The organism is Thiomicrorhabdus sp. zzn3 (genome assembly GCF_029767755.1).
GTDB lineage: Bacteria > Pseudomonadota > Gammaproteobacteria > Thiomicrospirales > Thiomicrospiraceae > Thiomicrorhabdus.
In genome coordinates this window covers 345,293-460,635 of sequence record NZ_JARUQS010000002.1, presented here as the reverse complement: position 1 = coordinate 460,635, position 115,343 = coordinate 345,293, and the positions used below count along the sequence as shown (strand labels likewise).

The 115,343-nt window shown below is 49.6% G+C and carries 100 protein-coding genes (1 of these 100 cut by a window edge); 61 read left to right on the top strand and 39 right to left on the bottom strand.

All coding sequences use genetic code 11. The features are described 5' to 3' along the window. Positions 1-568: the 5' portion of an NAD(P)H-binding protein gene (locus QCB44_RS09705; RefSeq protein ID WP_279409754.1), read on the bottom strand. 404 nt of this gene lie to the left of the window's left edge; only the first 568 of its 972 coding nucleotides appear in the window; the start codon lies at positions 566-568; its stop codon lies off the left edge, out of view. Positions 569-706: 138 nt separating this feature from the next. Between QCB44_RS09705 and QCB44_RS09700 the strand changes: the two genes are divergently transcribed. Both QCB44_RS09700 and QCB44_RS09695 read left to right on the top strand, forming a co-directional pair. Continuing rightward, on the top strand, positions 707-1,003 hold the full coding sequence (locus QCB44_RS09700) for a YcgL domain-containing protein (RefSeq protein WP_279409753.1): 297 nt from the start codon (positions 707-709) through the stop codon (positions 1,001-1,003). 258 nt (positions 1,004-1,261) lie between these two features. Next, positions 1,262-1,873: a superoxide dismutase gene (locus tag QCB44_RS09695; protein ID WP_279409752.1), complete on the top strand. Its 612-nt coding sequence runs from the start codon at positions 1,262-1,264 to the stop codon at positions 1,871-1,873. 127 nt (positions 1,874-2,000) lie between these two features. On the opposite strand, the gene QCB44_RS09690 is transcribed toward QCB44_RS09695, so the two are convergent. Beyond that, the gene (locus QCB44_RS09690) at positions 2,001-3,131 is read right to left on the bottom strand and encodes an MBL fold metallo-hydrolase (protein WP_279409751.1); all 1,131 of its coding nucleotides are present in this window, start codon (positions 3,129-3,131) and stop codon (positions 2,001-2,003) included. A 195-nt stretch (positions 3,132-3,326) separates the two neighbouring features. On the opposite strand from QCB44_RS09690, the gene QCB44_RS09685 reads away from it, so the two are divergent. Further along, a complete protein-coding gene (locus QCB44_RS09685; RefSeq protein ID WP_279409750.1) occupies positions 3,327-3,887 on the top strand; it encodes a thioredoxin family protein in 561 nt (186 codons plus the stop codon). Between the two features lie 200 nt (positions 3,888-4,087). On the opposite strand, the gene QCB44_RS09680 is transcribed toward QCB44_RS09685, so the two are convergent. The 3 genes from QCB44_RS09680 to QCB44_RS09670 all read right to left on the bottom strand — a co-directional run bounded on the left by QCB44_RS09680 (position 4,088) and on the right by QCB44_RS09670 (position 7,703). Next, positions 4,088-4,957 carry a universal stress protein gene (locus QCB44_RS09680; RefSeq protein WP_279409749.1) on the bottom strand — a complete coding sequence of 290 codons (870 nt, stop codon included), beginning with the start codon at positions 4,955-4,957 and terminating at the stop codon, positions 4,088-4,090. After that, positions 4,957-6,447: a SulP family inorganic anion transporter gene (locus tag QCB44_RS09675; RefSeq protein ID WP_279409792.1), complete on the bottom strand. Its 1,491-nt coding sequence runs from the start codon at positions 6,445-6,447 to the stop codon at positions 4,957-4,959. The genes QCB44_RS09680 and QCB44_RS09675 overlap by 1 nt, the downstream gene beginning before the upstream one ends. A 164-nt stretch (positions 6,448-6,611) precedes the next feature. Further along, entirely contained in the window at positions 6,612-7,703 is a 1,092-nt protein-coding gene (locus QCB44_RS09670) for a GGDEF domain-containing protein (RefSeq protein WP_279409748.1), read from the bottom strand. Positions 7,704-8,015: 312 nt separating this feature from the next. On the opposite strand from QCB44_RS09670, the gene QCB44_RS09665 reads away from it, so the two are divergent. From QCB44_RS09665 to hisI, 6 genes are all read left to right on the top strand, one after another. Further along, positions 8,016-9,161: a glycerate kinase gene (locus tag QCB44_RS09665; protein WP_279409747.1), complete on the top strand. Its 1,146-nt coding sequence runs from the start codon at positions 8,016-8,018 to the stop codon at positions 9,159-9,161. A 209-nt stretch (positions 9,162-9,370) separates the two neighbouring features. After that, positions 9,371-10,663 carry a BtaA family protein gene (locus QCB44_RS09660; RefSeq protein ID WP_279409746.1) on the top strand — a complete coding sequence of 431 codons (1,293 nt, stop codon included), beginning with the start codon at positions 9,371-9,373 and terminating at the stop codon, positions 10,661-10,663. Next, entirely contained in the window at positions 10,660-11,781 is a 1,122-nt protein-coding gene (locus QCB44_RS09655) for a GNAT family N-acetyltransferase (RefSeq protein ID WP_279409745.1), read from the top strand. Before QCB44_RS09660 ends, QCB44_RS09655 begins: the two co-directional genes overlap by 4 nt. Positions 11,782-11,827: 46 nt before the next feature. After that, entirely contained in the window at positions 11,828-12,679 is an 852-nt protein-coding gene (locus QCB44_RS09650; RefSeq protein WP_279409744.1) for a UDP-2,3-diacylglucosamine diphosphatase, read from the top strand. 95 nt (positions 12,680-12,774) lie between these two features. Beyond that, positions 12,775-13,857 carry a 3'-5' exonuclease gene (locus QCB44_RS09645; RefSeq protein ID WP_279409743.1) on the top strand — a complete coding sequence of 361 codons (1,083 nt, stop codon included), beginning with the start codon at positions 12,775-12,777 and terminating at the stop codon, positions 13,855-13,857. 4 nt (positions 13,858-13,861) lie between these two features. Continuing rightward, positions 13,862-14,308, top strand: coding sequence for a phosphoribosyl-AMP cyclohydrolase (gene hisI, locus QCB44_RS09640; RefSeq protein ID WP_279409742.1), 447 nt, complete (start codon positions 13,862-13,864; stop codon positions 14,306-14,308). Between the two features lie 85 nt (positions 14,309-14,393). Here the strand turns inward: hisI and QCB44_RS09635 are convergent, their stop codons facing one another. The 5 genes from QCB44_RS09635 to QCB44_RS09615 form a co-directional block, all read right to left on the bottom strand. After that, positions 14,394-17,288, bottom strand: coding sequence for an ATP-binding protein (locus QCB44_RS09635; RefSeq protein ID WP_279409741.1), 2,895 nt, complete (start codon positions 17,286-17,288; stop codon positions 14,394-14,396). A gap of 193 nt (positions 17,289-17,481) precedes the next feature. After that, positions 17,482-18,540 carry a tRNA pseudouridine(13) synthase TruD gene (truD, locus tag QCB44_RS09630; protein WP_279409740.1) on the bottom strand — a complete coding sequence of 353 codons (1,059 nt, stop codon included), beginning with the start codon at positions 18,538-18,540 and terminating at the stop codon, positions 17,482-17,484. Positions 18,541-18,695: 155 nt separating this feature from the next. Further along, entirely contained in the window at positions 18,696-19,154 is a 459-nt protein-coding gene (locus QCB44_RS09625; RefSeq protein ID WP_279409739.1) for a hypothetical protein, read from the bottom strand. 50 nt (positions 19,155-19,204) lie between these two features. Then, complete coding sequence (locus QCB44_RS09620; RefSeq protein WP_279409738.1) at positions 19,205-20,137, bottom strand: TIM44-like domain-containing protein; 933 nt, start codon at positions 20,135-20,137, stop codon at positions 19,205-19,207. Between the two features lie 140 nt (positions 20,138-20,277). Next, complete coding sequence (locus QCB44_RS09615) at positions 20,278-20,862, bottom strand: methyltransferase (protein ID WP_279409737.1); 585 nt, start codon at positions 20,860-20,862, stop codon at positions 20,278-20,280. 97 nt (positions 20,863-20,959) lie between these two features. Between QCB44_RS09615 and rep the strand changes: the two genes are divergently transcribed. From rep to QCB44_RS09565, 10 genes are all read left to right on the top strand, one after another. After that, on the top strand, positions 20,960-22,993 hold the full coding sequence (rep, locus tag QCB44_RS09610; protein WP_279409736.1) for a DNA helicase Rep: 2,034 nt from the start codon (positions 20,960-20,962) through the stop codon (positions 22,991-22,993). Between the two features lie 107 nt (positions 22,994-23,100). After that, positions 23,101-24,288, top strand: a complete 1,188-nt coding sequence (locus QCB44_RS09605; protein ID WP_279409735.1) for an iron-containing alcohol dehydrogenase — start codon at positions 23,101-23,103, stop codon at positions 24,286-24,288. A gap of 714 nt (positions 24,289-25,002) precedes the next feature. Next, a complete protein-coding gene (locus tag QCB44_RS09600) occupies positions 25,003-25,827 on the top strand; it encodes an OmpA family protein (RefSeq protein ID WP_279409734.1) in 825 nt (274 codons plus the stop codon). A gap of 19 nt (positions 25,828-25,846) precedes the next feature. Continuing rightward, positions 25,847-26,548 carry a transglutaminase-like cysteine peptidase gene (locus tag QCB44_RS09595; protein WP_279409733.1) on the top strand — a complete coding sequence of 234 codons (702 nt, stop codon included), beginning with the start codon at positions 25,847-25,849 and terminating at the stop codon, positions 26,546-26,548. Positions 26,549-26,603: 55 nt separating this feature from the next. Continuing rightward, a complete protein-coding gene (locus QCB44_RS09590) occupies positions 26,604-28,544 on the top strand; it encodes an EAL domain-containing protein (RefSeq protein ID WP_279409732.1) in 1,941 nt (646 codons plus the stop codon). A 119-nt stretch (positions 28,545-28,663) separates the two neighbouring features. Beyond that, positions 28,664-30,853, top strand: a complete 2,190-nt coding sequence (locus tag QCB44_RS09585) for a type I secretion system permease/ATPase (protein WP_279409731.1) — start codon at positions 28,664-28,666, stop codon at positions 30,851-30,853. A 74-nt stretch (positions 30,854-30,927) separates the two neighbouring features. Further along, a complete protein-coding gene (locus tag QCB44_RS09580; protein ID WP_279409730.1) occupies positions 30,928-32,220 on the top strand; it encodes an HlyD family type I secretion periplasmic adaptor subunit in 1,293 nt (430 codons plus the stop codon). A 58-nt stretch (positions 32,221-32,278) separates the two neighbouring features. Then, the gene (locus QCB44_RS09575; RefSeq protein ID WP_279409729.1) at positions 32,279-34,066 is read left to right on the top strand and encodes an ABC transporter substrate-binding protein; all 1,788 of its coding nucleotides are present in this window, start codon (positions 32,279-32,281) and stop codon (positions 34,064-34,066) included. A gap of 292 nt (positions 34,067-34,358) precedes the next feature. Further along, positions 34,359-34,994 (top strand): response regulator transcription factor, encoded by a 636-nt coding sequence (locus QCB44_RS09570; RefSeq protein ID WP_279409728.1) that lies wholly within the window; start codon positions 34,359-34,361, stop codon positions 34,992-34,994. Positions 34,995-35,054: 60 nt separating this feature from the next. Continuing rightward, positions 35,055-36,413, top strand: coding sequence for a TolC family outer membrane protein (locus QCB44_RS09565; RefSeq protein WP_279409727.1), 1,359 nt, complete (start codon positions 35,055-35,057; stop codon positions 36,411-36,413). A 37-nt stretch (positions 36,414-36,450) separates the two neighbouring features. Here QCB44_RS09565 and QCB44_RS09560 read toward each other — a convergent pair whose 3' ends face one another. The 3 genes from QCB44_RS09560 to QCB44_RS09550 are packed head-to-tail and all read right to left on the bottom strand — an operon-like array spanning position 36,451 to position 38,972. After that, positions 36,451-37,143, bottom strand: a complete 693-nt coding sequence (locus tag QCB44_RS09560; RefSeq protein WP_279409726.1) for a sulfite exporter TauE/SafE family protein — start codon at positions 37,141-37,143, stop codon at positions 36,451-36,453. Further along, positions 37,143-38,690, bottom strand: a complete 1,548-nt coding sequence (locus tag QCB44_RS09555; RefSeq protein WP_279409725.1) for a YifB family Mg chelatase-like AAA ATPase — start codon at positions 38,688-38,690, stop codon at positions 37,143-37,145. Before QCB44_RS09555 ends, QCB44_RS09560 begins: the two co-directional genes overlap by 1 nt. Before the next feature lie 33 nt (positions 38,691-38,723). After that, positions 38,724-38,972, bottom strand: a complete 249-nt coding sequence (locus QCB44_RS09550) for an accessory factor UbiK family protein (RefSeq protein WP_279409724.1) — start codon at positions 38,970-38,972, stop codon at positions 38,724-38,726. Positions 38,973-39,200: 228 nt separating this feature from the next. Here QCB44_RS09550 and QCB44_RS09545 point away from each other — a divergent pair, with 228 nt between their 5' ends. Further along, positions 39,201-40,277, top strand: coding sequence for a GGDEF domain-containing protein (locus tag QCB44_RS09545; RefSeq protein WP_279409723.1), 1,077 nt, complete (start codon positions 39,201-39,203; stop codon positions 40,275-40,277). 33 nt (positions 40,278-40,310) lie between these two features. On the opposite strand, the gene QCB44_RS09540 is transcribed toward QCB44_RS09545, so the two are convergent. Both QCB44_RS09540 and argS read right to left on the bottom strand, forming a co-directional pair. After that, positions 40,311-40,958, bottom strand: coding sequence for an SPOR domain-containing protein (locus tag QCB44_RS09540; RefSeq protein ID WP_279409722.1), 648 nt, complete (start codon positions 40,956-40,958; stop codon positions 40,311-40,313). Then, positions 40,958-42,730: an arginine--tRNA ligase gene (gene argS / locus QCB44_RS09535; RefSeq protein WP_279409721.1), complete on the bottom strand. Its 1,773-nt coding sequence runs from the start codon at positions 42,728-42,730 to the stop codon at positions 40,958-40,960. The genes QCB44_RS09540 and argS overlap by 1 nt, the downstream gene beginning before the upstream one ends. Positions 42,731-43,022: 292 nt before the next feature. Here argS and QCB44_RS09530 point away from each other — a divergent pair, with 292 nt between their 5' ends. Further along, positions 43,023-44,600 (top strand): sensor domain-containing diguanylate cyclase, encoded by a 1,578-nt coding sequence (locus tag QCB44_RS09530; RefSeq protein ID WP_279409720.1) that lies wholly within the window; start codon positions 43,023-43,025, stop codon positions 44,598-44,600. Positions 44,601-44,660: 60 nt separating this feature from the next. Here the strand turns inward: QCB44_RS09530 and topA are convergent, their stop codons facing one another. After that, the gene (gene topA / locus QCB44_RS09525) at positions 44,661-47,114 is read right to left on the bottom strand and encodes a type I DNA topoisomerase (protein WP_279409719.1); all 2,454 of its coding nucleotides are present in this window, start codon (positions 47,112-47,114) and stop codon (positions 44,661-44,663) included. A gap of 172 nt (positions 47,115-47,286) precedes the next feature. On the opposite strand from topA, the gene QCB44_RS09520 reads away from it, so the two are divergent. Continuing rightward, positions 47,287-48,285: a response regulator gene (locus tag QCB44_RS09520; RefSeq protein ID WP_279409718.1), complete on the top strand. Its 999-nt coding sequence runs from the start codon at positions 47,287-47,289 to the stop codon at positions 48,283-48,285. A gap of 34 nt (positions 48,286-48,319) precedes the next feature. Here the strand turns inward: QCB44_RS09520 and dprA are convergent, their stop codons facing one another. Continuing rightward, entirely contained in the window at positions 48,320-49,429 is a 1,110-nt protein-coding gene (gene dprA / locus QCB44_RS09515; RefSeq protein ID WP_279409717.1) for a DNA-processing protein DprA, read from the bottom strand. A 48-nt stretch (positions 49,430-49,477) separates the two neighbouring features. Here dprA and def point away from each other — a divergent pair, with 48 nt between their 5' ends. From def to QCB44_RS09465, 10 genes are all read left to right on the top strand, one after another. Beyond that, positions 49,478-49,993, top strand: coding sequence for a peptide deformylase (def, locus tag QCB44_RS09510; protein ID WP_279409716.1), 516 nt, complete (start codon positions 49,478-49,480; stop codon positions 49,991-49,993). A gap of 6 nt (positions 49,994-49,999) precedes the next feature. Then, positions 50,000-50,938, top strand: a complete 939-nt coding sequence (gene fmt, locus QCB44_RS09505) for a methionyl-tRNA formyltransferase (protein ID WP_279409715.1) — start codon at positions 50,000-50,002, stop codon at positions 50,936-50,938. Continuing rightward, positions 50,935-52,299 (top strand): 16S rRNA (cytosine(967)-C(5))-methyltransferase RsmB, encoded by a 1,365-nt coding sequence (rsmB, locus tag QCB44_RS09500; RefSeq protein WP_279409714.1) that lies wholly within the window; start codon positions 50,935-50,937, stop codon positions 52,297-52,299. Before fmt ends, rsmB begins: the two co-directional genes overlap by 4 nt. 1 nt (position 52,300) lies before the next feature. Then, complete coding sequence (locus QCB44_RS09495; RefSeq protein WP_279409713.1) at positions 52,301-52,951, top strand: DUF4390 domain-containing protein; 651 nt, start codon at positions 52,301-52,303, stop codon at positions 52,949-52,951. Continuing rightward, on the top strand, positions 52,948-55,137 hold the full coding sequence (locus QCB44_RS09490; protein ID WP_279409712.1) for an ATP-binding protein: 2,190 nt from the start codon (positions 52,948-52,950) through the stop codon (positions 55,135-55,137). Before QCB44_RS09495 ends, QCB44_RS09490 begins: the two co-directional genes overlap by 4 nt. Continuing rightward, positions 55,134-56,480: a sigma-54 dependent transcriptional regulator gene (locus QCB44_RS09485; RefSeq protein ID WP_279409711.1), complete on the top strand. Its 1,347-nt coding sequence runs from the start codon at positions 55,134-55,136 to the stop codon at positions 56,478-56,480. The genes QCB44_RS09490 and QCB44_RS09485 overlap by 4 nt, the downstream gene beginning before the upstream one ends. 121 nt (positions 56,481-56,601) lie before the next feature. After that, positions 56,602-58,023, top strand: coding sequence for a Trk system potassium transporter TrkA (gene trkA, locus QCB44_RS09480; protein ID WP_279409710.1), 1,422 nt, complete (start codon positions 56,602-56,604; stop codon positions 58,021-58,023). A gap of 15 nt (positions 58,024-58,038) precedes the next feature. Beyond that, the gene (locus QCB44_RS09475; RefSeq protein ID WP_279409709.1) at positions 58,039-59,490 is read left to right on the top strand and encodes a TrkH family potassium uptake protein; all 1,452 of its coding nucleotides are present in this window, start codon (positions 58,039-58,041) and stop codon (positions 59,488-59,490) included. 33 nt (positions 59,491-59,523) lie between these two features. After that, positions 59,524-60,129, top strand: coding sequence for a class I SAM-dependent methyltransferase (locus QCB44_RS09470; protein ID WP_279409708.1), 606 nt, complete (start codon positions 59,524-59,526; stop codon positions 60,127-60,129). 8 nt (positions 60,130-60,137) lie between these two features. Continuing rightward, positions 60,138-61,061 (top strand): DMT family transporter, encoded by a 924-nt coding sequence (locus QCB44_RS09465; protein WP_279409707.1) that lies wholly within the window; start codon positions 60,138-60,140, stop codon positions 61,059-61,061. Positions 61,062-61,071: 10 nt separating this feature from the next. On the opposite strand, the gene QCB44_RS09460 is transcribed toward QCB44_RS09465, so the two are convergent. The 5 genes from QCB44_RS09460 to trmA form a co-directional block, all read right to left on the bottom strand. Further along, positions 61,072-62,001 (bottom strand): lysophospholipid acyltransferase family protein, encoded by a 930-nt coding sequence (locus tag QCB44_RS09460; protein WP_279409706.1) that lies wholly within the window; start codon positions 61,999-62,001, stop codon positions 61,072-61,074. A 2-nt stretch (positions 62,002-62,003) separates the two neighbouring features. Next, complete coding sequence (locus QCB44_RS09455) at positions 62,004-62,762, bottom strand: tRNA 2-thiocytidine biosynthesis TtcA family protein (protein ID WP_279409791.1); 759 nt, start codon at positions 62,760-62,762, stop codon at positions 62,004-62,006. Positions 62,763-62,984: 222 nt separating this feature from the next. Next, entirely contained in the window at positions 62,985-63,656 is a 672-nt protein-coding gene (locus QCB44_RS09450; RefSeq protein ID WP_279409705.1) for an MOSC domain-containing protein, read from the bottom strand. Positions 63,657-63,733: 77 nt separating this feature from the next. Next, entirely contained in the window at positions 63,734-64,501 is a 768-nt protein-coding gene (locus QCB44_RS09445; RefSeq protein WP_279409704.1) for a sulfite exporter TauE/SafE family protein, read from the bottom strand. A gap of 70 nt (positions 64,502-64,571) precedes the next feature. Further along, positions 64,572-65,666 carry a tRNA (uridine(54)-C5)-methyltransferase TrmA gene (trmA, locus tag QCB44_RS09440; RefSeq protein WP_279409703.1) on the bottom strand — a complete coding sequence of 365 codons (1,095 nt, stop codon included), beginning with the start codon at positions 65,664-65,666 and terminating at the stop codon, positions 64,572-64,574. Positions 65,667-65,997: 331 nt separating this feature from the next. On the opposite strand from trmA, the gene QCB44_RS09435 reads away from it, so the two are divergent. The 12 genes from QCB44_RS09435 to QCB44_RS09380 all read left to right on the top strand — a co-directional run bounded on the left by QCB44_RS09435 (position 65,998) and on the right by QCB44_RS09380 (position 79,104). Continuing rightward, positions 65,998-67,251 carry a diguanylate cyclase gene (locus tag QCB44_RS09435; RefSeq protein WP_279409702.1) on the top strand — a complete coding sequence of 418 codons (1,254 nt, stop codon included), beginning with the start codon at positions 65,998-66,000 and terminating at the stop codon, positions 67,249-67,251. 149 nt (positions 67,252-67,400) lie between these two features. Continuing rightward, a complete protein-coding gene (gene metH, locus QCB44_RS09430) occupies positions 67,401-71,111 on the top strand; it encodes a methionine synthase (RefSeq protein WP_279409701.1) in 3,711 nt (1,236 codons plus the stop codon). A 95-nt stretch (positions 71,112-71,206) separates the two neighbouring features. Then, entirely contained in the window at positions 71,207-71,503 is a 297-nt protein-coding gene (locus QCB44_RS09425; RefSeq protein ID WP_279409700.1) for a hypothetical protein, read from the top strand. Between the two features lie 67 nt (positions 71,504-71,570). Beyond that, positions 71,571-72,653 carry a hypothetical protein gene (locus tag QCB44_RS09420; protein ID WP_279409699.1) on the top strand — a complete coding sequence of 361 codons (1,083 nt, stop codon included), beginning with the start codon at positions 71,571-71,573 and terminating at the stop codon, positions 72,651-72,653. Positions 72,654-72,807: 154 nt separating this feature from the next. After that, entirely contained in the window at positions 72,808-73,299 is a 492-nt protein-coding gene (locus tag QCB44_RS09415) for a YeeE/YedE thiosulfate transporter family protein (RefSeq protein WP_279409698.1), read from the top strand. 36 nt (positions 73,300-73,335) lie between these two features. Next, complete coding sequence (locus QCB44_RS09410) at positions 73,336-73,860, top strand: YeeE/YedE thiosulfate transporter family protein (RefSeq protein ID WP_279409697.1); 525 nt, start codon at positions 73,336-73,338, stop codon at positions 73,858-73,860. Between the two features lie 234 nt (positions 73,861-74,094). Next, positions 74,095-75,915 carry a translational GTPase TypA gene (typA, locus tag QCB44_RS09405; RefSeq protein WP_279409696.1) on the top strand — a complete coding sequence of 607 codons (1,821 nt, stop codon included), beginning with the start codon at positions 74,095-74,097 and terminating at the stop codon, positions 75,913-75,915. A gap of 141 nt (positions 75,916-76,056) precedes the next feature. After that, positions 76,057-77,019, top strand: coding sequence for a prolyl aminopeptidase (gene pip, locus QCB44_RS09400; RefSeq protein WP_279409695.1), 963 nt, complete (start codon positions 76,057-76,059; stop codon positions 77,017-77,019). Then, entirely contained in the window at positions 77,016-77,453 is a 438-nt protein-coding gene (dtd, locus tag QCB44_RS09395) for a D-aminoacyl-tRNA deacylase (protein ID WP_279409694.1), read from the top strand. The genes pip and dtd overlap by 4 nt, the downstream gene beginning before the upstream one ends. Before the next feature lie 11 nt (positions 77,454-77,464). Next, positions 77,465-77,833 (top strand): Hpt domain-containing protein, encoded by a 369-nt coding sequence (locus QCB44_RS09390; RefSeq protein WP_279409693.1) that lies wholly within the window; start codon positions 77,465-77,467, stop codon positions 77,831-77,833. A gap of 21 nt (positions 77,834-77,854) precedes the next feature. Continuing rightward, positions 77,855-78,457 (top strand): hypothetical protein, encoded by a 603-nt coding sequence (locus QCB44_RS09385; RefSeq protein ID WP_279409692.1) that lies wholly within the window; start codon positions 77,855-77,857, stop codon positions 78,455-78,457. Positions 78,458-78,459: 2 nt separating this feature from the next. Continuing rightward, positions 78,460-79,104, top strand: coding sequence for a hypothetical protein (locus QCB44_RS09380; RefSeq protein WP_279409691.1), 645 nt, complete (start codon positions 78,460-78,462; stop codon positions 79,102-79,104). Positions 79,105-79,248: 144 nt separating this feature from the next. On the opposite strand, the gene ccoS is transcribed toward QCB44_RS09380, so the two are convergent. From ccoS to ccoN, 9 genes are all read right to left on the bottom strand, one after another. Then, positions 79,249-79,494 carry a cbb3-type cytochrome oxidase assembly protein CcoS gene (ccoS, locus tag QCB44_RS09375; RefSeq protein WP_279409690.1) on the bottom strand — a complete coding sequence of 82 codons (246 nt, stop codon included), beginning with the start codon at positions 79,492-79,494 and terminating at the stop codon, positions 79,249-79,251. Further along, positions 79,494-81,977, bottom strand: coding sequence for a heavy metal translocating P-type ATPase (locus QCB44_RS09370; RefSeq protein WP_279409689.1), 2,484 nt, complete (start codon positions 81,975-81,977; stop codon positions 79,494-79,496). Before QCB44_RS09370 ends, ccoS begins: the two co-directional genes overlap by 1 nt. Positions 81,978-81,982: 5 nt before the next feature. Continuing rightward, positions 81,983-82,504, bottom strand: a complete 522-nt coding sequence (locus QCB44_RS09365) for a FixH family protein (RefSeq protein ID WP_279409688.1) — start codon at positions 82,502-82,504, stop codon at positions 81,983-81,985. A gap of 107 nt (positions 82,505-82,611) precedes the next feature. Then, positions 82,612-84,081 carry a cytochrome c oxidase accessory protein CcoG gene (gene ccoG, locus QCB44_RS09360; RefSeq protein WP_279409687.1) on the bottom strand — a complete coding sequence of 490 codons (1,470 nt, stop codon included), beginning with the start codon at positions 84,079-84,081 and terminating at the stop codon, positions 82,612-82,614. Between the two features lie 149 nt (positions 84,082-84,230). Continuing rightward, positions 84,231-84,371, bottom strand: a complete 141-nt coding sequence (locus tag QCB44_RS09355; RefSeq protein ID WP_279409679.1) for a hypothetical protein — start codon at positions 84,369-84,371, stop codon at positions 84,231-84,233. A gap of 110 nt (positions 84,372-84,481) precedes the next feature. Further along, positions 84,482-85,390, bottom strand: a complete 909-nt coding sequence (gene ccoP, locus QCB44_RS09350) for a cytochrome-c oxidase, cbb3-type subunit III (protein WP_279409672.1) — start codon at positions 85,388-85,390, stop codon at positions 84,482-84,484. 21 nt (positions 85,391-85,411) lie between these two features. After that, entirely contained in the window at positions 85,412-85,594 is a 183-nt protein-coding gene (locus QCB44_RS09345) for a cbb3-type cytochrome c oxidase subunit 3 (protein WP_279409670.1), read from the bottom strand. 18 nt (positions 85,595-85,612) lie between these two features. Next, complete coding sequence (ccoO, locus tag QCB44_RS09340; protein WP_279409669.1) at positions 85,613-86,443, bottom strand: cytochrome-c oxidase, cbb3-type subunit II; 831 nt, start codon at positions 86,441-86,443, stop codon at positions 85,613-85,615. A gap of 78 nt (positions 86,444-86,521) precedes the next feature. Continuing rightward, positions 86,522-87,952 (bottom strand): cytochrome-c oxidase, cbb3-type subunit I, encoded by a 1,431-nt coding sequence (gene ccoN, locus QCB44_RS09335; RefSeq protein ID WP_279409667.1) that lies wholly within the window; start codon positions 87,950-87,952, stop codon positions 86,522-86,524. Between the two features lie 477 nt (positions 87,953-88,429). On the opposite strand from ccoN, the gene hisB reads away from it, so the two are divergent. From hisB to QCB44_RS09280, 11 genes are all read left to right on the top strand, one after another. Then, positions 88,430-89,017: an imidazoleglycerol-phosphate dehydratase HisB gene (gene hisB / locus QCB44_RS09330; protein ID WP_279409666.1), complete on the top strand. Its 588-nt coding sequence runs from the start codon at positions 88,430-88,432 to the stop codon at positions 89,015-89,017. Continuing rightward, positions 89,017-89,655 (top strand): imidazole glycerol phosphate synthase subunit HisH, encoded by a 639-nt coding sequence (gene hisH / locus QCB44_RS09325; RefSeq protein WP_279409663.1) that lies wholly within the window; start codon positions 89,017-89,019, stop codon positions 89,653-89,655. Before hisB ends, hisH begins: the two co-directional genes overlap by 1 nt. Before the next feature lie 16 nt (positions 89,656-89,671). After that, complete coding sequence (hisA, locus tag QCB44_RS09320; protein ID WP_279409657.1) at positions 89,672-90,415, top strand: 1-(5-phosphoribosyl)-5-[(5-phosphoribosylamino)methylideneamino]imidazole-4-carboxamide isomerase; 744 nt, start codon at positions 89,672-89,674, stop codon at positions 90,413-90,415. Positions 90,416-90,421: 6 nt separating this feature from the next. Beyond that, a complete protein-coding gene (gene hisF, locus QCB44_RS09315; RefSeq protein ID WP_279409652.1) occupies positions 90,422-91,195 on the top strand; it encodes an imidazole glycerol phosphate synthase subunit HisF in 774 nt (257 codons plus the stop codon). A 3-nt stretch (positions 91,196-91,198) separates the two neighbouring features. Then, the gene (locus QCB44_RS09310) at positions 91,199-91,537 is read left to right on the top strand and encodes a phosphoribosyl-ATP diphosphatase (protein WP_279409649.1); all 339 of its coding nucleotides are present in this window, start codon (positions 91,199-91,201) and stop codon (positions 91,535-91,537) included. Positions 91,538-91,556: 19 nt separating this feature from the next. Beyond that, positions 91,557-91,877, top strand: a complete 321-nt coding sequence (locus QCB44_RS09305) for a histidine triad nucleotide-binding protein (RefSeq protein WP_279409647.1) — start codon at positions 91,557-91,559, stop codon at positions 91,875-91,877. A gap of 272 nt (positions 91,878-92,149) precedes the next feature. Beyond that, entirely contained in the window at positions 92,150-92,401 is a 252-nt protein-coding gene (tatA, locus tag QCB44_RS09300; protein WP_279409645.1) for a Sec-independent protein translocase subunit TatA, read from the top strand. A 47-nt stretch (positions 92,402-92,448) separates the two neighbouring features. Continuing rightward, positions 92,449-92,964, top strand: coding sequence for a Sec-independent protein translocase protein TatB (gene tatB / locus QCB44_RS09295; protein ID WP_279409644.1), 516 nt, complete (start codon positions 92,449-92,451; stop codon positions 92,962-92,964). Further along, positions 92,961-94,082, top strand: a complete 1,122-nt coding sequence (tatC, locus tag QCB44_RS09290; RefSeq protein ID WP_279409643.1) for a twin-arginine translocase subunit TatC — start codon at positions 92,961-92,963, stop codon at positions 94,080-94,082. The genes tatB and tatC overlap by 4 nt, the downstream gene beginning before the upstream one ends. Next, positions 94,012-95,916: a DUF255 domain-containing protein gene (locus QCB44_RS09285; protein ID WP_279409641.1), complete on the top strand. Its 1,905-nt coding sequence runs from the start codon at positions 94,012-94,014 to the stop codon at positions 95,914-95,916. The genes tatC and QCB44_RS09285 overlap by 71 nt, the downstream gene beginning before the upstream one ends. A 54-nt stretch (positions 95,917-95,970) precedes the next feature. Beyond that, positions 95,971-96,657, top strand: coding sequence for a zinc metallopeptidase (locus tag QCB44_RS09280; RefSeq protein ID WP_279409639.1), 687 nt, complete (start codon positions 95,971-95,973; stop codon positions 96,655-96,657). A gap of 73 nt (positions 96,658-96,730) precedes the next feature. Here QCB44_RS09280 and QCB44_RS09275 read toward each other — a convergent pair whose 3' ends face one another. Beyond that, the gene (locus QCB44_RS09275) at positions 96,731-97,651 is read right to left on the bottom strand and encodes a LysR family transcriptional regulator (protein ID WP_279409638.1); all 921 of its coding nucleotides are present in this window, start codon (positions 97,649-97,651) and stop codon (positions 96,731-96,733) included. A 182-nt stretch (positions 97,652-97,833) separates the two neighbouring features. Here QCB44_RS09275 and metE point away from each other — a divergent pair, with 182 nt between their 5' ends. Further along, a complete protein-coding gene (gene metE / locus QCB44_RS09270; RefSeq protein ID WP_279409637.1) occupies positions 97,834-100,173 on the top strand; it encodes a 5-methyltetrahydropteroyltriglutamate--homocysteine S-methyltransferase in 2,340 nt (779 codons plus the stop codon). 68 nt (positions 100,174-100,241) lie between these two features. On the opposite strand, the gene arfB is transcribed toward metE, so the two are convergent. The 3 genes from arfB to QCB44_RS09255 form a co-directional block, all read right to left on the bottom strand. Beyond that, entirely contained in the window at positions 100,242-100,661 is a 420-nt protein-coding gene (gene arfB / locus QCB44_RS09265; RefSeq protein ID WP_279409635.1) for an alternative ribosome rescue aminoacyl-tRNA hydrolase ArfB, read from the bottom strand. Positions 100,662-100,725: 64 nt separating this feature from the next. Next, positions 100,726-101,643, bottom strand: a complete 918-nt coding sequence (locus QCB44_RS09260; RefSeq protein ID WP_279409633.1) for a cation diffusion facilitator family transporter — start codon at positions 101,641-101,643, stop codon at positions 100,726-100,728. A gap of 109 nt (positions 101,644-101,752) precedes the next feature. Continuing rightward, the gene (locus QCB44_RS09255) at positions 101,753-102,439 is read right to left on the bottom strand and encodes a ComF family protein (protein ID WP_279409632.1); all 687 of its coding nucleotides are present in this window, start codon (positions 102,437-102,439) and stop codon (positions 101,753-101,755) included. Positions 102,440-102,619: 180 nt separating this feature from the next. Here QCB44_RS09255 and bioB point away from each other — a divergent pair, with 180 nt between their 5' ends. From bioB to QCB44_RS09240, 3 genes are all read left to right on the top strand, one after another. Then, positions 102,620-103,651 carry a biotin synthase BioB gene (bioB, locus tag QCB44_RS09250; protein ID WP_279409631.1) on the top strand — a complete coding sequence of 344 codons (1,032 nt, stop codon included), beginning with the start codon at positions 102,620-102,622 and terminating at the stop codon, positions 103,649-103,651. Between the two features lie 114 nt (positions 103,652-103,765). Then, complete coding sequence (gene bioF, locus QCB44_RS09245) at positions 103,766-104,968, top strand: 8-amino-7-oxononanoate synthase (RefSeq protein ID WP_279409630.1); 1,203 nt, start codon at positions 103,766-103,768, stop codon at positions 104,966-104,968. 38 nt (positions 104,969-105,006) lie between these two features. Further along, positions 105,007-108,006, top strand: coding sequence for a DUF748 domain-containing protein (locus tag QCB44_RS09240; protein WP_279409628.1), 3,000 nt, complete (start codon positions 105,007-105,009; stop codon positions 108,004-108,006). A 148-nt stretch (positions 108,007-108,154) separates the two neighbouring features. Here the strand turns inward: QCB44_RS09240 and QCB44_RS09235 are convergent, their stop codons facing one another. Continuing rightward, positions 108,155-108,364, bottom strand: coding sequence for a cold-shock protein (locus QCB44_RS09235; protein ID WP_279409626.1), 210 nt, complete (start codon positions 108,362-108,364; stop codon positions 108,155-108,157). A gap of 260 nt (positions 108,365-108,624) precedes the next feature. Between QCB44_RS09235 and QCB44_RS09230 the strand changes: the two genes are divergently transcribed. Both QCB44_RS09230 and bioC read left to right on the top strand, forming a co-directional pair. Further along, positions 108,625-109,422 (top strand): alpha/beta fold hydrolase, encoded by a 798-nt coding sequence (locus QCB44_RS09230; protein ID WP_279409625.1) that lies wholly within the window; start codon positions 108,625-108,627, stop codon positions 109,420-109,422. A gap of 9 nt (positions 109,423-109,431) precedes the next feature. Then, positions 109,432-110,361: a malonyl-ACP O-methyltransferase BioC gene (gene bioC / locus QCB44_RS09225; protein WP_279409623.1), complete on the top strand. Its 930-nt coding sequence runs from the start codon at positions 109,432-109,434 to the stop codon at positions 110,359-110,361. A gap of 31 nt (positions 110,362-110,392) precedes the next feature. Here bioC and QCB44_RS09220 read toward each other — a convergent pair whose 3' ends face one another. The 3 genes from QCB44_RS09220 to soxC form a co-directional block, all read right to left on the bottom strand. After that, positions 110,393-112,633: a primosomal protein N' gene (locus QCB44_RS09220; RefSeq protein ID WP_279409622.1), complete on the bottom strand. Its 2,241-nt coding sequence runs from the start codon at positions 112,631-112,633 to the stop codon at positions 110,393-110,395. Between the two features lie 188 nt (positions 112,634-112,821). After that, positions 112,822-113,883, bottom strand: coding sequence for a hypothetical protein (locus tag QCB44_RS09215; RefSeq protein ID WP_279409790.1), 1,062 nt, complete (start codon positions 113,881-113,883; stop codon positions 112,822-112,824). Next, positions 113,870-115,231 carry a sulfite dehydrogenase gene (gene soxC, locus QCB44_RS09210; protein WP_279409621.1) on the bottom strand — a complete coding sequence of 454 codons (1,362 nt, stop codon included), beginning with the start codon at positions 115,229-115,231 and terminating at the stop codon, positions 113,870-113,872. The genes QCB44_RS09215 and soxC overlap by 14 nt, the downstream gene beginning before the upstream one ends. Between the last annotated feature and the right edge of the window lie 112 nt (positions 115,232-115,343).

The following is a 115,343-nucleotide window of genomic DNA, read 5'->3' as shown; positions in this document are numbered from 1 at the left end:
AAATCGGTTGCACCACGGTATCGGCATTGGCGACCATCAGCAGGTCCATACGCTGTAACTGGTTGACAAAACGCTGCGTGGTATCGTCCTTTTCACCAATCAGCAGACTGGTTCTCAAAATCGTTACCTGCGCACTGGCGGTACCGTGCATCAATGCATCCACCTCACCCAACTGACGCAAGTAATCATTCGATTCCTGATTCAAAGATGCGCCAATTTGCGACAGGCTGATGACACGCTTGACGCCGGCATGCTCCATCGCCGCCTTGATTTTCTGGTTAACATGCACCAAATCATTCAGCGCAACCATCTCGGTTCCATTGAGACGGTCTGCAGTTAAATTGACTACAATGTCGGCACCTTGCAACACACGATTGAGCGCTTCAGCGTCATCATAAGAGGCCAGCTCAACCACCTTGGTCTTTGCGTAAAGTGCAAAATCACGGTAACGCTGAGGACGACGGGCGCAAACGGTAATCTCATAGCCGGCTTTTGATAATGCATTGACCACTTCACGGCCAATGAACCCCGTCCCGCTAAAGACTGTGACTCTGTTTCCTAACATCATGTCAAATCCAATTACTCTAAAAATCCTAAACAAAACCCGAAAAGGATAAGGAATCACTCTGTTAAGGTCAAGCTTTTCAAGTTGGCTTTTTGATACAATAGGCGGATTGCTAAAATGGATTTGAATGAGAGTAACCCTATGACTGTTCTACAAGTATCGGCTTACAAAAGCCCTAAAAAAGACGAACTCTACCTTTACGTACCCCAGGAAGATGGACTGGAAAAATTGCCCAAAGAACTGCTGGTCATGTTTGGCGAGCCGCAGCATGTCATTGATTTTGAACTGACACCAGAACGCAAACTGGCGCGCGAAGACAGCATCAAAGTCATCGAAGCACTGCAAAGCAAAGGCTTTTTTATGCAGATGCCGCCGGAACAAGTGGAAAAATTCAGTGACATCGCCCCGCCACCGGAACGCTTGGACAACATCTGCTAATCACGCATATCAAACCGGGCAGGCCTGGTTAAAAACGCCGGCCTGCCAATACCTGATAAAAGCACTCAACTATTTACAATCCCGATTGCTTGGCTACAATATTAGCCTGAAGATTCAACCAGAGCCAAACCGCTGCAACGAAGCAGTCACAAGCATCGCGTAACAACGGATGATAAGCACTGTTAGGCGAATAGACTTGTTAAAATGGTTTGAGCTTTCCAAAATTTGTGACCTATAATTCAAACAAAGGAATCCATCATGGCTTTTACACTTCCTGATCTACCTTATGCTTACGATGCGTTGGAAGTTTCCATTGACGCACGCACCATGGAAATTCACCACACCAAGCACCACCAAACGTACATCACTAACTTGAATAACGCGATTGCCGATACCGAGCACGCGGACAAATCTCTTGACGAGTTGATTGCAAATGCCGGTTCCATCTCTCCAGCCGTACGTAACAACGGTGGCGGCCACTGGAACCACAGCTTCTTCTGGGAAGTGATGACCGGTGACAGCATGGGGGGCCCAAGCGGTGCTTTGGCTGATGACATCAACGCGACTTTCGGTAGCCTGGATGCGATGAAAGAGCAGTTCAACACGGCGGGAGCGACTCGTTTCGGTTCTGGCTGGGCATGGTTGAGTGTTTCTGCAGACGGCAAACTGCAAATTTCTTCTACACCAAACCAAGACAACCCTTTGATGGATGTCGCAGAGGTGAAAGGAACGCCAATTCTAGGTTTGGATGTTTGGGAACACGCCTACTACCTGCGTTACCAGAACCTGCGCCCAGCCTACATGCAAGCTTGGTGGGACGTGGTTAACTGGAACAAGGTGGCTGAGCTGTATAACGCGGCCAAAGCGTAAACCGTGCCTACACGTGCCCACCAAGGTGGGCGCGTTGACACAAAAAAACCGCAGTTTCTCACATGAGTTCCTGCGGTTTTTTATTTTACAGCCTTTTGCGATATGGCAAATTCAACAGACCTGCTTTTTACTTTTTAACGTCATCCGCTTTCGGCAAATGTTTTAATACGTCATTAAAAATCTTGCGCGCATTGCCTTCATGGGTCTGCGCATACACTGGACGCCATGCAAACTGACTCTGGTCAATTTCAACGGCCGACTCGACCCCTTTGCCGGCACGGATCAGCTTCAGCGACTCGTCACGCATATACTTCAGATAGTCATAGGTATCCTCGGCCACTTTCTGCATACTTGAAGGCCCTCCATGCCCCGGAATCACCAACGCATCCTCTCCGGCATAAGCACGCATGCGTTCAAACGCCCCCATCCAGTCATGGGTATTGGTGTAAGGAAACACGGCAATCATCCGGTCAGCATAGCCCAAGTCGCCGGTAAACAGCAGTTTTCTTGAAGGCACATAGGCCACCGTAGAACCGCGCGTGTGCGCCTCGCCAAAATAACGCAGTTCTACCGTTTCTCCGCCACCCACATCAATCGTCGCTTTGTCCTTAAAAGTCGTGTACTTTGCGGTCATATTGCGTGCCGGAGCATAGAGCGCCACATCCCCTCTCAGGACACCGCGCTCAACCCCTCTATCAAACGCTTTGTTAAAGTCCTCGGTCGCAAACTGTTGCGAATAAATCTGGCGTACCCCCACATCCCACCAATAACTTGCCCCCAAGTTGGCGTGTCCCTGATTATTCTCGATCACCACCCACTTGACCGGCTTATTCGTCACACGCTTGATCTGTTTATGGGCGCTGTACGCCACCACGGGATTAGGGCCGGCGTTATACACCATCACCCCGTCTTTAAACACCACAAAACTGATGTTATTGTTGAGACCAAAATTCTCTTTGGTGGCCCACATCAAGGCACCGGTAATGGTATAAACTCCGTCAGTCACCTCTTTCAAAGCCGGAATCGGCAGTTCCGGACCGATATAACCTTCGGCTCGCACCCGCTGAGTCACCTCATCGGCATAGGTCGCCACCGACTTCATCCCGCTCTCTTTAGCGTAATTCTGCATACCCGCCACAAACGGATCCTGATAGCCCTCGGCCTTGGAAGCGATAGCGGGCTGCATCCCCACCAACAACAAGGCGCACAGGCCGCCCACTCCTCTGATGAAAACGCTTCCTAAGGTTTTTAATCGCATACTTGACGCATTCCCCATACCCCTTTCTCCCGCTTATGATTATGACGGCAAACATTAAAAACAGTAGCGAACGCTACAATTAGAATGAAAATTCTAGACCTTCACTGAACCATTTGCAACCGCCTTGCATCCTGCCAAGGCTTGACGCATACTGACCGGCCAACAAATTAACCATCTAATAACAAGGAGCGAATCATGGTCAGTTTAACCACGCCGGTTTGCGAATTTGACAAGCCTGCCATCGATTTTAACTTACCTGGGATTGACGGCCAGCACTGGACACTGGACAAAGCCAAAGGGCCCAATGGTCTGCTGGTGATGTTTATCTGCAACCACTGCCCTTACGTTAAGGCCATCCACAAACGCCTAGTCGAAGACACCCTTACTTTGCGTGATGAATTCGGCATTAACAGCATTGCCATCATGTCCAACGACCCGAACGAATATGAAGAAGACTCGTTTGAAAATATGAAAAAAATCGCCGAACTGTGGGATTTTCCCTTCCCGTATGTCATGGATGAAACCCAAGAAGTGGCCAAAGCCTATGGCGCGGTATGTACACCGGATTTTTTCGGTTACAACGCCGAATTGAAATTGCAATATCGCGGCCGTCTGGACGAATCGCGCAAAGAAACCGCCCCGGATGGCGTTCGCCGAGATCTACTGGAAGCGATGAAACAGGTTTCACAGACCGGGCAAGGCCCACTGGAACAAATCCCAAGCATGGGCTGTTCGATAAAATGGAAGAATGACTGACCGAAAAACGGAACAGGCCTGTTCCGTTTCAAATAATGGAAATCAAAAACGCCCGGACTGAATCCTCAGTCCGGGCGTTTTTGATTTCCATTATTTGACACGGAACAGGCCTGTTCCGTTTCAAATAATGGAAATCAAAAACGCCCGGACTGAGGTTTCAGTCCGGGCGTTTTTGATGTTTGGTTACGATTACATCTCGTCTAACGCAAGAGTAAAATCGGCTTAATCGCACTTTTGAACATCTTTAAAGTAAAGCTTCCAAAAAACAGATTACGCAGCTTACCGTGACTGAAGGCTCCCATCGCAATCAGATCGATATTATGATCCGCCTGATACGCCATCAACCCTGCCTGAGCATCTCCCATTAGAACTTGGCGTTTCGGTTCAAAGCCCGCTTGTTCCAGCACTACGGCTGCCGTGGCAAGTATGCTTTCGCCTTTGGCGACATCATCATTCACCGTCACCAAATGCACGTCCATTTCACGACACAAGGGGCTTTGTGCCACCATTTGCAGCGCTTTCTGTGCACCGTCGGTATCATTGATCGCCAACATCATCGACTTCGGTTCAGCAAACGGGCCATTAACAATCAGCGTCGGCCGATGCAGCGCACGCACCGTCTCTTCCAACTGTCCACCAATCGCACTCACATCATCGTCATGCGCCTCACCACGTACGCCTAAAACCAGGATGCGAATCTCGTCTTCCAAGTCTTTTAACGCCACCGACAAGGCACCATGGCGCTGTTTGGTTGCGATTTCACTGATCGCCGACGGCTCACTAATTTGCGCTTTTGCGACAGCCAACATCGCCTTACCCTCTTCGATCAGACGCTTGCTTTCGCTGGCTTCATCTTCACTAAGCGTATCCATCAGGGTTTCCTGCATGTTCGGTGTCAGGTTACCTGAACGGCTGGTATGCTCCAGCAACTGGCTGTGCTCAATGGCATGCACCAACTCCAGCGGCGAGCCGACCTTTTTTGCCGCCCAAGCCGCATAATCGACCACGGCTTCACTGATTTTGGAGCCATCCACACAGGCTACAATCCATTTTTTCTGTAAGGCTTCCATCAGTGTCCCCCCATGACTTTTTCGATTTTTTGCGGATCGTTATGCACCGCATATTTATCCACCAGAGTCTCACTGGCTTCGTTCAGGCCAACAATTTCCACTTCAGCCCCTTCGCGGCGCAGTTTCATGACCACCTTGTCCAGCGCGTAAATCGCACTGATGTCCCAGAAGTGAGCACGATGCACATCGATCACAACCTTATCGACCGCTTCGCGGAAATCGAAGTAGCCCATGAACTTATCTGAGGAGTTGAAGAAGACTTGGCCCACCACCGTATAGGTGCGCGTATTGGTCGCTTCGTCCAGAGACGACTCCACATACATAAACTGACTGAGGCGTGCCGCCATAAACAACGCCGCCAACACCACACCGGTCAATACGCCAAACGCCAGATTATGTGTCCACAGGGTGATGATCACCGTGCTTAACATCACCACCGTCGCCGATTTTGGATTGGTGCGCATCTCCGGAATCGACTTCCAGTTAAAGGTTCCGATGGAGACCATGATCATAATCGCGACCAGTGCAGCCATCGGCACCACCGAGAGGTAATCGGCCACAAACACCACCATAATCAATAGCAAAGCACCCGCAACAAAAGTGGATAGACGCCCGCGTCCGCCGGATTTGACGTTAATGATCGACTGACCGATCATCGCACAGCCGGCCATTCCGCCCATCAGACCGGAACCGATATTAGCAATCCCCTGCCCTTTACATTCGCGCTGTTTGTCGCTGTCGGTATCGGTCATCTCATCCAAAACCTGCGCCGTCATCATCGACTCCAATAATCCGACAATGGCAATCGCCGCCGAGTAAGGCAGAATAATCAGCAACGTTTCCAGAGTCATCGGCACATCCGGCCACAGGAAAACCGGCAACGTATCCGGCAATTCGCCCATATCGCCGATGGTACGCACATCAATTCCCATCGCCACCACAATAATGGTCAGAACAATAATCGTTACCAGCGGCGAGGGCAGCATCTGACCAATCTTAGGCACATAAGGGAACAGATAAATGATCGCCAAACCGAGTGCCGTCAGCGCATAGACATGCCAAGTGACGTTAGTCAATTCAGGCAACTGCGCCATAAAGATCAGAATCGCCAGGGCATTCAGAAAGCCCACCATCACCGAACGGGAAATAAAGCTGATGAGCTTGTTCAATTGCAAGTAGCCCGCCAGAATTTGCAACAGGCCTGCCAAGATGGACGCCGCCAGAAGATACTGCAGTCCGTGCTCTTTGACCAGCGTTACCATTAAGACCGCAGTCGCGGCGGTGGCAGCGGAGATCATTCCCGGACGACCGCCAACAATGGCAATAATGACCGCAATTGCAAACGAGGCATACAGCCCGACTTTTGGATCAACTCCAGCGATAATCGAGAAGGCAATCGCCTCTGGAATCAAGGCTAAAGCCACTACGATACCCGCGAGAATATCGCCGCGTACATTCCCTAACCAATCTTGTTTGGGAGAAAATAACAGCATAAGGTTCCTTTATTTCATTGCTCTGATCGCTTTTGGAAGACATAAAATCGCGAAAATGGCCGACAACTCTTCCGAAATCAAACAGTTAAAATCGTCTCTTCGCGGCGCATTGTAAAGAACATCGGGAGTTGAGTAAAGGCAGACAGGCCTGCTGAAAAGGTTTAACGATTGTATTCGCCTGAGCAGATTACACAGTTACGTCCACTGCTTTTAGCCTGATAAAGTAGATCATCGGCTGCTACCAACATGGCTTCGAAAGAGGGAAATGACGCGCGATAAGAAATCACGCCAAAGCTGGCCGTCACCGGCTTGCCCACACCAAAGTCATGCTCGGCAATCTGTTGACACAGAGTTTGCGCACGCTCCATGGCTTTTTGCTGCGTGCTTTCGGGACAAACAATCACAAACTCTTCTCCCCCCCAACGTCCCACACTGGTGTGATCATCGGTACTTTTTTCAAACAGATCGCTGACCAACTTCAACACTTGGTCGCCAATATGATGACCGTGATTATCATTAATCTGTTTAAAGTGATCAATGTCCACCATAATAATGGAAAACACCTGCCCTTCGCGTTTGGCTTTTTCAAAAGCGGCTTTTAATACTTCATTAATATGGCCACGATTGTGCAAACCGGTTAAAGGATCCTTACGCGTTAATTCATGTAACAGACGATTTTTGTGTTGCAACATCTCATTCGAAATCGATCTGAGCTTTTCATTATGATAGGTCAGATAAATAATCAACCCGTAAACAATCAGACTCTGGCGCAGCTCCGCCAGCGTATAGGGAAGTTCAAGACGGTTAAAGAGAAATAAGCTGACCACCATGCCGACGATCACCGTATAGGCGGCTAGCCAGCCAATCGCCTCACTGCGTTCCAACAGCAACATGGTGAACAGCGGAATAAACAACAGCCACAAATATCCTGTATTACCCAAGCCTCCGGTCAGAAAGATCAGCAGACTCATAAAATAGACCGAAGCCACCAAAAAACGGCTGGAAAAGAGAATATTGGCACTTCGACGCAGGTAGAGAAGATTTAAGAGCTGGGCGATCCCCAAAAGGACTTCAAACACACCCAGTGACGTTTTGATGCCTAAAATCAGATAAATAGAACCAAATGTCAAAAAGACTAAGGCTGTCGCAACTGAAAAGTGATGGAGCAATGACGTTTTCACCCGGTTCTGCAATGCCTGACTTCCGGTTAATTGACGATCGCAAACCAGTTTCGAGGGCTCCCAAAATGTCATACATTGTCTCCAGTCGCGCTAACTACTTCATTTAACATACAAAACTCAAAACATTCAAGCATTATTAGCCCTCGATAATACGCTCAAAACAGTAAAACAGCGCAACGCCTATTCTGTTTTTTTAGCGCGGCTTCTGCTAAGGTAATCATTAAGTTACTCGCACCATGCGATACCGCCAAAACTTAATTCCATGCAGCGCCGCATCTTAAATACTTACCCACTAGGTTAAGAATGCCTGAGCCCGCTTCCAATTCTCAGTCATACATTGAATCCGATCTTCGTGATCAACAATTTGCTTCAAGGAACCGTTTAATGAATCAGCCACTTCGTTTTCTGCTTGCCCCGGACAGTTTTAAAGGCTCATTGAGCGCAATTGATTTTTGCAACATTGCTTCTGAAGCCATTCAAAAGCGTCATCCAGGCGCCGAGGTATTCAGCCGGCCGATGTCTGATGGTGGCGAAGGGTTTGTAGACAGCTTTATTGCCGCAGGCCTTGCCGAACGCCACAGTGTTTGGGTTTCTAACCCGCTGGGGCGTAAAACCAAAGCGCAATTTGCCTGGCAACCGCAAAGCCGTACGGCGATTATTGAAATGGCGCAGGCCTCCGGTTTGCCGAAACTTCGGCCCGAAGAACGCAATCCATTGCAAACCCACACCTATGGCACCGGTCAAATCATCGCCGCGGCGCTGGAACGGCAACCGCAAAGAGTGATCTTGGGGCTTGGCGGCTCAGCCACCAACGACGGCGGAGCCGGCGCATTGCAAGCCTTGGGCATTCCTCTGCTGGACAAGCAACACAATGAATTGGGTCTGGGCGGACAGGCTCTGCCCAATTTAGGCTCAATAGGCGATATCCCGCCTGCCTTATTGGAAATTGAGTGGGAACTGGCCTGCGACGTCACCAACCCATTGCTCGGGCCGCAAGGCGCCACCGCTGTCTTCGGGCCGCAAAAAGGCGTCAATGAACATAATTTCGACAAACTGGAAGCGGGACTGAAACACTGGGCGCAGTGCATCTCCGACAAAACCGGCAAAGACGTCACCGAGATTCCCGGGGCCGGTGCCGCCGGTGGCATGGCGGCCGGCTTCATCGGTTTACTCAATGCCCGGGTCACCCCTGGTTTTGAGATTCTGAACCAACACCTTGGGCTGGAAGCGTTGATTCAAGAGGAATCCATTGACTGGATTTTCACCGGAGAAGGCCGTATCGACGATCAAACCCGCTTTGGCAAGTTACCCATGCGCATTGCCGAACTGGGACTGAAGCATCAAGTGCCGACCATCGGTCTGTGCGGTTCTTTGGGCTGTTCGCCGGAAACCTTGCCGGAGTTTCGCGCCCTGTTCAGCATCGTCAATACGCCGATGCATGAAATCGAAGCCATGCAAAATGCCGCACCGCTCCTGTATCAAACGCTGTTGTCGGTACTCTCTCTGCTGCCGCCGTCCAGCAACGGCTAATGCTGCGCGACGGTTATCGTTCAAAATACCACTCAACATTCCAAGCAGGCCTGGTCAAATCGAAAACTGGGCTGCTTTCATAAAAGTGTTACATAACAACGCGCATTTTCGCTGACCTTCACACAGCTGTTACACAAGCTTCATAAAGCAGTAAAGCGAGCCTTTTAATATCAACGGCATCACTCCAATAGAAAGAAAGGTCGTTGAGCATGAGTCTCTCCCCAGCACCCGCTTCGCTTGAAGCCTCAAAGGACAAGTTGTTAACCAAAGACCTCCTCAACCAGGCCGTCAACAACGCCTCCATTTTCAGCCGTAAAGGCCTGCTGGATCGTCTGTTTACCGCTTGGTTTAACCGTTTGGTCTATCCGCAAATCTGGGAAGACCCTGAAGTGGATATCGCCGCCTTACAGTTGAACAGCGACTCACATATTTTCACCCTCTCCTCCGGCGGCTGCAATGTCCTCAACTACCTGACCGAAACCCCGGCCTCCATCACCGTAGTCGATCTCAACGAAGCGCACATTGCGCTGTTGAAGTTAAAGCTCGCCGCAATCGAACACCTGCCGGATGACGCCGCATTCTTCGATTTTTTCGGTAAAGCGAATCTGACCAAAAACCTGGACCGCTACGAGGGCTATATCAAACCGCATCTGGATGCCCGAACCCTGGCTTACTGGGAAGGGCGCGAAGGACTGAAACGCCAAAAACGCATTGAAATGTTCGCCAACGGATTCTACCGATACGGTCTGCTTGGACGGTTTATCGGCCTGATTCACTGGGTCAGCAAACGCCTTGGATACGACATCTCCAAGGTGATGCAGGCACGTACTTTGGAAGAACAGCAAAAACTATTCGATCAACATGTCGCTCCTGTATTCGACACCCGCCTCATGCGCTTTTTATGCAACCGCTCGATGGTGATGTACAGCTTGGGCATTCCGCCCGCACAGTTTGAAGAAATGCATCGCGAATCGAAGCAAGAACGCATCGGCATGCACCACCTACTGAAGGAACGTGCCCGCAAACTGGCCTGTGACTTTCCACTCAATCAGAATTATTTTGCCTGGCAGGCCTTCCAACGCGAATACGATGTCGAAAAGAGACAGGCTCTGCCTCGCTATTTGCAATCCTCTGCTTTTGAAGCCCTGAAAGCACAATTTGACAAGGTGACTGTACATCATCAGTCGATGACCGAACGTCTGAGCCAAATGCCGGCACAAAGCCTCAATACCTACCTTTTTTTGGATGCACAAGACTGGATGGATCAAGCGCAATTAAATGCATTGTGGGAACAGGTTAACCGTACCGCCATGCCGGGAGCCCGGGTAGTCTTCCGCACCGCAGGCACTGTTTCCCCTTTGGAAGCCAAACTGCAACCGCAGCGCCTGCGTGCGTGGCACACGGATCAAGCCGCCAATCATGCTTGGAGCGAACAGGATCGCTCGGCCATTTACGGCGCTGTCTTCGTCTACCACTATCAGCCGGATTCCGCTTCAGCATGACGACGCAGCCGCCGCAACTCGCCTGGTCAAGCGCCTACCAGTTCATTTCTCAACTGGAAGCAATGCAGCGCCAATCGCCGAAAGCGATTGACAACATCGTCACCGAACTGGAACCGATCTTTATTGACGGCCACGCCTATCCGTTGACGCGCAATGAAAAAGAGTACCGTAACAGCTACGTCTGCTCGCCTTATACCGCCTATGTACATTACGCCAAAGATGAACTCGGCCTGCTCAACAGCAAAGCGTTGCAATGGTCACTCAAAGGCGTGATTGCCATTCTGTCAGGCCTGCTCAAACTGGGACGCATCAACCAAACGGTTTCCGTCAACAACTGGCTGTTTTCCACCAACATCATGCCGGACTGGGATGCAAAAACCATCAAGCACCTTACTGACAAGCTGATTAACGCCAACCCTCTTTACAGTTTGAGCATTCGTTCTCTAAACCACGAAACCGACGGCGAACTGATCCAACGCCTCAAAAAAACAGGCTGGCTCATGCTTCCCGCACGGCAAGTGTATCTGTTCATGCCCGAAGGGCATCCGGACGGCCACTGGTGGAAGCGCAACAATGTCAAAAACGATCAACGCTTGCTGCGCAATACATCACTAACATTGGTAACGCCCCAGCAGCATCAGGCGCAGGATTTTGTGGAAATCGAACGCATCTTTAAACAGCTGTTTATCGATAAGCACTCGATCTACAACCCGCAAATGAGCGCCGAATATTTTGAAATGCTGCACCGTTTGAAACTGGTGGAATTCTTCAGCTTCCGCGATGACGAAGAACGCATTGTCGCCAGTATCGGCCTGTTCACCCAACACGGCGTTATCACCGCGCCGATTGTAGGCTATGACACCGAGCTGCCGAAATCGCTCGGGCTTTACCGGTTGCTGATGGCGCAACTTCTGAAAATCACCAAAGAACGTAACTTGCCTCTGAATCTGAGTTCCGGAGCCGGACACTTCAAACGTCAGCGCGGCGGCACTCCGGTGATTGAATACACCGCGCTGTATATTCGGCATCTGCCGATTTTGCAACGCAGTATACAGTGGGGGTTTACCGCCCTGTTAAACCGCTTTGCGGCCGGTTTTCTGCAAAAGCACCAGCTTTAAAAATTTGTACCGACTTTTATTTGTGACTTAACCACAGGCTTTCACCATGCAAGAATCCACCGGATCCAATCAAGCCCAAAACGCGCTACAGCCTAAACGCTACCGAACCATCTGGATTTCGGATACGCACCTGGGATCTCGAGGCTGCAAGGCCGACTATCTGAGCGAGTTTTTAAAACATCACGATTGCGAAACCCTGATTATGGTCGGGGACATCATCGACGGCTGGCGCATGCGCAAAAAAGTGTTCTGGCCACAAGCCCACACCAATGTGATTCGCCGCATTCTCACCCGAGCCAAACGTGGTACTAAAGTGATTTACATCACCGGCAACCATGACGATATGCTGCGCCGCTATTCGGGTATCCAATTCGGCAATATCGACCTGGTTGACGAGTACATTCATATCACCGCCAATGGCCGCAAGCTGTGGTGCATACACGGCGACCAGTTTGACGGCGTCATTCAATGCCACCGCTGGATCGCCTTTTTTGGCGACTTCCTCTACGAAACCATGCTCCATGTTAACCGCTGGTTCAACCAGCTGCGTCACCGCTTGGGTTTTGGCTACTGGTCGCTCTCCGCGTACCTCAAAGGCAGAGTAAAACGGGCGGTTAACTTTATCTCCCAATTTGAAGAAGCGGTGGCTAAAGAAGCCGAACACAAGCAGATGGATGGGGTCATCTGCGGCCATATCCACCACGCGGAAATCCGCCGGATCAGTGAACAAGTCACTTATTACAACTGCGGCGACTGGGTAGAATCGTGCACGGCCCTGGTTGAAGATTTTAACGGCAACATCGAGCAAATCTGCTGGGTTAAATTAGGCCATGAAACGGCTCAAGCCCCGGTAGAAAAAAAGAACCCCAGCTTGGTTACCATCGAAAATAGACGTTAAACTCAAGCAATCTGTTTGCAGGCTGCGACTCTAACCTGATTCGCACCGAACTCTCTGTTAAAATACGCTTTTTGATTTTTACAAAGCGGGAAGCCATGAACCAGAATAACGCCCAACTGATTCTGATCGACAAACGAAACCAACCTCTAAAAGAGTATCTGGTCGCGGTGGCCGCCTCCGATGGCTTGAACATCAAAGGCGTACAGGTCATTGCCTCTCCCGCTAAGGGCGAAACTGCGCTGTTAAGCGCCAATCTGATTATTCCACCTTTGGAAGACCATGACTTCAACGCCAAAAAAATCACTGCCGCTACCCTGAAGAACCTGCAGGTCGGCGAAGATGTGATTGACGTTGAGACCTTTATTGAACGCTGTTCTGAAGATGAAGCCATTCGCAAGTCTTTGCATAAATCGGTCAACCGTTTGAAGAATAAGCTCGAAGCGCTGATTAAAGAATTCACCTCCTCGGAGGTCATCTCTTTGATTCAGGAGCGCCGCAATGACGCGCTGTTCAAGCTTAAAGAGCTGGATAACGAGCTGAAAGGCAAAAATATCGTCTGCCTGGATATTGAAGCGACCGATATCTCCACCAATCCGGAAGCGGACATCATCCAGTTTTCGGCGTGTGACATCAACGGCAAGGAACTGTTTAACCAACTTATCAATCCGGGTTACGACATCCCGGAGAATGAAAAACACAATATCACCACCGAGATGGTGCAGGATCAGCCGAGACTGGTGGATGTGTGGGATGAAATTCACACCCTGCTCAAAGAAGCCGATGTCGTCCTGGCTTACAGTACAGAAAGTGACTTTGCCTATTTGGAAAAGAGCGCTGCTAAAAAGCTGCTGCCGTTTGAACTCGACTACAACGATTGGCTGGATGCCGCCGAGCTGAGCAAGGATCTGATCGGTGCATTGCGCTGGCAGAGTGAAAAAATGTACTGGTTCTACAAAACTCCAAAATTGACCGATGCCTATGAGCGCATTCTCGACAAGCCTTTTCCCGGCGACGCTCACGATGCCTTGGCGGATGCTCAAGCAACCGTAGAACTGTTTCAAGCGATGCTGCGCAGAGGGCGTAAATCTCAAGTGGCCATGAAAAAACCGCAAGCGGTCAAGGATGAAATCACCAACAACCCTTTTGCGGCTGCATTTGCAAAGGCAAAACGAGGGTAAGCGGATGAGTGAAACCCCCTTAACGTTTAAAACGCTGGAAAGCGCACATCAAGGTGACACCTTTGACTGGGAAGTGCTGAAACAGCAGGTCAAATTTGATGACAACGGTCTGATTCCAGCCATTGCGCAGCAGTACGACAGCAAAGAAGTGTTGATGATGGCGTGGATGAATGAAAAAGCGCTGGAAGAAACCTTACGCACCGGGCGTGTCTGCTACTGGTCACGCTCGCGGCAGAATTACTGGCGCAAAGGCGAGGAATCCGGGCAAGTGCAAATCCTCAAAGGACTGGCTCTGGATTGCGATGGCGACGCCATCTTGCTCAGTGTCGACCAAACCGGGCCGGCCTGTCATACCGGGCGCCGCAGCTGCTTCTATACCGCCGTTCACGATAACCTGGCCGAAATCACCAGCGACCCGCTGATTGACCCGAAAACGCTCTACCAAAAATAGTCGACCGCCTAAAATGGAAATGACAGGCCCGTCAAACACTTCACTGACCAGGCCTGTTGTGTTTGTGTGGCGTTTACGAACATCATTAATCGATGGTGGTCAAATCGGTTTGCAGTTCCGGCAACCATTTATAAATCGTGGCTTCAAATTGATCCGCATAGAGCGGTTTAATCAAAAAGTCGTTCATCCCCGCTTGTAAGCAGCGCGCCTCATCCTCTTCAAACGCATTGGCGGTAAACGCAATAATAATGGAGGGAACATGACCATCCATTTGCGCTTCCTCTTCACGAATAATTCGGCTGGTTTCAAACCCGTCCATTTTGGGCATCTGGCAATCCATCAAAATCAGAGCGTACTGATGGCGATGCAGGCGCCAAAATTCCAGAGCCTCCACGCCGTTATGCGCAATATCGACCGCTAATCCCATCTTTTCTATAAACGCCTCGGCGATTTGCTGGTTCACTCGGTCATCTTCAACCAAAAGCACACGCGGTTGCTGGTTATCGACTGCAACTTCGGAGAACTCTTTTTCGGTGCTCAACGTTTCCAGTTTTTGCGGTACAGCCATCTCGGGCGCTGTCTTGACGACACGAGTCTCAGCACTCGCTTTCTGAATGTCTTTTGTATCCTCTTCTGCTTTCGGAAGCGTCAGAATGACCTTAAACAGGCTGCCTTTGCCAACTTCGGAAGTCACTTCGATTTGACCGTTCATCAGATCAACCAGCTGTTTACTGATGGCCAAGCCCAGACCGGTACCGCCAAAATGGCGAGAAGTTGAACTGTCCACTTGGGTAAAAGGCTCAAATAGGCGATCCACATGCATAGGGTCAATACCAATTCCGGTATCGGCTACACTCAAACATACCACCAAACCGCGATCATTTTCCTCAAGCACTCTAAGCGCCAAGTTAACTTCTCCCTGCGGACTGAATTTAATCGCGTTGCCCAAGAGGTTTAACACCACCTGACGGATACGCAAGGCATCGCCTTTGAAGCGGTGCGGGCAGGCTGCATCATAATCCAGAGACAAACTGACACCGTTAATCTTGGCTTCAGGCTGAAGCAGTTGAATACTGCCGTACAACAAGTCATAAAGATCAAACGCTTCAATACGCAGACGAATGCCGCCTTTATCCAGTTTCGAGAAGTCAAGCACGTCGTTTAGAATTGAAATCAACGAACGGCCACTGTCGCGTATGGCTTGCAAATAACTCTGCTGCTGAGTATCTAACGGCGTTTCCGACAGCAGTTCGGCCATTCCCAGCACGCCATTCATCGGGGTCCGAATCTCATGACTGACCATGGCCATAAAATGGCTTCGTGCCTGGGCCAAAGCCTCTGCTTTTTCTTTCGCAACGCGCATCTGCGCTTCCGCGGCTTTTTGCAGCGAAACATCACGGATCACACTGGCAATCATCATCCCTTCAGAAGTTTGCAACCGGCTCAGACTGATTCCCAGCATTAAGGTTTTTTGCAAGCGTGACACTCCCTGACACTCGCGATGCGTAGCGGTTTCTTCTCGCTGAATCAGTTTAAGCGCCTCATCGTAAGAAGGAATCAAACGCCCCATCGGCTGCTGCAATAAGGCCTCTTTCGAGTAATCAAACAGCTGTTCCGCCATTTTATTCACGCGCAAAATATGGCCATTGAGGTCGGTCACAATCATCGCATCGGGTGCGTTTTCTATCAGCGTTGTCGCCTGCTGTTCAGCCAGTTTTTGCGCATTAATCGAGGTGATATAACCTTGCACCTTATGCAAACGCCCCAAAGGATCACGCGACAAGTGCACCAGACTGTATACCCAAATGTAATTCCAATCCGAACGCATTAGCCGATACTCCATTTCAAATGAAGTTTGCCGGCGTTCATTCGCTTCCTGCAAGGCCCGTTTAAATTCCGGTAAATCCTGGGGGTGAATCAGGTCGTAAAAACTGCGTTCATCCGCCAATTCCGCATCGGTAAAGCCTAAAAGCTGAAGGACGTTGGGAGAAACGTAATCGATGGCCATGCCGCTTTGCACATTTTTTTCTAACAAAACGGTAGGACCGGCGTTGAACAGCGCACTGTAGGAGGCTTTTTGCTCGGCCTGAAAACGGGCTTCATTCGCCACTCGCAAAAAGTGTAAAAAGATCATCAGAACCACGGTGGTCGCGGCAAATAATAGCCAGGAAAAGAAACTGACTTTGTGAGCATAACGGGTAAATAACGCATTGGCCGGCAACGCAATCAGTTGCCAGCGCGTTCCTTCTACTGGAGCAATGGACAGAGTTTCCTGCAACAAGGCTTGCGGAATCGTTTCCCGCTCTTTCTCCAGTGAATTGGACGTTAATAACACCTGATTCACTTGGCTGGCATTCACAATCAAAAGATTGAGTTCAGGCGTTTCAAAACGTTTTAAAAGTTTCTGTAACGGCTCTAAAGAAAAGCTGGCGAATAAACCGGCCACCTCACGTCCCCGGCTGATCTTGATGACGACGTCCAGATGCTTGCCATTCGGCCCACTATGCAGTTGCGTTTCAACCGGCTCAAAAGTGGATTGCATCACCCGTTCAATCTGCTGTTGACACTGATTTGGCAAGGCATCTCCTTGCACTCCCGTCATACTGCCGACCACCACCTTGCCAACTTCATCGACTACGGCAAATTGGCGAACCTCATCAAACAATGTGTAAATTTCCGAAGAGATTTGAGAAAGATCGTAAGGATAACCTCCACCGGAGGAGAGCTCATAAATCCGGTCTTCATGATGGTTGGCCACAGATCGCATGACCGTTTGATAATTTTGCAGACGCTCAACAATCAGACTGCTGACGCCGCGTGCCGTGACCTCAGCGGTCTCGGCCACTCTGGATTGGAAGCTGGCTTGCAGGTATTGACCACCGAGATAGATCATCAGGGCGATCAACAGTAATCCAAAAGCGAAACCGGGCGTGAATACGCGCAGCCACTTTTTAATTCGCTTACTTAACGTTAATTCCATTTAAGCTCCAAAGCCCCCGAACACCTCTTATCGGGCCAGTCCCTGGTTTAATCTGATGACAAGGAGTCCCGTCTGCAAAACCGCCACGACCGCACGATTTATAAGCATAGCATTACCCAACGATCCTTGCCTATCAACGCCACACGCATAACCCCTTCACGCCGAACACCTGAGTTGACCATTTTCCAGCAAGTTACTGCGTCTGAATCAGCTCCCGAATCACCGCCGTGGCAAAGCTTCCGGAAGGCAGAGAAAAACACAGTTTCAAATCGGGATGGCATTCATTGAATTCATCGCTCTTTAGCCACTCCCAGTTAAAATCGCCGGGACGCAACACCAGCGCGCGCCGATCTTGCTTTAAGCCCAATTTTTCCAACCCTGTCAACCATTCGGGGCGTTCCTGCAAGACCGAGGCCTCGAGCGCGCCAGCCCGGTTTTTTGATGGCGAATCACCCTGCCCCGGCAGCGGACCGGTTGGAGAAAGGTCGCCGCTTGCGACTCTCTCCGCCAAATCGTCACTGCCATCATCGGCAAACCAGCGGGTGGATCCGGTTAATTGCAGAACATCCCCCGGTAAAAACTGATTCCAACAGGCCTGCTCGATGCGCTGACTGAGGACACGATTAAAAAACCAGGAACGCACAGCAGAGATGATCAAACTTCGCTGAGTACGTTTGACACGCTTTAATTCGCCACTAAACAAGGCACCGGCCTGACGTAAGTTATTTTCATTGCGGCCAAAGCGTTGTTCTCCAAAATAATTCGGCACCCCGCCCTGCTGAATTGCAAACAACCTTTGCTCTAAATCCGCACAATCGCCGCTCAATTGACGAAGCGTAATTTCAAACCGGTTACCGCTAAGCCCGCCTCGTTGCAACTTACGCTGATGACGCACACACTTAAGAATACAAGCATTTTCATGATCGAAGGCCGCGATTTCCGGATCCTGCTTTCCAGGCAGCTGAATACTGAACCACTGGCGCGTCACCGCATGTCGGTCTTTTTGCCCGGCCACCCCCACTCTCGATACCGGCACCCCGGCCCATTGCGCCAACTGGCGAGCAACCCAATCGGTATTTTCTCCCCGTTTTTCAACCCAGCACCAGAGATGCTCTCCCTCTCCACTGAGTTCAAAAGCGATCCGCTCTTCAACCACAAAATCTTCAGGCGTCACTTTATAAGCTCCGTGGCATTGAGGTTGACCGTAAGCATACGCCAAACCGGCCATATGGCTTGCAACTGATGAATTCATAAATATTGCTCTTAGAAATCAGGATAGCATTACAGCGACATGAAACGGAGAAAGATTCACCACTGTAGTACAAACCGCAAAAGGTTAAAACTCAGCAGGCCCGCTGAGTTTTAAATGATCAAGATTCAACTAAAGAAAATCACAGAACGAGATGATTAGAGGTTTTCAAACACACGCTCACTGATCGGGCGAACTTTGCCCTCCGGTTTTGAATCATAAACCTGGATGAGCACTTGCCGGACATTGCCCCGTACCACGTAGTCCTTAATCATTTCCCGAGCGCCCGGCGGGGAGTTCTTGTTGATATAAAGGTAAACGTTTTTCAGTTGACACTTACTGTCTGGGTCGGAAGCCAGTGGCCGTAACATGCCTTCACCCTCAACCTTAAAGGACTCGTTGGTGAGAATGACAACCTTATGGTAATACTCATCATGCAATGGGTGGTTAAAACAGATCTTCAATACCCGGTCAAAATTCCCGGAGCCTTTATCGAGATTCTCGACCATCTCCGCAGACTCCAATTCAATAGGCTCTTTTGAACACCCGGTTAACAGGCCTGATAAAAAGCCAGCCAACAGAACCCAAGCCACCCTGTTTAACTGAATCAACCGCATCTTTCCCCCTCAAGCATGCTGGCGTCAATCGCCAATTGATTAACAACCGTTTAGGATTCCTGCTGAATGCCCGCGACCAACCAGGTTCCTTCGCCAACAGCGGCGCGTCGAATATGCCAAATTTCACGAAAGGCATGAGCCGACTCGTCAGCCGCTTCCTGAATAAAGCCGCTGAATCGTAGGCTGACGATAAAGTCTTCTCCATCCACGACCATATCTGCTATCTCAGTATAAAGCGTATCCACCACGGTAACACTATCGCCCGCAGACCGGCCAATCATCTGTTTCTCAATTTCAGCAAACAGCTCCGGAGTACAGTAGTCACGAATTTCGCTGACATCCAAGCTGTCCCACGCTTTTTGTAAAGATTTAAAATGCTCTTTGGCCCCTTCCACAAACTGTTCGGCATCAAACCAATCTGGGGCTTCATTGAGTTTAACGGCATGCTGCGTTGGGGCATCCCCTAATGCCGAGCCGATAATGGAACCTTCAACCTGTGAAGGATTAGCCGGCTGCACCGGCTGAACGGATGCCGGCTCGCGATATTGGGCCACTGGCTTTTTCGGGTTCGGTTCAACGTAACCATAATCTGAGCGCATCTCTGCTTGTGAGGTTTGCATCGATTGACGCCGAGCCGCAAACAGCTTAAACAACATAAAGGCAATAAGCGCAAAGATCAACAGATCCATAATTTGCAGCCCTTCAAAGCCATCACCAAACAGCATCGCCGCCAACAATCCGCCGGCAGCCAATCCTGCCAAAGGGCCTAACCATTTTGAGGCTCCGCTGGCCGACTTGGTTGTGGCAGCGGCGGTAGAAGTAGATTTAGACGGCGCGGTCGGCGCAGTGTTATAGGACTTAGCCGGCACCTTTTTTGAATAACCGATGCTGCTTCCGCTACCAAACCGTTTGGCTTCCGCAACCTGTGCAAACGACAACATTGCAATCAATACGGTAAACCATGCAACCCAAATTTTTTTCACTCTCTACTCCCTTGTAACAGATGAAACAACCTCACTATTGGCACAACCGCCACTTAGTGCAAATCAGTATTGATTCTGCATTTTAGACAAGGCCATAAATAATCACAACTTTTTGCCAAACTCAGGCCAACAAACAATCATCAGTCCTGCTTAATACACCGAGAAATGGTGTAATCTTTGCCCTGCTTGACCTTTTCGTAATTGCCAAACACTTCCATAAAGTTACGCTTCATATACTGGCGCAAGCCATTGATCGTTACCACGACCAACTGCCCGCCTGGAGCAAGCTGAGCATGAATGTCATGCAACATAATGCTTAACATCTCCTTACCTACTTTGGCGGGAATATTGGAAACCACCGTCGTAAACTGCAGCTCTTTGGGAACCGCACTTAACCCGTTGGAGAGATAGGCCTGTGCATTCTGCAAACCATTCAGGTGGGCATTTTTATTCGCGTACTCCACAGCTACAAAGTCTTTATCGACCATATGAACCTGCCCCTTGGGCGCATTGGCGGCAATCGCCAGACCGATTGGCCCATAGCCGCAACCGATGTCCAACGCCACCTCATCCTCTTTAATTTCAAGGTGTTTCAGAAACAAGTCGGTACCGGAATCGATCTCGCGTGGACTGAAAACGCCCCATGTGGTGGCAAACTTAAGCGGTTTGCCCATCAACTCGGCCTCAATATGCAGATCTTGTTTGAGTTCTTCAATGCTCGCCATAGTGGTTTTTCCTAGAGTAATTCGTCGCGTTTTGAATTATTATATTGTACCTTTTCTGCTACTTAATCTTTGAAAAAAGCCTGCTTGTAAAACCATCATGCATAGTCTGAACGAACGTCAATACCAAGCCGTAAAACATATCGAAACCCCTGCTTTGGTGTTGGCCGGAGCCGGCTCTGGCAAAACCCGCGTGATCACGGAAAAGATCGCCTACCTGATTCGCCAGCATGACTACCGACCACACAACATCTATGCCGTAACCTTTACCAACAAGGCGGCCAAAGAGATGAAAGAGCGCGTCAGCAAACTGCTGAAAGATGAAAACACCAAAGGCCTGAATGTTTCCACCTTTCACAACCTGGGCCTCAATATCATTCGCCAAGAATATAAAGCGCTGGGTTATAAAGCTAACTTTTCGATTATGGACGCGACCGATAGCGGTCAGATTCTAAAAGAGCTGATGCACAAACAGACGCTGGATCCGGAGCTCCTCGACGGCGTGCAATGGGATATCTCTAACTGGAAAAACGCCCACATCAGCCCGGAACGCGCGCTGGAGATGGCGGAAGATGCTCAACAACAGGCACGTGCGATTCTCTACCAGGCCTACCAGAAACAGATCAAAGCCTACAATGCCGTGGATTTTGACGATTTGATCGGTTTGCCGGTTAAGCTGTTTAACGACCATCCGGACATCCTGGATAAATGGCAGAACCGTGTGCGTTACCTACTGGTGGACGAATACCAGGACACCAATGCCGCACAATATGCGCTAGTGAAACAGTTGGTCGGGATTCAGGCACGCTTTACCGTGGTAGGCGACGATGATCAATCGATTTACGCTTGGCGCGGCGCGCAGCCGGAAAATTTGGTGCTCCTTAAAGAGGATTTTCCGGCCCTGGAAGTCATCAAGCTGGAACAGAACTACCGTTCCAGTAACCGCATTCTGCAATCGGCCAACACGCTCATCGCCAATAATCCCCACGTGTTTGAAAAAACCCTATGGAGTGAAATGGGGTTAGGCGATCCCATTCGCGTCATCGCCTGCGCCAATGAGAACCAGGAAGCGGAACGTGTCGTCTCCGAAATCATCGTCCATAAATTTAAGCACCGCACCAAAAACCGTGATTATGCGATTCTCTACCGAGGCAATCACCAAGCTCGTTTGATGGAGCGCGCGCTGCGCGAACAGAATATTCCTTATGTGATCTCCGGCGGTAAGTCGTTTTTTGATCACGCCGAAATCAAAGACGTGATGAGTTACCTCAAACTCATCGTCAACCCGGATGATGATGCCGCTTTTTTGCGCATTATCAATACACCGCGCCGCGAGATTGGGGCCTCCACACTGGAAAAACTCGCCACCTATGCGACCAGGCGAGGCATCAGCCTGTTTGACGCCACTCAAGAGTTCGGATTGACCACCGTGCTGTCAGAAAAAGCGTTGAAACGCGTGCAGTTTTTTGGTCAACAGCTACTCGGCTGGATCCAGGAAGCGGACCATGCCGAAGGTGAAGCGGTGATCTCTTTCGTACGCCAGTTGATCGAAACGCTGGAATACGACAACTGGCTGCATGAAACCGCAAGCAATCCTAAAACCGCCGAACGCCGCATTAATAATGTTCGCGAACTGGTGCTGTGGATCGAACGCATCATCAACAAAGCGCTTGAAGAAGATGGCGAAGAGAAAAAACTGGCCAGCATTGTCGCCCACATGACCCTGATGGATATGATGGAACGTAACGAGTCGGACAAAGAGCATGACATGGTCAGCCTGATGACTTTGCATGCCTCTAAGGGACTCGAGTTTCCGCATGTCTTCCTCATCGGCATGGAAGAAGAATTGCTACCACATAAACAGAATTTGGAATCGCCCGGCCTGGAAGAAGAACGCCGCCTCGCCTATGTCGGCATTACCCGCGCCCAACAAACCCTCACCATGACCTATGCGACCAAACGCCGCAAATACGGTGAAGACATGGCCTGTGAACCAAGCCGTTTTCTGGAGGAACTGCCACAGGACATTCTCAAATGGGAAGGCAAACCCGGAGTGGAGCTAAGTCAACAGGAAAAAATGGAACACGGCAACGCGCAGATTGCGAATCTTAAGTCTTTTTTAAAGCGCGATTAAATACCCCGGCCATTTTGACCAGGCCTGTTCGGCTTTGGCGGTTTATGCACTTTGCGATGCGTGCGCGGTTACTTTTACAATAAAACCTTTACTATTGGAGAGTTCACATGCCTATTGCCCCGTTTCAGTTCGCCCCGATGCCTCACCTGAATTTCGGCTGGGGAATTCGCCACCAACTGATTGACTCCCTCCAGCAACGCTATTCCGGAAAACTGGTATTGATCACCGGACGCACTTTGAGCCAACCCGGCCAGTTCGGGCAACAACTGCGCGATGCACTGCTGGAAACCAATCGCCATGTGCTGCACTTTACCGTATCCGGTGAACCGTCCCCGGACCTGGTCGACGAAATCGTTCGCCAATGCCCTGCTGACACCCAGGCGGTCATCGGAGTTGGCGGCGGCAGTGTGCTTGATGCGGCCAAAGCGATTGCCGGTTTGATTCCTTCACAAACATCGGTGATGGACTATCTGGAAGGCGTCGGAGCCGGCAAACCATTTAACGTTGAAACCTGTCCGTTCGTGGCGGTTCCGACCACCGCAGGCACCGGCTCCGAAACCACCAAAAATTCGGTGCTTTCACGACTCGGCGAATTTAAGAAATCGTTCCGGGACAATAAACTTCTCGCCCAGGAGGCCTGGCTAGATCCCGAGCTGTTAAAAAGCTGTCCCAAAGACGTGCTGTACGCCACCGGGATGGATGCGTTCACCCAGCTGCTTGAATCCTACGTCACCTTGAAACCGAATCCGATCACGGATGCCCTGGCCCTCCAAGGCATGACGCTATTCAAAGGTGCCTTTGACGCCATTAACAGTCCGGATGAACAAGCTCAACAAGATGGCTACGGCCGCCTAATGCTCGCCGCCACCCTTTCCGGTACCACTCTGGCCAACGCGGGCTTGGGTGCCGTGCATGGTCTGGCAGGGCCTATCGGGGCCTTTTTTGAGGCACCTCACGGATTGGTGTGTGCCAAATTGCTAGCACCGATTACCCGCCGGAATATTGAAACACTGAAAACAGCCGCTACCGAGGAGGCCAATCAAACCCTGGGCAAATATGAAAAGATCGCCAGATTGCTTCTCACGGACACTGCACAAGACCAGCCATTGGAGCGCTTAATCGAACGATTGGCTGATTACGCACAGCGTTACACACCTCAAGGCCTGACTGAATTCGGCTTGCGAAGTGACAATCTGCAACCGGTGCTGAATAGTTGCCGCAGTGGCAGCATGCTTGGCAACCCCGTTACCTTGACGGATGATCAGCTACTGCAAGCCATCTTGGAAGCACTTTAATCTCCCGGCCTGGATTTTATTGCTTAAACAAGCTACAAGCCCTCCTTTACAGGTAAAAATCAGAGCATTTTTACCTTTTTTTCCCCTTTTTTTAATTGTGAAAAAAGGGATAGCCATAGAGAATTCACAAGAACTGAATACCAGAACGACTCATACCGAGTTTGGCCAGAACACCCATTTAAGAAAAATTTAACTGACCAGAAAACAAACGATGGCGCCGTAAAGCGCGTAGCTAATCCCTCAACTTATGTTCTTAAATGGGTTCCCTGTCAGAATCAGGGCAAATTACGCTGGCCAATGACAGTGAGTTTATGGTTGAATATTGAAAAGGTAAGCAATTATTGCAACTACAACGGTACGACTTACCTATAAGCGCATGATAAAACACACAATCTGTTTTGTATTTTTGCAATAAAAGCTTCCATAATTGGACTTAATCAACCATGGTACCTTACTGTCGAACTCTTAGCGGTCTGACACCACAAATGAGCATTTAGTCGTGGTCAAGGTTTAAAAATAACGTGCGATTGTAGCCATATCCAAGACTGCATCGCCATGCATTAGATATTAGAAAATATCATCAGGAGGGTCCAAATGTACCGCAATGAACCTCAATTACCTAAATTCTGGCTGTCACTGATCGCTTTGGCTATAGCAGGAACGTCAGGTTGTTCCAGCCAGGAAGCAAAACCTCAAGAAGAAACACCTTATGCGATGCAAGTTCTGCATAAAGATGACCCGGACGCCTACACTCAAATGTACCCAGACCTAGATCAGGATGGTGTTCCTGATCGCCTTGATCATTGCCAGAATAGCCGCATGGGAAGTAAAGTAAACCGTCTAGGCTGTGAACAAGACAGTGATGCGGATGGCGTTTTAGATAGAAACGATCAATGCCCAAACACTCCTCCTGGCGTTAAAGTCAACTTCTTAGGTTGTGAACCAGACAGTGACCGAGATGGCGTCCCTGACAGTAAAGACCTATGCCCAAATACCCCTTTGGGTGTAGCTGTCGATGAAAATGGCTGCCCATTCGATCTGGATACCGATAGAGATGGCGTTCTGAACGACAAAGATAAATGTCCGGACACCCCTCTAGGGACCAAGGTCAATGAATTTGGCTGCAAGCCAGAAGTCATCGTTCTTAGCAATATTGTTTATGACATCGACTCTTCAGTCATTCGCGACGATCAGGCGTCAATCCTGGATCAAAACGCAAGTCGATTGAAAAAACTGACAAGCAAAGAGGTGGTGCTTATTACCGGTCATACCGATAGCACCGGAAGTAATGAACATAACCTGGGGCTTTCATGGCGTCGTGCGGACAGTGCGAAGGAGTTCTTAATTCGTAATCTAGGATTTAAAGACGATCAGATCCTCATCATGGGTAAAGGTGAAACATCTCCGATTTCGGATAACAGCACGGCAGAAGGACGACATGAAAACCGTCGCATTGAAATGAAGGTTATCAAACGTGATGACCTTCCTGAAGAAGCGGCTTCAAGACTTCCGGAGCAGTTCCAGAAACTTCCGGAATAGAAGTCTGTAATCACACTTCATGCCTGCCAATGGTCTACCCTTTCGCTCCCAACTTTCAACCTACCTAAAGGGAGCGAAATTCGCTCTCGTTTTGCTGACAGGCTTATCGGCAGGCCTACTTAGTGCCAGTGTAGACTCGCCAACGCGAGTCATCACAGGTGAACAACTGATCAAAGCCAAGGCAAAGTATGGACCTTTAGCTGAAAAAAGGATGCGTGCTTGGCAACAAATGGTTGATGAAAATCAAGGGCGCCCTGAAAAGGAGCTACTACGAGTGGTCAACAACTTCTTCAACCAAGTTCGTTTTACCTCTGATATACAGCATTGGGGAAAAAAAGACTATTGGGCTACGCCTATCGAATTTCTTGGAACGGATGCCGGTGATTGCGAAGATTTTGTCATAGCCAAATATTTCACCCTAAAAGCGCTTGGAGTGCCGGAAGAAAAGCTTTACCTGACTTACGTTAAAGCCGTGCGATTAAAACAGGCACATATGGTACTTACCTATTTTGAAACTCCCAGATCCATTCCCCTTGTACTCGATAATATTAATCCTAGAATCCTTCAAGCCACCAAACGAAAAGACTTGGTCCCTATTTACAGTTTTAACGGTGACGGTCTCTGGCTTTCTAGACAACGAGGCAAAGGGAAAGAGGTAAAAGGTGGCACGAATAAACTCAAACAATGGAATTCGTTGTTGAAAAAACTGCAAAATGATTAAAAACCCATAGTTAGCAACAATTAATGTGGTTTTTTGGCACTACAAGGAAAGGTTTATGAGCTTAAACAAACAGATGATGATTTTTATCGCATCCTTGCTACTGGTATTGTTATTAGGCACTTTTGTGCTTAATCTTAACAATACCCGCCATTTTTTGCAGGACCAGTTAAGTTCGCATGCTCAGGATACCGCCACCTCACTTGGGCTTTCTCTCAGCACCAATGCAGACCCGAACGATCTTTCCACGATGGAAACAATGATTAATGCGGTATTTGACCGCGGCTATTATTCTGACATTACTCTGACCGATCTCGACAACAACATCCTTTACCAGCGTACCAACCCAAAAGAGATGGAAGCCGTTCCCTCCTGGTTTATCCATGCTATTGACCTGCAAACGCCTACCGCTGAAGCCGTCGTACAATCCGGCTGGATGCCGACCGGCACCCTTTCCGTCACCAGTCATGCTGGTTATGCCTATATTGAGCTATGGAAGGCCGTACTCAATCTCTCAATGTGGTTTGGATTGGCCGCCTTCATAGCCATCACTATTATCATCGCCACATTACGCTGGATGCTTAAACCGCTTAAAGCCATGGAAAAGCAGGCTGAGGCCATCGTTCGAAAAGAGTATCTACTCCAAGAAAGCTTGCCCACCACGACCGAATTCAAACAAGTGGTCAGTGCGATGAACGCCATGGTCAAGAAAATGAAAACCGTATTTGAACGCGATGCAAAAACGGCCGAAAAATTACAAAAAATGGCGTATCAAGACAGCGTGACGGGATTAAGCAACCGTCGCCATTTTGAAATGCTGGTCGACACCTTACTTGACCCAGAAGAAGCCTCTCCCGGGATGATCAGCCTGATTCGCATTCATGATCTCAAGGCGCTCAATGACCGTTATGGCTACCTGATCGGGGATCAACTTATGAAATCGTTAGCCTCCAAGATGCTTAAACACTTGCCGACACAATCCGCGCTTTTTGCTCGTCTCAACGGAACCGAGCTGGTTGCCTTAACACCTGGCGCAGAGGCCGCAGCAGTTCAAAACGGACTGCAAGAAATTGCAAATAGCCTTCCTGACTTACTTTCAAAGCTAAATGCCCCTGAGACAACCACTTCGGTGTCAATTGCTTTTAAAAACTATCTTCCCGGTGATCGACGCGCTAGCCTGCTGGCCGCTCTGGACTACGCCATTCAACAAGCGGATGATCAGGGCCAGAACCATGTTTTCTATGCTTCTAATGAGAGTAATCAAGAACAGCAGCTGGCTACCTGGAAACAACGCATTGAGGCTGCTCTGCAAGAACAGCGTTTCACGCTTTTTCAGCAGAGCACTCACTCTTTAGATGGCAAAATCCACGACAAAGAAGTTTTTATCCGCCTACGAGATGAAGAAGGTAATGTCCACTCTGCTGGTTACTTTATGCCTGCCGTGGATCAGACCGGCTTCATGCCTAAAATAGAAAAACATGTGGTTCAATTAGTCTTTGACCATCTGAAGCGACATACAGAAAAACACCGATTGGCAATCAATTTAACGCGCTCATTCGTACTTCACGATACGCTTCCTAACTGGCTTGAGCAAATCTTGAAACCCTCTTATGACTATCGCAGCAAACTGGCTTTTGAGCTCAATGAACAGCTCATTTTGGAGCAAGAAACACAGGTACATGAATTCATTCAGTCACTCCAATCACTGGGCATCACCATTGGTATCGATCATTTTGGAAGTCGCTTTACCAATATGCGCTACCTCCAATCGCTAAAACCTGATTACGTCAAGCTGGATGCCGCTTTTACCAAGGCGATTGAAAGTGATGAACAAACACAGTCTTATGTTTCCAGTTTATGTGAAATGGCAGAAAGCTTGGACATTAAAGTCATCGCTATGGCAATAGAAAATGAGACGCAACGAGATGCGTTTATAGAATTGGGAGTCAATTTATTTCAAGGCTACTATTTTGGCGCCCCTAAACCACTCGATGACTAAGGAAATAGCTAAAAAACAGTTTTACATCAACAACCTTAGTCATCAAACCTTAAGATTGAAATTTATTTAATAGCCCTATAAACTAGCAGCCTTAACCGACAGACTACGCAGGACACCTTATGGATCAACCTTCAACAGAGACCGTTATTGCCAACGATGTGATCGAGAATGAAAAAAAATCGGCATACCAAGGCATTCACAGTCCCCTGCTTGACTGTTTGGTGTTGTACAGCAAGCTCAATCGAAACCCCGTTTCGAAAGATTCTTTGATTGCTGGCCTTCCTATTGAGTCCGAAGCCATTACACCAGATATCTTTAAACGTGCTGCGAGCCGTGCTGGTTTAGCCGCGAGCTTCAAACAAAAACGGCTCGATGAGTTGTCAAACCTGGTGCTTCCATGCATTCTTATTCTTAAAAATCAGCAGGCCTGCCTACTTGAGCACTTAGATTTTGATAACCAGCAAGCCACGTTGCTTTTTCCCGAAAATGAAGAGGGAAAGAAGGTCGTTGATTTTGCCTCTCTTGAAGACGACTACACTGGCTATGCGGTCTACTTGACCCAGAAAAGCTTCTATGAAAATAAACAAGAGAGCTTAATCGGCATTGAAAAAGGCCATTGGTTCTGGAGTACGCTCTGGTCTTCTCGTTCAGTGTATCGTGATGTTTTGATCGCCTCGATCGTCATCAACCTATTTATCCTGGCCAACCCACTGTTTGTAATGAATGTCTATGACCGCGTCGTTCCCAACAACGCGATTGAATCTCTATGGGTCCTGGCTATAGGGGTCAGCGTAGTGTATATGTTCGACATTATTCTTAAATTTCTTCGCTCTTATTTTCTGGAGGTGGCCGGTAAAAAAAGCGATGTGCTAATGTCAGCCAAACTTTTTGAACAAACACTCGGGTTAACCATGGCAAATCGCGAAGGAAGCATTGGAGCCTTTGCCAATAACCTTCGTGAGTTCGACAGTATTCGAAACTTCTTTACCTCAGGAACCATTGCCTCTTTGGTTGACCTTCCCTTTGTCATCATTTTCCTTCTGGTGATCTTTTACATTGCGGGTAGCATTGTTTTGGTTCCCATTGGCATCATCCTTCTGATTATGCTCTACAGCCTCCTTCTCAAACGCCCGATTCAACACAGCATCGAAGCCACTTACGAAGCAAACAGCCAAAAAAATGCGGTTCTGATCGAAACCCTGACCGCCATCGACACCATTAAATCCTTGGGCGTGGAAGCTCACTCTCAATGGAAATGGGAACAAGCGGTTGGAGAAATCGCCCGTGCCAGCATCCGTTCTAAAATGCTGCAAAGCTCTATTGGGCGGGCAACAGGCTTTATGCAACAAATGAGTACTGTACTGATTGTGCTATCCGGTGTTTATCTGATTCAAGAAGGTGACCTTACCATGGGTGGGCTTATCGCTACGGTCATGCTCAGTCAACGTGCAATCGGGCCAATGGGACAATTTGCCAACTTGACATCTAGTTATCATCAAACCCGTACCGCCCTGAACAGTCTGAATGAGTTAATGAAAAAAGAGATTGAGCGTCCATCATCAAAACGTTTCATCCAACACCCGCACTTTGAGGGCTCGATTGAATTCGTTGATGTCAGCTTCACCTACCCTGGTGAAACCAAACCGGCTCTGAGCCATGTGAGCTTTAAAATCAAGCCGGGCGAAAAAGTGGGCATCATCGGTCGTATCGGTTCAGGAAAAACCACGATCGAAAAACTGATCCTCGGCTTCTACCCCCCAACAGAGGGAACGATCTTGATAGATGGAATCGATATTACCCAACTTGATCCTGCTGAATTGAGACGTAACATCAACTATGTCCCCCAAGAAGTGACCCTCTTCAGCGGTGATGTCCGAGAAAATATCGCCTATCGAGCACCCTATATTGAGGATGATCGCATTATTAAAGCGGCCCGTCTGGCCGGAGTCGATGACTTTGTTAAGCAGCACCCATCAGGATATAGCCTGAAAATCAATGAAGGGGGTAAATCACTGTCTGGCGGACAGCGTCAAAGCATCGGTGTCGCCCGCGCGCTATTGATAGATGCGCCTATTTACCTGTTCGATGAGCCCACGAATTCATTAGATGCCAAGTCCGAACAGATGATGATTGACCGTTTGAAAGAAGGCACCATAAAAAATACTTCTATCGTAGTGACTCACAAAATGAGTCTGCTGCAACTGACCGAACGCCTCATGGTTATGGATAACGGAAAACTCATTGCGGACGGTGAAAAACAGTCTGTTCTGGAAGCTTTAAAAACAGGACGCATTAACAAAAGCCATTAAATATGACGGACAAGAACCAATCTACAAACCCAATGCATCCCAAACAAAGGGTAAGCAATGACGACCTCGAGTTTATGGACAGTCTAAGTCAGGCTGCTCTCGAAAAACCGACACGCAAGTCACAAATTCTTGTCTGGGTGATGCTTTTGGTGATTATTTGGCTAATCACATGGGCAAACTATGCCGAACTCGACAAAATTGTACGTGGTGAAGGCAAGGTTGTGCCTTCTTCAAAAATACAAATCGTCCAAAACCTTGAAGGCGGGATTGTCGAAAATATCTTTTTTCAAGCGGGCGACAAAGTCAAAAAAGGCGATGTTATCCTAAAGTTGGACAATACCCAATTCGCCAGTTCATTCGGAGAAAGTCAAGTACGTTCCATGCAATTACAAGCTCGGGCTGAGCGCTTGCGTGCCGAAGCTTTTGGCAATAAATTCGAACCACCGAAGGCCTTTGACAACCCAGTTGAACAAGCTTTATATGATCGCGAATACGATCTTTATCAATCGCGTCAAAAGCAACTGCTAACTCAAGATTCTATTCTAGCTTCGCAAATCGAACAGCATAAGCTGGAACTGAAAGAGGCCTATAGCCAGGAAGTGCAATTGACTCGTTCATACAAACTCCTCTCGCGCGAAATCAGCATGATGAAACCCCTTGTGAAACAGGGAATTGCCTCCGAAGTCGACCTGCTTAAAACCCAGCGTGAAGAAAACGATGCGCTCAGCAAACTCAAGACCACGCGCAACAGCATTCCAAAACTCAAATCCATTATTCAGGAAGCTGAAAACAAGCGTATCCAGGCCAAAGAAGAGTTCATGAATGATGCGCATCAAGAACTGAATGATGTGTTGGCCGAAATCAGCCAGATTGAACAGTCGAGTACAGCGCTGGCCGACCGCGTTCGACGCACCTCTGTCACCTCACCGGTCAACGGAACCATTAAACAGTTTTTGGTCAATACCATCGGCGGCGTCGTCCAACCAGGAAGCGACATCGTTGAAATCGTTCCAAATGACGATCGACTGATTCTCGAAACCAAGATTTTGCCATCGGATATTGGCTTCATTCACCCTGGCCTTAAAGCAAAAGTAAAATTTACCGCCTATGATTTTGCGATTTACGGCGGTTTAGAAGGCACCGTGACAAGAATTTCAGCTGACACCATTACTGATGAGGAAGGCAATAGCTTTTACATTGCTCGCATCCAAACTGTTAAAAATCACCTTGGCACTGAGGAGATGCCTCTTTACCTACTACCGGGGATGACGGCGAGTGTTGATATCATTGTTGGTAAGCACACAATATTAGATTACTTGTTAAAACCCATTATCAAAGCCAGGGAACTGGCATTACGCGAATCATAGCCAGTATTGGAAATAAAGTGTGCTTCACCAACCTACCTACACGAGACTGCAAACGCATATGACGATTCGCAGTGCTTTCATCCTGTTCTTTGTACACTTAATTCCCTTATGGCTGTTAAGCGGACAAACAGTCGCCCAAACCAGTCCTCTAACCCAAGTACGGCTCCAGATGAAATGGGATCACCAATTTCAATTTGCTGGCTATTACATGGCTCAAGCCAAGGGGTTTTACCAGCAACAAGGAATTGCAACCCAGTTTATTTCCGCCAAACCCAATCAGGATCCTGTTACCAACGTACTTAACGGGAACGCTGAATTCGGTATTGGCAATAGTGAACTGATGATCCGTTACCATCAAGGAGATCCCGTTAAAGTATTGGGGGTAATCTTACAGCACTCTCCCTTGGCTTTAGTTTCTCTGAAGGATAGCGGCATTGATCAAGTCGAAAAACTAACCAATCGCACAGTAATGATGGAACAGGGAGCTTCCGAACTCCTTGCTTATCTAATGAGAAAAGGGGTTAAGAGCGAACGGATTCACACCGTTCCCCACTCTTTTCATACAACTGAGCTGACCAATAAAACGGTGGATGCGATGAGTATTTACACCACTACAGAACTTTACGAGCTCGAACAAAAAAAACTGAATTACTACATTTTCTCTCCGCGCAACGCTGGCATTGATTTCTATGGAGACAACCTTTTTACAACAGAAAGAATCATCCAAAATCATCCTGACCTAGCCACTCGCTTTGCTCAAGCCAGTTTCGAAGGATGGCAATACGCCATGAATCACATAGAAGAAACCGTAGATCATATATTGAAAAACTATCCGACTTCACGAGATAGGCAGGCTCTTTTGTACGAAGCATCTTCTATGCGTGATTTAATGCGATCGAACTTAATCAAACCCGGTTACATGACTTTTGAACGCTGGCAGCACATTCAAGCCGCCTATCAAGAACAAGGCCTTATCCCTGAGGATTTGAATCGCTCTTTAAACGATTTTTTATACCAACCCAATCCCGAAGAGCCAGAGTCTTCATCCTATTTGACCATCATCATTCTTGGATTAATTACCGTCATCGCAGTATTAGTGGCCATTCGGGGCTATATTTTTCTACAACGCGCCAGCCGGGCACGCAAGCAGCTCTACGCGATGCTCGACCATTCCCCTATTCCAGTGATGTTGATCGATGAACAATACCGTCTTATGCAATGGAACCATAAAGCGGAAAAAACATTTGGTTGGCATTACAGCGAAGTAAAATTTCAGAATGCCCTTGAATTATTGATCATTCCAACTCATCGTATACATTTCAGAAAAGCGCTAGAAAACGCATTAAAGACCCAAACTGGTTTTGACCTCATTAATAAAGTTCAAACACGCAAAGGAGACACTCTCAGCTGTAGCTGGTCCATTGCCCCCTTTCAAGTTCAATCCCATCGATATCTTTTATGCATGGCCATCGACACCTCAGAAATTCGTCAACTGAAAGCCCTGGCGTTAGCGCCTAAAAAAGTAGGAAACTGCAAAAAAGACGACAAGCAACAATTCTTAGCAGGCCTAGTTGAAATCATGCAACTGTCACTCTTGATCTGGGAAGAAGAAATGGAGCTATCCAAAATCCAACTTGCCGATCAAAGCAGGCTTTGGAGAGTCAGTTTAGACAATGGTACGGCCAAAACAAGAACTCTGGACAAGTATCTCTCTTTAGAGACCATCCCAAAGAATCCACGTTGGAAAAACGTCATTCAGACAGCTAATTTTGTAATCCGCCAATGCCCATCTCACCCTATGACAAACGAACTAAAAACACTTAAACAAAAATATCAAAACCTATAATCCGCTACTTGCTGAGTCACGACGTCAAGAATATGTTACTCAAACCAACTACTTACATTATTTTTACCCATTTTGTCCGCATTATTTGCTTTTAAACATTGCCAAAACTACCGACTAACAGGAAAATTCTATGACACACAACAAAATAACAATTTTATACAAACACTCACCCCCTTCTTTCAATCTTGACGATAATGAAGTTCATGGGTAATAAAAATTACCTATGAGAAGCAGGCAAGCTTAATTGCATTATTCAATTTTGCGAGTAGAATCAAAGATAAAGAAAAAATATATGCTGATTGAGGATACGATTTTGACAACGGGGCCTACTTATATTTACGCTCGAGAACCGGACGCGTTAAAAAACTGGCTAATAAGTTGCAAAGGAGAAGCAGAAATCATCCACAACCTGGAAGTGCTCAATGAGGTACCCCAGCTTGAAGACAGCATAATATTTCTACATAAATCGGATGAAGTTAATGACTCCTTAATAAAAGGACTTAGCCAACAAGGTGCAAAAATTTTGCTGTTTAGCAATAAGCCCGAAACGCAAGAAGGCCTGCATTATTTTAGCTTGGGAATTCGTGGCTATCTAAATACCTTTGCTAATCAAGAACGTATCCACCAAGCCATGGAAACAATTAATCAGGGACATATTTGGCTTGGTCAAAACATTATGCAAGCCATGATTCAGGGGTTAACTACTCCGTCTACTTTGGTGAATGAATCCTGGCGAGACATACTGACTGAACGGGAGATTGAGGTAGTTGAGCAGGTCATCGACGGCCACTCTAACAAAGAAATAGCACGAATATTGGACATTACTGAACGCACCGTAAAGGCGCATTTACAACATATTTTTCAAAAATTTGAAACCAAAGATCGACTAAGCTTAGCAATGAAAATAAAAAACTGGGGCAATGACTAAAAAAAATAACGCAAAGCCGTTGTTGCCAACTAATAACTTCTTTTCAGAGAGGTACTCAACATGAACACCAAACGCTTATCCTCACTATCTTCAAGACGCAACTGTCTTACCCAAACAATTGCTCTGTTACTCCCGTTAATGGCGTTGAGCTTACCGACACAAGCTATTGAACTTAACCAGACCGTGGAAGACGCGATTCTTCATAACCCGGAATTACGTGAACAAGTTAAAGCTTATCGTGCTATTGAAGCAGACCTTCGCGGTGCAAAAGGCAGCTGGTATCCAACCATTGATGTCTCGGCCGGTATCGGATACGAAGAAGTAGATAACCAAACAGTAGATAATATTGGCGATGGCCTAACCCGACGCGAAACGGCGGTTAGACTAACCCAAAACCTGTTTGAAGGCTTTGCGACTGAAAATGAAATTAAACGTCAGCAACATCGCCTTGGTGCTGCGGCGTATCAAGTCTATGCGACCGCCAATCAAATTGCATTGGATATGACAGAAGCGTATCTGAACCTTTTGAAACAAAAAGAACTGCTTAAACTAGCGGAAGATAATGTTTCGACTCATCAAAAAATTCTCGATCAAATCATTCAACGTTTTGAAGCAGGAATCGGGAACCAGGTTGAAGTAGATCAGGCCAAGGCTCGACTGGCGCTCGCTCAGTCAAATCTAATGGCGGAAAAAAACAACTATACGGATACTATGTCACGTTTTCAAAGAGTCTTAGGCCGCTTTCCAGACAGTGAACTAATCCCGCCCTCATCTGACCTAATCTTGCCTAAAACCGTTGATGAAGCGGTTAATACCGCATTAATCAGCCACCCGACAATCTTATCCGCTAATGCGGACATCTCCGAAGCCCAAGCACAATATGATCTTTCCGAAAGAAACTACTATCCACGTGTTGATCTCGAAGTTGAAAGAACGTGGGATCATAACTTGGCTGGCATCGAAGGTCGCAACGAAGATTTTCAGGCAATGGTTCGACTCCGCTACAATCTCTATAATGGCGGCAAAGACAAAGCGGAAAGAGATCGCACGGCCAGCGCTATGCAACAAGCGGTTGAAATCCGTAACAACAGTCGTCGACAGGCTATTGAAAACATCAATTATGCATGGAACGCATATCAATACGTAGGATCTCAGCTTGACTATGTGCAATCACATATTAAGCTAACCTATGAAACTTTAGAAGGTTATCGCAAACAGTTCAGTCTGGGGCGCCGCTCGTTGCTCGATCTGCTCAATACTGAAGATGAATACATCAGTGCGTTGAGAACGCTGGTAAACAGTGAAACAGAATATAAAATCGCCAAGTACCGAATCCTAAATGGCATGGGGACTCTATTGGACAACATGGACATTCAGCTTGATATGGTGAATGTCGATGCTCAATATGCCGAAAACTAAGCACATCATCCCGGAGAAGCCATTCTCCGGGATTTCATTAATGCCCAACCTGCAATGTTAGCGCCAAATAAAATTGCCAAAAACCAAGCGCCATCACCCCTAACCCAGCCATTATTCTGAGCCATTTCTGCCTTGCCAGACGGGTGAAATAAAAAGCAAACACTCCCATTAACATTAAATTAGGCAGCGTTCCCAACCCAAAAGCCAGCATCACCAAAGCCCCTTCTACAGCGCCTCCGGCACTCAATGCCATAATCAACATGCTGTAAACCAAACCACATGGCAACCACCCCCAGACCATTCCATACCACCAGGCCTGAGGCAGTGAGCGAACCGGCGTCAATCTTTGTGCATAAGGTTGCATCTTTGCCCAAAGCCTTTTCCCAAGTTTTTCAACCACCACAACGCCATTCCACCAGCCCGCCAAATAGAGGCCCAGTGCGAGCATAAAAAAGCCAGCAAGTATCTGCAATAACTGCTGAGCGGGTAACAGAGCCGCTAAAGAACCCAATGCCATTCCCAAGAAACCAAACAAGGAACCGATTAACATATAACTAAAAATTCGCCCGCCGTTATAAGCCAACTGATATAACAACATGTTTGGCCAGCTTCGCTGTACACGGGGATCTAAACTAAACGTTAATGCTCCGACGACTCCCCCGCACATTCCTAAACAATGCACGCCGCCCAGTAGACCGACAATGACAGCAGTAATCCAAATCGACTCCATTAATTGATCCCGTTTCGGTCAAAGCTTCGATAACCGATCGCCTCTGCCAGGTGTGGCACCTTAACATCATCGTTACCTTCCATATCAGCCAACGTTCGGGCTATTCGTAAAATCCGATGGTAGCTACGCGCAGAAATTCCCATTTTTTCAATCGCATTTTTCAAAAGTTGGCTGCCCTGTTGATCGATTTCTATGTGTTCTTTAATTTGCACGGAAGTTAATTCGCTATTAAGGCAACCTTGCCGCCTACGCTGCATATCATGCAAACGGGTAACCCGTTCCCTAATCTGCTCGCTGGTCTCTTCATGAGTCGACGATACATTGGTCTGTAATGAATCAAAATCAACCGGCGGAATTTCAAGATGCAGATCAATCCGATCCAACAGTGGACCCGACACTTTCCGCTGGTAACGAGCGATTTGATCCGGAGAATCTTTACAGCGGCCATGAGGGTCGTCTGGAAAATAACCGCTTGGAGTGGGATTCATCGCGGCTACCAGTAAAAAGTTGGCAGGATAGGAGGCCTGCTGACTAACTCTGGAAATTTCAACGCGGCGGGTCTCCAGCGGCTCCCTTAAAGCCTCAAGCACATTTCGTGAAAACTCAGGCAGTTCGTCCAAAAATAAAACCCCATGATGCGCCAAACTGATTGCACCTGGTTTTGGAACGCTCCCACCGCCTACCAATGCCGCTGAGGAAGCCGTATGGTGAGGACTGACTATTTGCCGCCTGATGCCATTTTCTAAATCAATTCTTTTCCCGGCTACCGAATGAATAGTGGCCAACTCCATGGCTTGCTCCCGGTTAAGCTCGGGCAAAAGTGTGACCAACCTCTGCGCTAACATACTCTTGCCCGAACCGGGAGGGCCGACCATCAACAGTGAATGTCCGCCACTGGCACTCAATTCAAGAACGCGTTTTGCTTGGGCCTGCCCCCTTACATCAGACAAATCCACATCGTAAAATGGCTGATCAAACAGTTGCGTCTTGGCTTCAATCAGTGTGTCTTGATCCATTAAAAAACGGCACAATTGTAACAAATGATTCGCAACCAGTACCTTGCCAGCCTCCGCTGCGGGCTCATCAAACACCTCCGCTGGTTTGATCGCCAGACTTGCCTCTTTAAGATTGCCTGCGGGGATAACCAAACAGCTTGCGGCCTCTTGCGCACGGATAACCGATGGTAACACGCCCGGGACCTCACGAATTTCACCATTCAAGCTTAACTCGCCTAAAAATTCATAGTCGTCAAGACTGACGCGCAGCTGCTCTGTAGCGACGAGAATACCTAATGCAATAGCCAAGTCATAACGCCCGCCAGATTTAGGCAAATCGGCAGGGGCAAGATTAACCGTAATTCGTTTGGGAGGAAGTTGAAACCCACAACTCAATAACGCACTACGAACTCGGTCTTTACTCTCTCGAACCGATGCCTCAGGAAGCCCGACGACAGAAAAGCCAGGCAAACCATTACTGGCATGCACCTCCACTACAACCTTAGGGGCATCAATTCCGACTGATGCACGAGTGACTACCGAAGCTAACACTTTTAAACCTCAATTTGTCTGGATCAAAACTTTCTATAAAGGCTTGCTGTTTTCCAACTGGTTTAGCTTTTTCTCAAGCTTTTCCAGTTTTTCACGTGTTTTTTCTAAAACTCCACGCTGAATGTCAAACTCCTCACGAGTCACTAAATCCATTTTATGTAAGCCGGAATTTAAGGTGGCTCTGATTTGCGCATGAATATTTTCTGGAATCTGTCCTGCTCCCTGAGGAATCAATTGAGATAAGTTCTGAACGATCTCTTCCAGCTGCTTTGGTGAAAACATCTATACCCCCTTAAAGACTTTCAGGAACTCTAACAAGCATTACGAGCTAATCTGTTGGACTATACTATCTTTATCCTGGAGAAACCAGTTTACCTCCTATAAAAGAGCTCTTTTTGGCCTCCATATCTCCCTAAAAATTATCCCTGTTTCAGCCGGAACAATTGCGTTTCATGATAAAATTTAACCAATTACTTTTGCTCCCAAAAAATAGGAACGAGAGAATAGATAATGGGAATACAAGGCATGCTAAACATCAATGATGCACCAGAAAAAGCTAAACGGATTTTTGCACGTTTAGTGAATGACTTTGAAGAGCAGGAGATTAATCCAACCCCTTTGAATTACTATGTCTGGTATGAGTTCTTAAAAGGAGACAACCCTCAATTCCGTTCCGAGATGGAGTCTATTCTGCAGGATCCTTTTGGCTATAACGACCGTGCAGGGAAACGCCTCTATCAGGAATACCTTCAAGAAGAAATGGAAGCTACAGGCGAGTTCGATCGCGCCTTTCGCCGACTGCTGAATCTCATGATTCAAAAAATGAATCTGTGGAGCGACAAACTCGAAGAGCACACCCAACAGTTAGACGATTGCGCACATTCGCTTGCCAATCCTGACATTGATGCCAATGAACTGAAGAAAATCACTCATACGGTTATCTCAACTGCACAATCAATGAATGAAAGCAACCGACTCTTTCAGCAAGAGATGATGCTAAGTTCTGATGAAATCAAGCATTTGCGCCAAGAACTTCTAGAAGCGCAAACTGCGGCACTGACGGATGAATTGACCGAAATCGGCAACCGTAAAGCCTTTAACAATGCCTTACAAGAAACCATTATCAATTTTAACGAAGGCAGCGATCTCCACGGCTTCTGCCTAATCTTTACAGACATCGATCACTTTAAACGCTTCAATGATTCGTACGGCCACTTAGTGGGTGATAGCGTATTACGCTATTTTGCGAACATAATGAAGAAAAATCAAAAGCGCCATGAGACGATCTGTCGCTATGGCGGGGAAGAATTTGCGATCATCATGCCAAATGCGTCCCTAGAAGAGGCGAGAGAACGCGCTGAGCAAATCAGATCTGGCATTGAATCAGCCGTGCTTAAACGAAAAGACTCAAGCGAACCGCTTCGCACCATCACAGCTTCTTTTGGAATTTCCTGCTTCCATAATGAAAATGACAGTGCGGAAGAGCTGATAACACGCGCTGACAAGGCTCTCTATGAAGCAAAAAGGCAAGGGCGAAACTGCATTGTTGACGAAAATGAAATGGGTCGTCCGTCAATCGCACCTTAACAGACAAACTGAAAAAAGGCTCTCGCTTTATTATCAATTCTTGGGCGCCCTGACCAGCAAAGTATCCACACCAAGCTGCCTCAGTTCATTACGTTTTCGGTTCATCTCTAAACGGTCATGGAAAGGGCCGACACGTAAACGATAGTAGGTTTTTCCCTTGCTGTGCAATGGCGACAAATCAACAGCCTGTCCTAATCTCGCTAACCGCCGTTGTTCTTTCAGCGCCACCGCCTCAGACCCAAAACTTCCGGCATGAATATAATAAGCATGCTCGAGTTCAACCGAAATGGGAACGGCATCAACCACCACTTCGGTTTCTTTCAACCCCTGATAAAAGCTGTAGGTTGGATTCTCTAATTTTTCGGGCCGATCGCGCCCTTCATCATCATGATTTCTAGGAACAGGTTGCAGCGCCTCTACCGTAATTGCCGAGCTTTTAGGTGGCTCAATCACCTCTGCGTTTACTTCGCCATAGATTTCAGACAGGCCTGGGGCAACACTCTTCGGCTGACCGTCCATAAAGTGGTCAACCACCCAAAAACCACCTACAAACAACAATGAAAGCAACACCCCAACTAACCAGACTCGGCTGCCTGCCTTACCATCGCTAGCCTCAACTTGCTGAGACTTGCGCTGAAACCCCTTATGACCTCGGTGTCCGTAGCGATAATCTCGTGACATCACATCTTCTCGGGAGCACTCACTCCAAGAATCGCCAAACCGTTTTTCAGCACCTGTTGTACCGCCGATATCAGGGTTAAGCGCGCATTGCGAACCTCTGACTCATCGACGATAAATTGGCAAGCATTGTAATAGCTGTGCAGACCGTGCGCCAAATCCTTCAAATAATACGCAATCTGATGGGGTTCATAGGCAACCGCTGCTCGCGCAATCGTCTCAGGATACTTTGCCAATTGCACGGCCAAACCGGTTTCAGCTTCCAGCTCTAACTTCTCCAAAGAGGCCATGCCTTTTTCCAAATCCAACGCCAATCCTTTTTCGGCGGCCTGTTCCAACACACGAGAAATGCGGGCATGCGCATACTGGATGTAGTAAACCGGATTCTCGTTCGACTGCGACTTTGCCAGATCCAAGTCAAAATCCATATGCTGTTCAGATTTACGCTGTACATAAAAGAAGCGCGCCGCATCCGATCCCACTTCTTCGCGCAACTCTCGCAAGGTGACAAATTGACCGCTGCGTGTCGACATAGCCAATTTCTCACCTCCGCGGTAAAGTACAGCGAACTGCACCAACAGCACCTGCAAAGCCTCCGGGTTGGTATCCATGGCTTGCATCGCTGCCTTAACCCGTGGAATATAACCGTGGTGATCTGACCCCCACACATCAATCAAAATGTCAAAACCGCGTTCAAGCTTGTTGAAATGGTAGGCAATATCAGAAGCAAAATAGGTTTTAAGGCCATTGTCGCGCACCACTACCCGGTCTTTCTCATCACCGTATTCAGTCGATCTGAACCATAAGGCACCGCCTTTCTCATAAATCTTGCCTGCTTGCTGCAGTTTTTCCAAAGCGGCATCCACCACACCGCTTTCCATCAAAGAACGCTCCGAGAACCAGTTTTCAAAAGTGACATTAAAACCTTCCAAATCTTCTTTAATGTCACCCAGAATGGTGTTGAGCGCCAGACTAAAGACGGTTTCATAATGATGCGCGCCCAACAAATTCTTAGCTTTGGCGATCAAATCGTCAATGTGCTTTTCTTTATCACCATCGGTTTGCCCTTCATCGGCACACACACCGGTGAACACTTCAAATGCCGGTTTTCTTAGGGTTTCACCATGTTCGCGTCGCAGTTCTTCACTGATCTCAAAAATGTAGTCGCCTTTATAGCCATTGCTTGGAAAGGTCAGCTCTTCGCCGCATAGTTGCAAATAACGCAACCACACCGACGTCGCCAAAATATCCATCTGACGGCCGGCATCATTCACGTAATACTCACGACTGACGTCAAATCCGGCCACCTCGAGAAGGTTAGCGACACTCGCTCCGTAGGCCGCACCACGCCCATGCCCCACATGCAAAGGTCCTGTGGGATTCGCGGAAACAAACTCCACCAGAACTGAACGACCTTGCCCTGCATTGCAGCGTCCAAAGTCAGCCTGCTGCGTCAGCACCTGCTCAACGACGGCAAACTTGGCGTCATCTTTCATGAAAAAGTTGATAAAGCCCGGGCCGGCAATCTCTACTTTTTCAATCGCTCCACGATCCGCTAGCGATTCGATCACACTGACAATTTTCTCCGCCAGAGTCCGAGGTGGTTGGCCCGCTAACTTGGTTAACATCATTGCCAGATTAGTGGCTAGATCTCCATGCGCTTTATCACGGGTGTTTTCAACATTGATGCGCACCGAGGCCTCTTCTGGCAACACGCCTTCATTTTTCAATTGCTGAACAACCTGGGTTAAAATCTGCACTATCTGCTGCTTCATGGAGCTCTCTCTACTTTCTGGAATGGCAAAATGGAAAACGACAAGAATGTTTGCTCGAGCTGCCTTTTTCCGGCACCTGGCAATAAAACGAGTATTTTACTAAATTACACCTGCAAATGTGAGAAGGATTCTCTTGCCGATCTCAGCGAAGGCAATGACTTCCTTGAGATTTTGCAGCACCTTTTTATTTTCAAAATTTTGCTTATACCCCTCTAGTCAAAATCAATCACTTAGCGGTGATCTTATCGTTATAATCGCGACTCAGATCAAACCATAAGTTTCAGTATCCTGCATGCAAACCCTTCTTAGAGCTCTACCTGATCGCACCTTGATCCTCTCCATTTGGGGAGTATTGCTGATACTATCACTTGCACCAACCATGCCTGCCTTACAACCACTGATACACTGGCTTCCGCTCACCCTCTCCCAAGCCATCTGGGTTTTGCTGGCACTGCTGCTGCTAATGATGTTTAAACAAACCCGCCAAAACAAGCTTTTACAGACACAACTCATTGAGCAGCAAGCAAACCATCAATCCCAGATCAAACAACTTAAAAGACAGCACGATTGCGAAGACAACACGTTCAAAACGCTGATGCAAAGTGACCAGATCGCCTATTGGGAATGGGATGTTAAACACAATAAAGCGCGCTTTTCTCCCCAATGGAAAAACCTCCTGGGATTACCTTCCGATACCAATCTCAACAATCTTCACGATTTGCAAAACCGCATCCACCCTAAAGACCAGCAAGCGGTTCAGCAGCGGCTACTGAAAATGCTCAGTGGAGAACAGCGCCACTTTGAATGTACCCACCGGGTACGCCACGAAGACGGCCACTATCTTTGGGTGCACGACAAAGGGCAAATTTTTTATAACGCAAGTGGTGAAATTGAAAAGCTGTCATCCATCCGTCTGGATGTCAGTGAACAGAAATGGATTGAAGCGGAATTGGAGTTGGATGCCACCATCATTGAGCACTCTTCGGAGGGCATCGCAATTGCAGACGAGCAATTCAAGATTATTCGTTGCAACCTGGCACTAAGCCGTGTTCTAGGCATTGAACGGGAACACATTCATCAAGAAACACTGCCCGGCCTGCTACGCAAATTGCAGCCGGAAGCGGCTGAACGTTTGATCAAGGATCTGAAACAACACGGCAGCTGGCGAGGCGAACTGAGTCTGCTGGATGAGGCGGGCAACTTAAAGCTTGCCAGCATGGTCACCGTCAGCAAACTGTTTCATGAGACAACGCAGCAAACCCATTACAGTCTGGTGCAAAGTGATATTACCGACCTTAAACGCACGCAAAAAGCGCTCGACGACTTGGCAAATATCGACAGTGTGACCGGCTTAGCGAATCGCAATAAACTCTACCAGTCCCTGGAAAACGTCATCCAAGAACGCCACCCAATCACTTTGCTGTTTCTCGACTTGGACAACTTCAAGCCGGTAAACGATACACTTGGACACGATATCGGAGATCAGCTTTTAAACGCGATTGGAAAAGTCATTCAACAAGAACTGCCTGAAAATGCACTGGCAGCACGAGTCGGAGGAGATGAGTTCGTCGCCTTTTATCCAACTCCATACCTTCCCACCAATGAAGACGCTTCAACACAAAATCTTGAGCTGATCGCCCAAAACATCACTCAAAAACTAAGCGAACCATTTAAGATCCAAAATCATACGATTCAGGTTGGATCCAGTATTGGCATTGCCCGCTTCCCCGAAGATGCAGATAATCGAAAAACGCTGCTTAAGGCCGCAGATACGGCCATGTATGAAGCCAAACGCAATGGCAAGGGACACTATCGAGAGTTTTGCCAGCTCTCACAAGCTGAGCTCAAACTCGAAACACCGCACCGCTAAATACGCAGCCAACACGACAGATAAAGCCGACAGGCCCGCTAACTTTATCAAAAACCGTTTCTACTTGGAGGCTTTGCGCTTAGTGGTCGTTTTTTTAGCAGCCGTTTTAGCGGTTTTCTTTGCCGCCGTCTTTTTAGCAGGGGCTTTCTTGGCTGCGGCACGCCCGCGTTTTTTCGGCTCCGGCGCCTCGTCCAATCGTTTCTGACACTCTTCCAGCGTTAAGGCTAACGGATCTTCATCTTTGGCAATCTTGGCGTTCTTTTTGGTTACCAAATCCGTGATATACGGCCCCCAGCGACCCTTCAAAATTTTCACATCCGTACCAGGAAAAGTTTTCACGATCTTATCCGCATCCGCCTGAATTTTGGCCTCAATCAACGCAACCGCATCTTCCAGCTCAATACTCAACGGATCGAACCCTTTGATTGGCGCATATTGTTTGGGGCCGTATTCGAGATAGGGACCGAACGGCCCCTGCTTGGCAACAATCTTCTGCCCCTTTTGCACTTCAAACACACTGCCATCTACGGCTTCAGCGCGGAAACTTTCAGGCATTTCCCCGACCTCACGCGGCAGTTTGAACAGCTCAAGCGCTTGATCAAGGGTGATCACATCCATTTTCTGCCCCGGCATCAGACTGGCAAAGCTTGGCTTCTCATCACCTTCGCCATCCCCCAACTGGACATAAGGCCCAAAGCGACCGATCTTGACGTACACCGGCTTGCCACTTTTAGGGTGTTCGCCCAGGAAGCGTGCCTGACCGGCTTCTTCACGGGAAACATCTTCCGCCGAAACCACTTTCGGATGAAACTGATGGTAAAACTCATCCAACATCGCTTGCCATTGCACTTTACCTTGGGCGATGTTATCAAATTTATCCTCAACCTTCGCAGTAAATTGATAATCGAGAATCTCTCCAAAATGCTTCACCAGAAAGTTGGTCACAATCCCGGCGATATCCGTCGGGAAAAGCTTATTCTTCTCACTCCCTGCCATTTCGGTCAACGTTTCAGCACTGACTTGACCTGACTTGAGCACAATCTGACGATACTCCCGCTCTTGGCCTTCACGATCCTCTTTGACCACATAACCGCGCTGTTGAATCGTATCAATGGTCGGCGCATAGGTCGAAGGACGTCCAATCCCCATCTCTTCGAGCGTTCGTACCAGACTGGCTTCGTTATAACGTGCCGGCGGGCGCGAAAAACTCTGGCGCGCCGAGAGTTCGGCCACACGCAACGCCTGCCCCACATGCATAGGCGGCAGCAAACCACTGTCGTCCGACGGATCCAGGTCATACACTTTCAAAAAACCGTCGAAGGTCACCACTTCCCCCCTGGCTGAAAGCTTATCACCCGGTAGACTGTCAATGCCGATTTCGACTGTCGTGCGTTTCAACTTGGCTTCCGCCATTTGCGATGCAATCGCACGACGCCAAATCAACTGGTATAGACGTTGTTCATTGCGCTCACCTTCGACCATTTTCATACTAAAATCGGTGGGACGAATGGCTTCGTGCGCCTCTTGCGCATCGGCATTTTTGGTTTGATAGCGACGAGGCTCGCTATATTCACTGCCATAATCGGCACAAATGACATTTTTGGCCTGCTCGATCGCCAACTCGGAAAGATTCACCGAGTCGGTACGCATATAGGTGATTTTTCCGGATTCATACAAACGTTGCGCAATCATCATTGTTTGCTTCACCGAAAAACCAAGCTTAGAAGCCGCCTCCTGCTGTAATGTCGAAGTGGTAAACGGCGCTTTTGGGCTGCGTTTGGCCGGCTTTTCCTCAAGAGAAAGAACGCTTAAATTCGCCTGAGCCACAGCTTGTAAAAACTCGGTTGCTTCCGCTTCGGTGTCAAACGTTGCGGTGCGTTTCACGTCCAGATTTCCACAGGCCTGCCCCTGCTCATCCAGCAGCTCCAGCCCCCCCTGTACACGGAAGACAAAGTTGGATTCAAAGGCTTCAATTTCACGTTCACGTTCCACAATCAAGCGTACCGCTACCGATTGCACTCGCCCGGCGGACAGGCCTGTGCGAATTTTTTTCCACAGAATCGGTGACAGCTCAAAGCCCACTATGCGATCAAGAATACGTCGCGCCTGTTGCGCATTCACCAAATCCATATCCACGGTACGCGGCTCGGCAATGGCTTGCTGAATCGCCGGCTTGGTAATCTCATGGAAGACGATACGCTTGGTGGTGTTCACATCCAAATTTAGGGCTTCCGCAAGGTGCCAGGCAATCGCCTCCCCCTCGCGGTCCTCATCCGTTGCCAGCCAAACCGCATCTGCTGTTTTGGTCAGTTTTTTGAGCTCACTTACGGTCTTCTTTTTATCCGCAGATATCTCATAATTCGGTACAAACCCGTTTTCCAGGTCAATCCCCATACCTTTTTTCTGAATGTCGCGAATGTGGCCATAGCTGGAGCGCACGGTAAAATCTTTACCCAGATATTTTTCAATGGTCTTGGCTTTTGCCGGGGACTCCACGATCACCAAATTTGTCATTTCGTTGTCGATCTCTGATTTAGTTTAAAGCACAAAATTTTTATCGGTGCATTATAGATGTTTTTAACAGGGTGCATAAAAAGTCTGTGTTTTGCAAACGAAAAATATCAGAATTACCCGTACAGTCTCCGGGAACCATTATTTCTGGTAGACGATTTTACTTAGACATATAATGAAAATGATCGTCGATTCTTTTCCTGTTCACCTTTACTTTAAACAAGCGGAGCCGTTACAAATCATGCCCCCCTCTTTCCCTTCCAAACGCCGCTTGTTATTGGTAGACGATGATCCGACCAACCTGGCATTGATGAACGCTTTCTTTGATCCCGAGCGCTATGAGACCCAAACAGCACAAGACGGACAGGAGGCCCTAGAACAGATCCTCGAACACAGCCCAGACTATTTCAGTGCGGTGATTCTCGACTACCACATGCCTCGTAAAGATGGCATCACACTGCTGAAAGAACTCAAATCCAGCGACCAATACCACACCATACCGGTGGTGCTACAAACCTCGGCCAACCGCACCGAAGACATTCAGCGCGGTTTGGAAGCAGGCGCATTTTACTATCTGCTGAAGCCCTTTAAAAAGGGCCAACTGACCTCCATTGTCGACGCGGCCATTCAGAGTCATCACCATCTAAGCATTAATGCACAAGCTCCATTGGTGACTCACACCTGCGAACTCATGGAACAGGCGCGCTTTCGTTTTCAAACCCTCGAGCAGGCACGCTACCTGTCCAGCATGATCGCACTGCAAACGCCTGAACCGCAAAAGATCAGCCTGGGACTGTTTGAATTAATGCTAAATGCCATTGAACACGGTAATCTTGGAATCGGTTATGAAGAAAAAAGCCGTTTAATTTCGCAAGAGCGGCTACAGTCAGAAATTGGTCGTCGCCTGTCTCTACCGGAAAATCGACACAAAAGTGTACAGCTCGAATGGCAACGAAAAAACCAGCAACTGGAAGTCAGTATCACCGACATGGGCAAAGGATTTGATTACACGCCTTATCTGGACTTCTCCATCACGCGGATGACGGATGCTCACGGACGCGGGATTATGCTCGCAAATCAACTCTGTTTCGACCGTCTTTCGTTTTCAGAAAATGGCCGTAAAGTCACCTGTGTCATCAATCTGAATTCGAAAGCGTCCACTCAAGTGCATTAACCCCCGCCACTGAAAAAACAGGGGGACGGTTACCTTACTTTAAACGACGCCAGCGCGCACCCGACAAGGCTTCAACCTCACCGGACAACTCCAGCATTAACATCTGACTTTGTATCTCTGAAACCGGCATTTTGCTGATCACGACCAGCTCATCCAAACTGATTGGATCGTATTCCACAAAACGTAAAATGCCACTTTCCACTCTGTTTTGACTACCACTCTCTTCACGCTCTGTAATCGCGCCCGAAGGCATTGATGAAAATTGGATTTTCGGAGCCAGCTCTTCCAAAACATCCTGACCGCACTCAACCAGTTTCGCCCCTTGGCGGATCAGCTGATGACACCCCTTGGCCTGTGGATTATGAATGGAACCTGGCACCGCAAACACTTCACGCCCTTGCTCCAGCGCGGTTCTGGCGGTAATTAAAGAACCGCTCTGTAAGGCCGCCTCCACCACCAAGGTCCCCAAACTCAAACCACTGATAATGCGATTACGTTTCGGAAAATGATACGCCATCGGCTTGGTTCCTAAAGGAAACTCCGATACCAGAGCACCCTCTTCGGCAATTTGGTGAGCCAGCGCTTTATTCGCGGCCGGATAGACGCGATCCAGTCCGGTCGCGACCACCGCAACCGTTTTGCCGATTCCCAGCAGACCTCCTTCATGGGCGGCGGTATCAATCCCCAACGCCAAGCCACTGGTGATGGTCAGACCTTGCTCAGAGAGATGCCGGGCAAAGTCTTTGGCGGTATTGACGCCTTGCCGTGAGGCGTGCCGGCTACCGACAATCGCCAACTGAGGGTCTTGCAACAATTCATACCGGCCGCGCACCCACAGCAGAGGCGGCGCATCCTCAATCTCGGCAAGACTCGGCGGATATTCTTCATCCCCCATGACGAGCAAGGCATGAGCGTCATTTTGCGCCCAGCTTAACGCCTCGTCGACCCAACGCTCCATCTCATGATTCAGGAGTTGATCCAGCTGTTTTTCACGCGCCAAACCGGTAGCCAGCCATTCGGATCGCCCTGCATGACGTGCAGCCTGCAAAGAACCAAAATGCGTTTGAACCGATTGCAGCTGTTTAACCGAGAAGTGGCTGAAATGAAACGGCAGCAGCGTGGGCAGATCAGCAAAACTTGACATAGTCAGATATAATAGAAGTAATAAGAGTAATTAAGTATATACGACGCTATGGAAAAACTCGATATTGTTCTCTATCCCGAAGAGGGGCTTAGAGAAGTCTGCGCTCCGGTTCCAGAAATGACCGACGAGCTTGATAAGTTAATCGACGACATGTTTTATACCATGTACGACGCGCCGGGTATCGGCCTGGCCGCTCCGCAAGTGGCGGTGCAAGAACGAGTGATTGTGGTTGACGTATCGGAAAGCAAAGACCAACCGATCGCGCTGATCAATCCGGAAATTATTAAGAGCGCCGGCCACATTACCTGGGAAGAGGGCTGCCTCTCTCTGCCCGGCGTCTATGCAAAAGTCGAGCGCCCAAGCGACATTCTGGTCCGCGGCATGGACCGTGACGGCAACATCGTCGAACTGGAAGCCAACGATCTGCTCGCCGTCTGCATTCAACACGAAATCGACCACCTGAACGGCAAACTGTTTATTGACCATCTTTCCGGTCTGAAGCGGACGCGAGCCCTGCAAAAGTTCCGCAAGTTACAGCAAGAACAAGCGCAAGAGGAGCACTGATCGAGCATGAGCGCACCTTTAAGAGTGATTTTTGCCGGTACGCCGGAGTTTTCTGTCGCCCCTCTGCAGGCGCTGATTGACTCCGGGCACGACGTCATTGCCGTTTATACCCAACCGGATCGCCCTGCCGGACGAGGGCGCAAACTCACCGCCAGTCCTGTGAAACAGCTGGCGTTACAACATGAGATTCCGGTATTCCAACCGGAATCGTTGCGCGATACCGAAGCACAGCAGCAGCTTGCCGATTTGAACGCTGACATTATGATCGTCGTCGCTTACGGCCTAATCTTGCCCGAAACGGTGCTTAACACCCCGAAATACGGCTGCCTCAACATTCACGCCTCTTTGTTACCGCGCTGGCGCGGCGCGGCGCCGATTCAGCGCGCCATAGAAGCTGGCGATGCTGAAACCGGCGTCACCATTATGCAGATGGACGTTGGACTGGATACCGGCGACATGCTCTACAAGGTCACCACAGCGATTACCGAAGACGACAGCGCGCAGACCCTGCATGACCGTTTGAGCACACTCGGTTCTGAAGCCTTAATGGCCACCCTGAATCAGCTTCAAGCAGGCCTGCTCAAACCGCAACAGCAGGATGAATCGCAAGTCACCTACGCGCATAAATTAAGCAAAGCCGAGGCTGAAATTGATTGGAACCAGCCCGCTGAACAGTTGGTGCGTCGCATCCAGGCATTCAATCCGTGGCCGGTTGCCTTTACCCAGCTTGAAGGCAAACCATTGCGCATCCTGCAGGCCCGTGTTTCCGATCGCACCGACAGTGATGCTGCCGGCACGGTTCTTAAGGTTGAAAAGCAAGGCATTCTGGTTGCTACGAGCACGATACCGATCTGGCTAACGGAAGTACAGCCAGCCGGTAAAAAGACGATGCATGCCTACGATTTCGGCCAATCACGTGCTCTCACAGGACGTCATTTCGGATGAGTTCAGTCCCAATCAAAACGGCCAATCAGGGACGCGCTACACTCAGTCGACTGATTGCCCTGCGTGTGTGTTTAGCGGTCATGGAAGAGGGACGTTCGCTGAGCCACGCGCTCCCTCCAGCTCTGGCGCAATTGGAAGACCGCCGCGAACGCAGCTTTGCCCAGAACCTGATTATGGGAACATTACGCTGGCAAGCCCGCTTGGCGGCGATTCGCGATCAGCTTCTCAACAAGCCTCTCAAAGCCAAAGACGAAGACATCAACCAACTGATTCTCCTTGGACTCTATCAGCTGCTCTATATGGAGACCGCCGAACATGCGGCAGTTTCGGAAACCGTCAGCCTGACCCAATCGCTCAAAAAACCCTGGGCCAAAGGACTGGTCAACGGCGTGCTGCGTCGCTTCATCCGTGAACAGCAGGCGATATGCGATGCCGTGGATGTCAAGCCGGCTCACCGCACATCGCATCCGCAATGGTTGGTGCGCACCCTGCGCAAGGCCTACCCGCAGCAATGGGAAGCGATCCTTGAAGCCAATAATCAGCCCGCCCCTTTGACCCTTCGCATCAACCCTCTGCAAACCAGCTTGAAAACACTACAACAAGCGTTTGCCGAACAGGAGATAGAAAGCACCCCGCATCCGCATGCATCCCAAGCACTGGTATTAGAGAAAAGCGGCGACGTCACCCAGTTTCCCGGTTATGACGAAGGTGCCTTCAGCGTTCAAGATCCGGCGGCACAGCAGGCCGCTTACCTGTTACAGCCAAAGGCCAATGAACACATTCTGGACGCCTGCGCCGCACCCGGAGGAAAAACCACCCACCTTTTGGAACTCTCCAATAACCAAGCCCGCGTCTTTGCATTGGAAAAAGAGGTGGAACGCATTGAGCGTTTGGCTGAAAACTTGCACCGTTTGGAGCTGCAGGCTGACTATCAGGTCGGCGATGCTTCGCAACCGGATGACTGGTGGAACGGCGAACTGTTTGACAAAATCCTGCTCGACGCCCCCTGCTCGGCGACCGGGATTATTCGCCGCCATCCGGACATCAAATGGCATCGTACCGAAGAGGACATTGAGCAACTGGTTATGACGCAAGCCGCGATTCTCAAAGCTCTGTGGCCGCTGTTAAAACCCGGTGGACAACTGCTTTATGCGACCTGTTCGGTCTTGCCGCAGGAAAATACCCTGCAGATGCAGCAATTTCTGCAACAGGAAAAGAGTGCTCGTGTGATTCCTATCGATGCGACCTGGGGACTGACCTTTGACACCTCACCGGGACGCCAAATTCTCCCCGGAGAAAACGGTATGGACGGTTTCTTCTACTGTCTGCTCGGCAAAACCGACCCAGCAGAGGCCCACTAAAATGGCATTGGCGTTGCAGGCGAACCCCTCCATGCCGCTTTGCCGCCAAACCGATAAGCAGCGGCTAAAACCGGCTCTGAACTGGACAGGCCTGTTCACTTTTCTGATCTTGCTCATCTGGCAGCCTGCCATGGCTTCTGATGAGATTCGCATTATGCAAGTCACCGATTACCAGGAAAACGAACAGCTGCTGTTTGACTCGCAAACCCAGTTTCACCTTCCCCAAGCCTTGATTGACGCCATTTACAATGAAATCCCCTTGACCTTCGAAACTGAAATCATTTTTACTGAACATCAACGCCTGATCGGCATTAAATACGACCGGGAGCGCGTCAACATTCGCTATCAAACCCAGTTGAGCTACTCTTCGTTCCATAATCGCTATACACTGGAAAACCAGCGCAACCAGAACCGCCAGCACTTTTCCAGTTTAAACAAAGCGTTAGCCACACTCGGCACACTGGCTGCGTTCCCGGTCCTCTCCCTGTCTGAACTGCACCCGGGACAGAAATACACGCTCAAACTGAGAATTCGTCTGAATTATTGGCGTTTGCCGGCACCGATGATTTTAAATGCGCTGTTCAACCCGGAGTGGCAACTCGACAGTGACTGGTTTGAAACCACCTTATACACCCCAAAGAGTTGGTTATGAAAGGAAGCAAGTGGCGACTGATTAAACAATATGGCTGGCTGGTACTGCTCTCCAGCGCCCTACTGATTGCGCTGATTATGATGAGTCAGATCTTGCAGAACGCCTCGGAATTTGCCGAAGCCTATTCGAGCCTGCTCTTCTTTACTTTTGCCGGTATCAGTGTACTCCTGTTCATGCTTGGGCGCACTCTATGGACGTTGCGCAAACGCTATCTACATCGCAGTTCCGGCATCAAATTAACGCTGAGGATTACCGCCATTTTCACCCTCTTGCTAGGCATCCCGGCAGCCATCATTTTCTACTTTGCGCTAAATTTCATTCATCAGGGACTCAATCAGTGGTTTGACGTCAAAACCGAAACGGCACTGGAAAATGCCGCTACTTTGGTGCGTACCATTCTCGACAACAAGACCATCGACAGCCTTAACCTTACCTTAAGCGTGGCTAAAGAAAACCGCTCTCTGCTCGCCTCATCACCTTTTATTGGAGTCAGTACCCTGCGAACCCGGCTCAATGCTCAAGAGGTGGCGCTCTACCACTCCAACCAGCAACTGATTGCCTTCAGCAGTCTGGACGAGACCGATATTTTACCGGTACCACCTGGCGACAACCTTTTCCAGCAGATTCGTCAGAAAAAAACCTATGCCGCGATCGAAAGCGTTCCCGGCGCAACCCACAATCAAGAAATTATTCGTGTCATCGTGCCGTTCTCGGATCTGCAACTCAACGGTAACTATGCGCTACAGGTTATCTTCAACATCCCGGTCGGCATCAGTGAACTGGCTGAGTCGGTCAAGGTCGCTTCCGGACAGTACAAAGAACTCTCTTACCTGAAAGGGCCATTAACCACCAGTTTTACCCTGGTGCTCTCCATGGTCCTGTTACTGACAATCGTCACCGCCTTGCTGTTTACGATTCAGGCGGTACACAATCTCACCCGCCCCCTGCGCACCTTGTCGCGGGGAACCGCAGCCGTCGCGCGAGGCGATTACAGCATCAAAATGCCGGTGGAACGAGATGACGAATTCGGCACACTGATTCAATCCTTCAACGACATGATCCAACGTATCGCCCAGGCACGTAACGACATCAAAATCGGTCACCAGCAGACCGAAGTACAAAAACTCTACCTGCAAGCGATCATTCAGAATCTAACCAGCGGTGTACTCACTTTCGATATGAACAAACGTTTGCGAACCTGCAATGACGCCGCAGCAATGATTCTCAACACCGACCTCAATCGCCACCTCGGCAAACGCCTAAACGAGCTGTACGAATATGAAGACAGCAGTCATTTGAAAGAGCTCATCGATCACGTGGCACCGATGTTCGACAAAAGCGTCAAACCCTGGAATATGCAACACAAGTTCTCCTGCAAACAGGGACAGAAAATCCTGCTTTTCCACGGTTCAACCCTGCCAAGCATTGATCAAAAGGTGGGCGGATTTGTTATCGTCATCGACGACATTACCGAACTGGTCCAGGCCCAGTTAAATGCGGCGTGGAGTGATGTTGCGCGTCGCCTGGCGCACGAGATCAAAAACCCCTTGACCCCGATTCAGCTTTCAGCCGAACGTCTTAATTACAAATTGCATCGCAAACTGCAAACCGAAGACCAGGCGCTACTGGAACGCATGACCCATACCATTATCGAGCAGGTCAACACCATGCAAACTCTGGTACAGGCCTTCTCGGATTATGCCAACACACCGGAATTGCAGTTAAGGCAAACTAACGTCAATCAGCTGATTGAGGATATTAGCTTGATGTACCGAGGGCCTGAAGCGGCGTGGCGCATCACCCAGCAACTGGATGAACGCTGCCCAATGATGATGGTCGACCCTTCGCGACTGCGCCAGCTGTTCCACAATCTGATCAAAAATGCCATTGAAGCGACCGAGCAATGCGACGCTCCCCAAATTACCTTAACCACCGACTGCGAAGCGGAAGCGAATGAACTTAAGATCGTAGTCTGCGACAATGGCCCGGGGATTGATGAAGAAGCGCGCAACTGGATTTTTGAACCCTATGCCACCGACAAACCCAAAGGCACTGGCCTGGGTCTGGCCATTGTGCGTAAAATCGTCGAAGAACATAACGGCCAAATTGCGGTGGAAACCGCGCCTGGCAACGGAACATGCTTTATAATTTATTTACCGATTCTATTAGGTGACACAACGGAATGAAAGCGGGAAAAATTCTGATCGTGGATGACGAAAAAGACATCCGCAGCCTGATGCAGGAAATATTTGAAGAAGAAGGTTACCAGATTGAAACCGCCGCCAACGGCGTTCAGGCGAAAAAAGCCTGGAAAAGCAATGTGCCTGATGTCATCTTCCTTGACGTCTGGATGCCGGATATTGACGGGATCACACTGCTTAAAGAGATGCAAAGCGACCCGCTGCTGGAACAGACCAGCATTGTGATGATGTCCGGCCACGGCACCATCGAAACCGCCATTGAAGCGACCAAACTCGGCGCCTATGATTTCCTTGAAAAGCCGCTTTCACTTGCCAAGCTGATCGTGATTGCCGAACGTGCTCTGCAACACACTCGACTGCACCAGGAAAACCGTCAGCTTAAACAGACCCTGCCGGAACAGATCTTACCCATCGGCAAAAGCAAACTCATGAGCTCTCTAAGAGAGTCGGTTGAACGCTTGGCTAAATACAGCATGCCGATTTTAATCACCGGCGAAGCCGGCAGCGGGAAAAAGCACTTTGCCAAGGCGGTGCATAAGACCTCCGATCGCAAAGAAGCAGGCCTGCTCACTTTTTACGCTAACGATTTCAATGCCCTGGTTGAAAATGCGCTGCATGCAGATACCACCTTGCTCAACCAGTTACGCCAGATTGACGGCGGTACCTTAGTCATCAGTGATGCAGATCAACTCAATGAAGCCAGTCAGTCTTTGCTCTCCAACCTGATTCTCAACCACTGTTTTCAGATTGCAACCCAGCCCGAATGCATTCAGCTGGATCTACGCGTCATCGCTTTGAGCAAGATCGGTTTGGAAACCGTGCATCTGCAAGGACAGTTTCGGGATGATCTCTATCAGCGCCTTCAGGTGATGTCCATTCAAGTTCCGGCCCTGCGTCAACACACCGAAGACATTCCCGACCTGATCGAACATTTTATTAATCAATTCGTGACTCACGAAGGCCTTGGCTACCGCCATTTCAGCGTCTCAGCACAAAACATCATGCGCCAGTACAGTTGGCCGGGAAACTTACGCGAACTGCAAAACCTGATCCAGAAACTGTTGATTCTCGGCAACGGTGATGTCACCGATGAAGAGATTCGTTCCGCCCTGACCCAATCGGAACAGAATGAAACCGCTGGACTTGGCGTCGATACCAGTGTGAATCTCAAACAGGCGAAAGACCAGTTTGAAAAGGCCTATCTGAGCCAGTTATTGCGGGAGACGGGAGGCAATGTTTCTGAAACCGCCAAACGCTCCGGTGTCGATCGAACCAATCTGTACCGAAAACTTAAAGCACTCGGAATCGACCCCAAAAACCCACTTTAGCCCGATTGGCGATAAAACAGACAGATTTTTATCCGTCAACCGGCACAAAAAGCCTAAAATAGAGTCGAAAGCAGATAAAATTTACATCGGCATTTAATCAACCAATCAAATCGATAAGCCTATGAATATTGTCATCTTGGGGGCTGGACAGGTCGGCTCCTCATTGGCCGAACTGCTGGCTAACGAAAATAACGACGTCACCGTCGTCGATCTGGATCGCGCCCACTTACAAAGATTGCAGGACCGCCTGGATATTCGTACCGTCAGCGGCCATGCCTCTCATCCGGACATTTTGGAACAAGCGGGGCTTGAAGAAGCGGACATGCTCATCGCTGCAACTCAAAACGACGAAACCAATATTCTGGCTTGCCAAATTGCCCATATCCTGCATAAAACCCCAACCAAAATTGCGCGAGTCCGCAGCCGATCCTACCTCGATCATCCCGAGCTGTTTAGCCGCGGTTACAGTACCGATACCCTGCCGATTGATGTCTTAATCAGCCCGGAAACCTTGGTGACCAATTACATCCTGCAGCTCATCGAATACCCTGGCTCTTTGCAGGTTATCGACTTTGCAGAGGGCAAAGTTCGTTTGATTGCAGTGCGCGCCTACAAAGGCAGCTTGCTGGTCGATAAAAAGATCAAGGAACTCAAGAACTACCTGCCAAAAGAGGTCAAAACGCGGATTGTCGCTATCTATCGTAAAGACGAAGTGGTGATGCCAACCGGCGACGCCATGATCAAGCCGGATGACGAGGTCTTTTTCCTGGCTGAACCCAAGCACATCCCGGCAATTGTGGAGGAGTTGCGCCGCCATAAAGAGCGCCCATCGCGCAATATCATGATTGCCGGCGGTGGAAATATCGGTTTCAGTCTCGCTCAGGAATTGGAGAAGAAGCATCAGGTCAAACTGATTGACCATAATATCCAACAGGCTCGAACCGTCGCCGAAACACTGGAAAAAACCATCATTATTCATGGTGATGTTGCCGATAAGGACCTGTTGCTTGAAGAGAACATCGACGAAATCGATCTGTTTGTGGCGGTCACCAATTCCGATGAAGCCAATATCATCTCGGGCATGCTGGCAAAAAAACTCGGCGTACGCCGCGTCATCGCACTGGTGAACAACCAGTCTTACATCGAATTGATTCAGCTCAACAGCATTGATGTCGCTATCTCAGCCGACCAGATCACCACCAGTAAACTACTGCACTACATGCGTCAGGGCGACACCGTTCAGGCCGCCACCTTACGCCGCGGTGCGGCCGAAACCATGGAGGTCATCGCCCATGGCAGTGAAAACAGCTCTAAGGTAATCGGCCAACGCATCGGTGATATCGACTGGCCAAAAGACATTACTGTCGGCTGCATTATTCGCGAAGACCAAGTCCTCATCTCCCATCGTGATGTAGAGATCGAGGCCGAAGACCATGTCATTCTGTTTTTGACCGACCCGCAAAGTGCGCCGGCCATTGCAGAGCTGTTTACCCCTAAAGATTCAAAAAGCTGGCTCAACCCAACCGTCAGCAGTTCTTTTTAAGGTCATTTACCCCTCATGCATTCCAAGATCATCACCAAAGTATTCGGACTGCTGCTGATGGTATACAGTATCAGCCTGGTACCCCCGGTCATCATCTCGATTATCTACCGTGACGGCGCCTTTCTGGCCTTTTCCAGCGTCATGATGGGCGTATTTCTGCTTGGACTGTTTTTATGGTATCCGATTCGCAACCATAAACAGGACCTCAAAATCCGCGATGGTTTTTTAGTCGTGGTGATGTTCTGGACGGTACTGGGATTGGTCGGGGCCCTGCCGTTCTATATTGAAAAGGAAGTGCCGCTGACTCTGACCGATGCCATTTTTGAGTCCTTTTCCGGGCTGACCACCACTGGGGCGACCGTGTTAATGGGGTTAGACGAACTGCCTCACGCCATTCTCTGGTATCGTCAGCAGCTGCAATGGATGGGCGGCATGGGGATCATCGTTTTGGCCGTCGCCATCCTCCCCATGCTCGGCATCGGGGGCATGCAGCTATACCGTGCTGAGACCCCGGGTCCGATGAAAGACACCAAAATCGCCCCGCGCATTTCCGAAACGGCCAAATCCCTCTGGTATCTCTACCTTGGATTAACCCTGGCATGCGCCATCGGCTACTGGATGGCCGGCATGAGTTGGTTTGACGCCTTTGCCCACAGCTTTTCCACCGTTGCCATCGGCGGCTTTTCCACCCACGATGCCAGCATCGGCTATTTCAACAGCACCTCGGTGGAAATGGTCGCTATTCTCTTCATGTTTCTCTCCGGGATTAACTTTGCGCTGCACTTCAGCGCCTTCCGCCACCTGAGCGTATCGCCATACCGCTGGGACCCGGAATTCCGCGCCTATACAGGCCTGCTCGTTTTGGCCACGCTGGTGGTGACACTGTATCTCTATGTGCACGATGTTTACCCGACCCTGGAAGAATCCTTCCGTTATGGCGCCTTCCAGACGGTCTCACTGGCCACGACCACCGGCTTTGCCAATGCCGACTTTTCGGTATGGCCGGTATTCATCCCCGTGCTGTTGATTATGCTCAGCTTCATTGGCGGCAGCGCCGGTTCCACGGCAGGGGGGATGAAAATGATCCGGTTTGTCTTGCTGTTTAAACAGGGAACACGTGAAATCAAAGGCCTGCTTCACCCCAATGCGATTATGCCGGTCAAACTTCATGGCAAGCCGATTCCGGAAAAAGTCATGACTGCGGTCTGGGGCTTCTTCTCGGTCTACGCCTTCACCTTCGCCATTCTGATGCTCACCATCATGGCGCTTGGTGTCGACCAGGTCACCGCCTTCTCAGCCATTGCCGCGATGATGAATAATCTGGGGCCGGGATTGGGCGAAGTTGCCGCCAACTATCAGAGCATGAGCGATCCGGTAAAATGGGTGCTAACCTTTGCCATGCTGCTGGGACGTCTCGAAATTTTCACCTTACTGGTGCTGTTCACCGCGGCCTTCTGGCGCAAATAACCCCGTTAAGAAAAAATCCGAGAAAATCGCACTATGTCTGAACTGCCCGCTGTTTCCGCTACCGCTCAAAAATGGGATCAAAAATACGCTGACGCGACCGTACAGACACCGGCCAAGCCCTGCTTTGTGCTTAAACAGCATAGCGGTCTGCTGCCGTTTAAGGGCCGGGCTTTGGAGCTGGCATGTGGCTTGGGCGGGAATGCGCGTTTTCTGGCACAGTGCGGCCTGAAAACTCAAGCATGGGATATCTCCGACAGTGCCCTGACGGTATTGAATAACTGGGCCAGTCTAAACCAACTGCCGATTGAGCCCCTTATCACCGATCTGGAACAGATGCTTCTGCCCTATCAGCAATTTGATGTCATCGTGATCAGTCGCTACCTGGATCGCAAACTTTTTCCGCAAATCCGTGATGCCCTCAAGCCCGGCGGTTTGCTCTATTACCAGACCTTTCTGTCACCGGTTCAAGAGAATGCGCCAACTAATCCCGATTTCTACATTCACAGCGGCGAATTCAATCAGGCCTGGCCAGAACTGCACACTCGGGTTTATGGTGAAGGCTGGCTGCCAAATGAGAACGACGCTTCCGAACAACCGCTACGCCACCGATACGCTTGGTATGTGGGACAAAAAGCGTAAACTCGCTCATGTCTGACCGGCTTTCCGCTTCCGCAATCGGTTTTCTGCTGGCTATTGTCGGCACCGCCCTGTTTTCTCTAAAATCGATTTTTATCAAACTCGCTTATGCGCAAGGCCTGAATACCGACGATGTATTGATGCTGCGTATGGCCATCGCGCTTCCGGTCTATGTTGCGATCATGCTCTGGCTGCGGCGACAGCAAGAGGCTCCCATCGTGCAAGGGAAATGGCTGCAAATCGCTTTTTTGGGCTTTATCGGCTACTACCTCTCTTCGTGGCTCGATCTTAAAGGGCTGGAAATGATCTCGGCGCAGCTCGAAAGGTTAACCCTGTTTACCTACCCGATTTGGGTCGCTCTGCTGGGCGCCCTGTTTTTCAAAACTCCGCTGACCCGCAAGATCTTGCTCTCTCTCGTCATTACTTACTCAGGGTTATGGGTCGCCTTTTACCAGGAGTTGAGTTTTAGTGGAGAACAAACCCTGCTGGGTACACTGCTGGTGTTTCTGGCCGCACTGAGCTTTTCGTTTTATGTGCTGTTCGGCAAGAAGCTGATTCATCGGGTCGGCAGCCTCTGGTTTACCAGTTTGGCCATGACCATTTCCAGCCTTTTTGTGCTCACCCACTATGCTTTGCTGGCTGATTTCAGCGCACTTCAGGTTTCTCAACAGGCCTGGTTGTGGTTGGCGTTATTGGCGGTGTTCAGTACCGTCATTCCCAGCTTTATGATCAGTGAGGCCATCGCCCGCATCGGTCCGGCACAAACGGGTATCATCGGTTCGCTGGGGCCAATGGTGACCATCGTCCTAGCCGTGTGGATTTTACAAGAACCGTTTGGCATCTGGCATGCCATCGGATTGGGATTGGTGATTGGCGGTGTCACCTTTTTAACCTATTCCCCATCAAAGCCGTCGACACGCACTCCCCAAAACTGAACAGGCCTGTTCAGTTTTTTGAGCTTTTATAAATATCCTCAACGCCCGGCGGCGGCTTACGATAGCGTTTGTAAGACCATAGATATTGTTCCGGTGCCACGGCAATACAGGCCTCCACTCCGCGGTTAAGGGCGGCAGCGGCGACATTTTCATCGTCACTGGCGACTTCCGCTTCCGCCGGCAGATAGTGCAATCGAAACCCCTGCCCCTTGGGCAGACGCTCCATCACCACGAACAGAAACACGCAGTCCGACTTCTGAATCAGTTTGGAGACCAGCGTCATGGTGCGTGCCGGACGCCCGAAAAAAGCCGCGTAGACCCCGCCACGCTCTCCCGGATCTTGATCGGGCAGAATCGCCGAAAGGTGGCTCGCCTTGAGTGACTTGATCAGGTCACGCACGCCGCGAACATCCGTCGGTGCCAGCTTGGCACCATAACGGCTGCGCGCCTTGACCATAAAGGACTCTACTGACGCAATATTCGGCGGGCGATAGAGAAAAGTTGAAGGGTGCAGAGCGGACATATACATGCCATTGACTTCCCAAGCACCGATATGCGGGGCGAGCAGCAACACGCCACGGCCTTGTGCGACGGCCGCATCCATCAGCTCCTGGCCTCGCACCTCCTTGACCAAAGGCAAGAGTTTTGACTGCGGCCAGCGCCAAGCCGGCCCTAATTCGGTCGTCACTTGGCCCAGATGCAGCAAACTCCGTTTCAGGAGTTGCTTGCGCTGTGCGTCACTGAGGTTTGGAAAGGCGACTTGGAGATTTTTTTCACTGACTCGGCGATTGCTGTTAGGAATCCACCACAATAGATAACCGATAGCGATCCCGATCCCCTGATTCAAACGCAACGGCAACCAGCTGAAAAGAACAATCAACCCTTTTAGAGTCGCGCCCAACCAGGCCTGTTCATTTTGGATCGGCTGCTTTTTGGCCATGATCAGTTCTCTGCTTCCGCGGATTCCGCTTCAGTTGCCTGCAACAAGGCCGCTTGGCCGTCGTGATTGTCATCGGCAATCAGCGGCTGCATTGCAGTCCACAAATTGGCATACAAGTGTTTGTTTTTCTTTTCCTGCCCCAACAGCAGTGCCTTGGTGTCGGCACGCGCTTGCGGCTTGGCATAACAAGCGGGACAGTTATCGGGAATCACCGGAAGTCCGGCCGATTCAGCAAAATCGCGCGTCTGGTTTTCACGCACACGCACCAGCGGGCGAATAATGCGAATGTCACCGTCGTCATTCAGATAGTGCGCTTTCATCGTGCGCAACTGCCCGGCATTGAAGGCGGACATAATGAAACTCTCCGCCAGGTCGTCCAAATGCTGTGCCAGGGCCAAAACGTTATAGCCTTCTCGACGGCATACCGTATACAAAATACCGCGCTTCTGGCGAGCACAGAAACTGCAGAACGAGTCGCCTTTCATGCGCTCTTCCGCCAGGCCGACCATATCTTCGGTTTCGTAAAAATAGGGCACCTCCATTTTGGCACACCACTCTTTTAACGGTGAGGGATCAAACCCTGGAATTTCGGGATCAATGGTACACGCGGCCAACTCAAACTTGATCGGCGCATGGCGTTGCAAATGCTTAAGCACCACCAGCAGGGTTAAGGAGTCTTTACCCCCGGACAGGCCGAGCAACACCCGGTCGCCGTCGCGCAACATTTTAAATTGTGCCATCGCTCGTCCGACCGGTTTCATAATCGCCTTAGGCGGTTTAATCCAGTCTTTGGTGCGTTCTTTTTTGGTGAGCTTTGTCGCCTGCTCGGGCTGTTGGTTTTCTTTCATTACTTGGTTTAGCAACTGAAATCTGAATGGAAATGACGGTATTTTACACCGCTTAACAAGACAATCCTAACCGGCTTACAGAAAGCCCCGTTATGGCGAGGAGTGACCTGGAAAAAATTACCTGGGAAAACGCGATTATTGATTAAGCGCCAACTGCTCGGCAATCTCTTCTTTCCAGCTTTGTGATAACGCTTCGGTCTGAACCGCAGCTTGCAATAGAGGACGGCTTTTGGGGTGCTGTGGATGCACACGGGCTAGGCAAAGATTGCGAACCGTCACCGTTTCAAAGGTCGGTCTCTGATCTTGGGGGGCTGCAAAAAGCGACACCCCATCCCCTTTCTTAACCAGGCCTTCTTTCAACACGCGACAATAAAAGCCGACATGGCCGCTCTCACAGTAACTTTTGACAAACTCTCCCGCCGTTTTCCAATGCGGCAACGCTGCGACCTGTTCCGCCAGCCGCCAACACGGCATATGCGGCTGACTCACTTCCAACAGAGCGCTGCCCACCCGCAACCGGCTTCCTATGGTAACCTGCTCGGCATCAATCCCCGAAATCGTCAGGTTTTCTCCCAAAAAACCATAAGGGGCATCAATGTGGAAACGGCGGTAGTTTTCTACCGGCATAATAAACACCGCGCGATCCGCACCGCCATGCTCGGCATCGGCCTGCTCATCGCCCTCGAATCCCAAAAGGCCAAGTTGCACCCAGCCATGAACCGGCGCCTTATCGATTGCGGAAAACACCTCCTGGCCTTGCCAGACTTTGCGGGCTCTTTGCCCTATATTCACCGATTCGACTCGCATTGCCCCTCTCCTTTAATGCGTGATTCGCAACGGCAGCCTGCTCTCTTATCGCCTACAAAACAGCACGAAAAGGCACCTTACAACAACCCCGGAACGTTTTTATACAGAATAAACGCCCCCATCAGTACCAGGAAAACAGCAAAGCCTTTTTTAAGTTGTTCTTGATTTACTTTACTACTGATCTGGTGCCCCAGCCAGCCGCCAACCACACCAATCGCGGAAAAAATCCAGATCACCGTCCAATCGATGTTCAAGTTTAACGCATGCAATACCGGCAGGTAGCTGACAAAACCGGCAAACGATTTCACCGCAATAATGACCAAGCTGGTGCCGACTGCAAGGCGCATTGACAAGCCTCCCAAGAGCACCAACGCCGGAATAATCAGAAAGCCGCCGCCGACACCGACCAACCCGGTAACCGCGCCCACAATGAAACCGTCTAAGGCAATTTTGTACATGGCGCGTTCGGCGTGCTCCTGATTTGCGTCGTCCAGTTTAACCGGGCGAAACATCAGAAAAGCCGCAATCAGCATCAAGGCGGCAAAAATCAGCATCTGAATAGCGTCGCTGACAAAATGAGCCGCCCACGCCCCAGCCGAAGCCCCGATCATTCCCGGCACCCCAAACAGTACCACCGTGCGCCATTTCACCAACTTTTGACGCGCATACGGAATGGCAGAAAAAACGCTGATGATACCGACAATCATCAAAGACCCGGCAATCGCCACCTTGGTTTCCTGACCAACCAAATACGTCAGAACCGGCACCGTTAAAATCGATCCGCCAGACCCTAGCAATCCCAGCGTAATTCCAATAACCAGTGCCCCAATCCAAGCTAACAACATCCGTTTTTCCTTTTTATTTCGTAACGATTCAAACGAACACCCCCCATATCAAGATATTTTTAACACAGTTTTAAGCGCGACGTTTCAACAATACACCACTTTCGATGTGGTGGGTGTACGGAAACTGATCAAACAGAGCGGTTTCCACCACATCATGGGTTTGGGCAATGTGCTGCAAATCACGCGCCAACGTCTCCGGGTTGCAGGAGATATATAAAATCCAATCGTATTCACACACCATTTGGCGGGTCAGATCATCCAAACCGGCTCGCGGCGGATCGACAAATATGGTTTGAAAATCATAAGAGGCCAAATCGATCTCTTTGAGACGGTTAAACGATTTGCCTTGCAAGGCTTCAGACACCTCTTCCGCCGCCATCTTGAGAATGGTCAAATTGCGCACGCCATTGGCTTCGATATTAAACTGCGCCGACTGCACTGAGGTTCTGGAAATCTCGGTGGCGAGCACTTTTCGAAAGCGTTCGGCCAAGGCAATCGAAAAATGGCCGTTACCGCAGTACAGCTCAATCAAATCCCGATCTGCATCAAAATAGCGTTCCGCCATCTGTCGACTCCAGCCTAACATAGGCTGCGCCATAAACGGATTAGGCTGCGTGAAACTGTTCTCTACCTGCTGATAAGTGAAGCTTTTGCCATCCACCTGCAGCTGTTCCACCACATAGTCCTGATCGAGCACCACTTTCTGCTTGCGGGCACGCCCAATAATATGATTAATCGGCAGCCTCTCTTTTAAACGCTCCGCGGCTTCCAACCAGGCCTGATCGGTTTCAATCGGACGCCGGTAAATCAATGTCACCAGCATCTCACCGCTCAAGGTGGCCAAGAAATCCACTTGAAACAACTTCAAACGTAACACCGGCGTCGCCACAATTTCCCGCATCAGTTGAGGCATCAGTTCATCAATCGCTTTCAATGCCATCGGGCAGGCATCCAGCTTGACCTTCTCCCGCGTTTCCGGGTTAAACATAATGTAATCGGTTGAGTCGTCATCATGCCACACGCGGAATTCGGCACGTGCCCGGTAGTTCTGTTTGGGGGAAGCAAAGACGGACAGCGGGGCATCGGTATTCAACAGCGCGGTTAAACGCTGAATTTTGTCATCAAGTTGAGATTGATAGTCTTGGGGAAAAACTTGGCAGAGCATGCAAAAATTCCAGTTTTGACGGCATTCGGTTGGCCTGTTTTTTTCACGCCAGCGAACACTTTTAAATCCGTCCATTATAGCAAAACTCAATCTATAAAGAATGGACGCCACAACCGTGTATGAGTTCACCGTTATCAAACACTTACTCACAATCGATATTCGATTCTTCCAACCATCAAAAGACAGCCAAAACGCCTTTTAAAAAATAAGATTAAATACGTAACATTTAATCGCCTGCCCAGCCATTATTTGCTACACTGAAAACTTGCACTCTCACCCCAATAAATTAAACTGATCCCTATATTAAAAACCTAACCTGTTGCTGACATTCATGAGCCAAGACGCCTTTCTGATTATTGACGATCAAAAATCCATTACCCTACTGCTCAAAGACCAGTTACAAAAACTCACGAGCCTGCCTATTCTGACCTGCCATTCATTGGCGGAAGCCAGAAAACTCTTGGGTTCGGATTATCATTTTGTGGTCTGTTTGAGCGATCTGCACCTTCCCGACGGCGAGCCGGGAGAAGCGATTGAACTGCTCCACAGCCGGCACATTACCACGGTCGTCTTAACTGCGACCTATAATGACAAAACCCGCCAGGAGATGTTCAAACAAAAGGTCGCCGATTACGTCGTCAAAGACAGCCCGTCTGCGATTCACTATGCCGTGCAAACCGCGTTCCGTCTATACCAAAACGCACGTCGTCACATCTGGCTGGTCACCTCCTGGAAATCCCACTATAGCTCAAAACTTTCAGGCCTGCTGCGCGTCCACCGTTATCAGGTCACCGTATTCGAGAACAATAATGAATTCTTATCCGCTTTGCGCGAAAAACACCCCGATCTGGTACTGCTGGAAGGCAGCGAAGCCACGTGCGACCAAAGTTCCACCCCCTATGAGGTAGTCAGCCGTGTGCGGCAGTCGTACACACAAAATCAACTGCCCATTCTGGCCTGCGAAACCAGTGCCAATATCGCCACTGCGATTAAGCTGATGAAGTACGGTGTCAACGACTTTTTCAATCTCGAGTTCACCGCCGAAGAACTGTATGTTCGCGTCAAACAGAACATTGAACAGACGGCCGCCTATAAAGAGATCGAACATATTTCTCGCACCGACGCCTTAACCGGCCTGTTTAACCGCGGCTACTTCTTTAGCCATGGCCAATGGCTGTTTGACCAGCTTAAAAACCATCAAAAGTACTTCTTTGTACTCATGGCGGACATCGATCACTTCAAATCGGTCAATGACACCTACGGTCATCAAAAGGGCGATGAGGCGATTCAATTTGTCAGCCAACACCTTCAAGACACCTTCAATCACTTTCTAGCGGCCCGCTTTGGCGGCGAGGAGTTCTGCATTCTTGGAGAAGTCAACGATGCGAGTGAGATCGAATCACTAAGTGAAACCCTGAGACACCGCATTGAGCAACACTCCCCGGATGCACTCGGTCTGCCCTTGACCTTGAGTCAAGGGCTCACCTACTCGGGCGTATCCTTGGATGAAGCCATTGCCAAGGCGGACAAAGCACTCTACCGCGCCAAGGAGTCCGGGCGCAACCGCGTCGAAGTCGAATTTTGAACCCATTCGAGCCAAACTAAGCCGCTGAAAAACCCTCTATCCCGCCTCTCTCGAATCCAATCCATAAACCCTTGGCGGGTTATTAGTGATTGTGTTGCAAATCGGGTAAAATAGCGCGATTCAACCGATGCATATAGATGGTATTTTCAATGACTCAACGAAGCGAACGTCTCCAACAACTTAAATCCCTGCTGAAACAGCGCGTACTTGTGCTGGATGGTGCGATGGGCACCATGATTCAAGGCATGAATCTAAGCGAAGAAGACTTTCGCGGTGAACGCTTTGCCGACTACCATATGGATATCAAAGGCAACAACGATATCCTGGTCATCACCAAGCCGGAAGCCATCCGCGACATTCACTTACAGTTCCTGCGCAAAGGCGTCGATATTCTCGAGACCAACTCCTTCAATGCCACCACCATCGCCCAGGCCGATTACGACATGCAGGAGTATGTCAGCGAAATCAACCTGGCCGCCGCCAAAGTCGCGCGCGAAGCCTGTGACATCGCCGAAGCCGAAGACGGCAAGCCGCGTTTTGTGGCCGGAGTCTTGGGGCCAACCAACCGTACCGCTTCGATCTCGCCGGACGTCAACGATCCCGGCTACCGCAACACCTCGTTCGACGAACTGGTCACGGCCTACAAACAGGCCACGCATGCCTTGCTCGAAGGTGGCGTAGACACCATTCTGATTGAAACCATCTTCGACACCCTCAACGCCAAAGCGGCCATTTTCGCGGTCAAAGAGGTGGAAAAAGAAGTCGGTTACGAAGTTCCCATCCAATTAAGTGGAACCATCACCGACGCGTCCGGACGTACCCTTTCCGGTCAGACCACCGAGGCGTTCTACAATGCCGTCGCCCATGCGGAACCTTTGTCGGTCGGTTTGAACTGCGCTTTGGGGCCCGAGGAACTGCGCCCTTACGTCGAGGAATTGAGCCGCGTCTGCGAAACCTATGTCTCCGTTCACCCCAACGCCGGTCTGCCGAACGAGTTCGGCGAATACGACGAAACCCCGGAACAGATGGCGGCCGAGATCGCGGTGTGGGCGGAAAAAGGCTGGATCAACATCATCGGCGGTTGCTGCGGCACCACACCGGATCACGTTAAAGCCATGGCAGACGCGGCACTGGCTCACCCGGCGCGCGCCTTGCCGGAAATTCAACCGGCCTGCCGCCTGTCCGGTCTGGAGCCGCTCAACATCGACGAGAGCTCGCTGTTCGTCAACGTCGGCGAGCGTAACAACGTCACCGGTTCCGCCAAATTCAAGCGCCTGATCATCGAAGAGAACTACGAAGAAGCGATCGAAATTGCGGTCAAGCAGGTGGAAGACGGTGCCCAGATCATCGACATCAATATGGACGAAGGAATGCTCGACGCCAAGGCATGCATGATTAAGTTCCTCAACCTGCTGGCGTCGGAACCGGAAGCCTCGCGGGTACCGATTATGATCGACTCCTCCAAATGGGAGGTCATCGAGGCGGGTCTGAAATGCATTCAGGGTAAAGGCGTGGTCAACTCTATCTCGCTGAAAGAGGGGGAAGAGAAGTTCATCGAACAGGCCAAACTGGTGAAACAGTACGGCGCCGCCGCCATTGTCATGGCCTTTGACGAAACCGGACAGGCGGATACCCTGGAACGCAAAATCGAAATCTGTGAACGCTCCTACAAGGTGCTGACCGAAAAGGTTGGCTTCCTGCCGCAGGACATTATTTTCGACCCCAACATCTTCGCGGTGGCGACCGGGATCGAAGAACACAACAACTACGGCCTGGACTTCATCAATGCCGTCACCTGGATCAAACAGAACCTGCCTTATGCCAAGGTGTCCGGCGGGGTGTCCAACGTCTCCTTCTCGTTCCGCGGCAACAACCCGGTGCGTGAAGCGATCCACTCGGTCTTCCTCTACTACGCGATCAAGGAAGGCATGGACATGGGGATCGTCAACGCCGGACAGATGGCGATCTACGATAACCTGCCGGAAAAACTGCGCCTGGCCGTTGAAGACGTTATCTTGAATAAAGACCCTGAAGCCGGAGAGCGCCTGCTGGAAGTGGCTGAAGAGTTCCGTGGCGACGGTACGGCTGCCGGTAAGGTGCAAGACACCGCTTGGCGCGAAGAGTCAGTGGAAAAACGCCTTGAACACGCACTGGTCAAAGGGATCACCGACTACATTGAAGCCGATACCGAAGAGGCCTACCAAAAACTCGGCTCGGCCCTGCTGGTGATTGAAGGGCCATTGATGGACGGCATGAACGTGGTCGGCGACCTGTTCGGTTCCGGAAAAATGTTCCTGCCGCAGGTGGTCAAATCCGCCCGCGTGATGAAGCGCGCCGTGGCCTATCTTGACCCATACCTGATGGCGCAAAAAGCCGAAGGTCAGGCGCAAGGCAAAATTGTCATGGCCACCGTTAAGGGCGACGTGCACGACATCGGTAAGAACATCGTCGGCGTAGTGCTGCAATGTAACAATTTCGAGGTCATCGACCTCGGCGTCATGGTACCGGCGGAGAAGATTCTCGACACCGCCATCGAACAGGGTGCCAACGTCATCGGCCTGTCCGGGTTGATCACCCCCTCTCTGGAAGAGATGGTCAATGTCGCCAAACTGATGAAAGAGCGCAATATGGACCTGCCGTTGCTGATCGGTGGCGCGACCACCTCCAAAGCGCACACCGCAGTGAAGATCGAACCGCAATACGACCATCCGGTCGTGTATGTTAAAGACGCCTCGCGTGCCGTGGGGGTGGCGCAGAGCTTGATCTCCAACGACCTGAAAGCCGACTTTGCCGCCAAGATCCGCGCCGAATACGAACAGGTGCGTGAGGAGCGTAAAGCGCGAGCCAAACAGGTGAAGCGTATTCCAATCAACAAGGCGCGCGAAAACCCAGCCCTGACTGAGCAGGCCTGGTCTGAATTCACACCGGTCAAACCGAGCTTCTTGGGCAACAAGGTGCTGGAAGACTTCCCACTGGAAAAACTGGTCGAGCGTTTCGACTGGTCGCCGTTCTTCCAGTCCTGGGAGCTGCACGGCCTCTACCCGCGCATTCTCGATGACAAGGTCGTCGGTGAAGAGGCGCGCAAGGTGTTTGCCGACGCCCAGATCATGCTCAAGCAGATCATCGACGAGAAGTGGCTCACCGCCAAAGCGGTTTACGGCTTCTATCCGGCCAACCGCGTCGGCGACGACATTGAGGTCTATACCGACGAATCGCGCACCCAAGTACTGCACACTTTCCACCACCTGCGCCAGCAGGCGGAGAAAAAACGCGGCGGAGCCAACAACTGTCTGTCGGATTTCATCGCCCCCAAAGAGAGCGGCGTAGCCGACTACATCGGTTTCTTCGCGGTGACCGCGGGGATCGGCATCGACGAACACATCGAACGCTTTGAAGCGGCGCATGACGACTACCGTTCGATTATGCTCAAAGCCCTGGCCGACCGTTTTGCCGAAGCCTTTGCCGAAACCCTGCATGAAATGGTACGTAAACAAGAGTGGGGCTACGCGCCGGACGAGAATCTGGACAACGAAGATCTGATCCGTGAACGCTACCAGGGTATCCGTCCGGCGGCGGGTTATCCGGCTTGCCCGGATCACACCGAAAAAGGCACGATTTGGGAACTGTTGAAACCGGATACCACCATCGGCCTGGACATCACCGAAAGCTTTGCGATGACACCGACCGCCGCAGTTTCCGGAACCTACTTCGCGCATCCGGAAAGCCGCTACTTCGGTGTCGGTTCACTCGGCCGCGATCAGGTTGAAGACTACGCCCAGCGCAAAGATTGGACGATCGAAGAAGCCGAAAAATGGCTCGCACCGAACCTGGGTTACGATCCGGAAGATTTTGCACAGTAACTGTCTATACAAAAGGGCGATTTATTCGCCCTTTTCACTTTCTAAGCACATCCAACCATTAGACATGCGGTCCGCAACTGGTTACACTCATACCCATGAAAAATTTATTACTCAAACTCGCCGCCCCGATTCTGAATCCTCTGGAAAATGCCGAAGGGGATTTTGAATACAGTCCCTCGCACCGCAAGGTGCTGAAAGTCATGGGCTTTATGTTTGTCTCACTCGGGTTTGTCGGTGCCTATTTTTCACTGCTCGCCAATCAGATTGCGGGGCTGTTCCCGGTGCTTATTTTCGTAGCCATAGGCCTGCTCAGTTTGCTGGTGGCCTATTTAGGCAGCGACAAGGCGGTGGCCAAACTGTGGCGCAACCGCAATGAAACCTACACTAAATAACCAAAAGTCACCAAGCCTGGTTAATTTAGTTTAGAAAAACCATTTTCATTTTCTCCCACAACCAGTCATGCGCCAACATTCAACCTCCCAAAAGTTACTGGACAGCGTTAGCGCGCTTCTGCCATTCATTAAACAGGCCGCCGCAGAGTCCGAGCAACTTGGGCATTTGCGTAATGATGTTTTGGAAGCGCTGTTCGAACAGCGCTTGTTCCGATTGTTTATTCCACAAACCTACAATGGCGAACCGACCGATCTGTTGACGGCCCTGCGTGTGTTTGAATTGGTAGCGTCGGCGGACGGCGCGACCGGATGGCTGGTGATGATCGGCGCCGGCGGCGGACTGTTTTCCGGATTTATCGAAGACGTCGCCGCGCGGGAAATCTTTGCGCCGGAACGTGCGGTGATTGCCGGTTCGGGCACACCGTCCGGCATGGCAACCACAACCGTAAACGGCTTCAACGTCTCCGGCCGATGGGCCTATGCCAGCGGCGCGCATCACGCCACCTGGTTTACCGCCAACTGCCAAATTGACGGCAACGGCAATGAAATCACCGCCGTGGCCGTGCCTGCTGATCAAGTGACGATTCATAACACCTGGTCGGTATTCGGTATGCAAGCCACCGGCAGCCACGATTTCAGCATCGACGCGGTTGCGGTGACAAAAGCCTATACCTTCTCCCTCGCTAACGAACCGCTATTGGACGATCCGATTTTTCGCTGCCCGCTGGAAACCCTGGCCAGCCTCTCTTTTGCCAGCGTGGCCATCGGCATTGCGCAACATGCACTGACCGCTTTCAGTGAATTTGCCCAGCACAAATATCTGCCGGCTTGCTCACAACCGCTTGCCGAAGATGCCGACGTTCAGCAACGTTGCGATAGGGCCCATCGCTTGATTTTCTCCGCTCGTGACCGGCTCTACCAGTTAGCCGAAGAGGTTTGGAAACAAGCCGAAAACGGTCATAATCCTGAAGAAGCCTTGCGTCACCAGGTGCAGCAAGCGGGTGTGGACATGGTGCAGGATTGCCTTACAGCGATCGACCTTTTGAAAGCCCGCGCCGGCATGATGGCGGTCTTCAATGATTCTGCATTTGGTCGCGCCTGGCGCGATCTGCATACGCTCAGCCAACATGCCTTTGTGACGCCTAAATAACAGTTTGAATAAACACACTTTTTCGCTAGACATACAGATTTCTTATATTTCATAAAAATCTTTTATCCGAGAGCAAAAATCCCTACTTTGACCCCGGATATCGAAATAGACAAAATATTGTTACTCTATAAAAATTATTTATAAGGAAACACTTATGGATGTGATCGTCTGGGCCGGCTGGCTTGGAGGTTTGGCCATTGGCTTTTTTGTCATCCTGCACTTCTGGCTAATGGGAAAACCAGCCGGTTGTTCAACGGGTTACGGCAATGTTTGTGGCCTGATCTGTAAAAAAATGCAGTATTACCGTGAAGGCGAATACAGCAACCCAAACAATACCAAGCTGTGGTTTTTAATCGGGATTCCTCTGGGAGGCCTGCTGAGTGCATTGACCTCACCGGAACCGTGGCACATTACCTTTGACATGGGCATGTATGAAGACATTCTGCCGCAGTCGGATGCGGCTAAAGCGATCTGGCTGATGTTCGGCGGCATGCTGCTCGGATTTGGCGCACGACTGGCTGGAGCCTGTACCACAGGGCATGCCCTGGTGGGTGGTGCGATGATGAATCCGCCCAGCCTGCTGGCTGGTGCGGTGTTTTTCATCAGCGCTTTTGTCACTACGCAACTGCTGTTTTTTAACTTTTAACGGCGCGGCTGACTAAAACGGTTAACGGATTCGATTATGTATAAATTTCCATTACTGAAAAGCATCAAGCTGTTTCTGATCTCGTTCAGCTTTGTGTATCGTTCCAACTTTCTCGCCCTGCTGATGGGCTTGATGTTTGGTTTTTTGATGAGTCGTGCAGGGGCCACCACCTTTGATTATCACGCCAAAATGTTTTTGATGATCGACTTCCAGCTGATGGAGGTGATTGTCACCGCGGTCATCATAGCGATGATCGGTGTATTTCTGCTCAAAAAATTCCATGTGCGCGCGGTCACTACCGGGGCCGAGGTGGACTTTGTCAAAAAACCCTACCAAAAAGGCCTGATTGCCGGCGCCATGCTGTTTGGTATCGGCTGGGCGATGACCGCCTCCTGTCCGGGCACGGTTCCCGCTATGCTTGGTGAAGGCAAGCTCAGTGCGCTGTTTGTGTTAGGCGGCTTGCTGCTGGGCACCATGGCTTATGGCGTGTTGCAAAGCTTTATCGCTAATAACGGCCGAATTCGCGACACATTGAAAGAAGACAGCTGCGACCGGCCTTAGTGTATTTTCGACAGGCCTGCCCACCAGGCCTGTTGCGTTTCAAAAAGCCGGTTTAACCACCTGAAATAATTACATAAATTCGAGGGGTTAAGCGGTTTTTGTCTATATTCCTCGTCAAATTTCTTTATAATACTCCCTTTTTTAAACCCTTAGGCCCGTGTTCCCACACTAAGCGACTGTTTTATCAGAGAAAAGAGACATCCGCGCCTAAGCACGAGAGAGAGTAACTCCTGAATGAGTACACAACATATTCGTAATATCGCCATTATCGCTCACGTTGACCACGGTAAAACCACCCTAGTTGACCAATTGCTGCGTCAATCCGGCACATTGGACGAGCGCAAAGATACCGGCGAGCGCGTGATGGACTCCAACGACCTGGAAAAAGAGCGTGGCATCACCATCCTGTCTAAAAACACCGCCATCAACTGGAACGACTACCGCATCAATATCGTGGACACTCCGGGCCACGCCGACTTCGGTGGCGAGGTAGAGCGTATCCTGTCGATGGTGGATTCGGTATTGCTATTGGTTGACTCGGTTGAAGGACCGATGCCGCAAACCCGCTTTGTAACCGAAAAGGCGCTACAGCAAGGTCTGAAGCCGATCGTCGTCATCAACAAAATCGACCGTCCTGGCGCACGTCCGGACTGGGTACTGGATCAGACTTTCGACCTGTTCGACCGGTTGGGGGCCACTGATGAGCAGATGGACTTCGATGTCTTGTATGCCTCTGGTCTGAACGGTTTTGCCGGCTACGATGACGATGTCCGTGACGGTGACATGCAGCCGGTCTTTGAAACCATCGTGGAAAAAGTCTCGCCACCGGACGTGGATCTAGGCGGTCCGTTCCAGCTGCAATGTATCTCTCTGGATTACGATACCTATAAAGGGGTCATCGGTACCGGGCGTATCAAGCGTGGTTCGGTTCAAGTCGGTATGCCGGTCAGCATCATCGACGCGAAAGGCAATAAGCGTAACGGTAAGATCGGTGAGCTATTCGGCTATCACGGTCTTGAGCGTATTAACGTCGACGAAGCGCATGCGGGGGACATCGTCGCCTTTACCGGTCTGGACCCATTGAACATCTCGGATACCTTGTGTGATCCAAACCACCCGGAAGCGTTGCCTCCATTGACGGTTGACGAGCCAACGGTCAGCATGACTTTCCAGGTTAACGATTCACCATTCGTGGGCCAGGAAGGTAAGTTGTTGACTTCGCGTCAGATTCGCGAACGTTTGGAAAAAGAACTTCTGACCAACGTGGCATTGCGTGTTGAAGATACAGATGACGCCAACAAGTTCCGCGTTTCTGGCCGTGGTGAGCTGCATTTGTCGGTTCTGATCGAAACCATGCGTCGTGAAGGCTTTGAAATGGGGATCTCACGTCCCGAAGTTATCTTCAAGGAAGTGGATGGCGAAATCCAGGAACCTTATGAAAACCTGACCGTTGACGTTCCGGAAGAATCTCAGGGAACGATCATGGAGAAACTGGGGATGCGTAAAGCCGAAATGGTCGACATGGTTCCAGACGGACACGGTCGCGTGCGTATCGACTTTGTGATTCCTTCACGCGGTTTGATCGGTTTCCGTACCGAATTCATGACCGCCACTCAGGGTAACGGCTTGATCTTCTCAAGCTTCTCTCACTACGGTCCGAAATTCTCCGGTTCGCTCGGTGAGCGCACTAACGGGGTATTGATCTCTATGGGTCAAGGTAAAGCACTGGCGTTCGCGCTGTTCAACCTGCAAGACCGCGGACGTCTGTATATCGGCCACGGTGATGAGGTTTATGAAGGCATGATCATCGGTCTGCACAGCCGTGCTAACGACCTGACGGTTAACCCTCTAAAAGGTAAGCAGCTGACCAACATGCGTGCCGCCGGTACGGATGAAGCCTTGACGTTGACCCCGCCGATCCGTTTCTCGTTAGAGCAGGCGTTGGAATTTATCGACGATGACGAGCTGGTTGAAGTCACCCCAGAAAGCGTACGTATCCGTAAAAAACTATTGACGGAAAACGAGCGTAAACGCGCGGGCCGTCAAAAAGACTAAGCCAAACGTTTACCCATCACATAACGCTTGATAAAGCCGGTCTGAATAGGGAGTTCGCTGCCTTTCAGATCGGCTTTTTTACTTTAAAATCCCGATAAATTGGGTAAACTGATGGAATAATCAGAAAAAATACAGAATAACATGCACTATCACGCCCTCTACCCCCCGATTGAACCCTACACCCAACACAGTTTGCAAGTTGACCACCGGCACACCTTGCATGTTGAAGAGAGTGGTAATCCTGACGGCATTCCTGTGGTGTTTCTCCACGGCGGCCCCGGTGGCGGCTACAGTGCGGTGCATCGCCAATTTTTCAATCCAGACCGTTACCGCATTATTTTGTTTGATCAGCGCGGCTGCGGCAAATCGCGTCCGCATGCGTGTTTAACCAACAACACCACTGCCCACCTGATTGAGGATATGGAAAAAATCCGCCGCCATCTGCAAATTGACAAGTGGCTGTTATTTGGCGGCTCCTGGGGGTCGACGCTGGCACTGCTGTATGCTGAAACCTATCCGGAGCGTTCGCTTGGCTTGATTCTGCGCGGCATTTTTCTGTGTCGCAAACAGGATGTGGAATGGTTCTATCAGCAAGGGGCCGACCGTTTTTATCCGGATTATTGGCAGGACTTCATTGCCCCGATTGCGGAGAGGGAACGCGGCAACATGATTTCCGCTTATCACACCATCCTCACCAGTGAGGATGAGGTAGCCCGCATGCGCGCGGCAGAGGCCTGGTCCGTTTGGGAGGGACGCACGTCCACCCTGCAGACCGATCCCGATCTAGTTAATCACTTCGGCGATCCATTCCATGCTTTGGCCATGGCGCGGATTGAATGCCATTACTTCTATCATGATGCCTTTATTGAGGATAATCAGATTCTGAAGCATGCGGCGATTTTGCGCAAACTGCCAATCACCATCGTTCACGGACGCTACGACATGGTATGCCCGGTCAACCAGGCCTTTGAATTGGTGGAAAAGTTGCCCGACGCCAAACTGATCATCTGCAATCGTGCCGGTCACTCGGCGTTTGAAGAGGAAATCAGCGAAGCGCTGGTTCAGGCCACCGACGATTTTGCCGACCAGATGGAGGCGCTATGATCTGTCTGATTCAACGCGTGACTCAAGGGCAGGTGGATATTGCAGGTGAAACCGTGGGCAAAATCCGCTCAGGCCTGGTGGTATTGACCGGATTCCAACCGCAGGACACGATGGAGACGGTACAGAAAATGACCCATAAGCTGCTGCACTACCGCCTGTTTGCCGATGACAACGACAAAATGAACCTGAACGTGCAGCAGGTGAATGGTGAGCTGTTGCTGGTGCCGCAATTTACCCTGGCGGCCGATACCCGTTCCGGGTTGCGCCCCAGTTTTAGCCGCAGTATGCCACCACAGCAGGCCGAACCTTTGTTTGATGACTTTGTCGCTGCGGTCACACAAGCTTACCAGGCACCGCAAACCGGGCGTTTTGGTGCCGACATGCAGGTCTCGCTGACCAATAACGGTCCCGTCACCTTCTGGCTTGAAGTCTAGTGGACTTGGCCATGCCAGCGAAAGATTCCATTTCCATCGCCTATCTTGACGAACTGCATGCCGCCATCGGTTCACGCCTAGCGCTGATATTGCAAAGCTACGTCCAAACCAGCCGGGAGCACATCAACGCCCTGATCGAGGCACTCCAGCAGCATGACAGCGCTAAAATGGCCGATATATGCCATACCCTGAAAGGCAGCTCGGCCAATATCGGTGCCATCGTCCTGCCTCAACTGTGCCAACAGCTGCAAGAATCTGCCGGGGGAGAGGCTTCCCCTCAAAAGTTCAATACCCTTGCACAGATTCTTTCAATGATTAAAAGTGAAAATTCAGCGATAATAGAACGTTTGGATGCTTATTTAAATTCGATTCAGAATTGAACCCAAGACAACGGAGTTGTTATGCACTACCAGGTTACCGAAGATGAAAAGAGACGTGCGAAAACGCCGCACCACATTTTCAACATCAATATCATTATCACTCATCTATTCATTTCGATGATCGTGTTAGAAATTGGGGATACCGCCCAACTGCTGCTGGTTCCGGTAATCTCTTCACTCGTGATTGCTTATCTGTACTTTAAACGCAAGCAGGTTGTGGAACAAGACACTTGGTTTGTGGCATCTCACTGGACCATGGCATGGCGTCGCGGACGTATTCTGCTGATCAGCTATGCAATCGCCATCGGCATGGTGGCACTGTACACCTTGATTGACTTGATTTTCCCAGGCGGCTTCACCATGAACGATTTCTCGACCGAAGGCGGGCAAACCAACCTGGGCGAGATCATTACCATCCGCTTTGCCGCCGTGGTGATTTTTGTGGCAGTACTGATTACCTTTATGCAAACCGGCATTTCGGTTTACGACGCAGGGAATGGCATCTCCAACCCTGCGATTGAAAAATTCCTGCCGCGCGCTGCGGGCGCGAATGCGGAACTGGGCAACGGCAGTGACGAAGCACCGGCTCACGCTGACTCAAACAAGAACAAGGGTGAGTCCTAACCATGGCCGATTCTAAAAAACGCTCAATCCCGCCGTTTCTGATTGTTCTGATCGGTTCTTTTCTTCTGCTGGCACTGTTTATTTCGATTGAACCACAGCATGAAGAAGTTGATGAGGCGATGCTGCCGTGGAACTCCGCCTTTGATGAACAAGGGAATTTGCACGCTTTAGGCATTACCTTGAAACACACCACCCTTAGAGAAGCGATGGAAATCTATGGCAAGGATGTTGAACTGCGTCTGTTTACCGATCACGACGGCAGCAATAAAAGTGCTGAGGCCTATTTCCCGACGGTTTTCATCGGTTCGATTAAGGCGGCGATTGCCGTGCGCCTGATCGCCTCACCTGAAGAGCTAGAAGCCGTTTATAACCGTGGCGCCAAGATCAGCCCAACAGGCTCAGGGGCTAAAGAGGTTAAAATGTCGTCCGCCGACAATTTAGCCTTTCTCGATAAAACCATTTCCAGCATAACCCTGATTCCACGCAAAAACCTGACGCAACGCGCGATTGACATGCGTTTTGGCGAACCGGATTACAAGGAAAAACAGGATGATCAACTGGATCACTGGTTCTACAAGCAACGCGGATTGGAACTGATCATTGACCCGGAAGGCCCGGAAGCGCTGCAATACAGTTCAGCAAAATAAACACGGCCTTGCACCTCAAAAGCAAAAAGCCCGCACAGATGGTTTTCTATAGCGGGCTTTTTTATAGGTGAAAAAATAGAAACTGTTTTGACAAACGGAACAGGCCTGTTCCGTTGCTCAATCTTTCAAATCTTCGAATCGACACTAAGACCTTTTATCTGTCGCCTCTGTTTCAAACGCCTTTTCTTCAGCGCTTTCAGATTGCTTAGCCTGAGCGTCGTTCGCTTCTGTTTTTTTCGTTTCCTCGGGATACTCATCCTCCATGAAGATACGGTTGGCCGCACCGTCCAGATCGTCAAAATGGCCGTTTTTTGCCATCCAAATAAACACGACCACCACCAGAAAACCGAAAAACAGCATCATCGGAATCAAGCCATAAATCACTTCCATTAGCGCGCTCCTCGTTTACGTTGTTCAATGGCTCTACGCCCAAAAAAGCTGCGGATCCGCGCTGCGTTACCAATAACCACCAAACTACTTAACGGCATGGTAATCGCTGCAATCAACGGGGTTAACGTGCCGCTCATAGCCAGTGGGACCATAATCACATTGTAGGTAATGGAACTGGCGATATTCTGGCGAATCGTTCTTAAGGTACGCGCCGAGAGTGCCACGGCGGTATCTACCGCCATCAGATCATTGCCCATTAACACAATATCCGCGCTGTCCATGGAAACATCCGTGCCGGAACCCAACGCAATTCCCACATCCGCACGCACCAAAGCAGGCGCATCGTTAATCCCGTCACCCACCATGGCCACCACTTTATCCTGTGCCTGCAGCTCACGAATCACCTGGTTTTTATCTTCCGGCAACACCTCGGCGATCACATCCATGCCGCCCAGTTTTTCCGCAACCCGTTCGGCGACTAATTGCTGATCACCACTAAGCAAAGTCACCTGTTTGCCTGCCGCCTTGAGTCTGCGAATCAGTTCAGGCGCCTCAGCACGCAGCTCGTCCTCAACAAAGAGCACTCCCTGTACCTTTTTGTCCTTAGCCACCCAGATCGCAGTTTGTGCCAACTTGGCGTGAGCCTGGGCCTGTTCAAGCAAAACATTCGGTAACTCAATCTGCAAATCGCTCAGCCATTTAGCAGTACCGACATTGATCTGGTGGCCATTGATTTCCCCCTGGACACCTTTACCGGGAACTGCCTTGAAAGCTTGAACCTCAAACCAATCCTTAGTGTGCAGATCGTATTGTTCCTGAATCGAATCACAAATCCCGCGGGCCAGGGAGTGTTCGGAACGATGCTCAACCGAACCCACCTCCTGCATTAACGCAGCCGTATCCACCCCTTCGATCCATTGGCTGTCTACCACTTTCATTTCGCCTTTGGTCAAGGTACCGGTCTTATCAAATACAAAATGCTCAACGGTATTCAGGGTTTCCAATACGGCCCCGTTTTTAACCAAAATTCCGTTACGCGCCGATACGCCGGAGGCAACGGCAATCGCCATAGGTGTGGCCAGCCCGAATGCACAAGGACAAGTGATGATGAGGACGGCCGTACCGGTCATAATGGCAAATTCAATGCCGGCGTTAAAGAACCAGTAAACAAAACTCGCAACAGCCAGAGTAATGGTGACACTGACGAACCACGGCATGATCTTGTCCGCCGTACACTGAATCGGGGCTTTCGATCCCTGAGCTTCCTCCACCATATGCACAATGCGTCCAAGCTTGGTGTCCTGCAAAATGGCATCCACTTCAACCGTCAGACTTCCATCGATATTGATGGTACCGGCAGAAACCCGGTCGCCGATTCCTTTTTCGATTTCACGCGATTCACCACTGAGCATGGATTCATTCACCATGCCGTGACCGTCTACCAAATGGCCATCCACCGGAAATTGATCGCCCGGTTTGACCACGATACGGTTTCCCTTCACTAGCGTTCTAACCGGTACGACCTGGGTTTCACCATCAATCAATTGCCGGGCGACTTTGGGCTGTAGATCCATTAAGCGCCTTGAGGCATCAATGGCTTTGTTTTTCGAAATCGCTTCCAGATAGCGACCGATTAGCAGCAGGAACATAAAATCGATCAAGGTATCAAAGTAGACGTCGCCAACATTCTCCGGATGCAGCGTTACCCAGCATGAGTAGAGGTAGGTGGTCGCCATCCCCAAGCTGATGGACACATCCATTCCGACCGATTTCGATCGAATGGAAGTCCACGCCCCCTTAAAAAACGGTTGACCCGAATATGCTAGGGTAATGGTGGCGATGATCAGCTCCAGCCAATGGAAGTAGTTGCGATATTCCAGATCATCGGCCGCGCCGCTATACAGGGCAACAGAAAACCACATGACATTCATCATCGCAAAACCGGCAAAACCTAAGCGGTAAAGCAGGTCACGATTGGCTTTTCGGTAGGCCTCCTCACTCGCGGAGGGGTCATACGGCGTGGCATCGTAACCGATGCTATTAAGCTTTTTGATGATATCTGAAAGCTTGATTCGACTGTTATCCCAGCGGACTTTGATCTGTTTATTGGTGAAATTCACCCGTGCCAATAGGATGCCATCCATTTTTGCCATCGTGTGCTCAATCAGCCAAACACACGCGGCACAGTGAATCGCCTCCGACATCAAGGTAATTTCGCGTCGATCGCTTAAATCGGACACGTATTGCGACTGCACTTCATCGTAGTCGTAAAAATCGATATCTTTATTTGGTGGTGGAGGCGGAGAAAGCAGTTCACCATCCGGTGTGCGCTGATAAAAGCTCTGCATGCCGGCTTCGTAAATGACCTCACATACACTGGCACAGCCATGGCAACAAAAGGTTTGTTCTTCGCCCTCAATCGGTTTTAAAACAACCTCACCTTCAGGAATCGCCTGACCGCAATGAAAACAGTTTTGTGCCATTCAGTTTACTCTGGATCTTGGACCATGATGCTGCGGCCAACATTAAAATGGTCGTCGCCGCGATGAACTTCCATGACCAAGTCCCATTTACCTTTTAACGGCAAAGCAAATTCAGCGGTATAAACCCCTGGATTACCCGTTGGTTGTAATGCAATTTCGCCATCAAGCGCTTTATCAGAAGGGCGATAGTAGTAGAGAATGGCGGAATCCACATCAAATGCTTGATCATTTTTATCTAGAACCGTTAACGTCACGGTTTTGGCTTTGCCTTCACTCAGTATTGGCAGATCGACATTCAGCTGCCAACCCAGTTGTTCCATGCGCTTGCGATTTGCAAGCACAGCATCCATGTTTTTGCCTTTTTCATAGAAGTCTTCGATGACCAATCCAGGGTTGGTTACAATCGCCATACTGACCATGAAAAAGTTCACGGCCAATACGATCGTCAAAATCACAAACCAACCTACAACAAATGGATTTTTCCAAGCCACGCTCCAATCACGTGTGTCCTGCTTTAGCTGTGCCATTGACACGTCTCCTAAAATAAAAAAAGCCCTAAAAAAGGGCTTATTATTATACAGTTATGAAACTATTTAATTAAGTCATGCTTAACTCAATTCCATTAATAACCTCATTAACGCACACGCGGGCCGATAAATGCTGTTTCATAACGCTCGACCACGGCTGGATTGTTTAGGTCTACGACCTTAATCACGATCGGCGTGTTGACATCAGTTAGCTGTTTCTTCGGAATTTTCACAAACAAGGTGGCAGAACCAACATTCCCAGCTTGAATCTCCAAAACCTTATCAACGCTATAGGTTAACCCTTCAGGGCCTTCCACGCTGATTTGTGCTTGCATCGGAACACTGCCCTTATTAACCACTTTCATGGTCCATTTATTCTGGATATTGCCGTCACTCATCTGCACGAAAAGGGGCGCACGCTCATGCAGTGCTTTCACATCCATTGGGGACATGGTCAACAACCCCCAAATAATCATGATACCGGCAAAAGCCATGATCGAACTGTAAACAACCACACGGGGACGCTTCCAGATAGCAGGCAACTGCTTACCACCAAATTCAGCCAATGACGCGTAACGAATCAATCCTTTTGGTTTCTTAATTTTTTCCATGACTGAATCGCAGGCATCGATACACAGTCCGCAGGTAATACAACCAAACTGCTGACCATAACGAATATCCACACCGGTAGGACAGACGGCAACGCACAAGTTACAATCGATACAATCGCCAAGCTCAGGAACCTCTTCCCCAGGCTTGGCTCTACGCATACGTCCACGAGGTTCGCCACGCTCCTTATCATAGGTTGGCACGACCGTTTCCGTATCGTACATCGCCCCCTGAATACGAGCATAAGGGCAAAAACCAATACAAACTTGCTCGCGCAAGATTCCGGCAAAGAAATAGGTCGCCACGCCTAACGCGATCACCACTGTAGTCTCAGTGACCCCCCATTCCAGACTGAACAGGCGTGACCATAAATCAAATGCATCGACAAAATAAGCCACAAAGCTAAAGGAAGTCGCTAAGCCAATCAAAAGCCAAATTAAATGTTTTGGCACTTTAATCTTTAACTTTTCAAAGTTAAGCGGCTGCTTATCGAGCTTCATGCGCTTGTTAGGCTGCCCTTCCAATTTTTCTTCAATCCAGGTAAAGACATCCGTCCAGACGGTATGAAAACAAAAATAGCCGCACCAAAGCCGTCCGGCTATTGCGGTGGATGCCGCTAAAAGCAAAGCGAAAAACAGCAGTATCATGGCCAGGATCCAAATATCCTGTGGAAGAATCGTCAGCCCAAAAATATGAAACTGGCGGTTTGGCAAATCGAACAAGATGGCTTGATGACCATCCCAACGAAGATACGGCCCTACAAATAGAATAATCCAGAAAGAGGCTGCCCACCATTTAAAGGTACGGAATTTCCCAGGTATACGCTTAGCGTGTACCGTGCCCTCCGTATGCACCGGTAAAATTTCCACACCAATGTTTTGTAAGTTTTTATTGCTGGTGTCCATTTCATCTAACAATGAGCCGGTTTCACCTTTATCTCGATAAAGATCTTTTTTATCAGTGGTCATATAGCGATCCTTGCGTTCGTATAATCCATTCGCCCTACATTTTATAAGAGAACCTTAATATGCATAACTTATTATTTTTATTGCTGCCTATAAAAAAATAGGCCTACAAATGTAGGCCTATTTTTTAAATACTGGTTAATCAGACAAGCTTAATCCTGCTTATGTTCGTCTTTTTCCAGTCCTTCCATGCCGCGTGTGGCTTTCCATGCAAAAGCTACCAGAGCTACAATGGAAAAAACAACTGCGCCAATTGATCCCCATAGTACCCAATCGCTATTTAAATCACCCATATTCATACTCCTCATTTCTTGATTAAAATCAAGTTCTTTGGCTTATAGAAAAAAGGGAGAACTTAATGCTCTCCCTTTTAGTTTAACGCAACAATCAGTTACCTCAACCGTTATTGACCACCGCCTAAGCTGTGAACATAAACAGCCAGACGCTTGATGTTAACTTCGGCATTAGGCAAACGTTCTTTAAAGGCAGGCATAACCGCTTGTTTAGTACCCTCAATGTAAGAACCGTTTTTCTTAACGTTCACACCGTTTGTGATCACATTAATGATCTCCTCACGATCTGAACCAAAACGCCAAACCTGATCGGTTAGATTTGCTGCACCAGCAGGTGCCAGAGGTTTACCAGCAGGACCGTGACAGGCTAGACACATACCTTTTGCATAAACTGCTTTACCAGCAGCATAGGCTGCGTCATTACCCTTTCCTTCCGAAAGTGCAATCACATAATCAGCAACATCACTGATTTCTTGTTCAGTTAAGTTACCCATCATCCCTTTAGCAGGCATGTTACCAATACGACCGTTTTTAATAGAGGCTTCGATCTGGGCTGGCTTACCACCCCACAACCAATCATCATCAGCTAAGACTGGGAAGTTAGGGTTACCTTGTCCACCAGCACCGTGACAGGCTGCACAGTAATCACCAAACAACATTTTTGAGGTGGCTACTGCATAAGACTTCATTTCATCGTCTTTAAGAATTTCATCTACAGACATCGAAGCCAATTTCTCTTCTTTGTCCGCAAATTTAGCTTTACGCCAATCTTTCAAGACTTTGTAATCTTCATGGTACTCTTCAACCTGAGTCCATCCTGCCATCCCCTTGGTGAACTCACCTGTTTCATCCGTTAGCGGAATAACAGGATAATAAAGGGTATAAAAAACGATCATGATGAAACCGGCGTAGAATGAAAGCATCCACCACAGTGGAGGTGGGTTATCTAATTCACGCAGATCTTCATCCCAAATATGGCCTGTGTTCCCTTCGTCTGGCCATGGATTATGGTGTGCCATAGTTATTCTCCTCAGAATAAATTAGTCATCTTTCAGTATCTTATACTTTTCTTCTTCCAGCTCTTTTCGCTTACTTGGACGCAATGTACGCCAGAAAGTAATAAGCATTCCAAAGAAAACCAATACTGTGATGATTAATCCAGCCCAATCCTGGCCAGTCATTGCTGACCAGTCGGTGCTGAAATAGTGTTCAAGATTACTCACGGTTAAATAAACCCGCCATTACTCACGATATGTTTTGCTATCGTCTAACTTAACCATGGTTCCAAGAACCTGAAGGTAAGCAACAATGGCATCCATTTCTGTATGCCCTTTGATAGCCGCATCAGCGTTTTCAATCTCTTCATCTGTGTAAGGTACACCCAGGGTACGCATTACAGACAGACGCTTTTTCATGTCACGCTTGGTGCCAAAGAAATCTTTTTCAATACTATTTTCAGCTAACCATGGATAGGCCGGCATAACAGACTCTGGGACCACATCTTGTGGACGCATTAAGTGCATGACATGCCATTCGTTAGAGTACTTACCACCAACACGGGCCATATCAGGACCAGTACGTTTTGACCCCCATTGCATTGGGTGATCGTACATAGATTCTGTAGCCAATGAGTAGTGACCATAACGCTCTCGTTCATCACGGAAAGGACGAATCATTTGCGAGTGACAGATATAGCACCCTTCACGTAAATAGATATCACGGCCAGCCAGCTCCAGTGGCGTATATGGACGAACACCATCACCTGGTTTCCAGTCTCCAGCTACTGCCTTACCGTTCTTATCAAGCCTATATAAAGCTTTATCTGCTACAAGCTTGCCGTTTTCATCTGTGGTAAAGGTACGTTCCCAAACCAACTCTGGGAATTTCTCGTTTTTTACGTTCCCGTATTTATCTGTTTGCTCTGTGTAATCTACAGCAGATTTCAGATAGAACAATGGAACGATTTCAACGATACCCGCAATTGAAACTGCAAATGCAGTCGCCAGGAAAAGAGCAAAAATATTACGCTCTAAACCGTCCTGCAAGTTTTTTGGTTCTTGATTATCAGCCATGAGTTTGTGCTCCTCAACTCATTAAATTCAAGTAGGCGGCAAGCTACTACCTGCCGCTATTCTCAATTAACTACGCTATTAGGCGTGCGCTTCAGCTTGTTGTGTTTGCTTCGCATTTGCCATGCGAATTGTCATAACAACGTTATACAACATAACGGCTGCACCACTGAAGAACAGAAGACCACCCAAAGCACGCATCGCATAATATGGGTGCATTGCTGCTACCGATTCAGCAAAGGTATAGGCCAAAGTACCGTACTCATCATAAGCACGCCACATCAAACCTTGCATGATACCGGATACCCACATTGCTACGATGTAGAACACCGTACCAATCGTAGCCAACCAGAAATGGAAGTTAATCAGTTTCATCGAGTACATTTCAGTATTCCACAGCTTCATAACCATGTGATACAAAGCACCGATCGAAACCATAGCAACCCATCCCAAAGCACCCGAGTGAACGTGACCAACCGTCCAGTCAGTGTAGTGAGAAAGCGCATTTACCGTTTTAGAAGCCATTACAGGACCTTCGAACGTTGACATCGCATAGAACGCCAATGAGATGATCAAGAAGCGCAGGATATAGTCAGTACGAAGACGGTCCCAAGCTCCTGACAACGTCAACATACCGTTAAGCGCGCCACCCCATGAAGGAATAATCATTGCAAGAGAGATAACCGCACCCAGAGATCCAGTCCAGTCTGGTAGTGCCGTATATTGCAGGTGGTGAGCTCCCAACCAAACATAACCGAACATCAACGCCCAGAAGTGAATGACAGACAGACGGTATGAATAAATAGGACGTTGGGCCTGCTTAGGAACGAAGTAGTACATGATAGCCAAGAAACCAGCTGTCAAGAAGAAACCTACCGCGTTATGTCCCCACCACCATTGAATCATGGCGTCCTGAACACCCGCAAACATAGAGTAAGAACGGAACAATGAAACCGGGATAGCCAAACCGTTAACCACATACAGGTAAGTGATCGCAATCATCATACCCAGGAAGAACCAGTTGGAAACGTAAACGTTTGGATGCGTTTCTTTGTTACGTGACGCAATTGTCATGACAAAGTTAAACGTGTACATTGTCCAGACCACAGCAATAGCAATAGCCAGCGGCCATTCCTGTTCGTGATACTCTTTACCCGTTGTCATCCCAAGAGAGATCGTGACAACGACCAACAACAGACCAATCGTGAACAAAATGGCTGTCCACCAAGCCATGGCATTACTCCAAAGCTTCACACCATTCGTTCGCTGAACTGTGTAGAAGGCTGTCGCCATCAAAGTCATACCACCAAACGCAAAAATAACCGTGTTCGTATGCATTACACGCAGACGAGCAAAAGTGATTTCCGCAATATCAAAGTTTAACGCAGGCCATGCTAACTGAGCTGCCGCAAAAGTACCCATAAAAGTACCCAGCACCAGAAAAGTAATCGCACCTACCGTCAAATACTTCACCACGCCATTGTCATACTGTGGCTTTGCTATAGTATCCATCAGTCGGATTCCCCTTTTAGTCTTAAAATTTCACCCGTTCCGCATCGAAATGCCATTTTTCAATAACAGAAAAGGCTCCCCAAACATTTTTATTATACAATGCTTGTGCGAGCCTTCCGTTCAAAAAACAGCCAACAAAGTTAATCCATATCAAGAATTTAACTCGATTTTGATCCTCAAAACTTTCGAAAACGGAACAGAATTTTCCAAGTTAACCTTTTTAATTATCCCAAAGCCCCCTGCCATTCTGTACTAAAAAAAATTTATATGGGTATATTAAAAATTATTTATAAACCCTATAAAACAGTGGGCTTGCCGCGTAATCCAATCCTGATTTCTATCCAATTGCAGTCATTTAACTCGACTGAACTCACTCCTTTAGAACAAGATATCCTCCCTTTAAAATAGAATGCTTAAGATACCTATTAAGCAAGGTTTACGTTATTATATTGTGCACACTATTCACAGGACTCTGACATGCGTACGGCGACAATAGAAAGAAACACCTTAGAAACCCAAATCAAAGTTTCGGTCAATCTTGACGGTCAAGGCAATGCCAACCTAGATACTGGCGTGCCTTTTTTTGAGCACATGCTTGATCAAATTGCTCGCCACGGCCTGATCGACCTTGAAATCAACGCCAACGGCGACACTCACATCGACGACCACCATACTGTCGAAGATGTCGGAATTACCCTTGGACAAGCTATCCGTGAAGCGGTAGGAGACAAAAAAGGCATTCAACGTTATGGACACGCTTATGTGCCCCTGGATGAAGCCCTGTCACGCGTAGTCATCGACCTTTCCGGACGTCCGGGACTGGTGTTTAACGCTGACTTTACCCGCGAAAAAATCGGTCAATTTGATACCGAACTGGTGTCAGAGTTCTTTCAAGGGTTTGTCAACCACGCTCAAGCCACGCTGCATATTGACTGCTTGCGTGGCGATAATGCGCACCACCAAGTGGAAACCATCTTTAAAGCCTTTGGTCGCGCCCTTCGCGTGGCTTTAAGCTCTGATGAGCGCATGGCAGGCAAACTTCCATCGACCAAGGGGAGTTTGTAATGAATCAAAAACTGGTTGCCGTTGTAGATTATGGCATGGGTAACCTGCGTTCCGTCTCTAAGGCTGCGGAACACATGGCTGATGATCAGACACGGATTCTGATCACCAGCCATCCTGAGGATATCGAAAAAGCCGATTCGATTATCTTTCCCGGACAAGGTGCGGCTAAAGCTTGCATGCACGCACTACAGGAAACAGGAATGATTCACCCTATTCAGAAGGCCGCTCAAGAGAAGCCTTTTTTTGGCATCTGCATGGGGCTTCAAGTCCTCATGTCTCACAGTGACGAAAACGACGGGGTCGACTGCTTAGATATCATCAAAGGCGAAGTCAAGCACTTCGACCTTGAACGTAATCCCGAGCTAAAAGTACCTCACATGGGATGGAATCAAATCCACCAAACCAATGAGCATCCGCTTTGGTATGGTATACCTCAAGAAAGCCGATTTTATTTCGTGCACAGCTATTTTGTAGAACCACAAAACCCTAACTACATTGCCGGTGAAACCACGCATGGACAAACGTTTGCATCCGCATTAAGCCATAAAAATCTGTTTGCCATTCAGGCACACCCTGAAAAGAGCGCTGAGCATGGACTGCAACTGTTTAAAAACTTCCTGCAATGGAACGGGCAATAAAATTTAAGGATTCCTTATGCTACTGATTCCCGCAATCGATTTAAAAGACGGTCAATGCGTACGCCTACGCCAAGGCGTCATGGAAGACGCCACCGTATTCTCCGGCGACATTGTAGCCATGGCAGAACGCTGGGTGACGCAGGGCGCACGTCGTTTGCATATGGTCGACCTAAACGGTGCATTCGACGGCAAACCAGTTAATGACTCAGCCGTTTACCAAGTGCGCGAAGCCTACCCTGACTTACCCATTCAAATTGGCGGCGGCATTCGCGACCTGAAGACCATCGAAGCCTATCTTAATGCCGGCGTGAGCTACTGCATCATTGGAACCAAGGCGGTCCACAACCCGGAATTCGTTGCGAAAGCCTGTCAAGCCTTTCCTGGCCATATCATGGTCGGGCTTGATGCCAAAGACGGCATGGTAGCGATTAACGGCTGGGCCGAAGTTACCGATCACGAAGTTACGGAACTGGGCAAACAATTTGAAAACGACGGTGTTGAAGCCATCATCTATACCGATATTGGCCGCGACGGGATGATGCAAGGCGTGAACATCGAAGCTACCCAATCCCTTGCCAAGGCATTAAGCATTCCAATTATCGCTTCAGGCGGCATCACCAACTTGGATGACATTCGTAACTTAGCCACTATCGAAGCAGACGGTGTGACCGGCGCCATTACCGGCCGTGCCATCTACGAAGGCACCTTGAACTTTGCCGAAGGCCAAGCCCTTTCGGACCAACTTTCACCCAACAAGTAAATCATTATGAGTTTAGCCAAACGCATTATTCCCTGCCTGGACGTTGATGACGGCCGTGTGGTCAAAGGGGTCCAGTTTGTTGATATTCGCGACGCGGGCGATCCTGTCGAAATCGCCAAACGTTATGACGAACAAGGTGCGGATGAAATCACCTTTCTGGATATCACGGCAACGGCCCACGAGCGCGACACCATGGTTCATGTCGTCGAAGACGTTGCCAGCCAGGTCTTCATCCCTCTCACCGTCGGTGGAGGCATTCGCTCTCTTGAAGATGTGCGCACCATGCTCAATGCGGGTGCGGATAAAGTGGCGGTGAATTCCGCCGCCATTTTTAATCCCGGATTCGTCAAGGAGGCCTGCGATGCGTTCGGTTCGCAGTGCATTGTGGTGGCCATTGATGCCAAGAAGGTCAGTGGTGAAGGCGAAGACAACAAGTGGGAAATCTTTACCCACGGCGGCCGCAAAGAAACCGGGATTGACGCCGTAGAATGGGCACAAAAGATGGAAAAACTGGGGGCCGGAGAATTACTGGTCACCAGCATGGACCGCGATGGCACCAAGATTGGTTTTGATCTCGAATTAACTCGAGCGATCGCAGATAGTGTGAAAATCCCCGTGATTGCTTCCGGCGGCGTTGGCGAATTAAGCCACCTCTCGCAAGGCGTTCTGCAAGGACATGCTGAAGCCGTTTTGGCCGCCAGCATCTTCCACTTTGGAGAACACACCATTGAAGAAGCCAAGCGCGCGATGCAAGCTGACGGTATCGAAATGAGACTTTAAAAGATGCAGAACGATTTAACCCTTTTACAACAGCTGGACCAAGTCCTTGAAGCCAGAAAGCAGGACGATCCGAAGCACTCGTACGTCGCCAGTCTTTATGATAAAGGACTGGAAAAGATCCTTAAAAAGATTGCCGAGGAATCCGTGGAAACCGTTATGGCCGCCAAGGATATCGAACACAATGGCGACAAAGACCATTTGATTTATGAAGTCGCCGATCTCTGGTTCCACACCTTAGTACTACTGGCTTCGCAAAATCTTTCCAGCGACGATGTCATCAGCGAATTACAAAGACGTTTTGGCCTTTCCGGCCACGAAGAAAAAGCTAACCGCTCAAAATAGGAAACCCGAAGGAGTCCGCATGAGTACCGAAAAAACCATCTTCAGCAAAATCATTGATCGTGAAATTCCGTCTGAAATTGTTTACGAAGATGAAAAGTGCATCGTCATTAATGACATCAACCCTAAAGCTCGGGTTCACCTCCTGGTCATTCCCAAAAAACCGATTCCAACCCTGTTTGACCTCACCCCGGAAGACAAGGATGTGATGGGGCACATGATGTTATTGCTGCCACAACTTGCCCAATCACAGGGCTTGGACGGTTTTAAAACCCAAATCAACACGGGTGAATCTGGGGGCCAAGAGGTCTTTCACATCCACATTCACCTGCTTGGCAATTAAGTCGAGTCAAGTTATTTAGACAACGAAAAACAACAGGCATACACTACTGCTTAGCGATAACCAAACCCTCAAGTCACACAAGTTTTTTTTGTGTAAAGGTATCACGTTATTTGCTATTATTAGCGGTCATTAATATCCGGCAGACAGTTTTAAGAATTCATAAGTGTCTGTAAAATGGCTTTTTTTGACGAATTTACGTCATAACAAGACAGGCCTGGTAAGAATTCACCCACTGTTTATGTTTAGTAAACAGCAAGTAAATGGAGCACAACATGGGCATTAGCATTTGGCAATTATTGATTATTTTGGCAATCGTACTGGTTCTATTCGGTGCAAAACGACTACGTAACGTAGGTAGCGACCTTGGTGGCGCCATCAAAGGTTTCAAAAACGCCGTTAAAGACGAAGAAGAGAAGAAGGACACGGCTGAGCAGAAGCTGGAAAAGAAAGAAGGTGAAAACGTGTTTGATGTCGCTGCTGAAGAGAAAAAACCAGCGTCGACAGAAAACAAAGACAAAGCCTAACTTTTCTGTCAGATTCATTCTCATCTGAATTCTAAGCTGACCTTCTTATGTTCGACATTGGCTTTCTAGAACTGCTTGTTGTCCTGATCATCGCTTTATTGGTGATCGGGCCTGAACGCATGCCTGAAGTGGCACGCAAATTGGGTTCGTTCATCGGAAAAACGAAACGCTTCATCAATTCGGTGAAAGAAGAAGGGCAGCTTCAAGAAACCGTACGTGAACTCAAAGAGTCGATGGATCTCCAGCAGGAGCAAAAACAACTGCAACAGCTGGAACAGGACTTAAACAACAGTTTTATCGAAAGCACCGCAGACATTGATCCGGAAAGCTTAACCCGACCATCCTTTGGCGGAGCGGCTCGACCTTTGGATGAGCCGGTGACGAGCCAATACTCCAAAGCACCGGCTCAACCGGTTCTTCCAACTCAGGAAGCGCCAAACCCATCACAACCCACTAAGCAGGATGAAAGCAAGGAAGTCAGCGAAGAGGCCCCAGCACCTAAAGAAAGTGCGCAAACCTCAAGCGAAACTTCTCGCACGCAAACGGAAGCAAAAAGCTCATGAGCCAATCCGCAATGCCTCCTCATGATCAGGAAATGACGCTGGTTCAACACCTGCTGGACCTAAAAACCAGCTTGACCCGTGGTGTATTGGCCATCTTGCTGTTTTTCCTGATCCTGTTCCCGTTTGCGAATGAAATATACACCTATATTTCTGAGCCATTAACGCGCTTTCTGCCCCAAGACACCAGTATGATTGCCACCGGAGTGGCTTCGCCGTTCCTGACACCATTCAAATTGAGTCTGGTGCTGGCCATCTATCTGGCGATGCCGGTTCTGCTCTATCAATTGTGGCGATTTATCGCCCCGGCGCTATACACCCACGAACGCCAGTTGATTGCACCGATTCTGTTTTTCAGCTCGTTCCTATTTTATGCAGGTGGCGCATTTGCCTATTATGTGGTGTTTCCACTGGTATTCGGTTTTCTTTCCACTACCGCACCGGAAGGCGTCACCATCGCCACGGACATCTCCCTGTACCTGGACTTCGTCATTAAGATGTTCTTTGCGTTCGGTATGGCATTCGAAGTGCCGATCGTTACGGTCCTGTTGATCCTAACCGGCATGGCGTCACCTAAAAAACTGGCTCATGCGCGCCCTTACGTGGTGGTAGGCGCTTTTGTCATCGGCATGCTGCTGACACCGCCGGATATCATCTCACAAACCCTGCTGGCGATCCCGATGTGGTTGCTTTACGAGCTGGGTGTTCTGGTTGGGGCAACGGTGCTTAAACGCAAGGGAATTAAAGACGAAGAGTCCGAAGAAGAGAGTTCATCGTCACAACAGACTTCTGCCACTTCAAATAAACAGAGCGCTACCACTGATCCCGAGCAGGAGTTTGATGACCGTTATGCCGATCAGGTAGACGACGATTTGGACTGGGATTCGGAATTCGATAGAATTGATTCAGAGATGGCCCAGCTGGAACGTGAGTACAACCAGCGCCAACAAGCGGAGAAAGCAGACAATGACAAACCCGCTCACGCTAAAAACAGCACTGAATCCAAAGATGGCAAGCCGAATTCCACCACGCCGTCTGACAAAACCACGGATGAGTCTGCTGACGTCTCTGAAAACGCGTCTGCAAACGAAACAGACAGACGCAATTCAGAATCAAAGTAATCTCCATCCATTTGCAGTACCCACAGAAAAATGGGCAGGCCTGCCCATTTTTACCCTCTTTTTCCTGACTGTCAGCCTATTCGCTGCAGCCAACAGCCAAGCCGCTCAACAGAGCGCACCGGCTGATTTCCAACCCCGCACTTTAAATAACCAATTAGCACATCATCCGAGTCCTTACTTGGCGATGCATGCCAAGGACCCGGTGCACTGGCAAACTTGGTCCGAATCAATTCTAACCAAGGCGCAGCAACTAAAACGCCCTATTCTGATTTCCAGCGGCTATTTCGCTTGCCATTGGTGCCATGTCATGCAGCAGGAAAATTATCAGGATCAACAGATTGCCGACCTTATGAACCGTTTTCTGGTTTCCGTCAAGCTGGATCGCGAGCTGCATTCTGAGCTCGACCACTACCTGATTGAATTCGCCCGTCAGCTCACCGGACGTGCTGGCTGGCCGCAACACGTTATCCTGACTGCGGATGGCTATCCGTTTGCCGCTTTCGGTTATCTGTCCAAGAACGACTTTATGCTCACTTTGCAACGTTTGGCGAACGTTTGGAAAGCGCAGTCGCAAGAGATCGGTCAGCTGGCCAGACAGGCCGCTGAACAGGCTGGACAGCAAGGACTATACGCCATCAGCTGGCCAGAATTCCAAACCCAGTTTCACAAGACGCTGCAACATAGCATGGATGAATTCAGCGGCGGACTGAAAGGAACGCAGAAATTCCCTGAAAGCGCATTGCTCCTAGCTCTGATCCAGCAATCTGCGCTTTCCGAAACTGAACAGGCCTGGTTAAAACTCACGCTCGATCAGATGCAATCTCAGCACCTATTTGATCACATTCATGGCGGCTTTTATCGCTACACCGTTGATCCGGAATGGCAAACGCCGCATTTTGAAAAAATGGCCTACGACAACGCTCTGCTGGCAAGACTCTATTTGCTCGCCTATGAGAAGTGGCAGCACCGAGACTATCTCGACACCGCACTGCAAACCTTGGACTATCTGCATAACCACCTCTTTGACCAGAAAACAGGTCTCTACAAAGGCAGTCAATCGGCTTTGGATTTCGAAGGACGGGAAGGCGGCAGTTACCTGTTTAATGCACAACAACTGCAACAACGCTTATCTCCCACCGCTTTCGACCTGGTGAAAGAGGCCTGGCATCTCGATCACCCTGCGCCCTATGAACTGGGCTGGCACCCCCGTCCAACCAATCGCTTGTGGCCACAGATACGCCGGGCACTGCAGCATCCCCCCAAGGCCATTCCCGCCGACGATAAAGCGCTGCTCGGCTGGAACGGACTGATTCTCAGTGCTCTGGCCGAAGCCTATCGGATCACACAGCAGGCGCACTATCTGCAGCAGGCAAACGCCTTGGCAGAGCAGCTCGTCTTCTGGCTGCAGCAACCTGCTCCGCCGCGTGCCGTAACGTCTGACAAACACGCGATTGGACAGGCGGGCTTGGAGGATTTCGCTTATGTCGTGCAAGGACTCCAAGCACTCAACCGCCTCACACAGACCTCCGAATACACGAACACAATCGCAATGCTGACCGCTGACGCACAGAAGCGCTTCCACTCGGTTTCTGGCTGGCAGCAGAGCGGCAGCTTTCAACTGCCCGGACAGGATCATAAATTCCTACTGCCGGATAGCGCTCTACCCAGTGCCGGTGCCTTGATCGACTGTTCGGTTCAGCCAAAAGCTGAGCTGTTAAAATTTACGAACCAAGATCTGCAGACTCACTCATTTCTCGATTACGCCAGCTACCTGATGCTGCCCTGGTGTAGACCGGACTCAGAGCGCTCTCAACCGAACTCGACTATACGTTAAAATAAAGGCCGTATTTCTATCGAGCCACGCTAATACATCATACAAAGGACACCTATGGGCTTAGTCATTGTCGGCCTGATTCTGTTATTCATTGTCACCACGGCACCGAGTTTGTGGACCAAATACATTCTCAACAAGCATCGCAAACCGCATCCGGATATTCCCGGCAGTGGTCTGCAGTTTGCCGAACACCTGATCAACAAATACCAACTGGATCAGGTCAAAGTGGAGGAGACCCCGGAAGGTGACCATTACGATCCAGTCGATAAGGTGGTGCGCATTTCCACCGCCAACGCTCACTCCAACAGCCTCACCGCGATAACCACCGTCGCCCACGAAATCGGTCACGCCCTGCAGGATCGCAGCGGCTATGCGCCATTAAAACAGAGAACCCTATTGGTGGAACGCGCGGCCATCATGCAAAAATTCGCCGGGATCGCACTGATGGCCACCCCGATTCTGATTCCGCTGACGCACACCCCCATCGTTGGATTAATGACCTTTGCTGCGGGTTTTATCGCCATGGGCGTTCCGGTACTGATTCACCTCAACACCCTGCCAGTGGAATTCGATGCCAGCTTTAAACGCGCTTTGCCACTGCTCGAAGAGGGCGACTACCTCAATCGCAGTGATCTCAAGCACGCGCGCAAAATTCTCTTTGCCTGCGCCATGACCTATGTCGCCGCCTCGCTCGCCAGCCTGTTCAATTTGTGGAAATGGCTCAAAGCCTTAAAACGTTAAACCGTTTACCTTAGCCGATCAAAACCCACAAAACCGACCAGGCCTGGTCAAATTCAACAGGCTTGGTTCCGCGTTATTCAACGCTCTTGGTCATTCGCTGCTGAATGCGCTCAATAAAATCCTGCACATACGGCATCTGCGACGTGCCTCGGCGCGTCGCCGCATACAACGTTGACCAGATCCCGTTCGGCCCCAGACGCACACGCGGCAGATGGGCAAACTCGGTCAGACTGTCCAACAGCCATTTAGGCAGGGCACACACGCCCCGCCCGCTCTCCACCCAGTGCAGCATCATCAACGTCATTTCCGTCTGCCGCAAGGCCGGGCGCACCTGCGCCGGATTGAGAAACTGGCGAAACACATCCAGCTTCTCCTCGGCCACCGGATAGACAATCAAGGTTTCGTCCTGCAAATCTTCAGGCGACCACCAGGCCTGCTGACTTTCACCGCCCTGCGCCACACTCCGCCCAGGATGATTGGGCGGCAGCACTAACTGAATTTCATAACTGAACAACGGATGAAACTCCAACTCCGACTGCTGTAGCGGGTCGGACGTAATCACCAGATCCAACTGTTCTTGCTCCAAGCCGTGTAAAGCGCTCTTGCTCAGACTGCTGATCAAATCCACATCAATATTCGGCCACTGGTTTTGGAACTGCCGCAACAGTGGCAACAACCACTCAAAACAGGTGTGGCACTCCACCCCAATCCATAAACGCCCCTGCTCGCCGCTGGCGAGTTGTTTCAGGGTGCGTTCGGTCTGCTGAAGCTTGGGCAAAATCTCGTCCGCCAGGTTCAACAGCACTTTGCCCCCCGGCGTAAACACCAGCGGATTGCTTTTGCGCTCAAACAGCGTCAATTCATAGCTCTGTTCCAGTTGCTTGATCTGATGCGACAACGCCGATTGCGTCATAAACAAGGCATCGGCGGTTTTCACCAAATTGCCGTGAACCGCCAAAGCCTGCAAGGTTTTAAGGTGTTTGATTTCCAGCATTCTTCTAACTATTAATTTTATTCAAGTTAATTCAAATTTAATTCGTTTGTTTTCATATAAAAGTCATCCTACCATAGTTTTCACCACATAAGAGGGCTAGGAAAACAAAGCCGCTTTGTTTTTAGCCTGGCTATATGACCTCCATTTCCCGGAAATAACACCATCAAAGGAAACAGAACGATATGACCATTCACAATTTAGGTTACCCGCGCATCGGTGACCATCGCGAACTGAAATTCACTTTGGAAGCTTACTGGAAAGGTGAAAAATCGTTGAACGAACTGGAAACGCAAGCCAGAGAGATCCGCTATCAGAACTTTCAAACACAAATTGCCGCCGGCATTGAATTGATTCCGGTCAACGACTTTGCCTATTACGACCAAGTATTGAATATGAGCACGCTGTTAGGCGTCATTCCCAAGCGCTTCCGCCAAAATGAATTTGATGTAGAAATCGCCTTCCGCATGGCGCGCGGACGCGCACCCTCCGACGACAACCACGACTGTTGTGCCGACCACCATTGCGAGTCAAAAGCGGACTACGCGGGGGCCATGAAAAAGTGGTTTGATACCAACTACCACTATATTGTGCCGGAACTGGAAGAGGATACCGAATTTGCCCTAACCGATACCCGCCTGTTTGACGAAGTGGAAGAAGCACTCTCACTCAAACAGGATGCACGCCATATCGATTTCAAACCGGTTCTGATTGGACCGGTGACTTATCTGTATCTGGCTGAAAACAAAGGGACGCTCATTCCAAAGTTAAGCCATTTACCTGCGCTGCTTGAGGTATATGCGCAAATCCTGCAAAAACTGTCAGAACAAGGCATCAACTGGGTACAAATCGATGAACCGATTTTAGGTCTGGAATTAACCGAAGAGTGGCAAAATGCCTTTACAACCGCTTATAACGCATTGTCCCAAGCAAACGTTAACCTGCTGTTAGCGACCTATTTTGAAACGTTGGGAGACAATCTTGAACTCACGAACAACCTGCCTGTCGCCGGCCTGCATTACGACGGTTTGCGCGGAGCAAAACAACTGGACGACGTGATCCAAACCTACCCGGCCCACAAAGTCCTCTCCATCGGCTTGGTAGACGGCCGCAATATCTGGAAAACCGACTTAACCGCTGCCATTGAAAAGCTCACCGATGCCAAAACCAAATTCGGCAACCGTCTGTGGACGGCACCCAGCTGCTCATTACTGCATGTTCCAGTGAACCTGGAAGCCGAAGAAAAGTTGAATCCGGAGCTGAAAAACTATCTGGCCTTCGCCAAACAGAAACTGGCGGAAATCAAACTGCTGAACGACGCGCTCAACGGCCACGCCGATCAGCAAGCGTTGCAGTCTAATGCGCAGGCAATCCTCGATAAAAAACACTCCAAGCTGATTCACAATGCCGAAGTGCAGGCACGCGTGGCCAAAGTGGATGAGATCGCACTGAACCGGGCCGCCCCCTATCAAGAGCGATGCCAACAGCAAAAAGCCAAATTCAATTTACCGCTGTTCCCGACCACCACCATCGGTTCGTTCCCGCAAACCCAGGAAATCCGTGAGGCGCGCCGCCAATTCAAAAACGGCGAACTGAGCGAAGCACAATATATTGAAGCCATGCAGGCAGAAATCCGCGATGTCTGCGCTCGCCAGCAACGCATCGGCATTGATGTCTTCGTTCACGGCGAACCGGAACGTAACGATATGGTGGAATACTTCGGTGAACAGCTCGACGGTTACGCCTTTACCCAATTCGGTTGGGTGCAGTCTTACGGTTCTCGCTGCGTCAAACCGCCGATTATTTTCGGCGATGTCTCACGTCCAAAAGCCATGACCGTCGCCTGGTCGCAATACGCACAAAGCCAAACCGATAAAATCATGAAAGGCATGCTCACCGGTGCGGTGACAATGCTGCAGTGGTCGTTTGTACGCAATGACCAGCCCCGTGAAACCACCTGTAACCAGATTGCTCTGGCCTTGCGTGACGAAGTGCTGGATTTGGAAAATGCCGGCATTCACATGATCCAGATCGACGAGGCGGCTTTACGTGAAGGCTTGCCGTTGAAAAAAACCGATTGGGCGGACTATCTGCGCTGGGCGGTCAACAGTTTTCGCATGACCACCTCCGGCGTGGCCAACGACACGCAGATTCATACCCACATGTGTTATTCCGAGTTCAACGACATTATCGAAGCGGTGGCGAAAATGGATGCCGATGTCATTACCATCGAAACCTCCAAATCGCAGATGAAACTATTGGATGCGTTTGTCGATTTCGACTATCCGAATGAGATCGGACCCGGCGTCTACGACATCCACTCGCCGAATATTCCAACGGTGGAGCAAATGGTGGAGTTAATTGAAAAAGCCGCCAAACTGATTCCGGTCGAACGCCTGTGGGTCAACCCAGACTGCGGTCTGAAAACCCGCGACTGGGAAGAGACCGAACCGGCACTGGCCAATATGGTCAAAGCTGCTAAGGTGTTGCGAAAACGGTTTGCTGAGCAAATTCAAAGTGCTTAATTTTTTAACGGCTTTTTCGAAAGCCCTGCTCCCCTCTCCTACTCAATGCGAATTCCAAACAGGTGGTTTTATCCGTCTAAATCCACCCGCTTTCTCAGGCGCTTGGCTTGGCTCCGCTGGCGTTTATGCTCGAGCCGTTTGCGTCGGGCGCTTTGGCTAGGCCGGGTGGCAATGCGTTTTTTAGGGCGTTTCGCGACGCTTTCCAAAATCTCCTGAAGCCGCTGTAAAGCGGCTTGGCGGTTAGCATCCTGGGTGCGGTAAGATTGAGACTTGATGACAATCACCCCGTCTTTGGTAATGCGTTTGTCGGAAAGTCGCAGCAGACGTTGTTTAAAGTCATCCGGCAGAGAGGAATGTAAAATATCAAAGCGCAAATGCACGGCGGTGGCGACTTTATTGACATTCTGCCCGCCCGCGCCTTGCGCCCGCATCGCCTGCCAGGAAATTTCCGACTCTGCAATCTTCTGCCCGGTTGAAAGGGTTAACACGGTGTTTACTCCGCAACGGCCATAAATGAACAGGCCTGCCAAATTCGACAGGCCTGTTCATAAATCATGCTATTTCTGCTGATGACACTTTTTCCCAGCCGCTCTCCAATTGCAGCGTGACATGATGCACTTTGTGCGCTTCCAGCAGATAGCGCTTGATCTCGCCCATTACTTCATCATTGATATGCTGTAGGTCGGTTTTGGCGTGCAGGGTCATCATCACCTGGTCTTCGGCAATGGCCCACAGGTGAATGTGGTGCACCGCAGTCAGATAATCGAAATGGCGTTCCAAATCCTCAGCAATGGCTTTGATCTCGTAGCCGGCCGGCACACCTTCCAGCAAAACATGTCCGGATTCACGCACCAGGCGGTAAGCACCAACCCCAATAATCACCGAAATCAACAGCGAAAGAATTGGATCAATCGGCGTCCAATCGGTGTAATAGATCAGAATCGCACCGGCAATAACCGCCACCGATCCCAAAGTGTCCCCCAGAAAATGCAAGGTCGCACCTCGCATGTTCATATTGTGCTGATCTCCAGAGTGCAAAATCCAAAATACCACCAAATTGTTCAACAACCCAATGACGGCGATGATAAACATCTCTTTGCCCATGATTTCTTGCGGCTCCAGAAAACGGTGAATCGCCATCACCACAATCCCGCCCACAATCAACAACAAAGTAAAGCCGTTGACAAAGGCGGTGAGAATCTGCACCCGCTGATAACCAAAGGTCATACGTTCATTCGCCGGTTTTTGACTGATATGGAACCCCCACCAAGCCACCGCCAGCGCTAAGGCATCGGTCAACATGTGTACCCCGTCCGCCACCAGGGCAATCGAGTTCACCCACAAACCGCCGATGATTTCGACCAGCATATAGGTGGCGGTAATAATGGCGGCGATCATCACCTTACGTTTATTATGATCGTGATTACCACCAATATGATTGTGATGGTGTGAAACCGGTTGAACGTCCATAAATCTATCCTGTAAACACCCAAAGATTAAATAACGGCAAAGCGCGATTGCGGTCTGAGCCTTGGTTTGCTCTTCACTGACCAAGTACTCGCAAGGCCAATCGATTGTATCATTTTGTTTTCGCCACTGCCCACGACTCTACGTAATCAATCCCAGTGTCCGCTTTAATCGCTTGCGCCAATTGCTGCATGGTCGCCCCCGTGGTAATCACATCGTCAATCAATGCAATACGCCGAACCCCGGAAAACCGCTCGGCCTCCACCGCAAAGGCCCGTTTAAGGTTGCGTTGGCGTTGAGCTTTATTCAAATGCGTTTGTGACGGCGTATTCTTAACGCGCTTAACGGCTCCGCGAATCAACGGAATCCGCAACGCTTTTGCCAAAGGCATCGCAATCTGTTCCGCCTGATTAAAACCTCTTTCACGACGACGCAAAGGATGAATAGGCACCGCCACCAAAGCGTCGATATTCGAAGCCTCCAGCCTGGAACTTAATAAGTCGGCCAAGATGCGCCCATAGGCCATCTGATGGCCATATTTGAAGGCATGCAATAGCGCCACCAACTCGGCATCAAAATAGAAGCCTACCTGAGTCCGGTCAAACGCCGGCGGATTCAGCAAGCACGTTCCGCACACACTTCCTGCGGATGCTTCGCTACACGGTTCACAGCAGCATGGACAAACGGATTCTGGAACCGGCCAGGACGCCACCAGTTCTGACGACAGGTCCAATTGTTCGCTCGGTTTATCGCGGATCACACAGCGTGACGGCAATAACCATTTCTCCAGCCAGTGCATATTCACCCCCAATAAGGATTACCATAATCAACCCCGTAACCCATGCTAAAGAGCACTTATCGCTTATCCGTTCTTATAGGCTATAATAACCTGATCAACCATTAAAACAGGTTACGGTTTTAAGACCGAGTCAGATTGGCTTTTAAATCCCGCCTGTTCACAAGCGACCGGAAGCGAACAATGACAGCAGAAACCCTTGGACAAATTCGACACGACTGGACTCTGGAAGAGATCCGCGCGATTATGGATCAGCCTTTTAACGACCTGATCTTTCAAGCGCAGACCGTCCATCGCCAGCACTTCAACCCTAACGAGATTCAGACCAGTACGCTGATCAACATCAAAACCGGCGGCTGTGCTGAAGATTGCTCCTACTGCTCACAAAGCTCCCGCTACGATACCGGTCTGGAAAAAGAGAAAATGATGGCGGTACAGGAAGTGCTGGACCAGGCCATGGCCGCCAAAGAAAAAGGCGCGACGCGTCTTTGCATGGGCGCAGCGTGGCGCAACCCGAACAAAAAGGATTTTCCAACCGTATTGGAAATGGTTAAGGTGGTAAAAAATCTGGGCATGGAAACTTGTCTGACTCTGGGTATGCTGGATGACGAACAGGTGCAGATGCTCAAGGACGCCGGGCTCGACTACTATAACCATAATCTGGATACTTCCGAAGCTTACTATCCGCAAGTCATTACTACGCGGACTTTCCAAGACCGTCTGGACACCATCGACAAGGTGCAGAAGGCCGGCATTAATGTCTGTTCCGGCGGCATTATCGGCATGGGTGAAGAGCACGCCGACCGCGCCGAACTGCTGAAAACTTTTGCCAATATGGCGCATCACCCAGACAGCGTGCCGGTGAATCTGCTGGTGCCGATTGAGGGGACGCCACTGGCGGAGATGCGCGGCAAAACCGATTCGTTTGAATTTATCCGCGTCATCGCGACGGCACGCATTCTGATGCCAAAAACCTACGTTCGTCTGTCAGCCGGTCGCATGGAACTGCCGGACGAAGCGCAGGCCTTGTGCTTTCTGGCCGGTGCTAACTCGATTTTCTACGGTGACAAGCTGCTGACGACCGAAAACCCGGAATCGGATCACGATCTGCAACTGTTCAAAAAACTGGGTATTCAGATGCAGGCCCATCACAAGGCGCACGCGGAATGCGGCGACAAAACGGAAAAAACCGCGTCGTCCGATTCCGCGGCTTGATCCCATTAAACGGTTTGAACTTGATAAACCGCAAAACTGAACAGGCCTGGTGAAAAGTAAAAAGACCAGGCCTGTTTACTTTGAACTGACCCTCTGACGTTTGGTGTCGCATTTATGCCTCAATCGATTCAACAGCGTTTTACTCCCCTGCTTGAAGCGCGCCGCCAAGCGCATCTCTACCGTCAGCGTCCGTTAAGTTTCAGCGCCCAACAGCCGCAGATGCAGATCAACGGTCTGCCGATGGTGAACTTCAGTTCCAACGACTACCTCGGTTTTGCCAACCACCCGCAAATCAAACACGCCCTGATCGACGCTTTGCAAAACGACGACCTCAGCTATGGTTCCGGAGCCGCGCATCTGGTCAGTGGCCATCACCTCCACCATCACCTACTCGAAGACGAGATCGCCGACTGGTTGGGCGTGGAACGCGCCCTGCTGTTTTCCACCGGCTATATGGCCAATCTGGCGGTGCAGCAGGTACTGATGCAGCCCGGCGACACCCTGTTGGGCGACAAACTCAATCACGCCTCGCTGATCGACGGCGCACGGCACTGTGCGGCGGAGTTCAAACGTTACCCGCACCGCGACATGAACGCCCTGCAACGCCGTCTTGAACAGATTCAACCGGCAGACGGCAACCAAGTGCTGATCGCCACCGACGGCGTGTTCAGCATGGACGGCGACATTGCGCCGCTGGCAGAAATTCAGCGCCTTGCGCAAGCCCACCAAACTTGGTTACTGGTGGACGACGCCCACGGCTTTGGCATGCTCGGCCAAGATGGGCGCGGCAGTTTTGACTATTTAGGCCTTAAACCCTCCGCCGACACCGTGCTCGTCGGCACGCTTGGCAAGGCATTCGGCACCTCCGGCGCGTTTGTCGCCGGTAGCGAAGTCTTGATTGAGAGCCTGATTCAATTTGCCCGGCCTTATATCTACACCACCGCCATGTCGCCATTGAATGCTCTGGCTACCCGTGAAGCGCTCAAACTGGTCAAACAGGGCGACCCAGAACGCCAACGTTTGCAGGCGCATATCCAACGTTTCCGGGAAGGGGCCCTGGCGCTACGGTTGGAGCTGTGGGACTCCCCCTCTGCGATTCAACCAATACTACTCGGCGACAGTGAAACTGCGCTACAATGGAGTGAGGCGCTCAAACAGCAAGGTTTTTGGGTGGCGGCGATCCGTCCGCCCACTGTTCCCAAAGGCCAGGCGCGATTACGGGTGACCTTGTCGGCCGCGCACACTGAAGAACAGGTTGATGCGTTGCTTCAAGCATTAAAACAGATTCAGGCGAACCACAAACGCGGAAAAGGTTAGGAAGACCGACGCTTCAATGGAGAAAATGAGGCCATACTATGGAAAGACGCTTTTTCACCCCGTTCTTTTTCTCCAAGCTGTTCAAATGGAGCGCAAGCCTACTGGCGATGGCCGCGCTTATCGTACTTTTGCTGCCGTTTGCCATCCAATTCGGCATTGAAAAAGCCCTGCAACAACAGGGCGCTGGCCAGGTTTCGATTGCCAATGTGGATTTCAATCCGTTTCGCGGCCGGCTGCAAATCGACGGACTCGAAATCTATTCGCCTTCAGCAGATACAACCACAACCGCCTCTCCCGTTTTAAGGATTCAGCAAGCCCAAGCCGATCTGGGCTGGCTTAATCTGGTGAAAAAGCGCCTGCTGCTGCAAAACGTGACTCTGACCAATGCCTCCGTGGATATTCAGCAGAACGACCCGCGCTCTCTGGTCATAGCCGGGCTGTTTTTCCCTCTGGGACAATCAGCTGAAACCGAAGAAAGCGATGGCACGACTTGGACGGCAGGCATTCAAGCACTGAATTTTTCCAATCTGACGCTGCGCCTATTGCGCCCCGGTCAAGCCATTGACGAAACCACCTACCGTATTGAAAAATTGACGTTAAACGACCTCTATATGTGGGATGCCGGCTCCGGTCGTTTGATTCTTAACAGTCATCTAAACCAAGCCTTAGTGAATTCGCATTTTCGCCTGCAGCTGTTCTCCGTTGCCCCCAAAATCATTGGTACGGTGCGCTTTCAGGATTTGGAACTGGATGAACTGCCTTACCTTAACGATGCCTCACAGAACCCTGAGCTGAAACTTAAAGGGCAGCTTTCGGCTGACGTCACCTTTACCGCCGAACTGAACGAAGCGGGCCTCACCATTGATCAGCAGGGCGAATTTACGCTCAAACAAACCCAGCTGAGCTTGCCGCCTTATCAGATAGACGGTGATAGCATTCGCTGGTCTGGCAGTCTACGCTTTGAGCAACTTAAATCCCAAGCGGATAGCGCCAGTGTAAAACTGGAAGGTCAGTTGGATCTGAAACAGTTTGCGCTACAAGATACACAACAGTCCCTAAGCCTGCATCACTCCCTGCAAGCCGCGCTCAAACTAGAGGCTGCTCTCTCCCCGCAAACCACCGAAGTGCAGCAACAGGGCACCATCACCCTGATAGCGCCTCATTTTGAACTGGCCTCTCTCTCCAGTCAGGCCAACAAAGTAACCTGGCAAGGAGCCTTACATTACCTTTCTGACGAAACGTCTGCACACACCCTTCAAGCGAAGGGGAGGCTTAGCGCAGAACAAGCGCAACTCAACGATCAGGCCAACGGTCTGCAATTGACACAGAATATCACTAATAACGTGGATCTGAATCTGACATTGGATGCAGGCAGTCTCAAGCTGACGCAAAACGGCCTGTTAAAAGTACAGAATCTGAACTTATTGCAACCGCCTTTCCAGGTGGCACTCAACGAACTGGAGTGGAACGGTTCGCTGTCGCTTGACCAACAAACGACACTTGCGGTCGAGCTCCAAGGGGCCATAGGTATGCAGGGGCTGACCACAAGCAACCACGAAAAACAAATGGAGCTGGCCTCTCTAAACACATTGAAGATCAAGCAATTAAACGTCAAACAGGCGGCAGATTGCCTGCAGGCAAACTTAAATCAATTGTCGCTTAATCAGATTCGCCTGGCTTCACAAACCAAAGCCCCTTTTATCGAACTGGGCCATGTTTCGCTCGACCAAGCCGCGCTCAGAAACCTCAATGAATTCAAAATCGGCAACCTCAAATTGGCTCAAGGAGAGACCTCTCTCACCGTGAATCAAGAGGGCAAAATTGTCCAACTCGAAAACCTGCTCGCCAATTTACAGACCAGTGAGCCTGCGGCCAACGAGCCCTCTGCACCCGAAACCAATTCAACGGAGCAACCAGCAGACACTACAACGCCTTCTCAGGAACAGGCTGCGGCTGCGCTCACATTCAGCGTCAACAGCATCACCTTAACCCAACCTCACCAAATTCGCATTAACAGCGAACGTTTTACCCAGCCGATCCAGAAAAACCTGGAGCTGAAAACGTTGAAATTCGGCTCGCTTAACAGCCGCAAACCGGATGCGGATACCCCCTATGAAATTCACTTGGTGGCGGATGAATTCTCGAAAATCCACAGTGAGGGTACGGTTCAGCCGCTTAATCCTGAATTGACAGCGCATCTTTCAACCCAGATTGAAGGTTTGAATCTGGTCGATTTCAGTCCGCTGAGCGCGCAGTTTATCGGCTATGAAATTGACAGCGGCCAACTGTCCGCCAATCTCAAAACCGATTTGGACCGCAACCAGATTGATGCCGAAAATGACTTGCTTTTAAACAAGCTGAAACTCAAAGCAGCCAATAAAGACAAGAGCCAGCAATTTGAACAGGGCTTATCGATGCCAATTGATGCGGCCCTGTCGTTACTGCGTGACAAGCAAGACAATATCAAACTTAAACTGCCGATCAAAGGAGACATCAGCAATCCCGATTTCCGTCTCGATGATGTGATTAACAAGGCCCTGGCAGGCGCCATGCAAAAAGCCACTAAAACCTATCTGCTATTGGCGCTGCAACCTTTCGGTGCCATCGCTTTAGCAGGGGATTTCCTAACACAACAGGCCGGTGCCATCCAGTTGCAGAGCGTGGAGTTTGCTGCAGGGAAAACGGTACTCAACAGTAAAATGACACAGTACCTTGGTAAAGTCGCTACCATGCTTCAAGAACGCAAAGGCGTGCAGATTAAAGTGTGCGGCGCCGCAAACCAGGTAGATCGACTCGCCCTGCTCGGAGTACAGAGTCAATCGGCTTCGCAAGACAAAAACAAAACGTCGCAAAAAGACGGTCAAGCGCAACTGCCGACTGTGGCGGATGAACAACTACTGCAACTGGCCGATGCACGTGCGGTGGCGATTAAACGCTACCTGCTCGATCAGGGCGTCAAAACCGGCCAGGTCATCCTGTGCCAGCCACGCCTAAGCCAAGAAGCCCGCAGTGCTCCGAAAGTGGCGCTGGGTATCTAACGCCTTGAGGACGACAAATTGAAGACATAAAAAAAGCAGGAAAATTCCTGCTTTTTTAAAAGTGTTCGCGGCGTCAGCGGTTTATAACATCAGATGCGCTTACCAGCGCTTTGCCATAACAACTAAGGCCACTTTGACTTATTAAGCGTTACAGTCTTTCGACGTTTGCCGCTTGCAAGCCTTTTTCACCTTCCACGATTTCAAACGAAACCGCTTGCCCTTCTACTAGAGTTCGGCGTCCTGTACCATTAATCGCACGAAAATGAACAAAAACATCTGGCCCGTTTTCTTGCGCCAAAAATCCGAATCCTTTTTCGTCGTTAAACCATTTAACGGTACCTGTTACTGCATCTGACATGATAAACCTCAAATTAAACAATCATCACACCCTCCGCTTCTCCAAAAGAATCTTGAAAAAGTGGTGTGACACTTTGCATAGTAACAGGGGTTGGTATTAAAAGATAGTTAAAACTTTGAAATTCCAATGAAAGTTTTATGACATCGAATAGGCTATACATGCAGAAAGGCCTATATTTATAGGCCATTGGGCCTTAAAAGCTATACAATACAAACCCTTAATAAAAATCACCGATTCAGTCAGCCGATGATGGAGCCGCCATGGTCACACTCAACCGCGAACAATTTGGAAAAGGCCCTAATCTGACCTTTATTCATGGTTGGGGAGCTCAAAACAGTATCTGGAAAGAGTGGATTCTCAACTATTTTTCCGATGATTACTGCGTGCATCTGATTGAACTGCCCGGCTGCGGTGACAGTCCCGCACTACCCAACTCGGACCAAATTCAACAGGCCTGGCTAGAAGCACTGCAAGCTGCCCTGCCAAAATCAACTCATTTGGTAGGCTGGTCACTGGGCGGTCTGCTCTCCCAACAACTGACCGCACGCAATCCCCAGCAGATTTTAAGCTTGACGAATCTCGCCTCTACCCCGCGCTTCATTCAAACCGAGGGTTGGAAATGGGCCGTGAGTCCGGAATTGATGAATGATTTTATCCAGGCTCTAAGCAGGGATACACTCGCTACCCTGCAACACTTCTGGAAACTCCAGATTCAGGGATCCGACGGCGCACGTCAACTGATTAAGCTGTTTATGACTCAGATGAAAACACGCAAAATACCGCACCCGCGCAGTCTGGCTCAAGGCCTGCAATTGCTCAAAGACATGGACAACCGAGATCTATTGCAGCAACTCGAAACCCCTGTTCTATGGCTCCTCGGGGAAAACGATCCTTTGATTCCTCAAGCGTTTGTCTCCGAATTCTGTACAATACAGCCCAATGCTGAAATCAGCCTGATCCAGGGAGCGGCGCACATGCCATTCTATTCGCACCCGCAGGAAACAGCACAGGCCCTAAGGGCTTTTTTGCAAAAACACTCACACTCAACAACTGTATAAAACGACACCATGTCCAATAAACACTCCTCACCACCGGTTAACCGCGCGCACATTCGCCAACATTTCAGTCATGCCGCGCCCAATTACGACGAGGCCGCCATCCTGCAAAAAACGGTAGCGGCACGGGTGGATGAGCGTCTTGAATTAACTACGCTGATGCCATTGACAGTAGCAGACATCGGCGCAGGCACCGGACTCTTAACTGAAAAGGTCATGCGGCGTTATCCCAAAGCGCAGCATTTTGCCATTGATCTTTCCACGGCCATGCTGCAGCAGGCCTGGCAGCGCCTGCAACCACCACGAAGCTGGTTTCCTTTCACCCAAAAGAAGCGTGTCTCTTTAATCAATGCGGATGCCTATGCTTTACCGCTGGCGGATCAAAGCATTGACCTACTGGTGAGCAATCTGATGTTGCAATGGTGTGACGATTTAGATCGCGTGTTTCAGGAATTTCGCCGGGTATTAAAACCAGAAGGCCTGATTATGTTTACCACCTTTGGCCCGGATACGCTTAAGGAATTGAAGCAGGCCTGGTCGGTTGCGGATCCTGAGCAGATGCATGTGAATCATTTTGTCGACATGCATGATATTGGCGATGCTTTGATTCGTAATGGTTTTGGCCAACCGGTCATGGACGTTGAACACTTCACCCTGACGTATGACCGTCCTATGGGCGTGCTTAAGGATTTAAAAGCCATTGGCGCTACCAACGCGTCATTGAACCGTGAACGTGGCTTGATGGGGAAACACAAGTTCCAGCGAATGCTGCAAGCATATGAAGCATTAGCACAACCCGACGGCAAAATCCCTGCGACCTATGAAGTCGTGCACGGCCATGCTTGGGCTGCCCAGGAGGTCTTTAAAGGACCGGAACGCAATCGAGATGGCCTGGTGGAAATCAGTCTGGATGAATTTGCCCGCCAGACGGCTAAAAAATAACCCAGCGCCAGGCCTCTGCTCACATTCACGTTTAATTCATCTCTTGCGGATCGACATCCAGACTCCAACGCACTTTGCGGCTCAACGGATCGGCCGCTATTCCCTCTTCTATTTGCGCCCAAAGCTCGTGCAGTTGCGAGCGCAACTTGGCCTGGATTAACAGTTGATAACGGTAGCGTCCCTGGCGGCGTTCCATCGGCGCCGAAACCGGCCCCCATATTTCCACAGGGCGTCGAGCCGACGCCTCATCACCAGCTTTGACAATGACCTGTTCAGCAAGCTGTAACCGCGCTTTGATTACTTTAAGAAAATTCATGGCATCTGCTGGATTATGCGCTTCCGCACGACATAACATTTGAAAACTGAACGGCGGCAAGTTAGCTACTTTACGCTCCTGAATGGCCTTTTCGGCAAAGGCCGCATAGCCGTGTTTAACCAAAGTGATTAACAACGGATGATCTGGGTGATGGGTTTGAACAAGCACTTCGCCGCGTTTTTCACCTCTACCGGCACGCCCTGCCACCTGCAGGATCAATTGCGCCATTCTTTCCGAGGCTCTGAAATCGGCGCCAAACAAGCCTTGATCCACATCCAACAGGCCAACCAGGGTCACATTAGGAAAATGATGCCCTTTGGCCAGCATTTGCGTACCGATCAGAATGTCTGCCTCACCACTACGTGCCTGTTCAGTTAACTCCGACATTCGTCCTTTTATGCGCGTGGTATCACGATCGATACGCAACACTTTATAGTCTTCAAACCAACTTTGGATAATCTGCTCCAAACGTTCTGTGCCCTGACCGACCTGCACAAATTCATTGCTCTGACAACTTGGACATACCGCCGGTGCGGCGCATTGATATCCACAATGATGACAGCGTAAATGCCCATACTGCCGTCCGGAATAGTGGAGCGTCATATTGGCATCACAACTAGGACACTGTGCTTGCCAGCCACACTGGTGACACATCATGACGGGAGCATAACCACGACGATTTAAAAACAGTAAAACCTGGCCACCCTCTTGTAAATGTTGGCGCATTGCATTTTGCAATGGCGTCGACACCCCCTCCTGAATCTTCTCGCCGCGAATGTCTAATAACCGGAGCTGGGGCAGCTCAGCATTGGCTGCACGCCTTGTCAGTTTAAGGTGTTTAAAACGGCCTAATTGTGCATTATGCAGCGTTTCCAATGACGGTGTCGCCGAACCCAACACAACCGGTATTTGCTGTTCGTAAGCCAATCGGATTAACAGATCCCGTGCCGAATAGCGGAATCCTTCCTGCTGCTTAAAGGAAAGATCATGCTCCTCATCAATGATGCATAGGCCCAAGTTTTTAAAAGGGGTAAACACGGCGGAACGTGTTCCAAGCAGCACCTTCACCTCGCCTTTGCGTACAGAATTCCATGCGCACAGTCTTTCGCTGTCATTGAGACCCGAGTGCAATGTAGCCACTGGTTGCTGTAATGCCGCCGTAAAGCGTTGCACCATCTGCGGCGTCAAACCGATCTCAGGCACCAACACCAGCACCTGCTTGCCTTGTTTCAGCACGCTTTCGATCATGCCTAAGTAAACTTCTGTTTTACCGCTTCCCGTTACACCCTCGAGCAAACAGGCCTGGTATGTGGACAAGCTGCTGACAACCTCATCTACGGCACGCTGTTGCTCGGGATTTAATTGATGCTCTGGTTTTGATGCATGGACTGATCTACTAAAACAAGGGCCGACACGCTCTGCTAGCCAACCTTGTTGCACAAACTTTTTAAGAGTAGGCCGCCAGTTTTGTAAATACTGGTTGAGTTGGTTTGCATCCTGTTCGCGTGGATGTGTCTGAAAAAACGCTAACAGTTCGATTTGTCGTTTGGCATTTTTGGGCAGATCCTCAGCCCTTATGGTACGCCCTTTTTCCGTTAGACTCCAAACGGACTCTCGAACCGTATCAGGGGCATCGCCAATACGTAACCTCTTAGGTAAAGCGGCTTGAATCACCTCGCCTATCGGTTCATGGTAATACTCGCTTGCCCAATTTAAAAATGCCAGTTGCTGTCGTGTGAAAAGCGGTTCGGCATCAATCACTTCAATCACTGTTTTCAGCTTGCCTTCTTCATAAGCGCTCTGCTCTAACAGTGCGGTCACTACACCGATGGCTTCACGGTTTCTAAAAGGCACACGCACTCGACCGCCAACGATGACTCTTCCCGCATCATTTGCTGCCACACGATAATCTAACGCTGTTTTAAACGGACCGGAAACGGCAACCTGAACAATCATTTTGCTATGGAAATGGGTAAAGAAATAAGAATCTTAACACAGAAATTCTTCACCAGACGGTGTTAAGCAAGGCAACGAAAATTGAAATCGGCATGAAACTCTGCCGATCGAACGAAAGAAAATTTCGGATATAAAAAAACCCGCTTTTTAGCGGGTTTTTTTATTTGAATCAAACGCTAAATCGTTGATTACATACCAGCGTGACCAACACCTGGTGGATCTTCATGCAAACGTTGTGGAACGTTGTACTGAGGAGTTCCGTCAGGTAGGCGACGAGCTTGACGATAGTTATGGATATCACCTTTACCATCACCAACCATATAGTCAGGACAGTTGCTCATGCAGCGCTCATTGTGGATAACTGGACGGTGGTCACAGAAGTAGTTACCCTGGTTTTTCATGTACTTGTTCATTTTCATCAACAGTTCAGAGTTGAAGAAAGTGTCATCTTCAAGTTCATTACCTTCATCGTCAATCTTAACGTAGTTAGATTGTAGGATGTAACCAACCATACCCATGTAACCAGCATCGCCGATAAATGGTGCATTTGGTGTCCAGAAAGGCATTGTACGACGGATGTAGTCGAACAGAGTTACCGCGTAAGGCCAGTAGTTACCAACGGTCTTCATCGGCGCTGGATCGTCGAAAGAAGACGTTACCAGTGTTTCATCAACCGCTAGAGGTAGGTAACCTTTTGCACCTTCACCGAATTCACCGTGACACATACCACAGTATTGAACGTACAACTTACCACCTTCTTCAACAGTCATACCAACTGATGGATCAGGAAGCCCTTTACCGTCACCGTCAACAACGATGTTCCATACTTTCAACGCATCTTCAGCGATTGGCGTACCGAAACCATAAGCCGTGAAGTTGTCGTTGTAGTAGTTTTTAGCAACACTGTCATGTACTTCAACGAAAGCTGCAGGAACTTTACATTGAGCGTTACCGTGGTTACCACCATCGATGCTGTCATCTACTTCAAAGGAGTATGGGTTAGCAGGATCTAGTTTTCCTTCCAAACCGTCACGCCCGTGAGCAGCATCTTTACCTAAAATGGCTTCGATAACTTTAGCGTCTAGGTATTTACCATCTGCTTCACGAATAATCTCAGCGTAGTTAGCAGCGTACTTACCGTTGATTTTCTCACCGGCGCTACCGTCTGAGCTACCGCTCATTGCATTTGCTGAGCCGGCAAATAGTGTTGCAACTGTTGCTGCAACCAATGTTTTCTTAGTACTGAACATTTTCAATCATGCCTCCGTTTTTGCCGTCTTCCCATGCATGTACACGCCATGTAACCATTGCGGTACGGTGGTAAACGTTGTTTGTACCTTCTAGTTGACGCATTTGCGGCATTGGCGGCTGAACGTAACCAGTTTCATCTGTAACACGGCTCATCAAGAACGCTTCTGAACCATCCCAATCCCATTCAACTTCAAAGCGAGTCCATGCTTTATCCAAAACAGGAGAAGTAAAGTGCGCTTCTTTCCAGTTCTTACCACCGTCGAAAGAAACATCAACGTGTGCAACTTTACCGCGACCAGACCAAGCTAGACCACGTACGAAGTATTTACCTGGACCTTGCATTTTGAAGTCAGGAGATGGGTAAGTAATTACTGAGTTTGGTTCCATGTACCATGAGAAACGCTGCGCTGTCCCATCAGGCATAAGCTCAGTGTACTTAGAAGTCTCTTCACGGTGCTGTGCAGGTACATCGTGAACCTGGATACGACGTAGGTATTTAACCCACATGTTCGCTTCACATCCTGGAACAACCAAACGAATTGGGTAACCTTGCTCACGACGAAGTGCTTCACCGTTCTGAGCGTAAGCAACGAAACAGTCATCCATGGCGATTTCAAGCGGGATAGAACGAGTCAAACCAGCTGCATCCGCGCCTTCAGGAATAATCCACTTACCTTCAGGTTTGATCCCCGCTTCTTTCAATAGGTCAGATAGACGAACACCCGTGTATTCAACACAAGACATCATACCGTGAGTCCACTGAACAGAGTTCAACTGAACCCCTTTCCACTCCATCGCACCGTTAGCAGGACACTCTACGAAGTGAATACGTGAAACAGATGGGAAACGCTTAAGATCATCCATAGTGAAGATCAATGGGCGCTCTACCAGACCGTGAATCACTAAACGGTGATCATCTGGGTTGATTGTTGGTACACCACCGTGGAAACGCTCAAAGTGAAGACCGTTTGGAGTGATGATCCCGTGCAAGCTTTGCAGTGGAGTCATTGTGATAGACGCCATAGAATCTGGAGTCAACCACTCAAGTGTACGACGCTGAACTTCTTTCTCATATGGAGAAGGCATACCGTATGGGTATTTACGAACACCAAAACCAAGTGATTTACGTGCAGCACCATCTTGAAGTACTTCAGTAATTTCTTCTTTACCAGCGTAAGGGGCTACGGCTTTTTTAGGGTCATATCCCGCACCTTCCGCTGCGCTAGCTGCTTTGGTGAACATTACACCACCAGCTACAGCCGCAGTACCTTTTAGGAAGGCACGACGACCTTGATTGCGACTTTCTTCAGTCTGAACCGCAACCTTTTCTACGATTTGATCTGTCATTTAATGCTCCTTGATTGATCTTGTTGCTTGGCAACAACACCCCAGATTCAAGAGTTTAATTTATTTATATATAGCGTGTATGTCGGCAAAACTCCGAGCAATACATTTTTTG

Bases quoted from the DNA above. Each gene is read 5' to 3' on its own strand.
- QCB44_RS09700 (WP_279409753.1), top strand. From the start codon at position 707: ATGACTGTTCTACAAGTATCGGCTTACAAAAGCCCTAAAAAAGACGAA.
- QCB44_RS09695 (WP_279409752.1), top strand. From the start codon at position 1,262: ATGGCTTTTACACTTCCTGATCTACCTTATGCTTACGATGCGTTGGAA.
- QCB44_RS09690 (WP_279409751.1), bottom strand. From the start codon at position 3,131: ATGCGATTAAAAACCTTAGGAAGCGTTTTCATCAGAGGAGTGGGCGGC.
- QCB44_RS09685 (WP_279409750.1), top strand. From the start codon at position 3,327: ATGGTCAGTTTAACCACGCCGGTTTGCGAATTTGACAAGCCTGCCATC.
- QCB44_RS09680 (WP_279409749.1), bottom strand. From the start codon at position 4,957: ATGGAAGCCTTACAGAAAAAATGGATTGTAGCCTGTGTGGATGGCTCC.
- QCB44_RS09670 (WP_279409748.1), bottom strand. From the start codon at position 7,703: ATGACATTTTGGGAGCCCTCGAAACTGGTTTGCGATCGTCAATTAACC.
- QCB44_RS09665 (WP_279409747.1), top strand. From the start codon at position 8,016: ATGAATCAGCCACTTCGTTTTCTGCTTGCCCCGGACAGTTTTAAAGGC.
- QCB44_RS09660 (WP_279409746.1), top strand. From the start codon at position 9,371: ATGAGTCTCTCCCCAGCACCCGCTTCGCTTGAAGCCTCAAAGGACAAG.
- QCB44_RS09655 (WP_279409745.1), top strand. From the start codon at position 10,660: ATGACGACGCAGCCGCCGCAACTCGCCTGGTCAAGCGCCTACCAGTTC.
- QCB44_RS09650 (WP_279409744.1), top strand. From the start codon at position 11,828: ATGCAAGAATCCACCGGATCCAATCAAGCCCAAAACGCGCTACAGCCT.
- QCB44_RS09645 (WP_279409743.1), top strand. From the start codon at position 12,775: ATGAACCAGAATAACGCCCAACTGATTCTGATCGACAAACGAAACCAA.
- hisI (WP_279409742.1), top strand. From the start codon at position 13,862: ATGAGTGAAACCCCCTTAACGTTTAAAACGCTGGAAAGCGCACATCAA.
- QCB44_RS09635 (WP_279409741.1), bottom strand. From the start codon at position 17,288: ATGGAATTAACGTTAAGTAAGCGAATTAAAAAGTGGCTGCGCGTATTC.
- truD (WP_279409740.1), bottom strand. From the start codon at position 18,540: ATGAATTCATCAGTTGCAAGCCATATGGCCGGTTTGGCGTATGCTTAC.
- QCB44_RS09625 (WP_279409739.1), bottom strand. From the start codon at position 19,154: ATGCGGTTGATTCAGTTAAACAGGGTGGCTTGGGTTCTGTTGGCTGGC.
- QCB44_RS09615 (WP_279409737.1), bottom strand. From the start codon at position 20,862: ATGGCGAGCATTGAAGAACTCAAACAAGATCTGCATATTGAGGCCGAG.
- rep (WP_279409736.1), top strand. From the start codon at position 20,960: ATGCATAGTCTGAACGAACGTCAATACCAAGCCGTAAAACATATCGAA.
- QCB44_RS09605 (WP_279409735.1), top strand. From the start codon at position 23,101: ATGCCTATTGCCCCGTTTCAGTTCGCCCCGATGCCTCACCTGAATTTC.
- QCB44_RS09600 (WP_279409734.1), top strand. From the start codon at position 25,003: ATGCAAGTTCTGCATAAAGATGACCCGGACGCCTACACTCAAATGTAC.
- QCB44_RS09595 (WP_279409733.1), top strand. From the start codon at position 25,847: ATGCCTGCCAATGGTCTACCCTTTCGCTCCCAACTTTCAACCTACCTA.
- QCB44_RS09590 (WP_279409732.1), top strand. From the start codon at position 26,604: ATGAGCTTAAACAAACAGATGATGATTTTTATCGCATCCTTGCTACTG.
- QCB44_RS09585 (WP_279409731.1), top strand. From the start codon at position 28,664: ATGGATCAACCTTCAACAGAGACCGTTATTGCCAACGATGTGATCGAG.
- QCB44_RS09580 (WP_279409730.1), top strand. From the start codon at position 30,928: ATGGACAGTCTAAGTCAGGCTGCTCTCGAAAAACCGACACGCAAGTCA.
- QCB44_RS09575 (WP_279409729.1), top strand. From the start codon at position 32,279: ATGACGATTCGCAGTGCTTTCATCCTGTTCTTTGTACACTTAATTCCC.
- QCB44_RS09570 (WP_279409728.1), top strand. From the start codon at position 34,359: ATGCTGATTGAGGATACGATTTTGACAACGGGGCCTACTTATATTTAC.
- QCB44_RS09565 (WP_279409727.1), top strand. From the start codon at position 35,055: ATGAACACCAAACGCTTATCCTCACTATCTTCAAGACGCAACTGTCTT.
- QCB44_RS09560 (WP_279409726.1), bottom strand. From the start codon at position 37,143: ATGGAGTCGATTTGGATTACTGCTGTCATTGTCGGTCTACTGGGCGGC.
- QCB44_RS09550 (WP_279409724.1), bottom strand. From the start codon at position 38,972: ATGTTTTCACCAAAGCAGCTGGAAGAGATCGTTCAGAACTTATCTCAA.
- QCB44_RS09545 (WP_279409723.1), top strand. From the start codon at position 39,201: ATGGGAATACAAGGCATGCTAAACATCAATGATGCACCAGAAAAAGCT.
- QCB44_RS09540 (WP_279409722.1), bottom strand. From the start codon at position 40,958: ATGTCACGAGATTATCGCTACGGACACCGAGGTCATAAGGGGTTTCAG.
- argS (WP_279409721.1), bottom strand. From the start codon at position 42,730: ATGAAGCAGCAGATAGTGCAGATTTTAACCCAGGTTGTTCAGCAATTG.
- QCB44_RS09530 (WP_279409720.1), top strand. From the start codon at position 43,023: ATGCAAACCCTTCTTAGAGCTCTACCTGATCGCACCTTGATCCTCTCC.
- topA (WP_279409719.1), bottom strand. From the start codon at position 47,114: ATGACAAATTTGGTGATCGTGGAGTCCCCGGCAAAAGCCAAGACCATT.
- QCB44_RS09520 (WP_279409718.1), top strand. From the start codon at position 47,287: ATGAAAATGATCGTCGATTCTTTTCCTGTTCACCTTTACTTTAAACAA.
- dprA (WP_279409717.1), bottom strand. From the start codon at position 49,429: ATGTCAAGTTTTGCTGATCTGCCCACGCTGCTGCCGTTTCATTTCAGC.
- def (WP_279409716.1), top strand. From the start codon at position 49,478: ATGGAAAAACTCGATATTGTTCTCTATCCCGAAGAGGGGCTTAGAGAA.
- fmt (WP_279409715.1), top strand. From the start codon at position 50,000: ATGAGCGCACCTTTAAGAGTGATTTTTGCCGGTACGCCGGAGTTTTCT.
- rsmB (WP_279409714.1), top strand. From the start codon at position 50,935: ATGAGTTCAGTCCCAATCAAAACGGCCAATCAGGGACGCGCTACACTC.
- QCB44_RS09495 (WP_279409713.1), top strand. From the start codon at position 52,301: ATGGCATTGGCGTTGCAGGCGAACCCCTCCATGCCGCTTTGCCGCCAA.
- QCB44_RS09490 (WP_279409712.1), top strand. From the start codon at position 52,948: ATGAAAGGAAGCAAGTGGCGACTGATTAAACAATATGGCTGGCTGGTA.
- QCB44_RS09485 (WP_279409711.1), top strand. From the start codon at position 55,134: ATGAAAGCGGGAAAAATTCTGATCGTGGATGACGAAAAAGACATCCGC.
- trkA (WP_279409710.1), top strand. From the start codon at position 56,602: ATGAATATTGTCATCTTGGGGGCTGGACAGGTCGGCTCCTCATTGGCC.
- QCB44_RS09475 (WP_279409709.1), top strand. From the start codon at position 58,039: ATGCATTCCAAGATCATCACCAAAGTATTCGGACTGCTGCTGATGGTA.
- QCB44_RS09470 (WP_279409708.1), top strand. From the start codon at position 59,524: ATGTCTGAACTGCCCGCTGTTTCCGCTACCGCTCAAAAATGGGATCAA.
- QCB44_RS09465 (WP_279409707.1), top strand. From the start codon at position 60,138: ATGTCTGACCGGCTTTCCGCTTCCGCAATCGGTTTTCTGCTGGCTATT.
- QCB44_RS09460 (WP_279409706.1), bottom strand. From the start codon at position 62,001: ATGGCCAAAAAGCAGCCGATCCAAAATGAACAGGCCTGGTTGGGCGCG.
- QCB44_RS09455 (WP_279409791.1), bottom strand. From the start codon at position 62,762: ATGAAACCGGTCGGACGAGCGATGGCACAATTTAAAATGTTGCGCGAC.
- QCB44_RS09450 (WP_279409705.1), bottom strand. From the start codon at position 63,656: ATGCGAGTCGAATCGGTGAATATAGGGCAAAGAGCCCGCAAAGTCTGG.
- QCB44_RS09445 (WP_279409704.1), bottom strand. From the start codon at position 64,501: ATGTTGTTAGCTTGGATTGGGGCACTGGTTATTGGAATTACGCTGGGA.
- trmA (WP_279409703.1), bottom strand. From the start codon at position 65,666: ATGCTCTGCCAAGTTTTTCCCCAAGACTATCAATCTCAACTTGATGAC.
- QCB44_RS09435 (WP_279409702.1), top strand. From the start codon at position 65,998: ATGAGCCAAGACGCCTTTCTGATTATTGACGATCAAAAATCCATTACC.
- metH (WP_279409701.1), top strand. From the start codon at position 67,401: ATGACTCAACGAAGCGAACGTCTCCAACAACTTAAATCCCTGCTGAAA.
- QCB44_RS09425 (WP_279409700.1), top strand. From the start codon at position 71,207: ATGAAAAATTTATTACTCAAACTCGCCGCCCCGATTCTGAATCCTCTG.
- QCB44_RS09420 (WP_279409699.1), top strand. From the start codon at position 71,571: ATGCGCCAACATTCAACCTCCCAAAAGTTACTGGACAGCGTTAGCGCG.
- QCB44_RS09415 (WP_279409698.1), top strand. From the start codon at position 72,808: ATGGATGTGATCGTCTGGGCCGGCTGGCTTGGAGGTTTGGCCATTGGC.
- QCB44_RS09410 (WP_279409697.1), top strand. From the start codon at position 73,336: ATGTATAAATTTCCATTACTGAAAAGCATCAAGCTGTTTCTGATCTCG.
- typA (WP_279409696.1), top strand. From the start codon at position 74,095: ATGAGTACACAACATATTCGTAATATCGCCATTATCGCTCACGTTGAC.
- pip (WP_279409695.1), top strand. From the start codon at position 76,057: ATGCACTATCACGCCCTCTACCCCCCGATTGAACCCTACACCCAACAC.
- dtd (WP_279409694.1), top strand. From the start codon at position 77,016: ATGATCTGTCTGATTCAACGCGTGACTCAAGGGCAGGTGGATATTGCA.
- QCB44_RS09390 (WP_279409693.1), top strand. From the start codon at position 77,465: ATGCCAGCGAAAGATTCCATTTCCATCGCCTATCTTGACGAACTGCAT.
- QCB44_RS09385 (WP_279409692.1), top strand. From the start codon at position 77,855: ATGCACTACCAGGTTACCGAAGATGAAAAGAGACGTGCGAAAACGCCG.
- QCB44_RS09380 (WP_279409691.1), top strand. From the start codon at position 78,460: ATGGCCGATTCTAAAAAACGCTCAATCCCGCCGTTTCTGATTGTTCTG.
- ccoS (WP_279409690.1), bottom strand. From the start codon at position 79,494: ATGGAAGTGATTTATGGCTTGATTCCGATGATGCTGTTTTTCGGTTTT.
- QCB44_RS09370 (WP_279409689.1), bottom strand. From the start codon at position 81,977: ATGGCACAAAACTGTTTTCATTGCGGTCAGGCGATTCCTGAAGGTGAG.
- QCB44_RS09365 (WP_279409688.1), bottom strand. From the start codon at position 82,504: ATGGCACAGCTAAAGCAGGACACACGTGATTGGAGCGTGGCTTGGAAA.
- ccoG (WP_279409687.1), bottom strand. From the start codon at position 84,081: ATGACCACTGATAAAAAAGATCTTTATCGAGATAAAGGTGAAACCGGC.
- QCB44_RS09355 (WP_279409679.1), bottom strand. From the start codon at position 84,371: ATGGGTGATTTAAATAGCGATTGGGTACTATGGGGATCAATTGGCGCA.
- ccoP (WP_279409672.1), bottom strand. From the start codon at position 85,390: ATGGCACACCATAATCCATGGCCAGACGAAGGGAACACAGGCCATATT.
- ccoO (WP_279409669.1), bottom strand. From the start codon at position 86,443: ATGGCTGATAATCAAGAACCAAAAAACTTGCAGGACGGTTTAGAGCGT.
- ccoN (WP_279409667.1), bottom strand. From the start codon at position 87,952: ATGGATACTATAGCAAAGCCACAGTATGACAATGGCGTGGTGAAGTAT.
- hisB (WP_279409666.1), top strand. From the start codon at position 88,430: ATGCGTACGGCGACAATAGAAAGAAACACCTTAGAAACCCAAATCAAA.
- hisH (WP_279409663.1), top strand. From the start codon at position 89,017: ATGAATCAAAAACTGGTTGCCGTTGTAGATTATGGCATGGGTAACCTG.
- hisA (WP_279409657.1), top strand. From the start codon at position 89,672: ATGCTACTGATTCCCGCAATCGATTTAAAAGACGGTCAATGCGTACGC.
- hisF (WP_279409652.1), top strand. From the start codon at position 90,422: ATGAGTTTAGCCAAACGCATTATTCCCTGCCTGGACGTTGATGACGGC.
- QCB44_RS09310 (WP_279409649.1), top strand. From the start codon at position 91,199: ATGCAGAACGATTTAACCCTTTTACAACAGCTGGACCAAGTCCTTGAA.
- QCB44_RS09305 (WP_279409647.1), top strand. From the start codon at position 91,557: ATGAGTACCGAAAAAACCATCTTCAGCAAAATCATTGATCGTGAAATT.
- tatA (WP_279409645.1), top strand. From the start codon at position 92,150: ATGGGCATTAGCATTTGGCAATTATTGATTATTTTGGCAATCGTACTG.
- tatB (WP_279409644.1), top strand. From the start codon at position 92,449: ATGTTCGACATTGGCTTTCTAGAACTGCTTGTTGTCCTGATCATCGCT.
- tatC (WP_279409643.1), top strand. From the start codon at position 92,961: ATGAGCCAATCCGCAATGCCTCCTCATGATCAGGAAATGACGCTGGTT.
- QCB44_RS09285 (WP_279409641.1), top strand. From the start codon at position 94,012: ATGAGTCTGCTGACGTCTCTGAAAACGCGTCTGCAAACGAAACAGACA.
- QCB44_RS09280 (WP_279409639.1), top strand. From the start codon at position 95,971: ATGGGCTTAGTCATTGTCGGCCTGATTCTGTTATTCATTGTCACCACG.
- QCB44_RS09275 (WP_279409638.1), bottom strand. From the start codon at position 97,651: ATGCTGGAAATCAAACACCTTAAAACCTTGCAGGCTTTGGCGGTTCAC.
- metE (WP_279409637.1), top strand. From the start codon at position 97,834: ATGACCATTCACAATTTAGGTTACCCGCGCATCGGTGACCATCGCGAA.
- QCB44_RS09260 (WP_279409633.1), bottom strand. From the start codon at position 101,643: ATGGACGTTCAACCGGTTTCACACCATCACAATCATATTGGTGGTAAT.
- QCB44_RS09255 (WP_279409632.1), bottom strand. From the start codon at position 102,439: ATGCACTGGCTGGAGAAATGGTTATTGCCGTCACGCTGTGTGATCCGC.
- bioB (WP_279409631.1), top strand. From the start codon at position 102,620: ATGACAGCAGAAACCCTTGGACAAATTCGACACGACTGGACTCTGGAA.
- bioF (WP_279409630.1), top strand. From the start codon at position 103,766: ATGCCTCAATCGATTCAACAGCGTTTTACTCCCCTGCTTGAAGCGCGC.
- QCB44_RS09240 (WP_279409628.1), top strand. From the start codon at position 105,007: ATGGAAAGACGCTTTTTCACCCCGTTCTTTTTCTCCAAGCTGTTCAAA.
- QCB44_RS09235 (WP_279409626.1), bottom strand. From the start codon at position 108,364: ATGTCAGATGCAGTAACAGGTACCGTTAAATGGTTTAACGACGAAAAA.
- QCB44_RS09230 (WP_279409625.1), top strand. From the start codon at position 108,625: ATGGTCACACTCAACCGCGAACAATTTGGAAAAGGCCCTAATCTGACC.
- bioC (WP_279409623.1), top strand. From the start codon at position 109,432: ATGTCCAATAAACACTCCTCACCACCGGTTAACCGCGCGCACATTCGC.
- QCB44_RS09220 (WP_279409622.1), bottom strand. From the start codon at position 112,633: ATGATTGTTCAGGTTGCCGTTTCCGGTCCGTTTAAAACAGCGTTAGAT.
- QCB44_RS09215 (WP_279409790.1), bottom strand. From the start codon at position 113,883: ATGTTCAGTACTAAGAAAACATTGGTTGCAGCAACAGTTGCAACACTA.
- soxC (WP_279409621.1), bottom strand. From the start codon at position 115,231: ATGACAGATCAAATCGTAGAAAAGGTTGCGGTTCAGACTGAAGAAAGT.